Genomic DNA, 115,343 nt, shown 5'->3' with positions numbered 1-115,343 from the left:
CGCACGTGGCCGGTGTGGGAGCGCTGCACGTCGCGGCGACGGGCATCACCGACTACGGCCTGATCAACCGCCGGCTCGCGACGCTGGTCGAGGAGGCCGGTGGGACGCTCCTGCGCGACACCCGGGTGCTGGGGATCCGCGAGAGCGCGCAGGAGGTGGTGCTGACGACGAGCCGCGGTGACGTGCGCGGCTCGCACGTCGTGTTCTGCGCCGGCGTGCAGGCCGACCGCGTGGCCCGGATGGCCGGGCTCGAGGTCGACTTCGCCATGGTGCCGTTCCGCGGCGAGTACTACGACGTGCGCCCCGAGCGGGCCGACCTCGTCGGCACGCTGATCTATCCCGTCCCCGACCCCGAGCTGCCGTTCCTCGGCGTCCACCTCACCCCGACCGTCGACGGGGGCCTCAACGTGGGGCCCAACGCCGTCCTCGGGCTCTCGCGCGAGGGCTATCCCAAGTTCTCCTTCGACCGACGCGACGCTCACGACATCGTGACCTTCCCCGGGATGTGGCACGTCGCGCGCGCCAACGTCCGCACCGGTGCGCGCGAGATGCGCAACTCGCTGTCCAAGAAGGCCTACCTCCGGCTGTGCCAGAAGTACTGCCCCGAGCTGCGCCTGGACGACCTCACGCCACGGGAGGCCGGCATCCGGGCGCAGGCGGTCATGCGCGACGGCTCGTTCGTGCACGACTTCTTGATGCGCGACACCGCGCGCACGCTGCACGTCGTCAACGCACCGTCGCCGGCAGCGACCTCGGCCCTGCCGATCGCCGACCTCATCGTCGACCGGGTGGACGAGGCGCGCGCCTGAGCTCAGGCCTCGTCGTCGTCGACGCCCGGGTCGTGCGGGGTCGGGCCGAAGTGGCGCCGCTCCCACCACCCGAGGCCGGCGGCCGAGGCCGCGGTGAGCAGGTCGGCGACCACGATGAGCACCCGGGACACCGCCGCGAGGGCGATGGCCTCGCCCGAGCCGATGGTGGGCGCCAGGGCGGTGACGATGATCAGCTCGCGCACGCCGGCGCCGGAGGGCAGCAGGAAGAAGAAGAGGCCCGAGATCATCGCGATGGCCATCGTGCCGATGCACACGAGCAGGAACGCGGCGTTGCCGTCGACGTTCGACACGCCCCGGACGAGCAACCACAGGTGCAGGCCGAAGAACCCGTAGGACGCCACGGCCGCGAGGAGGGAGAGGGCGACCGCGCGCATCCGCACCGGGTGGTCGGGCTGGGGGCGGCGCAGCACCTTGAAGCCGATGGAGACGACCCGCTGGAGGATCGCGGGGTGCAGGCACACCAGCCCGACAGGAAGCAGGAGGTAGAGCCACACCAGGCCGCGCAGCGCCTCGTAGTCGCGGACGAAGCCGGGCAGCACGAGGGAGCCCGCCAGCAGCGCGGCGACGACGGCCACGGCGAGGGAGAAGAGGGTGGCGGTGAAGATGCGGGCGCGGGCCAGACCGGCGCGGCGACCGAGCTCGATCTGCAGGACGTAGGCCCACACCGAGCCCGGGAGGTACTTGCCGAGCTGGCCCACGAGGAAGATCTGGGCGCCGCGCGCCACGCCGATGGGCTCGCCGAGCTCGTCGACGAGCAGCTGCCAGCTGAGCGTCGAGAGCAGGATCGCGACGGGCAGGGCCACGAACGAGGGGAGCCAGTCGCGCCACGAGAGCTCGGCGAGGGTCTCCTGCACCACCTCGTGGTTGGACCAGAGTGCGTAGCCGGCGGCCAGCACGACGGCGACGACGAGGAGGATGCGCGCCCAGTGGATGAGCCGGCCGCGCGTGGTGTGCGCGGGCTGCACTTCGGAGGACGTGACGGATCCCTTCGTCGGGTGGCCGCCGGGAGCGGCACCTGGTGAGACGACGCCGCAAGCGGCGTCCGGACAGCCATCTTGCCGCACCGGGGCGCGATGCGACCAAAACGCGCCGCGTCGATATGGTGCCGCCATGGCTGAACCATTGCGTATCGCACTCATCGGATCCGGGTCCATGGGCCGCAACCATGCACGTGTCATCGCCACGGGTCCGAGGACCGCGCTGGCTGCTGTGATCGACCCGCACGAGGAGAGCGGCCGTGCCGTCGCCGACCAGTACGACTCCGCGTGGCAGGCCGACCTCGACGGGATCGGAACCTACGACGCGGTCGTCATCGCGGCCGCGACCGAGGCCCACCGCGAGCTCGCGGCACAGGTCATCGACGCCGGCCTCCCCCTGCTGGTGGAGAAGCCGCTGTGCCCCTCGCTGGAGGAGTCGCAGGAGCTCGTCGACGCCTCCGCGGCCGCCGGCACACCGCTGATGTGCGGCTTCCTCGAGCGTTTCAACCCGGCGGTCATGACGGCCATGAAGATGGTCGAGGCCCCGCTCTACGTCCGGGCCCAGCGCCACTCGCCGTACGCCCCTCGCATCAAGACGGGCGTCGCGTGGGACCTGCTGGTGCACGACGTGGACCTCGTCGTCCGTGCCTTCGGCGGTGAGCACCCGGAGTCGTTCGACGTCAAGGTCGGGCAGTTCCACCCGCAGAGCGTCGCCGGCGCGGAGGACATCGTCGAGGCGGGCGTCCGGTTCTCCGGCGGCGGCATCGCCTCGGTGTCCGCGAGCAGGCTCGGTCAGGTCAAGGTGCGCTCGATGGTCATCCAGGAGCTCGACCGGATGATCGAGATCGACCTGCTCCGCCGCGGACTGACCAGCTACCGGCACTCGAGCATCGAGGGCGACGACGCGTTCGTCGGCTTCCGCCAGTTCACCGAGATCGAGGTCCCCGAGATCGGCGGCGCGGAGCCGCTCGTCTCGCAGCTCGACCACTTCGTCGACCTCGTCGAGGGGTCGGTCGACGCCGACGCCGAGCGCGCCAGCATCCTGCCGGCGCACCGCGTGGTGGACGAGGTCCTCAGGACCCGCTGACGACGAAACCGGGGTCGGTCGGGTCGGTCAGGTCGACCCGGCCGATCTGGCGCGCCGGTACGCCGCCCACGATGGCGCGCGCCGGGACGTCGGCAGTGACCACGGCGCCTGCGCCGACGACGGCCTCGTCGCCGATCGTGACACCCATGTTGATGACGGCGTTGGCCCCGATGAACACGTGGTCGCCGATGGCGACCGGGCGACGCTCCACCTCGGCGAAGCGGCGGCCGGAGACGCACCGCTTCGCCGAGGAGTGGGTGTAGATGTGCACGCCGGAGGAGATGTCGCACCCCCGGCCGATGGTGAGCCCGCCCGAGCCGTCGATCATCGTGAAGGCACCGATCCAGGTGCCCTCACCGACCGTCGGCTCGCCGACCACCCACGCGTGCTCGTTCCACGGGTTGGGCGGGAAGGACGCGCTCACCGCTCGCTCACTGACCGCGGATGAGCTCGGTCATGCCGGTGCGCACGTCGATCGTCGGCTCGAAGCCGAGGATCTCCTTGGCCCGGGTGGTGTCGGCCGCACGGCGGCTGACGAGCACGTCGCGGGGGTTGAACTGCGGCTCCACGTCGGCGCCGACGGCGTCGATGAGGATGCCGGCCAGGTCGGCGATCGAGGTGTCGATGCCGGTGCCGATGTTGACCGGCACGTTGGACTGCTCCGACTCGAGCGCGAGGACGACGGAGCGCGCGATGTCGTGGACGTGGATGAAGTCCATCGACTGCTCGCCCTTGCCGTCGATGACCGGCGGCTCCCCGTTCTTGATCCGGTTGACGAAGTGGTTGATGACCGAGGTGTAGTAGGCGGTCGTCTTCTGGCCCGGTCCGTAGACGTTGAAGAACCGCAGCGCGACCCAGGACAGCCCGGCGCGCCGGTTGTAGTAGCCGAGCAGGTCCTCGCCGGCGCGCTTGGCGATGCAGTAGGGCGTGATGGGGAGGAGCTTGTCGTCCTCGTGCATCGGCAGGCGCTCGGGGTCGCCGTAGACCGACGCGGACGAGCAGTAGACCAGGCGGTCGACACCGTGGTCGGCCGCGGCGGCGAACACGTTGTGGTTGCCGATCATGTTGATGTCCATGGACTCGTACGGGTCGGCCTGGCTCTTGTTGATCGACACCGCGGCCGCGTGGATGACCTTCGAGCAGCCCTTCATCGCCGCGTGCACGGCGCCGCCGTAGCGCACGTCCTGGTCGATGAGCTCGACGTCGTCGCCGAGCGCTGCCACGGCCTCGCGGTCGCCGCGGAACATGTTGTCGAAGATGCGGACCTTGTAGTCCTTCTCGAGCAGCATGGGTACGACGTGCAGGCCGATGAAGCCGGCACCGCCGGTGAAGAAGACGGTCTCCTTCGAGCTCATCTGATGGTTCTCCTCGTGGGTCGTGTGATCGGGGTGGTCAGCGGGGGGTCGGCGGCGGGCTGCGGCTCCGGGGGCGCCGCCAGCTCGGTCAGCACCTCGAGGTGCCGGTCGAGCACCCGGTTGAGGGCGAAGTGCTGGTCGACGATCGTCTTGGCGCTGGCGCCCACCTGGCGGGTCGCGGCCGGGTCGTCCAGTGCCAGCACGATGCGCTCGGCCAGACCCTCGACGTCGCCGGGGTCGCACATGAAGATGTCGTCCCCGTCGACCATGGGCACGCCCGGGAAGTTGTCGATGCGGCCCCACGCCACGACGGGCGTGCCAGCGGCCATCGACTCGAGCGTGGCGGTGCCGAGGCCCAGGCCCTGCTCGTGGCTCTCGACCGTGGCCGCGGCCAGCAGGTGGGGCACGTCGGACTTGGGGACGGCGCCGAGGCTGTGCACGGCATGGGCCACGCCGAGCTCCTCCGCGCGCTTCTGGAACAGGTCGTAGTAGACCCGGCCGACCACGACGAGCCGGGCGTCCGGGTGCTTGGCGAGCACTGCCGGCATCGCCTCGACGAGGCCGAGCCGGTCGCGTACCGGGATGACGTGCCCGACCGAGAGGATGATGGGCGCGTCCGGGCCCACGCCGGCGAGCTCGCGCCCGCGGACCGCGTCGCCCGAGCGGACCCAGTCCGGGTCGACGCCGACGGGAATGGCGACCAGGTCGCGGTAGCGGCCGCGGTAGCGCTCCTTGATGTACTCGTCCATGTAGGAGTCCATCACCACGAGCGAGGGCTTGAAACGGCGCAGGCGGGTGGCCACGAGGGTGGCGTCGAGGAAGCGGAAGGCGTGCCGGTAGGCGGCCGCGGGGTTCTCGAGCCGCGTGTGGATGCTCAGCAGCACCGGGATGTCGCGTCGGCGCGCGTAAGCGCCGGTGGCCCAGGTGAGGTCCATGAACTGGCCGTGCTGGTGGATCACGTCGGGCTGGAAGTCGTCGAGCAGCGCGGCCAGCCTGCGGCGCAGCGAGGGCCGGGTCGCGAACGAGATGTCGAACGAGACCGCCAGACGGCTCTCGGGCAGCACGAAGGCCGGGAACCGCACCACCCGCACACCGTCGCGCCACTCCTCCGCGGGCGCGTCCTGGTAGGCCGCCGTCACGACGAGGACCTCGTGGCCCCGGGCGGCGTAGCCGCGCGCCAGGGCGTCACTCAGGTGGGCGCTGCCTCCGACCCGCGGCGGGTAGAAGTTGTTGACCACGACGATGCGCACGTATGACCCCGTTCAGTTCTGCGCTGACAAACCGGTTCACCATAGCGATGGCCAGCGGCCTCCTCCCAATCCGGCCGCGGCTCGCCCCGCGTGCATGGAGTAGCCTGACCGCCGCTCGGATCCAGTCATGGGGAGGCCTGTCATCGACACCACGTCGCCGGAGCGGACGGTCCCCGAAGGGGAGCCGGCCGCCGGGGAGTCGACCTCGGAGGAGCCGGCATCCGAGCATGCTCCCGTATGGCGGTCCTGGCGGATCTTCGGCGGCTGGGCCGATCGCCTCGAGGTGCTGCTGCCGCTGCTGGCGTACGCCGTCGTGGTGCTCGGCAGCCTCAGCACCTCCTCGCTCGGGCTGCTGTCGGTCGACGGCTCGGGGGACGGCGCGGAGCAGTGGGGGACCTCGCTTCCGATCCGTAGCGACGAGTGGCTCACCCAGGCCCCGATCGATCTCTCGGTCCTGGCCCACGGCAGCTCCCAGGCGCCGTCGCTCTCCCAGGACCCCGATCTCATCTACCAGATCTCGTCCGGCCAGTGGGTGGAGTCGGTGCTGTTCCACGAGGGCAACCTGCTGCGCCTGGGCCCCGTCCTGCCCGACGAGATGCTGTTCGCGGCCTTCCGTGCGTGGCCGTGGCTGCTCCTGGTGCTCGCCCTCCCGCCCCTGCTGCGCAGGATGGGAGCCTCGCGCCCGATGTCGTGGCTCGGCCTGGTGCTGGTGTTCCTCGCCCCGGCCTCGCTGTGGTGGTCGTTCATGCCGGTGCGCATCATGGCCTTCGCGGCCGCCGGCAGCTACGTGCTGTGGCTGGCGCGAGACCGGATGGTCGCCGGCAAGCGCGTGACGGCGCTGCTGCAGGCCGGTCTCGCCGGCATCCTCCTGGCGCGACTGGTGACCTACTACGTGCCGTGGTCACTCACCCTCGGGGTGCCCCTCGTCATCGCCACCGGCGTCTACCTCGTGATGGACCGCGTCACGCGACGCCAGGCCCTCCTCACCATCGGTGCCGGCGCGGCGGTGTCGCTGCTCGTGCTCGCAGGCACGCTCATCGAGAACGCCGCTGCCCTGTCCGCCGAGCTCAACACCGTCTACCCCGGGCTGCGCCGCGTCACGGGCGCCGCACAGTCGCCGGTCCAGCTGGTCGGCGGCCCGGCGCTCTTCGAGATGGAGGACGGAGCCGCGCCCACCCTCCTCAACCAGAGCGAGATCTCCTCGGGCTTCCTCGTCTGCGGCCTCTGGGCGATCGTCATCTGGCGCCGGGCGTGGGCCGAGGCCACCCGTGCCCAGCGGGGCGCGATCGTCACGCTGGCCGCGGCGACCGGTCTCTGGAGCGCATGGGCGTTGTTCGACTGGGGTTCCCTCGGCGAGCACATCCCACTCCTCAGCTCCGTGCTGCCGGTCCGCGCAGCGCAGACCGTCGGATTCCCGGCCACCCTGCTGCTGGTGCTCCTCGCGTCCCGCCTCAAGGGCGACACCACACGACTCGCGGTCGCGGCCGCGGCGACCGTGGGCGTCGTCACGGCCTACGGCGCCTCCGACGCCCGCCGTGCCCTGCCCGACCTGGCCACCTGGCAGGTGTGGCTGGCGGTGCTGGCCGTCTCCGCGGTCGCGTACGCCGTCACCCGATGGCCCGCACGGACGTGGCCCGTCGTCGGCACCCTCGTGCTCTGCCTCGCTGCGGGTGCCGACACCAACCCTCTCGTCCACGGGGTCGGGGAGCTGCGCACCAGCCCCGCCGCCGCGGCAGCCCGCGCCCTCGCCGACCGGGCGGAGGCCGACGGCAGCCTCATCGCCACCAACTCGATGGCCACCAACGCGCTCCTGATCGCCAACGGCGCCCCGACCCTCACGGGCAACCAGGTCACCGGTCCGCGCGTGTCGGAGTGGGAGAAGATCGACCCCGACCACGAGTACGAGGACGTCTGGAACCGTGGCGCGAGCTACCTCTACGTCGCCTTCGACGGCGAGCGTGGCGCGCCGTGGGTCGAGGAGGCGGCTCCGGACGTGATCGTCGTACACGTCCACCCGTGCTGGCTCGCGGAGAGCGACCTCGACGTGGGCTACGTCGTCTCCACCCTGGAGATCACCGCACGCTGCGCGAAGCCGCTGCGCACCTTCACCTGGTACGGCGGCACCCAGTACGTCTACCAGCTCCGCGACCGGGGCTGAGCCGCAACGCACGAGGCCCGGCCGACGTCTCGTAGGACGTCGGCCGGGCCTCGACCCGTCGGCGGGCGCTCAGGCGCCGGCGCGCACCGTGGTGTTGACCGCGGTCACGATGCGCTCGAGGTCGGCCTCCGTCAGGGACGGGTGGACCGGCAGCGAGATGACCTCGCGCGCGAGCTGCTGCGTGACCGGCAGCTCGACACCCTCGGCGTACGTCGTCAGGGACGCGAGCTGGTGGTTGGGGATCGGGTAGTAGACGCCCGAGCCGACCTGGTGCTCCTCGCGCATCGCCGCGACGATCCTGTCGCGCTCGTCGCCGTCGACCTTGATCGTGTACTGGTGGTAGACGTGGGTCGCCCCCTCGGCCACCGGCGGCACGACGACGCCCTCGAGGTGGCTGTCGAGGTAGGCGGCGTTGTCCTGGCGGACCTTGGTCCAGCCCTGGACCTTCGTCAGCTGCACGCGGCCGATGGCGGCGTGGATGTCGGTCATGCGCGCGTTGAACCCCACGACCTCGTTGGCGTACTGCTTCTCCATGCCCTGGTTGCGCAGCAGCCGCACCATCCGGGCGATCTCGTCGGTGGCGCACGAGACCATGCCGCCCTCGCCCGAGGTCATGTTCTTCGTGGGGTAGAGGCTGAACATCGCGAAGTCACCGAAGGTGCCGACCTGCGCCCCCTGCCAGGTGGCGAGGTGGGCCTGGGCGGCGTCCTCGAACATGCGCAGGCCGTGCTCGTCGGCGACGGCGCGCAGGCCGTCGACGTCGGCCGGGTGGCCGTAGAGGTGGACCGGCATGATCGCGGCGGTGCGCTCGGTCACGGCGGCGCGCACGCTGTCGGCGTCGAGGCAGAAGTAGTCGGGCTCGACGTCGGCGAAGACCGGGGTCGCGCCGGTGAGGGCGACCGAGTTGGCGGTCGCGGCGAAGGTGAAGGACGGGACGATGACCTCGTCGCCGGGCCCGATGCCGGCGGCGAGCAGACCCAGGTGCAGGGCGGAGGTGCCGGAGTTGACCGCCACGCACGTGCGCCCGCCGGTGACCGTGTCGCCGAACTCCTGCTCGAACGCGGCGACCTCGGGGCCCTGGGCGATCATGCCGGAGCGCATGACGCGGTCCACGGCCGCGCGCTCGTCGTCGCCGACGATCGGCTTGGCGGGCGGGATGAACGGGAGGGACTCGGCGGACATGGGGTGCCTTTCGGGGCTGGTGGGCTGCTGGTGCGGGCTGGTGGTGAGGGTGTCAGTGGGACGCGGAGCGCTCGAGCCATGCGTCCACGGACGGGCGCAGCGACTCCTGGATCGCGGAGGTGTCGCGCGAGCCGTGGAGGAGCACGGCTGCGAGCGGCACGTGCTGGTCGGCCGGCACGCCCAGTCGATCGAGGCGGTGGGTGTTGAGGCGTGCGGCGCGGGCGGGCACGCCCATGCTCACCACGAAGGGCGGCAGCTGGCGGGTGACGGCCGACTGCATGCCGATCATCGATCCCTCCGGCACGGTGAGCCTCTGGTGCACGACGGTGCCGAGGCCCAGGTTGGCGCCGTCGCCGATGGTGACGTGACCGGCCGCCACCACCATGGCGGACACGGTCACCTCGTCGCCGACGCGGCCGTCGTGGTTGATGTGCGCCTTGGTCATGAAGAACCCGTCGTCTCCGACCGAGGTCTCGTGGGCCCACCCGCCGCTGATCGTGACGAGCTCCTTGAGCACGTTGCGCGATCCGATGCGCACCGGACCGCCGTCGAACGGCTCCTCCCACGAGGCCGTCATGTCGTGCCCGCGGACCTCAGCGGCCCCACCCACCACGACGTGGGAGGCGAGGTAGTTGTCGTCGCCGAGTGTGACCCGGCCCTGCAGCACGCAGTAGGGGCCGATGGTGTTGCCCTCGCCGAGGGTGACCTCGGGCCCGACCACTGCTGTGGGGTGGATCCGGTTGCTCACGGGTGCAGCGCTCCTCTGGTGCGGGTCAGCGGCGTACGCCGGGGTCGGCCAGGACGGCGCGCAGCTGCTCGGCGACGTAGTCGAGGTCGTCGGCCACCAGGTTGGCGTGCATCGGCAGCGCGAACTGCGAGGTAAACAACCTGGCGGACACCGGGCACACGTCGCTGGTGCCGTAGACCGGCTGGACGTGCGAGGCGTAGGTGCCGAAGTTGCTGCCCACGCCCCGCTCGCGCAGTGCCATGACGACGGCGTCGCGGTCGACGGAGTCGTGGGCGGTCACGAGGTAGGACTGCCACGGGTGGGTGCGGTCCTCGAGCACGACCGGCAGGTCGATGCCGTCCACGTCGGCGAGCCGCTCGGCGTAGCCGTCCGCGGCGGCGGAGCGCGAGGCGACCAGGTCGGGGAGGCGCTTGAGCTGGACGCGCATCATGGCCGCCTGGACGTCGGACATCCGGTAGTTGTAGCCCGCGGTGTCGAACGACGGCACGGCCAGCGAGGACGTGCCCTCGCGGCTGACGGCCGGCGCGATGCCGTAGGTGTGCAGCTTGCGGGCCAGGGCCATGCGCTCGGCGTCGGAGCCGACGAGGGCGCCTCCCTCACCTGCGGTGATGCCCTTGCGGCCGTGGAAGCTGAACGCCGCCAGGTCGGCGAGGCTGCCCGCGGGGCGACCCTTGTACGTGGCGCCGGCCGAGCATGCGGCGTCCTCCAGCAACCAGAGCCCGTGGCGCTTCGCGAGCGAGGCCAGCTCGTCGTAGTCGGCCGGCTGGCCGACCATGTCGACGGCGATGATGCCGACGGTGCGCTCGTTGACCAGTGCGGCGGCGGAGTCGACGTCGATGGTGCCGATGTCGGGGCGCACGTCGGCGAAGCGGGGCGTCGCGCCGGTCCACACCACCGAGTGGCCGGTGGCGGGGAAGGTGTAGTCCGCCACGATGACCTCGTCGCCGGGGCCGGCGCCGAGGACCTGCAGCGCGAGGTGGAGCGACGAGCCGCAGTTGGAGGTCGCGAGCGCGTGGCTCGTGCCGACGACCTCGGCGAGCTCACCCTCGAAGGCGACACACGTCGGACCGGCACCCGAGAGCCACCCGCTGGCGAAGACCTCGCGCAGTGCCTCGATCTCCTCCTCGCCGACCGTGGGCTGGCCGAGGGCCACCTGTCGAACAGACTGCATGTGTCGTCACCTTCCTGAGTGCGTGCGGCGCACCAACCTAGTCGTCGGCACCGTCACGCCCCAAGACGGCGGGCACGAGCCGACGGGCGCGTCACCACGCGCCGGCGCAGACGGCGAGCACGGTGCCCGCCGCGACGATCCCCAGCACGCGACCGTACGCCGGTGTCGCGCGCACCTGGAGCAGCGCCACCCAGACGAGCAGCGGCAGGAGGGAGATGGAGTAGCGGGACACGACGGGGTGGTCGATGCCCACGTTGACGGCGTTGGACAGCCGCAGGAGCGGCGGGTAGAGCACCATCCCGAGGATGCACGCGCCCGCGAGCAGGGGGAGGGGGGAGACCCGGCGCGGCGCGGCACCCGTGTCGCAGACGCCGTCGGCGTCGGCGTCCGCGCCGGCATCGACGGCGGGCGTGGGCCGCAGCGCCCCCATGGCGCCCAGGGCGAGCGCGCCACCGACGAGCACCGAGAGCAGGAAGGGAGCACCGTTGAGCACCGACATGAGCACCCGCTGGAGCAGGTCCGGTTCGATGCTGGTGAGGTTGCCGTCGGCGCCCCACGGCACGTGGGGCGTGGCCAGCTCGAAGACCACCCCGACGAGGATGTCGGACCAGGACTCGAATCCGTAGCCGGAGTAGAGGTCGTCGTTGCCGACCGTCGCGCGGGCGCTGGTCCACGCGCCGAAGACGACGACGGGCACGACGAGGATCGTGCCGAGCACGACGACGTGCCGCCACCGCGGCTCCCAGCCGGTGTCCGGGACGCGCCCGCGGCGGCGCTGCAGCATCGCGCCCAGGCAGGCGAGCACGAAGACCCCGGTCGGCAGGGACGCCGTCACCGCCGTGGCGGCCGCCACGGCGGACGCCGCCGCCAGCCACCAGAACCCGCGCCCGGTCAGCACCCAGCGAAGGCCGGTGCCGGCGACGAGGGCGCCGCACAGGGGCGCGGCGGCCGTCGGGTTCTCGATGGTGCCGAAGACGAGGATGGGGGTGCCCGCGACCGGCGCGAAGGTGGCGGCGGCCAGGGCGGCCCCCCGCAGCCCGATCCGCATCGCGAGGACCAGCGAGACGAGGATGCCGAGCGCCATCACCGCAGCGGCGTACAGCCGGTAGGTGTCCACCGGCTCGCGGTCCGGGGACACCACGTCGGCGCCGGCCCGGAAGACCTCACCACCCAGGAAGTAGGTCGGGTAGTGGATGTATCCGGCGGTGTACTTGCCGGTCGGGATGTTCGCCGGGACCGCGTCGGGCGAGCCGCACTCGACCTCCCACGTGATGGTCTGGTGCCCGAGGCGGCACACCCAGTCGTCCACGACCTCCTGGCCGATCAGGTCGCCGCGACGAGGGAACCCGCCGTCATGGACCCGCGCCTGGGTGTCGGCGTGCACGTGCTCGTCGATGGCCGAGAAGGGGTGGCCGTCGCCGGCCACGCGCCAGAGCGTGACGAGCACGACGCCGAGCAGCGCGACCAAGACCGCGAGCGTGGCGAGGTCGACGACCCGTCGGCGGTTGTCGGTCACCAGATCGCCAGACCGACGGCGAGGGGCGTGACCGCCGCGAGCGCAGCGAGTCCCTTGGTGAGCAGCGGTCGGTCGTGGCACAGCAGGACCACGAGCCACACCAGGAGCGGCGCGAAGCCGATCGAGTAGCGCGCGACGATCGGGTAGTCGAAACCGACGTTGAGGGCGTTGCTGACCCGCAGGAGGACCGGGTAGACCATGATGCCGACGAGGGTGGACGCGGCGAGCAGCATGGTGGGGGAGAGAGTGCGCTCGGCACCGGCCTGCGCGTCGGTGGCGGCAGCGCGCCGGCCGGCCAGCACCGGCCGGGTGAAGCGAACGGTCGCGGTGGCGAGGACGGCGTAGACGACGATCGTCTGCCACGCGGGCAGACCGTGCACGCTCGCACGGAGCACGTTCTGCGCCAGGTTGCCGTCCGCGCCGGCCCCCAGCGAGCCCGCCGCGTACCACGGGCTGTGGATGGTCGCGAGCTCCTCGGCGGCCCCGGCGACGACGGTGCGCCAGGAATCGAGGGTGGCGAAGGAGTACAGCTCGTCGTTGGGGATGGTGGCGTGGGACGAGATCCACCAGCTGAAGACGATCACGGGCGTGACGACGATGACGCCGAGCACGCCGACCTGCCACCATCGTGGATCCCAGCGGCCGGTCACGTGCCAGCCGAACCGGCGCAGGACGAGAGCGGCCGTGGTCGCCAGCATGAAGGCCCCGGCCGGCAGCGTGTGCGTCACCGCGATCCCGGACGCCAGCGCCGTGGCTGCGGCCAGCCACCAGAAGCCACGGCCGGTGAGCATCCACCGGATGCCCGTCCCGGCGATCAGCGCCCCCGCCAGCACCGCCGCGGACTGGGGGTTGGCGATGGTGCCGTACAGGAGCACGCCGGCCGCCGCTGATGGCCCGAGGGTGCCGGCGACGAGGGCGGCGCCACGCATGCCCAGGGCCCAGGCGCCGGCGAAGCAGGCCAGGAGTCCGGCGATGGCCACCAGCGCCGCGTAGCGGCGGTAGGTGTCGACCCACGAGTCCGGGTCGGCGACGGCCTCCTCGACGGCGCGGTAGCCCTCGCCGACGACGAAGTAGGTGGGGTAGTGGATGTACCCGGTGGTGTGGATCCCGGACGGCAGGGAGTTCGGCCCGAGGTCCGGGTGGTCGCACGGCGCCATGGCTGCGCCGGCCTCGTGACCCACTCCGCACGCCCACTCGCGCACGACCGCCATCGTCATGAGTGATCCGCGGTGCGGATAGCCGCCGTCGTGCACGCGCTGGTGGGTGTCGAGGTGCATGTGCTCGTCGACGGCGCTCATCGGCATCGCCTCGCCCGCTCGCACCCAGAGGCCGATCGCCAGCACCGCCAGCACGAGGCCGCAGAGGATGTAGGCACCCCGCCTGCTCTCGTGCGGCCGTCCGGCGTGGTGGATCGTGTTGTCCCGCACTCCTGCTCCGCCCCCGTTCGTCCCGTGCGCCTCCTGCCGTGCCCGCGCGGAAGACTAGCCCGTGCCACGGCTACGCTCGTCGTCCGTGCCCCAGCAGCAGCCCGAGCAGCAGGCCCCGCCCGTCCAGCGTCTCCGCGTGCGCTACGCCAAGCGGGGTCGGCTCCGCTTCACCAGCCACCGTGACTTCAGCCGGGCGTTCGAGCGCGCCGTGTTCCGCGCCCGGATCCCGATGGCGTACTCCTCGGGCTTCAACCCGCACCCGCGGATCTCCTACGCCGGCGCGGCTCCGACCGGCTCGGCGAGCGAGGCGGAGTACCTCGAGCTGGCGCTCGCCGAGGTGCTCGTCCCCGCGGAGGTGCACGCGGTGCTCGACGAGGCGCTGCCGCCCGGCCTCGACGTCCTGGATGTCGTCGAGTCGACGGGCGGGTCGCTGGCCGACCTGCTGGAGGCGAGCCGCTGGCGCATCGCGGTCGTGGCCGACCGGGCCACCGTCGTCGACGCCGTCGCGCGCTTCCTCGCCGCCGACGAGGTCCTGGTGGAGCGGATGACCAAGAAGGGGATGCGCGAGTTCGACGCGCGCGACGCCGTGGCGTCGCTGGTCGTGCTGCCCGACGACGGGGAGGGCCGGACCACGCTCGACGTGGTGCTGCGGCACGGCACGCCGTCGGTGCGCCCCGACGACGTGCTCCGCGCCCTGGAGGCCGTCGCTGGTCTCTCGGTCGGCGAGGCGCCGTTGATGACCCGGCTGGCCCAGGGCCCGTTGCTCCCGTCCGGAGAGATCGGCGACCCGCTGGCGGCTCGCGCGTAGGTCTCCCCGGGCCCGGTGTGCGATACTCGCCACGTTCGACGCCCCGATCACCGTCGGGATCCGTCGAGCCGACGACGTTCTCGCCGGCCGCACCCGTGGTCGGCACCCCGAGCGGGATGGACGTCACCGGACCGCGACGCGGTCACAAGAGTCGGTGACAGCGACTCGGGTGGCCCGGCGACCGCGGCGGGTGGCGCCCCGCCTCGCTCGGAGACGCACCCGCGGAGGGGGTCGCCGCCACAGAAGCTTTGCGTCCCCGTGATCGTCCCGCGTGAGCGGCGGACGCCGTATCGGCACCGCGACGGTGCCCGAGGAGCGCCACATGCTCAGTGATGACCAGAACGCCCAGCCCGGCCGCACCGAGTCGGGGACCCCGGCTCCGGAGGCCGCGACCGAGCCGGCCGCGCCCGTCGTGACGCGCCGCACGCGCAAGGCACCCGCCAAGAAGGCGGCGCCCGCCTCCGCGCCCGCCGCGGACCACCCCGTCCAGAGCACCGCCGAGAGCACCGCCGCGCAGCCCGCAGCCGGTGAGCCGAGCGGTGAGCAGGCCGGTGACGCACCCGCGGTGCGCAAGACGGCCACGCGCCGCGCGCCCGCCAAGAAGGCGCCGGCGCGCAAGAGCGCCGCCAAGAAGACCGCCCAGGCTCCGGAGTCCGACGCTCCCGAGCCGGTGACCGCCGACCTTCCGAGCACTACCGACGCGCCCGACGCGCCCGCGGTGGCCGAGGGCACCTCCGAGGCGCCTGCGGCTCCCGCCAGGCGGGGGGCACGCAAGACCGCGGCCAAGACCCCGGCCAAGAAGGCACCCACCAGGCGGACCGGCGCCAAGAAGGCCGCAGCCGCCCCCGCCGCCGAGGACGCCGGCGCGCCGGCCGGGACCACCGCCGCCCCTGAGACCACCGACGAGGGCACCGACGCCGCCACCGGCCACGCCGTGCTGTTCCAGCCGCCGGTCGTGACCACCACCACCCGCCGCACGCGCAAGAAGCCGGCTCCGGCCGAGGTCGCCGACGAGCCCACCGACGCCGCGACGCCGACGGCGGACACTGGGTCCGCCGAGGCTCCTGCCCCGGCCAAGAGGTCCACCACCCGCAGGTCGACCGCGAAGAAGGCTGCCGGCAGTCCCGCCGACGCTGCCGCCGGCGAGGCGACCTCCGAGGACGTCGCCGAGGTCTCGGCCGAGGGCGCCGAGAGGGCCCCGCGGAAGTCTGCTCGCCGGTCCGGCAGGAAGGCGGCCGCCGCAGCCCCGGTCGAGCCGGACATCGACGCGTCGCTGACCGCCGACGAGGACGAGGACGCCGACGAGGCGACGGACGAGGCGACCACCGAGGCCAGCGCCGAGGCCAGCGCAGAGGCCCCCACCGAGGGCAGTGACGACACCGACGACAGCGACGAGTCCGACGGCGAGGGTGGCGGTCGCCGTCGCCGCCGCCGCGGCGGTCGTCGCCGCCGCAAGTCCGGTGAGGGCAGCGGCGAGACGACTGCCGACTCCGGCGACGAGCCCGGTGACACCGGCTCGGCCGAGGCGCCCGAGGACGCCGGCAGCAGCGGCGGGTCGACCGGCCAGGGCGACTCCGACTCGGACTCGGACTCGGGCGAGAGTGGCGAGGGCAGCTCGCGGCGGCGTCGCCGCCGCCGCCGCTCCGGCGACGAGGGCTCATCCGACGACGGCGATGCCAACACCGTGACGCGGGTCCGCAAGGCCCGCTCCGCGGAGGACCAGATCACCGCCGTCTCGGGCTCCACCCGCCTCGAGGCCAAGAAGCAGCGCCGCCGCGAGGGCCGCGAGGCCGGCCGTCGCCGCGCCCCGATCGTCAGCGAGGCGGAGTTCCTCGCCCGGCGCGAGTCGGTCGAGCGCGTGATGGTGGTGCGCCAGCGCGAGGACCTCACGCAGATCGCCGTGCTGGAGGACAAGGTCCTCGTCGAGCACTACGTCGCGCGCAAGTCGCAGACCTCGCTCATCGGCAACGTCTACCTCGGCCGGGTGCAGAACGTGCTCCCGTCGATGGAGGCCGCCTTCATCGACATCGGCAAGGGCCGCAACGCGGTCCTCTACGCCGGTGAGGTCAACTGGCAGTCCCTCGGGCACAAGGAGGGCCAGCCGCGCAAGATCGAGTCGGTGCTCTCCAGCGGCCAGATGGTGCTGGTGCAGGTCACCAAGGACCCGGTCGGCCACAAGGGCGCGCGCCTGACCAGCCAGGTCAGCCTCGCGGGGCGCTTCCTGGTCTACGTCCCCGACGGCACCACCTCCGGCATCTCGCGCAAGCTGCCCGACACCGAGCGCAGCCGGCTGAAGTCGCTGCTCAAGGAGATCGTCCCCGACACCGCGGGCGTGATCGTGCGCACCGCGGCGGAGGGCGCCAGCGAGGAGGAGCTGACGCGCGACGTCGAGCGGCTCAAGGCCCGCTGGGAGTCCATCGAGAAGAAGGCGACCAACAAGGGCTCCGGTCCTCAGATGCTCTACGGCGAGCCCGACCTGACCCTCAAGGTGGTGCGCGACCTCTTCACCGAGGACTTCTCCAAGCTCGTCATCGAGGGTAACGACGCGTGGGACACCGTCCACGACTACGTGGAGTCGGTCGCTCCCGACCTCGCGTCGCGGCTCGAGCGGTTCGAGCGGGGGGCGACCGGCGGAGACGTGTTCGCGACCTACCGCATCGACGAGCAGATCCAGAAGGGCCTCGACCGCAAGGTCTGGCTGCCCTCGGGCGGCTCGCTGGTCATCGACCGCACCGAGGCCATGACCGTGGTCGACGTCAACACGGGCAAGTTCACCGGCTCCGGGGGCAACCTCGAGGAGACGGTCACCAAGAACAACCTCGAGGCGGCCGAGGAGATCGTGCGCCAGCTCCGGCTGCGCGACATCGGCGGCATCATCGTCGTCGACTTCATCGACATGGTGCTGGAGTCCAACCGCGACCTCGTGGTGCGCCGCCTCGTCGAGTGCCTGGGCCGCGACCGCACCCGCCACCAGGTCGCCGAGGTGACCTCGCTCGGCCTGGTGCAGATGACCCGCAAGCGGATCGGCACCGGCCTGCTCGAGGCGTTCAGCGAGCCCTGTGAGCAGTGCCACGGACGCGGGGTGGTCATCAAGGACCAGCCCGTCGACCCCGACGCCCACTCCGACGACGGCGGCGAGGGCCGCCGCGGCGGGCGGCGCCGCGGCGGGCGCCGCGGTGCAGCCGGCGACGACTCCGGCAACGGCGACGCCGGCGCGAAGCCCACCGAGACCTCCCACGCGCCCTCGCCCAAGGACGTGGCCGCCATGGCGCGTCAGGAGCGTCCCGCGGACGAGGCCGGGTCCGAGTCGTCGGACGCCGAGGAGCCCACCGAGTCCACGGAGGCTCCCGCGGCCGAGCCCGAGACGGCGGCCGAGCCCGAGACGGCGGCTGAGCCCGAGACGGCGGCCGAGCCCGAGACGGCGGCCGAGCCCGAGACGGCGGCCGAGCCCGAGACGGCGGCCGAGCCCGAGACGGCGGCCGAGATCACCGAGATCACGGCTCCCCCCGCCGAGACCGCCGCCCCAGTGGAGGCGGCGCCGGTCGAGGTCGAGAAGCCGCGCGTGGTGACGCGTACGCGCCGCCGCTCCGCGAGTCGTCCTGCCGGTCCGCCGGCAGGTGCCGGCTCGGCGGCCGCGACTGGTGCCGAGGCTGCGCCCGGAGTGGCCCCCGCCGCCGGCGCTCAGGCGGCGGCGGACGGTGCCGCGGATGCTGCCGTGGACGGTGCCCCCGACGCCGCGGGCGGCGGTCCCGGGGAGCTCCCGGTCGTCGGGCACGTCCCGATCAAGAAGAAGGGCTCGCGCAAGCGCTGAGCCCGGGTGGGCGCCGACCGGGCCTCGTTTTGCCCGGTCGGCACCCGATCCCGTAGTCTTGACCCTCGGTGCTCGACACACCGATTCTGCGCGCCCGCCCCGCGGCGTACCCGCCCACCAGGCGGTGTCGTGCGCAGTCCGACAGTTTTTCATCCTGAAGTTCGTATCGAGGAGAGTGACTCGCCGTGTACGCAGTCGTGCGCAGTGGCAGCAAGCAGCAGAAGGTTGCCGTGGGCGACGTCATCGAGATCGACGCGATGGCCGCCGCCGGCGACACCCTCACCCTGCCCGTGGTGATGGTCGTCGACGGTGACAAGGTCACCGCCACCGGCCTCGACAAGGCGAGCGTGACCGTCGAGGTCACCGGCCGCACCAAGGGCCCGAAGATCATCATCCAGAAGTACAAGAACAAGACCGGCTACAAGAAGCGCCAGGGTCACCGCCAGAAGTACACCCAGGTCAAGGTCACCGACATCTCCCTCTGAGCTCGCGCTCGAGGTCGACCACCCACTCGCCAGAAGGACTGAACAATGGCTCACAAGAAGGGTGCTGCGAGCACCAAGAACGGCCGTGACTCCAACTCCCAGCGCCTCGGCGTGAAGCGCTTCGGCGGTCAGGTCGTCGGCGCCGGCGAGATCATCGTGCGCCAGCGCGGCACCCACTTCCACCCGGGCACCGGCGTGGGCCGCGGTGGCGACGACACCCTCTTCGCCCTGCAGGCCGGCGCCGTCGAGTTCGGCACCCGCCGCGGTCGCAAGGTCGTCAACATCGTCCCCGGCGAGTGACGTCACCGCGACACTGAGCATTCCTGCGAAGGGCGTCCCTGTCTGGGGGCGCCCTTCGTGCTTCACCACCCCCCGTTAGGACACCCATGGCCCTCCCCACGTTCGTCGACCACGTGACGCTGCACGTCGCAGCGGGACGAGGTGGCAACGGTGTGGCCTCGGTCCACCGCGAGAAGTTCAAGCCCCTCGGCGGCCCCGACGGCGGCAACGGCGGCCCCGGCGGGTCGGTGATCCTCGAGGTCGACCCCAGCGTCACCACGCTCGTCGACTACCACCACAGCCCCCGGCGCCGCGCCGAGCACGGCGGCCACGGGGCGGGCGGGCACCGCAACGGCGCCCACGGCAAGGACCTGGTCCTCGCGGTCCCCGACGGCACCCTGGTCAAGGACGCCGACGGCAACGTGCTCGCCGACCTGGTCGGTGCCGGCACGACGCTGGTCGTGGCCCAAGGCGGTCGCGGCGGGCTCGGCAACGCCGCCCTCGCCTCGTCCAAGCGCAAGGCCCCCGGCTTCGCGCTGCTGGGCGAGCCCGGCGACGAGCTCGACGTACGCCTCGAGCTGAAGGTCGTCGCCGACATCGGTCTCGTCGGGTTCCCGAGCGCCGGCAAGTCGTCGCTGATCGCCGCGATCTCGCGGGCGCGGCCCAAGATCGCCGACTACCCGTTCACCACCCTCGTGCCCAACCTCGGCGTCGTGACGGCGGGGGAGACCACCTTCACCGTCGCCGACGTGCCCGGCCTGATCGAGGGCGCCGCGGAGGGCCGCGGCCTCGGCCACGACTTCCTGCGCCACATCGAGCGGTGCGCCGCGCTGGTGCACGTGGTCGACACCGCCTCCATCGAGCCGGGGCGCAACCCGCTCGACGACCTCGAGGTGATCGAGAACGAGCTGGCCCGCTACGGCGGGCTCGAGGACCGGCCGCGGCTGGTCGCCCTCAACAAGGTCGACGTGCCCGACGGCCAGGACATCGCCGACATGGTCGCCGACGACCTGCGCGAGCGTGGGCACCGGGTCTTCCAGGTCAGCGCGGCGTCCGGTGCCGGCCTGCGCGAGCTGACGTTCGCGATGGCCGAGATCGTCCAGGCCGCCCGCGCCGAGAAGCCGTCCGTCGAGCCGCAGCGCATCGTGCTGCGTCCTCCCGCGGTCGACGGCGGCGGCGACTTCACGGTCGTGCAGACCGAGGAGGGCTGGCGGGTGCGCGGTCCCAAGCCCGAGCGCTGGGTGCGCCAGACCGACTTCAGCAACGAGGAGGCCGTGGGATTCCTCGCCGACCGCCTCAACCGGCTCGGGGTCGAGCTCAAGCTCGCCAAGATGGGCGCGCAGGAGGGCGACACGGTCCTCATCGGCCCCGAGGACAACTCGGTCGTCTTCGACTTCAAGCCCAGCATCGAGGCCGCGGGCGCGGAGATGCTCGGCCGCCGTGGCGAGGACGAGCGGCTCCGCGAGAACCGCCCGGCCCGCGAGCGGCGCCGCGACATCGCCGAGGCGATGGAGACCAAGTCCGAGGAGGAGGCCCGCGCCGACGTGGCCCGCCGACTCGACGAGGAGCGCAAGGCGAAGGGCCGCTCCCGCAGCACGGGCAGCTCCGGCGTCGGCCCGATGGCCTACGAGATCGGCAGCAAGGACGACCCCGACTGGGACGGCAGTGACGACTGACCGCTCGACCCTGGTCGACGGCGCCCGCCGCATCGTCGTCAAGGTCGGCTCGTCGTCGCTGACCACCGCCGCCGGTGGCATCGACCCCGCTCGGGTGCGCCAGCTGGTCGAGGTGCTCGCCGCCGTACGTGACCGCGGCGCCGAGGTCGTGCTGGTGTCGTCCGGCGCGATCGCCGCGGGCCTGGCGCCGCTCGGCTTGAAGCGGCGTCCGCGTGGCCTCGCCGCGCAGCAGGCGGCCGCGTCGGTGGGGCAGGGGCTCCTGGCCCACCGCTACCAGGAGGAGTTCGCCCGCCACGGCATCGTCACCGGCCAGGTGCTGCTGACCGTCGACGACGTCACCCGCCGCGCCCACTATCGCAACGCCCACCAGACCTTCGCCAAGCTGCTCGAGCTCGGTGTCGTGCCGATCGTCAACGAGAACGACACCGTCGCCACCTCGGAGATCCGCTTCGGTGACAACGACCGCCTCGCCGCCCTGGTCGCGCACCTCGTGCACGCCGACCTGCTCGTGCTGCTCTCCGACGTCGACGGCCTCTACGACGGCCCGCCGTCGCGCGCCGGGTCCCGCCTGGTGCCCGTCGTGCGCTCCGAGGACGACCTCGCCACGGTCACCATCGGGTCGACCGGCGCGGCGGGTGTCGGCACGGGCGGCATGACCACCAAGGTCGACGCGGCACGCATCGCGACGGGCGCCGGCATCGACGTGCTCCTCACCTCCGCCGAGCAGGCCGCTGCCGCGCTCACCGGCGCTGAGGTGGGCACGCACTTCGAGGCCACCGGCAAGCGCCGGCCCACCCGTCTGCTCTGGCTGGCCCACGCCACGTCGGGGCAGGGCACCCTCAGCCTCGACGCCGGCGCGGTGCGCGCGGTGGTCGAGCGTTGCGCCTCCCTGCTGGCCGCCGGCATCACGGCCGTCGACGGCAGCTTCGTCGCCGGCGACGCCGTCGACCTCCTCGACCCGTCCGGCGCGCTCGTGGGCCGCGGCCTGGTCAACTTCGACGCCGACGAGTTGCCCGCCCTCCTCGGCCGCTCCACCAGCGAGCTCAAGGCGGCGCTCGGCGCGGCCTACGAGCGCGAGGTCGTCCACCGCGACGACCTCGTCCTGCTCTGACCCGCCACGACGCAGGCGCGCGGACATTGGTCCGCCGGGCGTGATCGGGCACCGCGGACCACGCGGTCCGGGCGCGAGCAACGTCCGCGCGGCTACGGGGACGGTGGCAGGGCGGCGCGGGTCGCCGCGTACGCTTGGCTGGACATGAACCAGCCGCTCGTCTACCTCGACCACGCTGCGACCACGCCGATGCTGCCGGTCGCGGTCGAGGCACTGACCCGCCACCTCGGCGACGTGGGCAACGCCAGCTCGCTGCACGCCTCGGGACGCGGCGCGAGGCGGGTGGTCGAGGAGTCTCGCGAGACCATCGCGGGCGTGATCGGCGCCCGGCCGGGCGACGTCGTCTTCACCTCCGGTGGCACCGAGTCCGACAACCTCGGCGTCAAGGGGGTCTTCTGGGCGCGCCGCGCCGACGACCCGCGGCGCACCCGCATCCTGGCCACCGCCATCGAGCACCACGCCGTGCTCGACCCGCTCCACTGGCTCGCCGAGACCGACGGGGCCGACGTCGAGCTGCTGCCGGTGACGTCCGAGGGTGTCCTCGACGTCGACGCCCTCCGCGAGTCCATCGCCCGGGACCCGGCGTCCGTGGCCCTGGTCTCGGTGATGTGGGCCAACAACGAGGTCGGCTCCATGCAGCCGATCGACGAGGTCGTCGCCGTCGCCGCCGAGCACGGCATCCCCGTGCACACGGACGCCGTCCAGGCGGTGGGCCACGTGCCCCTCGACTTCGGCGCGAGCGGGGTGGACGCGCTCACCTTCACCGGGCACAAGCTCGGCGGGCCCATCGGCGTGGGCGCCCTCGTCGTACGACGTGACCTGGCCGTGAGCCCCCTCGTGCACGGCGGCGGGCAGGAGCGCGACATCCGCAGCGGCACCCTCGACGTGCCGGCCATCGCCAGCCTGGCCGCTGCCGTCGAGGCGTCGGTCAAACAGCAGCCCGAGCACGCCCTGCGCGTCGCCGCCCTGCGCGACGACCTGGTGCGCCGCGTGATCGAGGTGGTGCCCGACGCGCACCTGCACGGCACCCCTCCCGGGTCGCGCCGGCTGCCCGGCAACGCCCACATCGGCTTCCCCGGCTGCGAGGGCGACTCGCTCCTGATGCTGCTCGACGCCCGGGGCATCGAGTGCTCCACCGGGTCGGCCTGCTCCGCGGGCGTCCCGCAGCCCTCGCACGTCCTGCTCGCCATGGGATGTGACGACGACCAGGCTCGGCACTCGCTGCGCTTCACCCTCGGCCACACGTCCACCTCTGCCGACGTCGACGCCCTCGTCGAGGCGATCGGCCCGGTCGTGGAGCGGGCGCGGGCCGCCCGGGCCCGATGACAGCACCGGCGACCGGTCCGCTGCGGGTCGTCGCCGCGATGTCCGGCGGCGTCGACTCCGCCGTCGCGGCCGCCCGCGCGGTCGAGGCCGGCCACGACGTGACCGGCGTGCACCTGGCCCTGAGCCGCAACCCGGCGTCCTACCGCACGGGCGCACGGGGGTGCTGCACCATCGAGGACAGCAACGACGCGCGCCGCGCCGCGGACGTGATCGGCATCCCGTTCTACGTCTGGGACCTCTCCGACCGCTTCCACGAGGACGTCGTGGAGGACTTCATGGACGAGTACGCCGCCGGCCGCACGCCCAACCCCTGCCTGCGCTGCAACGAGAAGATCAAGTTCGCCGCCGTGCTCGACCGGGCGCTGGCGCTGGGATTCGACGCCGTCGCCACCGGTCACTACGCCCAGCTGCGCACCGGTGCCGACGGCCTGATCGAGATGCACCGCGGCGCCGACCACGCCAAGGACCAGTCCTACGTCCTCGGCGTGCTCGACCAGCAGCAGCTGCGGCACTCCCTCTTCCCGCTCGGCGACACCGACAAGCCGGCCGTGCGCCGCGAGGCCGAGGCGCGCGGGTTGCTGGTGGCCGACAAGCCAGACTCCCACGACATCTGCTTCGTCGCCGACGGTGACAACGCCGGCTGGCTTCGCGAGAAGCTCGGCGACCGCGCGCCCAACCACGGCGGCGCCATCGTCGATGCGACGACGGGGGAGACGGTCGGCACCCACACCGGCACCTACGGGTTCACGATCGGCCAGCGCCGGGGCCTGCGGCTCGGCGTGCCCGCGGTCGACGGCAAGCCGCGGTTCGTCCTCGACATCGAGCCGGTCAGCGGCACCGTCACCGTCGGGCCGCGCGAGCGGCTCGCCGTCGACCACGTGTCCGGCATCCGGCCCCGCTGGTGCGGCACGGTGCCCGAGCGCGTCGACGGCACCGTGCAGCTGCGCGCCCACGGCGCCGAGCACCGTGCGGTCGTCACGGTGGCGGGCGACCGGGTGGACATCGACCTGATCGACCCGGCCGAGGGCATCGCCCCCGGCCAGGCCGCGGTGATCTACGACGGCACCCGCGTCGTCGGCTCGGCGACGATCGCCGCGACGCGGCCCGCGGGAGTGGCCCGATGAGCGACCTCGCCGCGCGCGCCGGGCGGGTGCTCGGTCCGCGCCACACGACGTACGTCGTCGCGCTGGTGCGCCCGGGCAGCGTGGAGGTGGGCGCCGTCCGCGCCGACGACCACGCCGACGTCGAGCTCGGCTCGGTGAGCAAGGGCGTCACCGGCTTCCTCTGGCGCGACGCGATCGCACGGGGCGAGCTCGCGCAGGACGCGCTGCTCGGCGACCACCTCGACGTCCCGCCCCGGCTGGCGCGGATCCCGCTCACGGCCCTCGCCACGCACAGCTCGGGGCTGCCGCGGGTCGTCGGGCCCGACATGGCGCGCCGCACGTGGGACCTCTGGCGTCACGGTCGCAACCCCTACCGCGAGGACCTCGACGACCTGCTGGCCCTGCTCGGCTCCGTCCGGGTGCGCCGCTCGTCGCGGCCCTCCTACTCCAACCTCGGCTTCGAGCTGCTCGGCCACGCGGTCGCGGCTGCGGCGGGACGGCCCTACGCCGACCTGGTCGCGGAGCGGCTCGCCGGGCCGCTCGGGCTCACCGACACCTACGTGCCCACCGCGACCGAGCACCTGCGAGCCGGGGCCGTCGCACCGCGCGGCCGGAGCGGCCGCGAGACCGAGCCGTGGGCCAACGAGTCCCTCGCGCCCGCCGGGGGTGTGCGGTCGTCCGCCACGGACCTCGCGCTGCTCCTGCGGGCGATGCTCGACCGGACCGTGGTCGGCGCGGACGCGATGGACCCGGTCGCCCCCCTCGCCGGCAGGATGCGCATCGGCGCCGGCTGGCTGACCGGACCGCTGCTGGGCAGCACGGTGACGTGGCACAACGGCGGGACGGGCGGCTTCCGGTCGTTCGTCGGCGTCGACCGCGAGAGCGGCACCGGGGTGGCCCTGGTGAGCGCCTCGACCCGCTCCGTCGACGGCGCCGCCGCACGGCTGCTGGCCGAGGCAGGCGACTCGTGACGCGCGCGACCGGGGTGGGCTCGATGCCGGGCACCACCGACGCCGACCACGCCGAGGCGACCCGTCTCGTGCTGGGCGAGCTGTCCGACCTCGCGCACGTGCCCGAGGTGCCGGGTCGGGGCGTCACGGCCGGGATGATCGGGCGCGGGCTCGCGGTCGTCGACGGGCTGGGCGCCGACCTCCAGCCGGCCGGCTGGCGGCTCACCGACGCGGACGGCGTCGACCACCGGCGGGCGCGGTCGCTCCTCGCCCAGGACCTCGACACCGTCGAGGAGCAGGCACAGGACTACGCAGGCGCCTTCAAGACCCAGGTCGTCGGCCCGTGGACGCTCGCCGCCACGGTCGAGAAGCCCCGCGGCGACAAGGTGCTCAGCGACCACGGCGCCCGGCGCGACCTCGCCCAGGCGCTCGCCGAGGGCGTGCGCGCCCACCTGGCCGACCTCCAGCGACGCATCCGTGGGGTCGAGCGCTGGATCGTGCAGGTCGACGAGCCCTCCCTCGCCGCCGTCGTGGGCGGCCGGGTGCCGACCGCCAGCGGCTTCGGCCGACACCGCACGGTCGACCTGCCTGAGGCCTCGGCCCACCTCGAGTGGCTGGTCGCGGCGGTGGAGGAGGCCGGGGGAGAGGCGTGGGTGCACTCGTGCGCCGCGCAGACGCCGTGGTCGCTCGTGGCGGGCACCGGGGCGCGGGGGCTGTCGGCCGACCTCGACACGCTCGGCCCGGCCGACCTCGACACGTTCGCGGAGGCGCTGGAGTCGGGCCGCACCGCCGCGCTGGGCGTGGTGCCGTCCACCGACCCCACGGGTGAGGCCTCGGAGGTGCGCACCACCGAGCGGGTGCAGCGCTGGCTCGAGATGCTGGGCCTCGACCCGGACGCCGTCGGCGAGCACCTGGTGGTCACGCCGGCGTGCGGCCTCGCCGGCGCCACCCCGGGGTGGGCCGGCAGGGCCGTACGCCTCTCGGCCGCGGTGGCCCGCAACCTCTGACGCCGCCGATCAGTGCGCGCCGACGCCCTCGGGAGCCGCCTCGGTGGCGAGCTCCTCGTGCGTGACGTCGAGGAACAGCCACACGATCGCCGAGGCGGCGAGCATCATCAGCGAGCCCACGAAGAACGCCATCGTGGCGCCCTCGGTGAACGAGCCGAGCGAGGCCAGCTGGCCGAGCGCCGACTCGTCGAGCCGGGGCGACGCGGCGGCGATGGCCGGCGCGATGTCGTCGGCGCGCGACTGGGCGAAGTGGAGCGAGACGGTGCTGAGCGTCGCCAGGCCGAGCGCGCCGCCCACCTGCTGCATCGTGTTGAGCACCCCGGAGCCGATGCCGGTGTCCTGCGCGCGCAGGTGGTGCACGGCGACCAGGGTGAGCGGCACGAAGTTGAGCCCCATGCCGAACGCCATCAAGACGATGAAGGGCAGCAGCTCGGTCCAGTAGTTGACGCCGTCGCCCAGCGCGACGCCCTGGCCACCCATGGACTGCGGCAGGGTCGCCAGGATCGAGCCCGGGTCCTCGGGGACCGTGATCCGGCTGAAGCCGTAGAGCGCCGCGGCCGACAACAGGGTGCCGACCCCGGAGAGCAGCCGGGGGTCGACGTGGCTGATCAGTCTCGAGGCGGCGGTGGCCGAGATGATCATCGCGACCGAGAACGGCAGGAACGCCACGCCGGTGTGGAGCGGGGAGTAGCCCACCACGAGCTGGATGAAGAGCGAGAGGAAGAAGAACATCGCGAACATCGCGGCCGGCACGATCATCATCACGGCGAACGCGGCGGCGCGGTTCTTGCTGCGGAAGATGCGGAACGGCATCAGCGGGTGCTGGACGCGGGACTCCACGAGCAGGAAGGCGCCCAGCAGCGCGACGCCCACGGCGAGGCTCGCGACGGTCGTCGTGTCGCTCCACCCGTAGCGCTCGTCGCCGGCCCGGGACAGGCCGTAGACGATGGCGAGGAGCGCTCCGGTGCCGGTGATCGCGCCGGGCACGTCGAGCCACCCGGTGTGGCGCTCGGACTCGTCGAAGAACCGGGGCGCGAGCAGGGCCGCGGTCAGCCCGATGGGCACGACGATGAGGAACGTGTAGCGCCACCCCTCGAGGCCCAGGATCGGGTCGAGGCCGGTCAGCCAGCCGCCGAGGATCAGGCCCACGGCGGCGCCGATGCCCGCCATGGCGGCGTAGACCGCGAAGGCGCGGTTGCGCTCACGACCCGCCGGGAACGTCGTCGTGATCAGCGCCAGCGCGGCGGGGGAGGCCATCGCGGCGCCGAGGCCCTGCAGGCCACGTGCGCTGAGCAGCATGACCTCGTTCTGCGCAAAGCCGCCCACCAGCGAGGCGACGGCGAACACGAGGACGCCGGCGATGAAGACCAGCCGTCGGCCGTAGAGGTCGGCGAGCCGGCCGCCGAGCAGCAGGAAGCCGCCGAAGGTCAGGGCGTAGCCCGTGACGATCCACTGGAGGTTGGCCTGGTCGATCGACAGGTCGGTGCCGATGTAGGGCAGGGCGATGTTGGCGATGGTGCTGTCGAGCACCACCATCAGCTGCGCGAGGGAGATGAGCACGAGGGCCCACCGCAGTCGGTGCTGCTGCTCGGGGGTCACCTCGTCGGCGACCAGGGTGCTGTCGGTCATGGGACGTCCTTCGAACGGTCGTGCAGTCGAGTGGAGCAGGAGGGTCCGACAGCGGCGCCGGACGTGGTGTGGGCGTGGCCCGAGGACGGGCTAGGCCGTGGGCGCGGGTCCGCGGAGGGCCGCGGGGAGGATGACCTCGTCGAGCACCCGCCCGACGAGCTCGGGAGTGACGGCCTCGCCGAGGAGGAACGCCCGGTGCAGGACGATGCCGGCGAGCGAGGGCGCGAGGATGGTGAGGTCGGTGTCGGGGTGGACCTCGCCGCGCTCGCGCGCCCGCTCGTAGATCACCCGCGAGATGGCGATCTTGGGTCCGATGAGGTCGCGACGGTAGATCTCGGCGAACTCGGGGTCGCGACCCATCGCGGTGACCACCGCCGTCAGCACGGTCTGCGCCAGCGGGTCGTTGAGCCCGCCGGCACCGCAGTAGGCGGCCATCAGGTCGCCGCGCAGGGTGCCGGTGTCGGGGACGACGTTCTGGCCCTTGTGCGCCATGATCGCCGCCACGACGAGCTCGGGCTTGCCCTTCCAGCGGCGGTAGAGCGTGGCCTTGGACGCCTTGGCGCGGCTCGCGACGGCATCCATGGTCAGCAGGTCGTAGCCGACCTCGTCGAGCACCTCCAGCGTCGCCTCGAGGATCTCGAGCTCGCGCTGGCCCTTCACGCGCGGGCGGATGCAGGCCGCGGTCGGGATCACTGCACACCTCCCTGCGTCGAAGTGAAACGGTACGGTTTCGTTTTACCGAGCCTAGACACGCCCTGACCGATGGAACAAGTCCGTTTCATCTGGTCCAGACCACCACCGCCGCCGGACCCGGGCCCGCCACCCGCGCGCCCTGTCGGTCCCGACCGGCAGACTGTGCCCATGAGCACGTCGCAGCAGACCGGCCCCGAGGCCGGCGACGCCCCGGCCACCTCCTCCGACGTCACGGTCGCGTCCGCCCCGCCCGAGGCGCGTGAGCGCCACCGCGAGCTCAGCGAGCAGGTCGAGGACGCCCGCTGGCGCTACTTCGTGCTCGACGACCCCACGCTCTCCGACGCCGACTTCGACGTGCGGCTGCGCGAGCTCGAGGAGCTGGAGGAGCGGTTCCCCGAGCTGCGCACCCCCGACTCGCCCACCCAGAAGGTCGGCGGGGCGGTGTCGACCGAGTTCACCGCCGTCGACCACCTCCAGCGGATGGAGAGCCTCGACAACGCCTTCACCTACGAGGAGCTCGAGGGGTGGTACGCCCGCCTCGGGCGCGAGGGGCTCACGCAGCCCGACCTGCTGTGTGAGCTCAAGGTCGACGGCCTGGCCATCAACCTGCTCTACGAGGACGGGCGGCTGGTGCGGGCCCTCACCCGCGGCGACGGGCGCACCGGTGAGGACGTCACGCCCAACGTCAAGACCATCGACTCGGTGCCCCACCGGCTCACCGCCGCCGACGGCTTCCCCGTCCCCGAGCTGCTCGAGGTGCGCGGCGAGGTCTTCCTGCCCGTCGAGGCGTTCGAGCGGCTCAACCTGACGATGACCGAGGCCGGCCGCCCCGCCTTCGCCAACCCGCGCAACGCCGCCGCGGGGTCGCTGCGGCAGAAGGACCCCCGCGTCACGGCCGGCCGGGCCCTCGGGATGGTCTGCCACGGCGTCGGCGAGCGGCGTGGCTTCGAGCCGAAGGCCCAGTCCCACGCCTACGAGGCGCTCGCGGCGTGGGGGCTCCCGACGTCCGACCAGGTGCGCGTGGTGCCGACGCTGACCGACGTGCAGGCCTACATCGAGCACGCCGGCGAGCACCGTCACTCGATCGTCCCCTACGAGATCGACGGGGTCGTGGTCAAGGTCGACGACGTGGCGCAGCAGCGCCGGATGGGCTCCACCTCCCGAGCCCCGCGCTGGGCGATCGCGTTCAAGTACCCGCCCGAGGAGGTCAACGCCCGGCTGCTCGACATCCAGGTGCAGGTCGGGCGCACCGGACGGGTCTCGCCGTTCGGGGTGATGGAGCCGACCAGGGTCGCCGGGTCGACCGTGGAGCGCGCCACGCTGCACAACGCGCACGAGGTGCGGCGCAAGGACGTCCGGCCCGGCGACACCGTCGTGCTGCGCAAGGCCGGCGACGTGATCCCCGAGATCGTCGGCCCCGTGCTCGCGCTGCGGCCCGAGGGCCTGGCCGAGTGGGTCATGCCCACCGAGTGCCCGGCCTGCGGCTCGACCCTCGCGCAGCAGAAGGAGGGCGACCGCGACCTGCGCTGCCTCAACCACGAGGCCTGCCCGGCCCAGGTGCGCGAGCGGGTCTTCCATGTCGCCGGTCGCGGCGCGTTCGACATCGAGGGCCTCGGCTACGAGGCGGCCAGCGCCCTGCTCTCGTCGGGGGCGATCACCAACGAGGGCGACGTGTTCGACCTCGACGCCGACAAGCTCCGCACCACCTCGCTGTTCACCAGGGCGCCCAAGAAGGGCGAGGAGGGCCCGCAGCTCTCCGCCAACGGCCAGCGCCTCCTCGACAACCTCGACAAGGCCCACGCCGCGCCGTTGTGGCGCGTGCTGGTGGCGCTCTCCATCCGCCACGTCGGGCCGACCGCCGCCCGCGCGCTGGCCCAGGAGTTCGGCTCGTGGGAGGCGATCGACGCCGCCAGCGAGGAGGAGCTCTCGGCCACCGAGGGGGTGGGCCCGACGATCGCCGCCGCCGTCGTGGAGTGGCGCGAGGTCCCGTGGCACCGCGACATCGTCGAGAAGTGGTCGCGCCACCTCGCCCTGGCCGACGAGCGCGACGAGTCGGTGCCGCGCACGCTGGAGGGCCTCACCATCGTGGCGACCGGCTCGCTGGAGCACTACACCCGCGACTCGGTCAAGGAGGCGATCATCAGCCGCGGCGGCAAGGCGTCGGGGTCGGTGTCGAAGAAGACCGACTACGTCGTGGTGGGCGACAACGCCGGCTCCAAGGCCGACAAGGCCGAGCAGCTGGGCGTTCCGGTGCTCGACGAGGACCAGTTCACCGTGCTGCTGGAGAAGGGGCCAGAGGGCCTCTCCTGAGCACTTCGTGACGCCCGCGAGGTTTGGCGAGCCCGCCTGAGGGTCAGGAACCCTGCACCCACCTACGTCCTGGAGTCAGCATGCGCCTCGCCCGTCACCTCGTCCCCGCCGTCGTCGCGGCGGCCGGTCTCACCGCGCCGCTCGCCGTGGCCCCCGTCGCGTACGCCGCGCCCAGCTGTGGCGGCCTGCGGGCCACCATCGTGGGCGACGACAAGGCCAACTCCCTCACCGGCACCCCGCAGCGCGACGTCATCGTGGGCCGCGGCGGCAACGACACGATCCGCGGGCTCGGCGGCAACGACGTGATCTGCGGGGGAGAGGGCGCCGACACGATCATGGGCGGCGACGGCAACGACCGCCTCTACGGCGAGGCCGACCTGGTCCGGACCGACCAGTTCGGGCGGGTGGTGAAGACGGGCGACACCCTCTCCGGCGGAGCCGGCGACGACGCCATCGACCTCGGTCACGATCCGCGCCCGGCCAGCGACGGCACCACCGTCACGCCCGACGGGGTGACCTACGTCCACGCGCCGGCGCCGGTGGTGGTCGACTTCGGCGCGGCCGCGACCGTCCCCATCACCGCGGACGGCAACGACACCGTGACCGGCTTCGACGGCGGCGTCCGGCTCATCGCCTCCCCGCACGCCGACACCGTCAAGGGCACCAACTCCGCCGACACCATCCACGGCCGCGGGGGCGACGACACGGTCTTCGGCCGGGGCGGCGACGACACGATCCTCGCCGACGCGTCCGACGCCGTGGGCAACGACCGCCTCTACGGCGACGCCGGCGACGACACCCTGAGCGGCACGTCCGGCTCCGACTCCTTCGTCGGCGGCAGCGGGTCCGACACCCTGACGTCCACCTCCGAGCTGCCCCAGCAGCTCCGTGGCGGCAGCGGCGTCGACACCGTCACCTTCCCGCTCCCCACCGAGTCGGGCTTCTCCGCGCGGGGCAACGGCGGGCAGGACAAGCTGCGACTGCTGCCCAGCTCCAACCTGGCCGTCAAGCCCACGGTGCGCATCGACCAGCTGAAGAGGACCACCATCCGCGGCCTGATCCCCGCCACCGTCGAGGGCAGGATCAACGGGTTCAGCGACATCGTGCTGCCGGCCCGGACTCTGTCGATCTTCAAGGGCAGCAACGACTCCGAGGTCATCACCGCCGACCCCGACCACCGCGTGAAGATCTACGGCCGCGGCGGCGCCGACGTGATGACCGGCTCCTCGCAGCCCGACCGGCTCGACGGCGGCAAGGGCTTCGACATCGCGCGCGGCCGGGGCGGCAACGACACCTGCAAGGCCGCGGAGAAGCGGTCGAGCTGCTGAGTGACTCGCACGCCCGTCCTCGGCTCGCGGAGGCGATCGTCGACACGGTCGCGACGATCCGCCCACGGGCCCCGACCGGGGGCGGGCGCGCACCGGGGGTGGACCTAGGATCACCCCATGCCCGAGATTTCCCGGGACGAGGTGGCCCACCTGGCCATGCTCGCCCGCATCGACCTCTCCGACGCCGAGCTCGACCACCTGGCCCCCCAGCTGAGCGTCATCCTCGACTCGGTCGCCTCCATCAACGGGGTCGCGGGTGACGACGTGCCACCCACCTCGCACCCGCTCCCGCTGACCAACGTCTTCCGCGACGACGTGGTGGTGCCCGGCCTGACCGCGGAGGAGGCGCTGTCCGGCGCCCCCGCGGTCGAGGGCCACCGCTTCTCCGTCCCGCGGATCCTGGGCGAGGAGGCCTGATGAACGACGTCACCCGCGGCACCGCTGCCGCCCTCGCCGAGGGCCTCGCCGCCGGCGAGGTCACCTCGGTCGAGCTCACCGAGGCCCACCTCGACCGCATCGAGGCCGTCGACGGGGCCGTGCACGCCTTCCTGCACGTGGACCGCGACGGGGCCCTCGCCGAGGCCGCCGAGTCCGACGCCCGTCGCGCCCGCGGCGAGGCGCGTGGCCCGCTCGACGGCGTACCGATCGCCGTCAAGGACGTGCTGACCACCCGCGGCCTGCCCACCACCTGTGGCTCGAAGATCCTCGAGGGCTGGGTGCCGCCCTACGACGCCACGGTCGTGGCCCGCCTGCGCGAGGCCGGCCTGCCGATCCTGGGCAAGACCAACATGGACGAGTTCGCGATGGGCTCCTCGACCGAGCACTCGGCCTACGGACCCACCCGCAACCCGTGGGACCTCGACCGGATCCCGGGCGGGTCCGGCGGCGGCTCGGCCGCCGCGGTCGCGGCGTTCGAGGCGCCCCTCGCCATCGGCACCGACACCGGCGGCTCGATCCGCCAGCCCGGCGCCGTCACCGGCACCGTCGGCGTGAAGCCGACCTACGGCGGGGTGTCGCGCTACGGCCTCGTCGCGCTGGCCAACAGCCTCGACCAGGCCGGGCCGGTCACCCGCACGGTGCTCGACGCGGCGATGCTCCACGACGTGATCGGTGGTCACGACCCGCGCGACTCCACCTCGATCCAGCAGGACTGGCCCTCGTTCACCGAGGCCGCGCGGGCCGGTGCCGCTGGCGACATGAGCGGCGTCAAGGTCGGCGTGATCACCGAGCTGGCCGGCGACGGCTGGCAGCCGGGCGTGATGGCGCGCTTCCAGGAGTCGGTCGACCTGCTGGTCGAGGCCGGCGCCGAGGTCGTGGAGGTGTTGTGCCCGTCCTTCGTGCACGCCCTCGCCGCCTACTACCTCATCCTCCCCGCCGAGGCCTCGAGCAACCTCGCGAAGTTCGACGCGATGCGCTACGGCCTCCGGGTGACCCCCGAGGCTGCCCCCAACGGAACACCGCCGAGCGCCGAGGAGGTGATGCGCGCGACCCGCGACGCCGGCTTCGGCGACGAGGTCAAGCGCCGCATCATCCTCGGCACCTACGCCCTGTCCAGCGGCTACTACGACGCCTACTACGGGCAGGCGCAGAAGATCCGCACGCTCATCAGCCGCGACTTCGACGCGGCGTTCGGCGAGGTCGACGTGCTGGTGTCGCCGACCGCCCCGACGACCGCGTTCCGGCTGGGCGAGAAGCTCGACGACCCGATGGCGATGTACCTCAACGACCTCGCCACCATCCCCGCCAACCTCGCCGGCGTCCCGGGCATCTCGGTGCCCAACGGCCTCGCCGACGAGGACGGCCTGCCGACCGGGTTCCAGGTGCTCGCCCCCGCCCTGGCCGACGACCGCGTCTACCGCGTCGGTGCCGCCCTGGAGGCCCTGCACGCCGACCAGTGGGGCGGCCCGCTGCTCGACAAGGCTCCGGCGCTGGCCGGCGCCCCGACCGCCGAGGTGAACTGACGTGACCGAGACCCTGATGCCCTTCGACGACGTGCTGGCGGCCTACGACCCCGCCCTCGGCCTCGAGGTCCACGTGGAGCTCAACACGGCCTCCAAGATGTTCTGCGGCTGCCCGGCCGTCTTCGGCGGCGAGCCCAACGCGGGTGTCTGCCCGACCTGCCTCGGCCTGCCCGGGGCGATGCCCGTGGTCAACCGCAAGGCCGTCGAGTCCGCGATCCGCATCGGCCTCGCGCTCAACTGCGACATCGCCGAGTGGTGTCGCTTCGCCCGGAAGAACTACTTCTACCCGGACATGCCGAAGAACTTCCAGACCTCGCAGTACGACGAGCCGATCTGCTTCGACGGCTGGATGGACGTCACGGTGCCGGTCGAGGGGGGCGACGACGAGACCTACCGGGTCGAGATCGAGCGCGCCCACATGGAGGAGGACACCGGGAAGTCGCTGCACGTCGGCGGCTCGACCGGGCGCATCCACGGCGCCGACTACTCGCTGGTCGACTACAACCGCGCGGGGATCCCGCTCATCGAGATCGTCACCCGCCCGATCATGGGCGCCGGGGCCAGGGCGCCCGAGGTCGCCCGGGCCTACGTCGCCCAGCTGCGCGAGCTGATCGTCGCGCTCGGCGTGTCCGAGGCCCGGATGGACCAGGGCAACCTGCGCGCCGACGTCAACCTGTCGCTCGCGCCCAAGGGCACCGGCACGCTCGGCACCCGCACCGAGACCAAGAACGTCAACTCGTTCCGCTCCGTCGAGCGAGCCGTGCGCTTCGAGATGCAGCGGCACGCCGCGATCCTCAGCAGCGGAGGGACGATCCTGCAGGAGACCCGCCACTGGCACGAGGACACCGGCATCACCACGAGCGGCCGCGAGAAGTCCGACGCGGAGGACTACCGCTACTTCCCCGAGCCCGACCTGGTGCCCGTGGCCCCGAGCCGCGAGTGGGTCGACGAGCTGCGCGGGACGCTGCCGGAGAACCCCACGGTGCGCCGGGCGCGACTGCAGGCCGAGTGGGGCTTCAGCGACCTCGAGATGCGCGACACCGTCGGTGCCGGCGCGCTGGGGCTCGTGGAGCAGACCATCGCCGAGGGCGCCGCCCCCCAGGCCGCCCGCAAGTGGTGGCTCGGTGAGCTGGCCCGCCGCAGCAACGAGGACGGCGTCGACCTCGTCGACCTGCCCATCACCCCCGCCGACGTGGCGCGCATCCAGGCGCTCGTCGACGAGAAGGTCGTCAACGACAAGCTCGCGCGCCAGGTCTTCGAGGGCGTCCTCGCGGGCGAGGGCACGCCCGACGAGGTCGTGGAGAAGCGCGGCCTGGCCGTGGTCTCCGACGACGGCGCGCTCGGCGCGGCGGTGGACAACGCGATCGCCGCCAACCCCGACGTGGCCGACAAGATCCGCGACGGCAAGGTCGCCGCGGCAGGTGCCCTCATCGGCGCGGTGATGAAGGAGATGCGCGGGCAGGCGGACGCCGGACGGGTCCGCGAGCTGATCCTGGAGAAGCTCACCTGAGGGCGACTTTCGGCGGATTCGGTGTTGACCGCCAGGTCTAGACAACTTGTTAGGGTGATGGCGAGTCACATTGGTCACATCACCAACCAACGCTCGCAGCACCGGGGGAGTGGTCGGCCGCGGCCTGCGGCCGTGACGACCTCTGCGAGCGGGAAGGAAGTCATGCACCATCGCATTCGACCCGTCCGCACGGCTCTGGTCGCCCTGTCGACCGCAGCCCTGGGGGTCGGCGTACTCGCCGCTCCGCCCGCGTCGGCGGAGCCCACGCCTGCCCTGCGCGCCGCCAAGGCCGCAGTCAACACCGACAGCACCCCGTCCACGATCGCCGCCCAATGGCTCGCCGGAGAGCTCAGCAACGGGCTGATCGTCGGCCAGTCCGGCCCGGACCTCGGCCTCACGGTCGACACGGGCCTCGGCCTCTCGACCGTCGCCAACCAGGGCGGCACCATCACGGCGATCAACAACTCCCTCGAGCCGCGCATCGCCGACTACGTCGGCGACGGCACCACGGAGTCCTACGCCGGTCCGCTCGCCAAGGCCGCCGTGTTCGCCTGGACCGCCAAGCAGAACCCGACCAGCTACGGCGGGGTCAACCTGATCGCCCGCCTCCAGGAGCGCACCGCCGACGTGCCGGCGGACCCCGCCGCCCAGCCGCAGGCCGCCGCCATCGCCGGCCGGATCTTCGACAAGTCGGCGTCCGGCAACTACGCCAACGTGATCGGCCAGTCCTACGCCGTGCGTGTCCTCACGCTGGCCCAGTCGACCGAGGCCGCCGCGGCGCGTGACTTCCTGCTCAAGCAGCAGTGCTCGTCGGGCTACTTCCGTGTCGCCTTCGCCAACGCCGACGTGCCCAACCAGTCGTGCACCGAGGGCGCGGCCGGCAGCGCGGCCGACCCGGACGCCACCGCCCTCGCGGTGATCAACCTGGTCGAGTCGGGCGACACCAGCCCCGCCGTCGTGGGCGCGCTGGCCAAGGCCGGCACGTGGCTCGCCAAGCGCCAGAGGGGGAGCGGAGCGTTCCGCGCCGCCGCGCCGGTCAGCAAGATCAACACCAACACCACGGCCCTCGGCGGCTACGCCCTCGGCCTGCTGAAGAACCGCGACGCGGCGCTCAAGGCCGCGCTGTGGGTGCGCAAGAACCAGCCGGTCGACAAGTTCAAGTGCCGCACCGCGCTGACCAAGGACACGGGGGCGGTGGCCTACCGCCCGCAGGAGATCGCGCCCGCCGAGACCACCGGCATCCCCGCCACGGCCCGCGACGAGTGGCGTCGGGCCACCGCACAGGCGATCCTCGGTCTCCAGTTCGCCCCGGCGAGCACGGAGAAGCTGCGGATCGTCTCGGTGCGCAAGCAGGCCCGCGCCGGTGACCGCGTCCAGTTCCGGGTCTTCGGCCTCGCTCCCAGCGAGAGCGCCTGCCTGCAGGTCAAGGGCGACTTCCTGCACCTGACGGGCAAGAAGAACGGCGGCAAGATCGTGCGCAAGCTCGTGCTGCCGACCGGCAACCAGCGCCGCGTGGCTCTCGTGAAGACCGCGGACGACGAGGCGCGTACGTCGCTGCGAGTGCGCAACTGACGCACTCCTGAAGGCACCACCAGCTGCACGGCACCACCACCTCGGCCCGGCGTCCCACGACGCCGGGCCGAGGTGCGTCCGGGCAGCGGCGGGGGATACGCTGCACGGGCCGTCCCGTCCGGGTCGGCACCACACACGCCCGAGCTGGGGAAAGCCGGTCCGAAACCGGCGCTGACCCGCAACCGTGGGCACGGGAGCGATCCCGTGCGAGCCGGAACACCTGCCTCGACGCGTCTTGATCACCATCGCTGTCGAGGAATGCAGCGAGGGCGGACCGGCCGTTGCCCCCTCCCTCGTTGTTGCAGCGAGGGAAGGAACCATGAAGTTCTCCGCGTCGGGATCCGCCCTGTCGGGTCTCGCTCTCACCCTGGCCGCTGCCACGTTCGCGCAGCCGCTCCTCGCCCCGCCCGCCCACGCGGCAGGCGCCGCCGGTGCCCCGGCATCCGGGGCCGCGCGCGCGGCCACCGGCTGGCTGGCGACACAGCTCACCGGCGGTGTCATCCACAACGACACCTACGACTTCGACGACCTCGGCCTGACCATGGACATCGGGCTCAGCATGGACGAGGTCGGCGGCGACCAGGCCATGGTGCGCCAGATCCGGTCCTCGCTCGCCGGCCGGGTCGAGGAGTACGCCGCGCCGTCCGCGACCGAGCGCTACGCCGGCTCGCTGGCCAAGTCGATGGTCTTCGCGCAGGTCTCCGGCGCCGACCCGCGCACCTACGGCGGGGTCGACCTCGTCGCCCAGACGGAGGCGCGAGTCGTCGCGAGCGGTCCGAGCGCAGGCCGCCTGCGTGACGAGTCGGCCTACGGCGACTACGCCAACCTCTTCGGCCAGGCGCTGGCCGCACGGGGCCTGTCGGTCGCGGGGTCCGCCAAGGCCGCCGCCACCACCGACTTCCTGCTGCAGCAGCAGTGCGCGTCCGGCTACTTCCGCGTGCTCTTCACGCCCGACGCCACCGCGGCGGACCAGTCATGCGTGGACGGCACCGACCCGGCCGACACCGACGCCACCGCCTTCGCGGTCGTCCAGCTCGCGAAGGTCTCGCCGCGGCCCGCGGCCGTCGACCGGGCGATCACCCGGGCCGTCGAGTGGCTCGCGACCACCCAGCGCGCCGACGGCTCGTTCGGCGGCAGCCCCTTCACCCCAGACCCCAACACCAACAGCACCGGGCTCGCCGCGAGCGCGTTCGCCGTCACGGGCGCCTGCGAGCGGTCCGGACGCGCGGCCGACTGGGTCGCCACGCTCCAGGTCGGCGCCCAGCCGGACGGCTCGCCGCTCGCCGACGAGGAGGGGGCCCTCGCCTACGACCGGGCGGCGCTGGACGGCGCCGCGACGGCCGGCATCGGAGCCGGCCGCGACCAGTGGTGGCGCGCGACCGTGCAGGCCGTCGCCGGTCTCACCCACGCCCGCGGCTCGGCGAAGGCGCTCACCGCGACCTCCACCGGGAGCGAGCCGGGATCGACCGCCACCCTCACCGCGACCGGCGGGGCGCCGGGGGACCGCTTCTGCCTCACCGGGCCCGGCATCGACGGCACCCGCACCGCCGTCGTGGGCTCCGACGGCATCCTGACCGCCCTGGTCGTCCTTCCCGCTGCCGCCGGCGCGGCGACCTACACGCTCACCGGCCGCGACGGCGCCACCACCCACACCGTCCTCGTCGGGGCGGCCGAGTCCGCGCGCGGGTCGGTCGCCGGCGTCCGCCTCGCCGGGCCGGCCGGCTTCCACAAGGGCGGCAGCAAGGTGGCATTGGAGGTGATCGGCGCGACTCCGGGCGCCCGCTTCGCCCTCCGTGGTCCCGGGATCTCGGGCGCCACCGTCGTCGTCGGCTCCGACGGCGTGCTGGCCCGCGTGGTGCGGCTGCCGCGCACGACCGGTGCGGCGACGTACGTCCTGACCGGCTCGGACGGCCGGGCCACCGGCCGGGTCCGCGTGCTCGGCAAGCGGACCCTCGCCGTGTCCACGCTCGCCAGCGACGGCCCCCGCACGCGGGTGCTGGTCCGTCGTCTCGCCGCAGGGGAGAAGGTGCGCCTGCGGATCGCCGGCACGACGGTCGCCACGGGTCGCGCCGACGCCAAGGGCAGGTTCCTCGCCCGCGTCGCGCTGCCCGGGGGGCGGGGTAAGGTCCGGATCCGGGCCGTCGGGCAGTTCGCCGCCCTGCGCTCCGGCTCGACGACGGTGGCGTCGCGATGACGGCCCGCGCCGTGCACCGCGTGCTCGTCGCGCTGCTGCTGGTCCTCGCTCCCGCGGTCGCCCTCGGGGCGGCGTCCCCGGCCGGCGCCGCGACCTGCGCCTCCGCGGGCGGGGTGAGCGTGGTCGTCGACTATCGCGAGCTCGGCGGCAGCATGGTCACCGCCTGTGCAGCGGACGGGGGCGGCAAGAGCGCCGCGGCGATCTTCGCCTCGGTCGGGGTCGGCATCACCTACGCCACCCGTCAGCCCGGCTTCGTGTGCCGGATCAACGGCGTCCCCGCGAGCGACCCGTGCGTCAACACCTCCCCGCCCAACGCCTACTGGGGCATGTGGTGGGCCGACGGGTCGAAGGCGGCGTGGACCTACTCCTCCTCCGGCGTCGGCTCGCAGACGGTGCCGGCGGGCGGCTCGGTGGCGTGGTCGTGGCAGCAGGACCGCTCGGCCGGCTCCAACGTCCCGCCGGGCATCGCGCCCCCGGTGACGAAGACCGCGACCCCGTCGCCCTCCCCGTCCCCGTCGTCCCCGACGCCGTCGCCCTCGCAGGGCACCTCCCCGAGCGCCTCGCCCAGCACCGGCGGCTCCGCCGGGTCCGGAGGCGGATCGGGTGGATCCGGCGCCTCGGGCGGCGGCTCGCAGCCCAGCGGCCCCGCCACCAACTCCGGTGGCTCCGGGGGTGGCTCGAGCCCGTCGGCGTCATCGTCCCCGAGCGCGTCCGGCGACCCCTCCGCGCCCGCACTGGACAGTGAGTCTCCAGGAGACTCACGGCGCAGCGAGGGTCCCGACGGTGCCGGCGACGGATCGGGCGAGGGGTCGGACAAGGGGTCGGACAAGGACTCCGACACGTTGTCCGACAAGGAGTCGGCCAAGGGGGCGAAGGGGTCCGGGCGCGGTGAGTCTCCCGGAGACTCAACGTCCAGCGCCGACGGCGAGGCCTCCGACGGCCAGGCGCCGGGTGCGTCCTCCGAGGCGGCCACGCCCAGCGCCGACGCGCCCACGCGGGTGCCGGCCGCCCTCACCTGGGGCGTGCTCGGCTTGCTCGGGGTCGCGATCGCGGTCGGTGCGGTCGTGACGCGCCGCCGACGGGGGGTCTGACACCCGTGACCGGATCGGCGGCGCTGCCGCGTGACCTGCACCCGCTCGCCTGGTGGACCTGGGCGATCGGGCTGGCCACTGCTGCCTCGCTCACCACCAACCCGCTGCTGCTGCTCCTCGTCATGGGGTCGGCGACGGTGGTCGTGATGGCGCGCCGATCCGGTCATCCCTTCGGTCGATCGTTCCGGCTCTACGTCCTCCTGGCGCTGCTGACCGTGGTGCTGCGCGTCGTCTTCCGCATCGTCTTCGGCGGGCAGGAGGTCGGCCACGTCCTGCTCGACCTGCCGGAGGTGCCGCTGCCCGACTGGGCGGCGGGCGTCCGGCTGCTCGGGCCGGTGACCAGCGAGGCCCTCCTCGCCGGCCTCTACGACGGGCTCCGGCTGGCCACGATCATCCTGTGCGTCGGCGCCGCGAACTCGCTGGCCAACCCCAAGCGCCTGCTCGCGTCGGTGCCGCCCGCGCTCTACGAGATCGGCACCGCCCTCGTCGTCGCGGTGACGATCTTCCCCCAGCTCGCCGACAGCGCCCGCCGCGTCCGCGCCGCGCAGGCGCTCCGCGGCGGCGCGACCTCGGGCGTCGGGCGGCTCCGCCGCTTCCTGGTGCCGGTGCTCGAGGACGCTCTCGAACGCTCCCTTGCCCTGGCCGCCGGGATGGACGCCCGCGGCTACGGCCGCTCGGGCGGCGCGACGGCCCGAGAGCGATGGACGACCGGCTCCCTGCTCCTGCTCGCCCTCACCGGCATCTGCGTCGGCACGTACGCCTGGCTCGACCCCACCGCGCCCCGCGTCCTCGCGCTCCCGATGCTGGCGGCGGGCGCGAGCGTCGCGGTGCTCGGCATGGTCAGCTCCGGGCGCCGCGTGCACCGCACCCGCTACCGCCCCGACCCGTGGCGCGGGCCCGAGCTCGTCACCGCGGGCGTGGGCGTCGCCGTCGCCGTGCTGGCCTGGTACGTGAGCCACACGGAGGTCGCGGTCGCCTACCCCGGTGTGGACGTCGCGCCCTACCTCTCGCCGCTCGCCCTGGTGCTCGGCGTCCTCGGCACGCTCCCGGCCGTGACCACCCCGGTGCCTGCCACGGCCCCCGTACGACGCGAGGCGGCCGCATGAGCGCGCCACGGACCCCTGGTGCCGGGGTCATCGAGCTGCGCGACGTCGGCTTCCGCTACGACCGGCGCCAGGTGCTGGCCGGCGTCGACCTGAGCCTCGAGGAGGGCGAGCTGGTGCTCGTCTCGGGGCGCACGGGGGTGGGCAAGTCGACGCTCCTGGGCGTCGTCACGGGGCTGGTCCCGCGCTTCACCGGCGGGGTGCTCACCGGGGACGTCCTGCTCGACGGACGCAGCATCGTCGAGCAGCCGCCGCGCGAGCGGGCGCACCTCGTCGGCTACGTCGGGCAGGACCCGCTCGCCGGGTTCGTCGCCGACACCGTCGAGGAGGAGCTCGCCTACGGCATGGAGCAGCTCGGCACCGCTCCCGAGACGATGCGACGCCGCGTGGAGGAGACCCTCGACCTGCTGGGGATCGCCGACCTCCGGGCCCGCGACCTCCGTACGCTCTCCGGTGGCCAGCAGCAGCGGGTCGCGATCGGCGCGGTCCTCACCACCAGCCCGCGGGTGCTGGTCCTCGACGAGCCGACCTCCGCGCTCGACCCGACCGCCGCCGAGGACGTCCTCGCGACGATCACCCGGCTCGTGCACGACCTGGGCCTGACGGTCCTACTGGCCGAGCACCGGCTCGAGCGGGTCGTGCCCTTCGCCGACCGGATCTGCCTGGTGACGGGGGACGGAGGCATCCGCGTCGACGACCCCCAGGTGGTGCTCGCCGACTCGCCGGTCGCACCACCGCTGGTGGAGCTCGGCCGCCTGGCCGGCTGGGAACCCCTCCCGCTCACCGTGCGCGACGCGCGGCGGCGTGCCCGCTCGCTCCCCGAGCTCACCCCCGCCGTGCCAGTGCCGCAGCCCGCCGCCGACCCCCTCCTCGTCGCGCGCGGGGTCACCGTCGTCCACGGCTCCCACGTCGCCGTGCGCGAGGTGGACCTGACGCTGTCCTCGGGCCGGGTCACCGTCCTCATGGGGCGCAACGGGTCGGGCAAGTCCAGCCTGATCTGGGCGCTCCAGGGCTCCGGCAAGCGACGGGCGGGCTCGGTGGACGTCGCGGGCGAGGACCCCGCCACGCTCGCGCCCGCGGCGCGGCGTACCCACGTCGGGCTGGTGCCGCAGACCGCCGCCGACCTGCTCTACCTGGAGACCGTCGCCGAGGAGTGCGCGGCGGCAGACACCGGTGCCGACGCCGGTCCCGGCACCTGCCGCGCGCTCCTCGACCGCCTCGCCCCGGGGATCGACGAGACGATCCACCCCCGTGACCTGTCGGAGGGGCAGCGTCTCGCGCTCGCGCTCGCCGTCGTGCTCGCCGCGCGGCCGCCCGTCGTGCTGCTCGACGAGCCGACCCGCGGCCTCGACTACGCCGGCAAGTCCGAGCTGGCCCGCATCGTCGCGGGCCTCGCCGCCGACGGCCACGCCGTCCTGCTGGCGACGCACGACGTGGAGTTCGCCGCGCACGTCGCCGACGAGGTGGTCGTGATGGCCGAGGGGGAGGTCGTGTCGAGCGGTCCGCCGCGCCGGGTGCTGGCCGAGTCACCGTCGTTCGCCCCGCAGGTCACCAAGGTGCTCGGCCCGCCGTGGCTGGTCGTCGAGGAGGTCGCGGCCGCCCTGGCCGACCGCGCGGCCACGCGCGACGGCACGGGGGAGGGCCCGTGAGCACCGTCGACCGGCCCCGGTCCGACGTCGCGTCCGGGGTCGCCCTGCCCATCGGGCCGCGCACGGCGGCCGTGCTGATCCTGGCCTCCGTCGCGGGGCTGATGATGCTGTGCTGGCCACTGCTGCTGGAGGTGCAGCCCGGGGAGCGGGTCGAGCCGCCGTTCCTCTTCCTCGCGCTGCTCCCGCTCGTGATGGTCGTCGTCCTCGCGGAGATGGGGGAGGGCGGCATGGACGCGCGCGTCCTCGCCGTTCTGGGCGTGCTGTCCGCCATCAACGCCGTGATGCGGGCGCTCGGCGCGGGGACGGGCGGCATCGAGCTGGTGTTCTTCCTGCTGGTGCTGGGTGGACGGGTGTTCGGGCCGGGGTTCGGGTTCGTGCTCGGGTGCACCTCGATCTTCGCTTCGGCGCTGCTGACCGCCGGGGTCGGCCCGTGGCTGCCGTTCCAGATGATCTGCTCGGCCTGGGTCGGCATGGGCGCGGGCCTGCTGCCCCGCCGGGTCGGCGGTCGTGCCGAGATCGCGATGCTGGTGGTCTACGCGGTCGTCGCGTCCTACCTCTTCGGCATGCTGATGAACCTCAGCTTCTGGCCGTTCGCGCTCGGCATCGTCGTCCCCGGCCACGAGGGCTCGCTCGCCTACGTCGCCGGCGCGCCACTGCTCGAGAACGCCCACCGGTTCCTCGTCTACACGCTCCTCACCTCCACCGGCAGCTGGGACACCGGTCGCGCCATCACGACCGGCATCGCGATCGTGGTGCTGGGCCCGGCGATCCTCACCACGCTGCGCCGGGCGGCTCGCCGCGCCGTCGTACGTCCGGGCTGAGCAGCGCGGCCGGGTCAGCGCCGGGTCAGTGCTGGGTCAGGGTCGGACGCGGACGATGCGGTCGTCGGCCGGGGTCGGCTGGCCCCGCCCGTCGCGGTTGGAGGTGGTGACCCAGAGCAGGCCGTCGGGCGCCGCGGCGACGGTGCGCAGCCGGCCGAACTCCTCGGTGAGGAACGCGCGGGGCTTGGCCGCCTCGCCGTCCTCGGAGACCGCGATGCGCCACAGGCGCTGGCCGCGGAGACCGGCCATCCAGAGGTGCCCATCGGCGAACGCCAAGCCGCTCGGCGAGGCCTGGTCGACGGGCCAGACCACCTGCGGGTCGACGTAGTCCGGGTCGTCGCCGGCCCCCTCGATGCGGGGCCAGCCGTAGTTGCCGCCCTTCTCGACGAGGTTGAGCTCGTCCCACTCCGAGTCGCCGAACTCCGAGGCCCACAGCCGGCCCTCGTCGTCCCAGGCCAGGCCCTGGACGTTGCGGTGGCCCAGCGACCAGACGGGGGAGTCGGGGTCGGGATTGCCCGGCGCCGGGTCGCCGTCGGGAGTGATCCGGAGGATCTTGCCGGCCAGGCTCTCGGGGTCCTGGGCGAGGTCGGGGTCACCCGTCTCGCCGGTCGTCACGTAGAGGTGGCCGTCGGGGCCGAACGCGATCCGGCCGCCGTCGTGGATGAACCCGGCCGGGATGCCGTCGAGGACGACCGTCGGGCTGCTGAGCCGGGTGCCGTCGAGCCGGGCCTTGACGACGCGGTTGTCGGTGGCGGTGGTCAGGTAGAGGAAGAGCGTGCGGTCGGAGTCGAAGTCCGGCGACACGGCGACGCCGAGCAGCCCGGCCTCGCCCTGGGGGGCGGCGTCCGCGATCGTTCCGAGCGTGGTGACCTCGCCGCCCTCGTCGATGCCGAGGACCCGGCCGGAGATGCGCTCGGTGACCACGGCGGTGCCGTCGGGCAGGAAGTCAGCCCCCCACGGCACCTCCAGGTCCTCCACCAGGGTGTCGACGACCTCGGGCCGGCCGGACGACGCCCCGGACGTGGACTCCGAGCCAGGCGCCTCGGTGGGCGTCGGCTGCTCGGGCAGGTCCGTCGGCTGGGTGGTGCGCGGCATCGGGTCGGGCTCGGTGCTCGCGCAGCCCGCGGTGACGCCGAGCGCCAGGACCAGCGAGCTGAGGAGCAGTCGCGATCTCAGGGGGCTGCTCGTCATGTCGCCAGTGTGCCGGGTGCTGTCCAATGCTCACCGCCGCCACCGTCGCGGCGGCCGGGCGTCCCGCCGGGGGCGGACCCGGACCGGGTGGCTCCGACAGATGCCGCCACCACGCAGGCGATGGCCAGCCACTGGAGCGGCGAGAGGTGCTCCTGCAGCACCACGATCGCTGCGAGGGCCGCGGCTGCGGGCTCGAGGCTCATCAGGATCCCGAAGACCGCGGGACGCAGGCTGCGCAGCGCGATCAGCTCGCAGCTGTAGGGGATGACCGAGCTGAGCAGTCCCACCAGCGCTCCGAGGAGCAGCAGACGGCCGTCCCACAGTGACGTACCGGCGCTCATCAGGGCGGGCAGGGCCATCCCCGTGGCGGCGACGACGCTGGCCACGGCGAGCCCGTCGAGCCCGTCCCACCGGCGGCCGGTGCTCGCGCTGAGCAGGATGTACGCCGCCCAGGCCGCGCCGGCGAGCAGGGCGCAGGCCACGCCGAGCAGGTCGAGGCCCGTGCGCTCGATGCCGAGGAGCGCGACCCCGGCACCGGCCAGGCCGACCCAGACGAGGTCGCGGGCGCGCCGCGACCCGAGGATGGCGAGCGACAACGGCCCGATGAACTCGATCGTCACCGCGATCCCCAGCGGGATCCGGGACATGGACTGGTAGATCGCCCAGTTCATCGTGGCGAGGCTGGCGCCGAACCCGAGCACGACCAGCCAGTCCCGGCGCGTGCGGCCGGTGAGCCGGGGGCGGGTGATGGCGCCGAGCACCAGCGCGCTGGTGACCAGGCGCAGCCACACCATCGAGGTCGGCGAGATCTCGTCGAACAGCCCCTTGGCGATCGCCGCGCCGAGCTGCACGGACAGGATGCCCACGAGCACCAGGCCGACCGGCCCGAGCAGGGCGCTGCTGGGTCGCCGGGTCACCCGGCCACCCTATTCAGCCGTCGTCATTCAGTGGGCTCGTCGGCCGCGAGGCTGGCGAGGGCCCGGCGCGCGTGCCGCTGCTCGGCGGCGAAGTAGTCCAGGCCCCAGTCGGCCACGAGCGAGGGGAACCGGAACGGCTCGCCGGGCCCGTCGGAGCCCTTCAGCGCCGCGCGTACGTGGGCGAGGTCCCACGCGGCCTGCTGCAGCTCGTCGATGTAGTCGCGCAGCATCTGCCTGGTCTGGTGCGGCTCGCTCACGTGGCCGATGAGCAGGCGCAGCAGGACCGTGTGCTTGAGGACCGGGAAGCCGGCGGGCGTCTGGTCCATCCAGGTGCGCAGCGCCGTCCGCCCGGCGTCGGTGATCGCGTACGACGTCACCTCCCGTCCGCCTTCGGGGCGGACGTCGGCGCGGACGAGGCCCCGGTCGGTGAGGCGGTGCAGCTCGGTGTAGATCTGGCTCATCGCCGGCGAGACCCAGTAGAAGCGCAGCGTGATGTCTGCGCGCTGCTTGATCTCGTAGCCCGTCAGCTCGTCGCCGAACGTGAGGAGGCCGAGGATCGCGTAGCCGGTCACCGGAAGGTCTTGACTCATGATGCTCCGAGAGTAGTGTTCCTAATCGGAATAGTCATCGTCCCGCACCCGGAGGTTCACCGTGTCGCGCACCCTGCTCATGGTCGGAACCCGCAAGGGCATGTGGCTCGGGACCTCGGACGAGTCCCGACAGTCGTGGGACTGGACAGGCCCGCACTTCCCGATGGAGGAGGTCTATTCCGTCATGGCCGACACCCGGGGGAGTGCGCCGCGGTTGCTGGCCGGGGCCTCGTCGAGCTGGCTCGGACCGCAGGTCTGGCGCTCCGACGACCTCGGCGAGACGTGGGACGAGACGCCCAACGGGGCCGTCCGCTTCCCGGAGGACACGGGCGCCACCGTGGCCCGGGTGTGGCAGCTGCAGCCTGGACCCTCCCGCGACGGCGGCGACGACGTGGTGTGGGCGGGCACCGAGCCCGGTGCGATCTTCCGTTCCGAGGACCGCGGCGAGACGTTCTCGCTGGTGCGCGGTCTGTGGGACCACCCGCACCGCGCGGAGTGGAACGCGGGCTTCGGCGGTCAGGCCTTCCACACGATCCTGCCGCACCCGGACGACCCCTCGCGCGTGCTGGCCGCACTGTCCACCGGCGGTGTCTACGCGAGCGCCGACGGCGGCGAGACCTGGCAGCCCTCCAACACCGGGGTGAAGGCAGAGTTCTTCCCCGGCGAGCGCAACTACCCCGAGTTCGGCCAGTGCGTGCACAAGGTCGCCCGGGACGCCGCCGACCACGAGCGGCTCTACCTGCAGAACCACGGTGGCGTCTACCGCTCCGACGACGGCGGCGCCTCGTGGCAGGACATCGCCCCGGGGCTGCCCACGGAGTTCGGCTTCGCCATGGTCGCCCACCCGCACCGCGGCGACACCGCCTACAACTTCCCCATCACCGCCGCCGAGGCCCGGTGGCCCGTCGACGGGCGCGCCCGGGTCTACCGCACCACCGATGCCGGCTCGTCGTGGGAGCCGCTGGGCGACGGCGTCCTGCCCGACGGCTACTACACCGCCGTCATGCGCGACGCCATGTGCGTCGACGACCACGACGTCCCGGGTCTCTACTTCGGCGGCCGCAACGGCGGCGTCTGGGCCTCGCCCGACGAGGGAGCATCCTGGCAGGAGATCCACAAGGACCTGCCGGACGTGCTCGTGGTCCGCGCCGCGAAGCTCCCCTGACGCAGCCGCGCCCCCTGCCGGGCACGCGCAGGCCGTCCCACCCACGCCCGCCCCGGCCCTCTCCCACCCCGCACTGGGAATTGAGTCTCTGAGCGACTCAAGGCTCAAGGCGCGTTCCGCGGCGCGCGCCGAACGCGCCGCTGCGCCGTGAGTCCGTCAGAGACTCAGGGTCCAGTCCGGCCGAGGCGGACTGTGGGCGGTCGCCCGGGGTGGGCCGGGGAACGTCCACAGGGGCGGGCGTTCGGGCCAGTTCGGGGGCCGCTGTGGAGAGCGCGCCGGTCCTGTCGGTCGCCGGCCGTGTGATGGAGCGACGAGGCGATCACGACCAGGAGGCCGGGGATGGGAATGGGGAGCGGGAGCACGACGTGGCGCGACGACGCGTCCAGCGCGGAGATGGCGGAGTGGACCGAGCAGGAGTGGGAGTGGTTCGAGATGGGGCCGTTCGACGGCGGGATACCCGGCCTGGTCCGCCGGGTCAGGCGGATCCTGGAGGTCTCCCAGCGCGGGCTGGCCGCGCTGATCGACGTCTCGCAGTCGGTGGTGGCGCGGTGGGAGACCGGGCGCACCAGTCCGCGGGCGTGCGTGCTGCACGAGCTGCTCAGGATGGCCGGCCTCACCGTGACCTACCGCGACGAGGAGACGGGGGAGGAGGTGACGCCGATGCGGGACGACGGAGCCCGCACGCACGGCGGGAGCCGGTTCCCCGCCCACGCCGACCTGAGGGCGACCGGGTGGTGGACCCCGCGACCGCTGATGACGACGATGGTCGAGTACCACCGTGCGCGCGACCGCTCGCGGGCGCGGCGGGACCCGTCGATCCGAGCCACGACGTGCCCGTTCTGGCGACGCCTCCTGCGCTTGGTCCACGGCACCCCGGACGACCACCCGTCGGTGTGGCAGCTGGCCGCCGAGGCCGAGCATCTCGACGAACGTCGTGAGGAGCGCCTCGGCGTCCCGGTGAGACACCGTGCACGGCCCCGAGAGAGGGCTACTAGCCTGACGGCATGACGCACGCAGCCGACGGACCCGACATCAAGCCCCGCAGTCGCGACGTCACAGACGGGCTCGAGAAGGCCGCGGCCCGGGGCATGCTGCGGGCGGTCGGCATGGGCGACGACGACTGGGAGAAGCCCCAGATCGGCGTCGCGTCCAGCTGGAACGAGATCACCCCCTGCAACCTCTCCCTCGACCGGCTGGCCAAGGCGGTCAAGAACGGGGTGCACGCGGCGGGCGGCTTCCCGCTGGAGTTCGGCACGATCTCGGTGTCCGACGGCATCTCGATGGGCCACGAGGGCATGCACTTCTCGCTGGTGAGCCGCGAGGTCATCGCCGACTCCGTGGAGACCGTGATGATGGCCGAGCGCCTCGACGGCTCCGTCCTGCTCGCCGGGTGCGACAAGTCGCTGCCGGGCATGCTGATGGCTGCCGCGCGCCTCGACCTGGCCAGCGTCTTCCTCTACGCCGGGACGATCATGCCCGGGCAGGTCGACGGCAAGGACGTCACCATCATCGACGCCTTCGAGGCGGTCGGCGCGTGCCTGGCCGGCAAGATCAGCCGCGAGAAGGTCGACGAGATCGAGCGGGCCATCTGTCCCGGCGAGGGCGCGTGCGGAGGCGCCTACACCGCCAACACGATGGCCAGCGTCGCCGAGGCGCTCGGCATGTCGCTGCCGGGCAGCTCGAGCCCGCCGGCCGTCGACCGCCGCCGCGACGGCTTCGCCCACAAGTCCGGCGAGGCCGTGGTCAACATGCTGCGACAGGGCATCACCGCCCGCCAGATCATGACCCGCCCGGCCTTCGAGAACGCCATCGCGATGGCCATGGCGCTCGGCGGCTCCACCAACGCCGTGCTCCACCTCCTCGCGATCGCCCGCGAGGCCGAGGTCGACCTGACCCTCGACGACTTCACCCGCATCGGCCGCAACGTCCCGCACCTGGCCGACATGAAGCCGTTCGGCCGCTTCGTGTGGACCGACTTCGACCGCGTCGGCGGCATCCCGGTGCTGCTGCGCGCGCTGCTCGACGCCGGGCACCTGCACGGCGACGTCCTCACCTGCACCGGCAAGACGATGGCGGAGAACCTCGCCGACCTCGACCCCAAGCCGCTCGACGGCGAGATCCTGCGCCAGCTCGACCGCCCGATCCACGCCACCGGCGGCCTGACCATCCTCAAGGGCTCGCTCGCGCCCGAGGGGGCGGTCGTCAAGAGCGCAGGCTTCGACGACTCCACCTTCACCGGCACGGCCCGGGTCTTCGACGGCGAGCGCAAGGCACTCGACGCGCTCGCCGAGGGCACGATCACCGCCGGCGACGTCGTGGTGATCCGCTACGAAGGTCCCAAGGGCGGCCCGGGCATGCGCGAGATGCTCGCCATCACCGGCGCGATCAAGGGCGCCGGCCTCGGCAAGGACGTCCTGCTGATCACCGACGGCCGGTTCTCCGGCGGCACCACCGGGCTCTGCGTGGGCCACATCGCGCCGGAGGCCAGCGACGGCGGACCGATCGCGTTCCTGCGCGACGGCGACCAGATCACGCTCGACGTGGCCAACATGACCCTCGACGTGCACGTCGACGAGACCGAGCTGGCGGCGCGCGCCGAGGGCTGGGAGCCGCTGCCGCCGAAGTACACCCGCGGGGTGCTCGGCAAGTACCGCAAGGTGGTCCAGAGCGCCGCGCACGGGGCGGTCTGCTACTGACGTCGAGACGGGCGGGGGCGGCGGATAGGTTGCGGGCGTGATGACCGCAGCAGAGCTCGACGCCGCCGACCCGCTCGCCCGCTTCCGGGACCGGTTCGTCGGTGCCGCGAGCGACCTCGTCTACTTCGACGGCAACTCCCTGGGGCGTCCCGTCGCCGCCACGGCCGACCGGCTGGTCTCCTTCGTGGAGCAGGACTGGGGCGGGCGCCTGATCCGCGGCTGGGACGAGCAGTGGATGCAGCTGCCGACGACCCTCGGCGACGACCTGGCCCGCACCTGCCTGGGCGCGGGCGCCGGCCAGACCGCCATCGGTGACTCCACCACGGTGTGGCTCTACAAGCTGATGCGGGCCGCGGTCGACCACGCCGTGCGCACCGACCCGGCTCGCACCGAGATCGTCGTCGACACCGACAACTTCCCGACCGACCGCTACGTCGCCGAGGGCATCGCCGCCGAGCGCGGGCTGACCCTGCGCTGGATCGAGGTCGACACCGCCGAGGGCGTCACCGCCGACCAGCTCCGCGAGGCGGTCGGTGAGCGCACCGCGCTGGTCGTGCTCAACCACGTCGCCTACCGCTCGGCCTGGCTGGCCGACGCCGCCGAGCTCACCCGCATCAGCCACGACGCCGGCGCGCTGGTGCTGTGGGACCTGTGCCACTCGGCCGGCGCCGTGCCCGTGGCCCTCGACGCGTGGGACGTCGACCTGGCCGTCGGCTGCACCTACAAGTACCTCAACGGCGGGCCCGGCTCGCCCGCGTTCGGCTACGTCAACGCCCGTCTCCACGACGAGCTCACCCAGCCGATCCAGGGCTGGATGGGCCACGCCGACCCGTTCCTGATGGGCCCCGGCTACACCCCGGCACCCGGGATCCGCAGGTTCATCTCCGGCACCCCGCCGATCCTGGGCATGGTCGCGATGCAGAGCATGCTCGAGCTGGTCGAGGACGCCGGCATCGAGGCGGTCCGCGCCAAGTCCGTCGCGCTGACGTCGTACGCCGTCGAGCTGGCCGACGCGTCCCTGCCCGAGGTCACCCTCGCCTCGCCCCGCGACCCGGCCCGCCGCGGCGGCCACGTGACCCTGCACCACGACCGGATGCGCGAGGTCACCGCGCTGCTGTGGCAGCGCGACGTCATCCCCGACTACCGCGACCCGGGCGGGCTGCGCATCGGGCTCTCGCCCCTGTCGACGTCCTTCGAGGAGGTCGAGCGCGGCGTCGCCGCGGTCGCCGAGGCCCTGCGGGAGACCGCGCGATGAGCGGCACCCCGAGGACCAACGCCCACGGCCAGCGCATCGGTCGACCGGTCGAGTGGACCCCCGCCGCCCCGCCCGACCCCGCCGTGGTGCTCGCGGGACAGGGCGTGCGCCTCGAGCCCGCCGGCCCCCAGCACGTCGACGACCTCTACGCGTCCTTGTGCGGCGAGGACGACGAGCCGATCTGGACCTACCTGGCGTGGGAGCGCCCGCGCGACCGCGACGGGCTCGCCGCCATCGTCGCGGAGGGCGGCGCCGACCCGGGCCGGGTGATGTACGCGATCGTCCCCGTCGAGACCGGCCGGGCAGCGGGATTCTGCTCCCTGATGCGCATCGACCCCGCGATGGGCACGATCGAGGTGGGCGCCATCGCGTTCGGCCGCCAGCTCCAGCGCAGCCGCGCCGCCACCGAGGCGATGGCGCTCCTCATGCGCCACGCGTTCGACGACCTCGGCTACCGCCGCTACGAGTGGAAGTGCGACAGCCTGAACGCCCCCTCGCGCCGGGCCGCCATCCGGCTGGGGTTCATCTGGGAGGGCCGGTTCCGCAACGCCGTGGTCGTCAAGGGACGCAACCGCGACACCGACTGGTTCTCGATCACCGACCGCGAGTGGCCGCGTGTGCGCCAGGCCCTCGCCGACTGGCTCGACGACCGCAACTTCGACGCCATGGGGCGCCAGCGCGTCCGCCTGGCCGCCCGTCCGCCCGAGCCCGCCGCCCCCCAGGAGCAGTGACATGGACCAGCGCCTCAGCTTCATCACCCTCGTCGTGGGCGACCTCGAGGTGACCCGAAAGTTCTACGTCGACGGCCTCGGCTGGGAGCCCGAGCTCCACGAGGTCGGTGAGGTGCTGATGTTCCGGGTCGCCGACAAGGTCGTGCTGAGCCTCTGGGCCGAGTCGTTCTTCGTCGAGGAGGTGGGCAAGACGCCGACGCGCGGTGGCGTGCCGCCGATCACCCTGGCCCACAACCTCGCCACCAGGGCGGGCGTGGACACCGTGCTCGAGCAGGCACGCACGGCCGGAGCGGCGCACGTACGGGAGGCCACCGAGCGCGAGTGGGGCGGCTACTCCGGCTACTTCGCCGACCCCGACGGATTCCGCTGGGAGGTCGCCTACAACCCCGGCGCGATCGGGCAGTCGGTGCTCCCGTGAGCGCACCCACCACCGCGACCCCGGACCACGCCGTCCCCGGCTGGGACGACTACTTCCTCGGCATCGCCGACGCCGTGGCCGCTCGGGCCAAGTGCACGCGCCGCCGCGTCGGCGCCGTCCTGACCATCGAGCACCGCATCATCGCCACCGGCTACAACGGCGCGGCGCCGGGGGAGGACGACTGCCTGGGCGGGGCCTGCCCGCGCGGCCAGCTGGGCTACGACGACGTGCCCGGCCTCGGGGACTACGACCGCCCCGGCACGCCCGGCTTCTGCATCGCCATCCACGCCGAGGTCAACGCCCTGCTCTTCGCGACCAGGGACACCAAGGGGGCGACCGCCTACATCACCGATCCGCCGTGCCCGGGCTGCCGCAAGGCGCTCGCCGCGGCGGGCGTGGTGCGCGCGGTGTGGCCAGGCGGCGAGCACGACCGCGAGGGCCTCACGGCCTGGGGTCGGTGACGGCGCTGGGCCTTGAGTCTCCAGGAGACTCAAGGTCGAGGGACTCCTCCCTGGCCTCCTCCGCGGACTCCTCCGCGGCCTTCTCCCTGGCCTCCGCCCTGGCCTTCTCCTCGGCCCGGCGCCGGCGCTTCACCTCGCCGCGGGCGAGGAAGAACGCGATGAGCACCGGCACCAGCACCTGGCGGACCGGCTCGGTCCACGCCGGCAGCGACGGCAGCGACGGGAGGTCGATGTCGGGCCACGGGATCGACGGCAGGGTGATGTCGGGCCAGGGGATCGACGGCAGGTCGGGCCAGGGGATCGACGGCAGCGAGATGTCGGGCCAGGGGATGTCCAGGCTCGGCCAGGGCACCAGGCTCAGCAGCCAGACCAGCAGGACCGGCACCCCGACGCCGGCGGCCGCGATCGCCGTCTGCCGTGCGGTGTGGAGGTGGGGGTGGGCACCGATCCATTCGGCGCGCCTGGCCGCTCGTGACCCCGCCGCGGGCTCGAGGTCGGTGCCGCCGAGGCCCGTGTGCGCCTCGGCCTCTCCGTCGTGGAGGGTGACCCGGCGGGTGGGGCCGACGATCGCGCACCGCAGGCGCACGGCACCGTCCGCGCCCGTCGGCGCCAGGACGATCGTGTCGTCGGAGGTCTTCGTGCGCCCCACCTCGGTGCCGTCGCGGGTCCACGCCACCTCGCGGGTGAAGGCATGCTGCTCCACAGTGACGACGTGCTCGTGGCCGCCCTCGACGAGGTGCCAGCGTTCGATGTCCCCCATGGGATGGAATACTAGAGCATGCACTCCATGAAAGGGAGAGGTGACCGGTGGCCCGCACCGTAGACCCGGAGAAGCACCTGGCTCGCCGGCTGCTGATCATCGACGCTGCGCTGACCTGCTTCGCGGCCACGGGGTACGCCGGCACCTCGACCGCCGCCATCTGCCGGGAGGCCGGCATCGGCTCGGGCACCTTCTTCCACTACTTCCCGACCAAGCAGTCGCTGCTCCTGGCGATCCTGGAGCTCGGCACCGAGGAGACGCGGGAGTGGTTCGCCGCCCGGCCGGCCGACGAGGACCCGATGGCCGTCATCGAGGCGCACCTCGCGCACACCGCCGACGAGATGGCCGACCCCCGGCTCGCGGGCTTCGTCCGGGCGGTCGGGGCGGTGATGGGGGAGCGCGAGGTCGAGGCGGCGCTCGCCCGCGACACCCGCGTGCTGGAGGAGGGTCTCGGCCCCTGGGTCGCCCGCGCCCAGGCCGCGGGCCAGGCCCGCACCGACCTGTCGGCAGCCGACCTCACCGCCTGGCTGCTCGTCGTGGTCGACGGCTTCCTGGGGCGCCTCGCGGTGGATGAGTCGTTCACGGCGGCGGGGCAGCGCGAGGTGCTCATCGACACCGTCCGCCGCCTCCTCGCGCCGGGTCACGACCACGTCAGCGCCGGGTGACCCAGACCAGCTCGCCGGAGTCCCACTTCGCCAGGGCGACCGGCACGAGGCGCCGCATCGCGTCCGTGCCCCCGAGCTCGGCGGCGTTGGTGGCGCCGTACTCCTGCCCCACGGCGTTGTTGTGCTCGTCGACCCGCGAGTCGTGGCGGGCGGACGAGCCGGACTCCTGCGCCGTGGCGATCGCCCGGGCGGTCTCCACCCCGAACCGTGCCGTCAGCACCGCCTGCCACATGAAGTGGCGCATCGCGTTGGCGCGGCCCGGCACGCCACGGCCCTGAGCCGCCGCGATCTGCAGGGCGGCCCGGGAGAGCCGCAGCACCTCGAGCGCGCCGGCGGGTCCGAGGCCGGCCTGCACCGCCGCCACGTAGAGCCGCGGCACCACGGTGCCGGCATGGATCGCCTGCCGCGCGATGTCGCCCAAAGCCATGGACACACAGTGCCAGACTGGTGCCATGGCCCGAGCACCCCTCTTCCCACGCCCGCTGCGCCCCGGCGACCGGATCGGGGTGACCGCCCCGTCGGCGGGCGTCGAGGGCGACGGCGTGGCGCGGATGGACTTCTGCGTCGACTGGCTGCGCGGGCGCGGCTACGAGGTGGAGGTCGGCGAGTTCCTGGTCGGGGGCGGGCTGACTGCCGGCCCGGCCCAGCAGCGCGCCGACGAGCTCACCCGGATGCTGGCCGATCCCGACATCGCGTGCGTCATCCCGCCGTGGGGCGGCGAGACCGCGATCGACCTCGTCGACCTGCTCGACTGGGACGCGCTCGCCGCGGCCGAGCCGACCTGGCTCGTCGGCTACTCCGACCTCTCGACCGTCCTCGTCCCGCTGACCACCCGCCTGGGCTGGGCCACGATCCACGGCGACAACCTCGCCGACACGCCGTACGCCGTCCCCGACGGGCTGCTGCACTGGCTCGACCTGGCCGGCGGGCCCGGTCCGTTCGTGCAGCGCGACTCCGGGCTGGTCACCGACTGGGTGCGCTTCGAGCAGGACCCCCGGGCGACGGAGTGGACCCACGTGGGCACCGGGTCGTGGCAGGTCGAGGGCGGCGGATCGCTCGACGTGTCCGGGCGGCTGATCGGCGGCTGCATCGAGACGGTCGCCAACCTCGCCGGCACGCCGTACGGCGACGTGCGGGCCTGGGCCGAGGGCCTCGACGAGCCGACGATCGTCTACGTCGAGGCGTGCGAGGACCACGCTGTCGACATCTGCCGCTTCCTCCACGGCCTCCGGCTGGCGGGCTGGTTCGACCGGGCGGCCGCGGTGCTCGTCGGCCGCACGGGCGCGCCCGACCACCCCGACCTCACCCAGCGCGAGGCCGTGCTCGATGCCGTGGGTCGTCTCGACCTGCCGATCGTGTGGGACCTCGAGATCGGGCACGTGCCGCCCCACCTGCCCCTGGTCAACGGCGCCCTGGCGCGCGTCGTCGTCGACGACGCCACCCACGAGATCACCCAGACCCTGGCCTGAGCCGACGGGGGTGGTCGCCGTCGGTGCCGAGTGGCAGGGTCGGGCCCATGAGCGATCCGAAGGCACGACTGCGCCACGACGACATCCTCGCCGCCGGCCTCGACGACTGGCGCAAGGTGCTCAACCGACTCAAGGCCCGCTTCCGCACCGGTGACTTCGCCACCGGCCTGACGCTGGTCGACCGGATCGGTGCGGCCGCCGAGGAGGCCGGCCACCACCCCGACGTCACGCTGACCTATCCGGAGGTCGTCGTGACGCTGAGCAGCCACGACGTCGGAGGCATCACCAGCCGTGACCTCGACCTGGCCCGGCGGATCAGCGAGCTGGCCGCCGAGCTCGGAGCGGTGGCCGACGTCTCCGGGCTCACCGAGATCGAGCCGGCGCTCGACACGGCCTCCGCCGAGCGGCTCGGCGACTTCTACGCCGCCCTGCTCGGCGCGCAGGCCGGCCCCGGTGGGGTCGTCGACCCGAGCGGGCAGGTGCCCGGGGTGTGGTTCCAGACGCCCGACGGGGATGGCGGGGCGCCACTGCCCGAGCGCGACCACGAGCAGCGCTGGCACCTCGACGTGTGGGTGCCGCACGACGAGGCCGAGCGGCGGCTTCAGGCCGTGCTCGACGCCGGCGGGCGCCTCGTGAGCGACGCCGACGCCCCGGCGTTCTGGGTCGTGGAGGACGCCGACGGCAACCGGTCGTGCATCTGCACGCCGCTGGAGCGCGGCTGAACGACGCCTGTTCTCCACATCGCGAGACTCGCGTTCCGAATGGTGGGACGCCTGTCACACTTGCTTGACGCCGGACCACCCCGGCGACGACGGTATGTCGCATGCGCACCGAGATTCTTGTACGCACGCGACGCGTGAGCTGACGGCCACCGGCCCAACGCACGCGCGTCACCCCTCGTCGCCCACCGGGCCGAGGGGTTTTTTCATGGCCCAGAGCCGACGTAGACGCAGCAGGAGAGAGAAGGACATGACGCAGCAGGGCGGACAGGGAAGCGGACCGGTCACGGGCGCACAGAGCCTGGTGACGTCCCTCGAGGCGGCCGGCGTGACCGACATCTTCGGCATCCCGGGCGGTGCGATCCTCCCGGCCTACGACCCGCTCATGGACTCCACCCGCATCCGGCACATCCTGGTCCGGCACGAGCAGGGCGCCGGCCACGCCGCGCAGGGCTACGCCGCGGCCACCGGCCGGGTGGGCGTGTGCATGGCGACCTCGGGTCCGGGCGCGACCAACCTGGTCACGCCCCTCGCCGACGCCTACATGGACTCGGTGCCGATGGTCGCGGTGACCGGGCAGGTGGGTGCCTCGATGATCGGCACCGATGCCTTCCAGGAGGCCGACATCCGGGGCATCACGATGCCGATCACCAAGCACAACTTCCTGGTGACCGACCCCGCCGACATCCCGCGCACCGTCGCCGAGGCGTTCCACATCGCCTCGACCGGTCGGCCCGGCCCGGTGCTGGTCGACGTGGCCAAGTCGGCGCTGCAGGCCCCGACGACGTTCGCCTGGCCCGACGAGCTCCACCTGCCGGGCTACCGCCCGGTGACCATCCCGCACCCCAAGCAGATCAAGGAGGCGGTGCGCCTCATCCGCGAGGCCAAGCGTCCCGTCCTCTACGTCGGCGGTGGCGTGATCCGGGCCCGCGCGTCGCGCGAGCTCGCCCAGCTCGCCGCCCTGACCGGCATCCCCGTCGTGACCACGCTGATGGCGCGCGGCGCGTTCCCCGACAGCCACCCCCAGCACCTCGGCATGCCCGGCATGCACGGCACCGTGGCCGCGGTCGCGGGGCTGCAGAAGAGCGACCTGATCATCAGCCTGGGTGCGCGCTTCGACGACCGGGTCACCGGCAACCTCGACTCCTTCGCCCCGGGCGCGCTGGTGATCCACGCCGACATCGACCCGGCCGAGATCGGGAAGAACCGCCACGCCGACGTCCCGATCGTCGGCGACTGCCGCGAGGTCATCTCCCAGCTCGTCGAGCTCCTGCAGGCCGAGGGCGCCGACGGCGACTACGAGGCGTGGGTGGCGTTCCTCGCCGGGGTCAAGCAGAAGTACCCGCTCGGCTACGACGCCCCCACCGACGGCTCGCTCGCGCCGCAGTACGTCCTCGAGCGGCTCGGCGCCATCGCCGGCCCCGAGGCGATCTACTGCTCCGGCGTCGGCCAGCACCAGATGTGGGCGACCCACTTCGTGGGCTACGAGAACCCCAACACGTGGCTCAACTCCGGCGGCCTCGGCACGATGGGCTACGCCGTCCCCGCCGCGATGGGCGCCAAGGTCGGCATGCCCGACAGCACCGTCTGGGCGATCGACGGCGACGGCTGCTTCCAGATGACCAACCAGGAGCTCGCCACCTGCGCGATCAACGACATCCCGATCAAGGTCGCGATCATCAACAACGAGTCGCTCGGCATGGTGCGCCAGTGGCAGACGCTGTTCTACAACGAGCGCTACTCCAACACCGACCTGCACTCCAAGCGGATCCCCGACTTCGTCAAGCTGGCCGACGCCTACGGCTGCGTGGGCCTGGCGTGCGAGTCGCCCGACGAGGTCGACGCCACGATCGAGAAGGCCATGGCGATCGACGACCAGCCGGTCGTCGTCGACTTCCGCGTCCACCGCGACGCGATGGTGTGGCCGATGGTGGCCGCCGGCACCAGCAACGACGAGATCAAGTACGCACGCGACCTCGCGCCGCAGTTCGAGGACGTGCAGGACGACTGGGAGGTCCGGGCATGAGCGCCGCCAACAAGCACACGCTGAGCGTCCTGGTCGAGAACCAGCCGGGCGTCCTGGCCCGCATCGCGAGCCTGTTCTCCCGCCGCGGCTTCAACATCGACAGCCTGGCGGTCGGCCCGACCGAGCACCCGGAGGTCTCGCGGATGACCATCGTGGTCAACGTCGACGAGTCGCCGCTCGAGCAGGTGACCAAGCAGCTCAACAAGCTCGTCGAGGTCATCAAGATCGTCGAGCTCGACGGCCCCGGGTCGGTCAACCGCGAGCTGCTCCTGGTCAAGGTCCGTGCCGACGCCGCCACCCGCGGTGCGGTGCTCGACGCCGTCCAGCTCTTCCGCGCCAAGGTCGTCGACGTGGCGCCCGACGCCGTCACGGTCCAGGCCGTCGGCAACTCCGACAAGCTCGCCGACCTGCTGCGGGTGCTCGAGCCCTTCGGCATCCGCGAGCTCGTGCAGTCCGGCATGGTGGCCATCGGGCGCGGCTCGCGCTCGATCAGCGAGCGCACCCAGCGCCCCGTCGCCGTGCCCGCACCCGTGTCCGCCATCGCCACCTGATCCACCCCCACCTGATCCCACCCAACTGATCCACCCCGAGCAACACACCGACGAAGGAGAGCCCCCAGTGGCTGAGATGTTCTACGACGACGACGCCGACCTGAGCCTGATCCAGGGCAAGAACGTCGCGGTGATCGGCTACGGCAGCCAGGGCCACGCCCACGCCCTGTCGCTCCGCGACTCCGGCGTCGACGTCCGGATCGGGCTGCAGCCCGGCTCCAAGAGCCGCGACAAGGCCGAGGCCGAGGGCCTGCGCGTGCTCACCCCCCGCGAGGCGGCGGAGGAGTCCGACGTGATCGTGATCCTGGCTCCCGACCAGCACCAGCGCACGCTCTACGCCCAGGAGATCGAGCCGGCGCTCACCCCGGGCGACACCCTCGTCTTCGGGCACGGCTTCAACATCCGCTTCGGCTACATCACCCCGCCCGACGGCGTCGACGTCATCATGGTCGCCCCCAAGGGCCCGGGCCACCTCGTGCGCCGCGAGTACGTCGACGGGCGCGGCGTGCCGGTGCTCGTCGCGGTCGAGAAGGACGAGTCGGGCAAGGCGTGGGACCTCGCGCTGTCCTACGCCAAGGCCATCGGCGGCCTGCGCGCCGGCGGCATCAGGACCACCTTCACCGAGGAGACCGAGACCGACCTCTTCGGCGAGCAGGCGGTGCTCTGCGGTGGCGCCTCCCAGCTCGTGCAGTACGGCTTCGAGGTGCTCACCGAGGCCGGCTACCAGCCGGAGGTGGCCTACTTCGAGTGCCTCCACGAGCTCAAGCTCATCGTCGACCTGATGTACGAGGGCGGCATCGCCAAGCAGCGCTGGTCGGTCTCCGACACCGCCGAGTTCGGCGACTACGTCTCCGGCCCGCGGGTGATCACCCCCGAGGTGAAGAAGAACATGGAGGACGTGCTCGCCGACATCAAGAACGGCGCGTTCGCCGAGCGCTTCATCACCGACATGGACAACGGGTCGCCCGAGTTCACCGCGTTCCGCGAGACGGCCGAGAGCCACCCGATCGAGCAGACCGGTCGCGAGCTGCGCAAGCTGATGTCCTGGGTCAAGTCGCACGACGCCGACTACACCGAGGGCAGCTCGGCGCGCTGATCCGCCAGTCAGCACGTCAGTGAGCACCTACACCCACGGGCACGCCGAGGCCGTCCTGCGCTCCCACCGGTGGCGCACGGCGGCCAACTCGGCGGCCCACCTCCTGCCGCACCTGCACGACGGGCAGCGCCTGCTCGACGTCGGGTCGGGTCCCGGCACCATCACCGCTGACCTGGCCCGGCTCGTGCGGGAGGTCGTGGCCGTCGAGATCGACGAGGAGGCGGCGGCGCTGACGCGCACCGAGCTCGAGCGCCAGGGCGTCACCAACGCGACGGTGGTGGTGGGCGACGTCCATGCCCTCGACGTCGACGGTGTCCTCGGCGGGGCGTTCGACGTCGTCCACGCCCACCAGGTGCTCCAGCACGTCACCGACCCGGTCGGGGCGCTCCGCGAGATGCTGCGGGCGACCCGACCGGGTGGCGTGGTCGCCGTCCGCGACAGCGACTACGGCCACTTCTCCTGGCATCCCGCGTCGGGCGGCCTCGACCGGTGGCTCGAGCTCTACGAGGCCGCCGCGCGCGCCAACGGGGGCGAGCCCCACGCGGGCCGGATGCTCCTCGCCTGGGCGCACGCCGCCGGCGCCACCGACGTGGTCGCCGGGTCGTCCACCTGGTGCTACGCCTCCCCGGCCGACCGCGAGTGGTGGGGCGGCCTCTGGGCCGACCGCATCACCTCGACCGCGCTGGCCCGCCAGCTCGTCGCCGAGCGCCGCGCCTCGCCCGAGGAGCTCGAGCAGGTCGCCGCCGCCTGGCGCGCCTGGGCGACCGACCCCGACGGCTGGTTCTCCGTCCTGCACGGTGAGGTGCTCGTCCGTGCCTGACGCACGTCGGTGCTGGATACCGGGCCACCGGTGCGCGACGATGCGGTCATGAGCCACACCACAACCCCGGCGTCGGGCCTGGAGCAGGCCCGCCGCCTCGGCGTCGAGACCACCGGCATCGAGATCATCGAGGAGTCCGCGCGCACGGCGCGCCCGCGCGACCTGTTCTGGCCGTGGTTCGCGGCCAACGTCTCGGTCTTCGGCATCAGCTACGGCTCGTTCGTGCTGGGCTTCGGGATCTCGTTCCTCCAGGCCCTGGTGGTCTCGGTGGTCGGCATCGTGGTGTCGTTCGCGCTGTGCGGGATCATCGCCATCGCCGGCAAGCGGGGCTCCGCGCCCACGATGGTGCTCAGCCGCGCGGCGTTCGGCGTCGACGGGCAGAAGGTGCCCGGCGTCGTGTCGTGGCTGGTCTCCATCGGGTGGGAGACCTTCCTCGCGATCCTCGCCGTGCTCGCGACGGCGACGATCTTCGAGCAGCTCGGCTGGTCGGGCGGCACCACGACGCAGGTCGTGGCGACCGTCGTCGTCGCGGCCCTGATCGTCGCGGCGAGTGTCGCCGGCTACCACGTGATCATGCGGATGCAGTCGGTGCTCACCTGGCTGACCGGCATCGCGACGCTGGTCTACGTCGGCCTCACCCTCGACGAGATCGACTGGACGGCCGTGAGCGACATCCCCAGCGGCAGCGCCCAGCAGATGGTCGGGGCGCTGGTCATGGTGATGACCGGCTTCGGGCTGGGCTGGATCAACATCGCCGCCGACTGGTCGCGCTACCAGCGGCGCGAGGCCAAGGGGTCGGCCATCGTCGCCTGGAACACCTTCGGCGGCGCCGTCGCCCCGGTGCTGCTCGTCGTCTTCGGGCTGCTGCTGGCGGGCTCGTCCGCCGAGCTGAGCGCCGGCATCGTCGACGACCCGATCGGCACCCTCGGCACGCTGCTGCCGACCTGGTTCCTCGTGCCGTTCCTCCTGGCCGCGATCCTCGCGCTGGTCAGCGGCGCCGTCCTCGGCATCTACTCCTCGGGCCTGACGCTCCTCTCGCTGGGCGTGCGGATCCCGCGGCCCGCGGCGGCGTTCGTCGACGGCCTCATCCTGACCGCCGGCACGATCTGGGTGGTCTTCTTCGCCGAGGACTTCCTCGGGCCGTTCCAGAGCTTCCTGATCACCCTCGGTGTGCCCCTGGCCGCGTGGGCGGGGATCATGATCGCCGACATCGCGCTCCGCAAGCGCGACTACGACGACGAGGCGCTGTTCGACAGCAGCGGCCGCTACGGCAGCGTCGACTGGACCTCCATCGCCACGATGGCGGGCGCCTCGGTCGTCGGGTGGGGCCTGGTGGTCAACAACTTCGCCGCCGACGCCACCTGGAACAACTGGCAGGGATTCCTGCTCCACCCCCTCGGCCTGGGCACCTACGTCGACGACCCCGCCGGTCCCTACTGGGACGGCAACTGGCCCTACGCCAACCTCGGCGTGCTGCTCGCCCTCGTCCTCGGGTTCGCGGTGAGCTACGTGGCCCGCCGCGCGAAGGTGCGGGCCCAGGAGGCCGACGCCCCGCGCGTCGCCGGCTGACCGGAACAAACCGCCGCCCGGACGGCGTTGGGCCCGCGTGAAGATCGAGATCTGGTCCGACGTCGTCTGCCCGTGGTGCTACATCGGCAAGCGCCGCATCGAGAGCGCCCTGGCGCAGTTCGCCCACGCCGACGAGGTGGAGGTGCGCTGGCGCTCCTACCAGCTCGACCCCGGGGCGCCGACCGAGCCGACCGAGACGACGACGACGATGCTGCAGCGCACGTACGGGCAGTCGCCGAGCGGCGCGCAGCAGATGCAGGAGCGCGTCGAGACCGTCGCGGCCGAGGAGGGGCTGGTCTACCGGCTCTCCGAGACGATGCACCTCAACACCGTCGACGCCCACCGCGTGATCCACCTCGCCGACCGGCAGGGCGGACCCGCGCTGCAGGGCCGCGTCAAGGAGGCGCTGCTCGAGGCCTACCTCACCCAGGCCCGCAACGTCGCCGACCACGACGTGCTGCGCGAGATCGCGGTCGCGGCCGGGCTCGACGCGACCCGGGTCGAGGAGGTGCTGTCCTCGCGCGAGCTCGAGCAGGACGTGCACGCCGACATGGCGCAGGCCCAGGCCTACGGAGCCAGCGGCGTCCCGTTCTTCGTCGTGGACGAGAAGTACGGCGTCTCCGGCGCCCAGCCGACCGAGGTGCTCACCCAGGTGCTCGAGCGCGCGTGGTCGGAGTCGCACCCGGCCATCGAGGTGCTGGCGGGCGCCGACGGCGGGGACGCGTGCGGCCCCGACGGCTGCGCCATCTGACCGCCTGCGACCGGCCTACCGGGACCTCTCGCCGCGCCCGGCCTTCTCCGCGGTCGTCTCCACGCGCGCCGCCCGCGTCTCGGGTCGCTTGGCCAGCACGATCCACGTCAGGATCAGCTTCTGCGCCGACGCCGACCACGACTCCCAGTGCTCGCGCGCGCCCGGGTGCCGCTCGAAGGCGGCAGCGAGGTCGTCGGGCACGACGAGGTCCTCGACCGCGTCCATGAGCGTCCACATGCCCGTCTCCTTCGCGACGGCCACCGCCGCGGCCCCCGCCGGCTCCAGCAGGCCGGCCTCCTGCAGGCGCGCGATCCGGCCCTTGTTGATCCGGGTCCACATGCTGCCCCGGCGCCGCGGGGCGAACCACTGCATCGAGCGCTGCTCGTCGAGCGGCTTCACCGTCGAGTCGACCCAGCCGTAGCGCAGCGCCTCGAGGACCGCCACCTCGTAGGTGAAGGGCCGCTCCGTGGCCCGGCGCGGGCTCACCAGCCACACGCCGTCGGGCTGCCGGTGGTGCTCGACCAGCCACGCGCTCCACTCCTCGACCGTCCGCGGCTCCAGCCGCTCGGCGTCGTCCATCGCACCCATGGACCGATCGTAGGGGCCGGGTACGACGTCCGGATGCTGACGCATTGGGACTCCCGATCCACTCGCGGGTAGGGTGGTCACCGCACAGCGTCGTGCAGTCCCGGACACCCTCGACCCACCCAGAGGACCCACGCTGTGAGCGCACCCGTCAAGCCCGTCGTACTCATCGCCGAAGAGCTCAGCCCCGCCACCATCGACGCGCTGGGCCCCGACTTCGAGATCCGGCACTGCAACGGTGCCGATCGCGCCGAGCTCCTGCCCGCGATCGTCGGCGTCGACGCGATCCTCGTCCGCTCCGCCACCAAGGTGGACGCCGAGGCGCTCGCGGCCGCCGACCGGCTCAAGATCGTGGCCCGCGCCGGCGTCGGCCTCGACAACGTCGACGTCAAGGCCGCGACGCAGGCCGGTGTGATGGTCGTCAACGCGCCCACGTCCAACATCGTCAGCGCCGCCGAGCTCGCCGTCGCACTGATGCTCGCCGCCGCCCGCCACATCAGCCCCGCCCACGCCGCCCTGCGCGGTGGCGAGTGGAAGCGCTCGAAGTACACCGGCATCGAGCTCTACGAGAAGACCGTCGGCATCGTCGGCCTGGGCCGCATCGGGGTGCTCGTCGCCCAGCGGCTGAGCGCCTTCGGCATGAAGGTCATCGCCTACGACCCCTACGTGCAGGCCGGCCGCGCCGCGCAGATGGGCGTACGCCTGGTCGACCTCGACACGCTGCTCGACGAGTCGGACTTCATGAGCGTCCACCTGCCCAAGACGCCCGAGACGCTCGGCCTCATCGGCGCCGACCAGCTCGCCCGCGCGAAGGACAGCCTGGTCCTGGTCAACGCGGCCCGCGGCGGGATCGTCGACGAGGCGGCGCTCTACGACGCCCTCAAGACCGGCCAGATCGCGGCCGCCGGCCTCGACGTCTTCGCCAGCGAGCCCTGCACCGACAGCCCGCTGTTCGAGCTCGAGAACGTCGTCGCCACGCCCCACCTGGGCGCGTCGACCGACGAGGCGCAGGAGAAGGCCGGCATCGCGGTCGCCCGCTCCGTGCGGCTCGCGCTGGGCGGCGAGCTCGTGCCCGACGCGGTCAACGTGCAGGGCGGCGTCATCGCCGAGGACGTACGCCCCGGCATCCCGCTCACCGAGAAGCTCGGCCGGGTCTTCACCGCGCTCGCCGGCGAGGTCGCCCAGCAGCTCGACGTCGAGGTGCGCGGCGAGATCACCGAGTACGACGTCAAGGTGCTCGAGCTCGCGGCGCTCAAGGGCGTCTTCGCCGACATCGTCGAGGAGCAGGTGTCCTACGTCAACGCGCCGCTGCTGGCCGCCGAGCGCGGCACCGAGGTCCGCCTGGTGACCGAGGCGGAGAGCCCTGACCACCGCAACCTGATCACGCTGCGGGGCACCCTGGCCGACGGGACCCAGGTCTCCGTCAGCGGCACGCTCGTCGGGATCGCCCAGAAGGAGCGGCTCGTCGAGGTCAACGGCTTCGACGTCGACATCGAGCCCACCACCCACCTCGCGTTCCTCACCTACGAGGACCGTCCGGGCATGGTCGGCACCGTAGGCGGCATCCTCGGCGACGCGGCCGTCAACATCGCCGGGATGCAGGTCTCGCGGCAGGACAAGGGCGGCGCCGCCCTCGTCGCGCTCAGTGTCGACTCGGCGATCCCCGCCGCGACGCTGGATGAGATCGAGGCCGCCATGCAGGCGGCGTCGGTGCGGGCCGTCGACCTGTCCTGACGGCCCAGAGACGGCGAACGCCCCGGCGAACACTGCTCGCCGGGGCGTTCTCGTCGTGCGCGCGACGCGGGTCTTGTCGCGTCTGCCTCACGCGACCATGACGCGCCCGGCCTGACGGCGCGTGGGCGCCCGGGCGGCGTCGGACGTCACGTGCTCCCATGCCGCGGCCAGGCGTCGTACCGCCTCCTCGAGACGGTCGGGCTCCGCCGTCCACGGGATCCGCACGAACCGGTCGAGACCGCCCTCCACCGCGAAGACCGGCCCCGGCGCCAGCACCACGCCGCGACGCTCCGCCTCGGCCGTCGTCGCCGTGGCGAGCGCCTCGGGGAGCTCGCACCACAGGGCGAGCCCGCCGTCGGGCACCCGGAAGCGCCACGCCGGCAGGTGCTGGCCGATCGCGGCCACCAGCGTGTCGCGGCCGGCCAGCAGCCGTGCGCGGTGGGCAGGCAGCACCTCGTCGGCGTGGTCCAGCAGGTCGGCCAGCACCAGCTGCTCGAACACCGGCGCCCCGAGGTCGAGGCCGATGCGTGCCTGCAGGAGCCGGTCCATGTCGGCCAGCGGGGCGCGCACCCACCCCAGCCGCAGCCCGCCCCAGAACGACTTGCTGGCGCTGCCGATCGTGATCGCGCCCGGCGCGTGGGCCGCGAGCGGGCTGGGCATGTCGTCGGCCAGTCCGGGGCGCAGGGCGAGTGCCTGGTGGGCCTCGTCGGCGACGACGGTGGTGCGGGTGCGGGCCAGGGCGCCGGCGAGCTGCTCGCGCTGGTCGTCGCCCATCAGCTGCCCGGTGGGGTTCTGGAAGTCGGGGATCAGGTAGGCCAGCCGGGGCGAGGTCTGGCGCAGCGTGGCGGTCAGCGCGTCGAGGTCCCAGCCGTCGGGGTCGACGGTCGCAGCGACCAGCCGGGCGCCGGCGTGCCGCACCGCCCGGGTCGCGTTGGGGTAGGTCGGTGACTCCACGACGACCCGTGCCCCCGGGGTGGTGAAGGCCTGGGCCACTACCGAGGCGGCCGCCAGGGCGCCCGCGGTCACCATCACCTGCTCGGGGACGGTGGGCAGTCCGCGCGCCTCGTACGACGCGGCGATGCGCGCCTGCAGGGCCGGCATCCCGAGCGGGAAGTAGCCCGGCCCGCTGAGGTAGGCCGGCAGCTGCTCGCCGGCACGCTGGTAGGCCTCGACGAGGCCGGGCGGGGCGGAGCTGGCCGCGCAGTTGAGGTCGATGGCGTCCTCGCCGCCCGTGCCCGGCATCAGCGACCGGTCGTGGGCCCGCCTGCGCCCGCCGGGCACGGTCGTGAAGGTGCCCGACCCGCGGCGCGACTCGGCGTAGCCGGACTCGCGCAGCACCTCGTAGGCGCGGGTGATCGTGGTGCGCGAGACGTCGAGTGCCGCGGAGAGGTCGCGCTCGCTCGGCAGCCGCACGTCGACGCCAACCCGACCGTCGCCGATGAGCACCCGCAGGCTGTCGGCAAGGCCGAGGTAGGCGGGGGAGCGGGGGAAGTCGGCTACGAGGGTGGCCACCCGATGGGCGTTGACGACGCGGCTCATGCAGGCCACTGTCACAGGATTGGCTATTTCGAGCAAGGCCAATCCGGGTCAGGCTGGTGCCATGTTCGACAGCACGTCCGCCAGCACGTCCGTCGGCACCGTCGTCTCGCGCCCCGCCCTCGTCGACCTCGGCCCGGTCGCCCAGCTGCGCGCGGGACGCCTCGCCCGTCGCCTCCCGCAGCTCTACGTGGGCCTGTTCCTCTACGGCGTCTCGCTGGCGATGATGGTCCGCGGGGCGCTCGGCCTCGCGCCGTGGGACGTGCTGCACTCCGGCTTCGTGCGGCACGTGCCGATGACGCTCGGCCAGGCGGTCGTCCTCTTCAGCTTCGTCGTGCTGGTGCTGTGGATCCCACTGCGCGAGATGCCGGGTCTCGGCACGATCAGCAACGCGGTCGTGGTCGGCCTCGCGGCCGACGCGACGCTCGGCGTCCTCACGCCTCCCGACGCGATGGCCGGGCGAGTGGCGCTGATGCTCGGCGGCGTCGTGCTCTGCGGCGCGGCCGGCGCGCTCTACATCGGCGCCCAGCTCGGCCGCGGTCCGCGCGACGGACTGATGACGGGTCTGGCCCGTCGCGCCGGGCTGTCCCTCCGCCTGGTCCGTACGGGTCTCGAGGTCACCGTCGTGGTCCTGGGGCTGCTCCTCGGCGGGGTGCTCGGCGTGGGCACGGTCGTCTACGCCCTCGCCATCGGCCCGCTCACCCAGCTGATGCTGCCCTGGGTGACCGTCGAGCTCACGCCGTCGCCGACGGACCGGCCCGCCGGCTGAGCGCGGCCGTCAGCCCGGGCCGGCGTCGCCGGAGACGAGGTAGGCGATCACGCCGACGCTGACCACGCTCGAGACGAGCATGCCGCCCGTCCCGAACATCAGCGGCAGGGCGGTGATCGCCCACACGTCGAAGCCCCGGGCGGCGCTGAGGAACACGCCGGACGGCACGCCCCCGGCGGGGGTGCTGACCAGGGGCGCGGCGTAGTTCGGCGGCTTGCCGCTCACCCACCGCACGGTCGCTGCGATCGACGACAGCCCGCACGCGACGGCGAGGTTGACCGCTCCGCCGTCCTCGCCGACGACCGGCAGCAGCGTCCAGGTCGTCGCCAGGGCGAACGCCATCAGCGCCGTCGCGGGCACGACCAGGTGCGCGAGCACCAGCGTCCGCCGGCGCAGAGGCAGCATCCGGGCGATGCTGCGGGTGCGCACGACCACGCGGAGGCCGGAGCAGAGCGCCGGACCGCCGAGCAGCCCCGCCAGGGTCGTCGCGAGCACGACCGCCCGGCCGGCGCCGGCCTCCGCCGCGGCGTACGGGACGAGCACGAGACCGGCGAGCAGGACGTACGGCTGGGGTGCCCGGGCCGCCCGCAGCAGGTCGCGGTGGACCAGCGCGCGCCAGCCGAGCGGACCGCCGGTGCGCGATCTGACGCGCGCGCCGCGACCCCAGCGGCGGGCGAGCAGCACGTCGTACATCAGGCCGAGGTCGACCGACGACAGCGCTCCCGACAGGCTGGGGGAGAGGTGCTCGGTGTAGCCGAGCACGCGGCGCGACACGCGGCCGACGGCGATCGCCGCGCGCCAGGCGAGCGTGCCGGCGACCACGACGAGCAGGGCGGCCGCGGCGATCCCGGTCGCCGCCGGGACCTCCGGCACGACCTCGAGCCGGTGGGTCGCGGCCAGCGCGAGCGCCAGCCAGAGCGCACCGGTGACGCACCACGTGAGCCACCGCGCGACCGGGTCCTCCCGCACCTGGGACAACGCCGCCACCCCCACGCAGGCGCACGCGGTGGCACCGCCCGCTGCCAGGTAGAGCACCGACTCGTGCCACGAGAAGCCGCCCAGCACGGCCGGTGCCAGCAGCAGGAGCACGGTGCCGAGGCCGGTGGTCGCGACGGTCCGCAGCCAGCCGGGACGCAGCAGCGCGCCGCGGTCGACGGGCGAGCCGAGCAGCCACGCGTTGGCCGCGGGCGGGCTGAAGACCGGACCGAGCAGCCGGGCCATGCCGAGCGCCAGCAACGCGACCGCGAGGGTCGCCAGCCAGGGGACCGCCGACCGGACCTCGGCGCACGCGGCGAGGCACGCGTCGTCGGCGAGCCGGCGCAGGCTGAGCACGACGTTGCCGGCCATCGCGGCGATCATCACCACGCAGAAGAGGGCGACGTAGGCGTCCGAGAGGACCTCGCCCCACGACAGCTCGGCGCGGCCCCGGCGCCAGTGGCGGATCTCCGCGCGCAGCTCCCGGGCGGACGGGACCTCCGCGAGGGCCGCCGGGTCAGTCGCCATCGTCGGGCTCGTCCCCGAGGCGGACCACCCGGTCGCAGACCCGCGCGACGAGGTCGGGGTCGTGGCTCACCAGCAGCACGGCCCGCCCGGCGGTCTTCTCGGCGAGGAGCTTCGCGCCGAGCCACTGCACGCCCGCGACGTCGAGCCGCGCCTCCGGCTCGTCGAGCACCAACAGCCGGCGCGGGCGTACGAACGCGCTCGCGAGGGCCAGCCGCCGTCGCTGTCCGGACGACAGCGTCGAGGGGAGCTGGCCCGAGACCTCCATCAGCCCGGTCTCGGCGAGCACCGCGTCGACGACCTCCTGGGCGTCCGGCTGCGCGTGCGCCCGCGCGACCAGGTCGAGGTGCTCGACCACGGACAGGTCGGGGAAGAAGTCGATGTCGTCCATCACCACGGCCATGTCGGCCCGGATCCCGGGCTCCCGTTCGTCGAGGACGCGCCCGTCCAGCGTCGTCTCGCCGGCATCGGCGCGGTCGGCGCCGATGAGGCAGCGCAGCAGCGTCGACTTGCCGCTGCCGTTGGGACCCACCACCCCGACCGCCTCGCCCGAGGCGACGTCCAGGTCGACCTCCGACAGGATCGTCCGGTCGGCGAAGCGGCGGGAGATCCCCCGTGCCCGGAGCAGCGGGGGAGACTCGTCGGCGGCCACGTGCGTCATCCAAGCAGGCGCAGCATCGACCTTTCGACTGGTGACCCGACCGGCATCGCCGTGGTAGGGATAGCCACCTTGGTCCAAACGTGGGGGGAAGCCATGCGTCGTCGACGTCTGCTCGTGTCGGTCCCGGTCCTGCTCGGTGTCGCCGTCGCGGGCACACCCGCCGTCGCCACCACCGGCGGTCCCGGCGGTCCCGCCGACCCCGGCCACGGGATCGAGCTCCGGCTCGACCGTCGCGGCCAGGACGCGGCGCCGGGCACGCGTGTCCAGCGGCACGCGAAGGCGGCCGACGGTGCGGTCCGGCGCACCGCCCGGCTCACCGAGATCGAGCACGTCCCCGGCACCACCCCGCAGCAGCAGCTCGCGGCTGTCGACGTCGTGGTCGACGTGCAGGCCGGCACCCTCACCGGCACCGCGGCCCTCAACGCCGCGCCCACCGACGCCAGCGCCGCGGTCGCCGTCGTGGTCGGGACGTGGCAGGGCAGCACCTGCACGCCGGCGCTCGCCGCCGTCGCGACGGGCGACGCCTCCTCGGCGCAGGGGCAGGTGCCCGACGGGTCCGTGATCGGCGCGAGTGCCAGCCTGCAGGGCGCCACGGTGACCATCGCCACGGCTCCGCACCCGGTGCTGCGCGACACCGAGCTCGCGTGCGCCTACGCAGCGGTGGCGCAGAACGTCCCGAACGGTCAGCTGCTCAGCATCGCCTATCCCGCCGACCTCGCCGCGGTCTACGTGCCGGTGCTCGAGGTCGAGCCCGACGAGCAGATGGTCGGCGCCAAGGCCGGCCGGTGGGTCGACGTCGGCGTCGAGGTCCGCAACACCGCGCGCGGGCCGGCATCGAGCGTGCGCCTCACGGCCTCGGGCAAGGGAATCGAGATCGCACAGAAGGTCGTCGACGTCGGCGTGGTCGACCAGCGGAGCACCGAGTACGTCGACCTCAAGGTCAGGCTCAAGCGCCCCACCGGCAAGAAGAAGAGGTCGAAGGCGCTCAAGCCGCGCACCCTCACGCTCACCGTCACCGACCCCGCTGCCGCCACGGCGACCGCGAGGACGACCGTCGTGGTCACCCCGAAGCCGACCCGGCTCCGCAACCTCGCCGGCACCTACTGGTGGGGCTGGGAGGACACCAACCTCCAGTCGTCGGCCGGCTGGATCAACCACGCGGTGTGGTTCGTCGACCGGAAGTGGGCCTACACGGGGTGGGCCGACGGCCGGAAGCCGCGGTGCTCGGCCAAGGTCAAGGAGTGCCGCCGCTACTCCTACGACGCGCGCACCGGTCGGCTGAAGATCGGCAGGGAGAAGGTCAAGGTGACCTCCGCCGGCTTCGCGTTCACGCACCCCGGCTACGGCGAGAAGCTGCGCGTCGAGCCGCTGACGCTGCCCACGAAGGGCACCAAGCTGGCCGTGGACCTCTACCACCAGAACTGGTCCGGCTTCTGCACGATCTCGTGCACCGCCTACACCGACTACCTCACGATGGACCGCGCCGGGCGCTTCGTGGAGGGCGGCTACTCGGTCGGCAGCTGGCCGGGCCTGGGCAGCAGCTGGGCCACCGCTCCGGCCGACCAGCGCGGCACCTACCGGGTGGTGTCCACCGGCGTGATCGAGATGACGTACGCCGACGGCACGCGCACGCGGCAGGTGATCGGCATCCAGCACGACCCGCGGGGCAAGCCCAACCCGGCCGTGGCGGGGGTCCTGCTGGGCGAGACCAACTTCTACGACTGATCGGCGCCGGCCGGGCAGGCGCGCGGGGCCTCAGCGGCGGGTCGCGATGACGGCCGAGGCGTCCGCGGCGACCATGACCTCGACGGCGGTGAACCGCTCGTCGGTGAGCCACTGCTCGCGCAGCGTGTCGACCCGGCCGTAGGTGATCGGGGGCCAGGACTCGCACGGCGCGAAGTCGTCGAGGACCACGATGCCGCCGGGCTCGACGAGGTCGACGATCGCGTCGACGCCGACCTCCGACGGGGTGCCCGAGTCGAGGAAGAGCAGGGAGAAGGGGCCGTGCTCGCGCAGCACGCTCCAGTCGGCGGCGAGCACCTCGACCTTCTCGTCGTCGTCGAAGATCTTCGCCGCGGCGCCGGCCAGCGACTCGTCGAGCTCCGCGGTCAGGATCCGGGCGCCGTTGCGCACGCCGCTGCGGAGCCAGGCGGTGCCGACCCCGCAGCCGGTGCCGAACTCGGCCATGGTGCCGCCGCGCGTCGCCGCGAGGGTCGCGAGCAGGCGACCGGTCTCGTTGCGGCAGAACGCGACGTAGCCGGCCTGGCGGCACACGTCGAAGGCACGCTGGACGATGTGGGGGAGGTCGGGGGGAGCAGACATGAGGTCGCCGAGTCTGTCACCCCGCACCCGCGATCCCGGTGCGCGGGCTGACGTCTCACGATCTGACACATGGAGGGATCGTTGCTGCGCCGACCGCCCGGCCGGTCGTATGGTCTCCCCATCATGCGGAGCGTCTTCGTACTCATCGATCGCCGCGGCGGGGCCTGACAGAGAGGCCACCTCGTCGCGGTGTTCGGCGTTGACGAGGTTCCGCCACCGGCCTTTCGCCCCTCCGCTGGGCAGCAGCCCAGCCGAGCTCGAAGCCTCCGCCTTCGCGGCGGGTCCTGCGCAGCAACCGCGCGATCCGCACGCTCGTCGGCCGGCAGCCGGGCCCGGGCGATCCCCGAACCCCCTGCTTCCCCACCCGCCGCGGTGTCGGCGGCTTCGGGCTCACCCCCATAGCGACGCACCACGCAGGAGTGAGCGAGATGTACCAGATGTACCCCGAGACCTGGGGCCCCGCGGCCCACGACCCCGACAACCCGCGCAGCGCCGAGAACACCGCCGTCGCCGTCCAGCGGGCGCTTGATCTGCGAGACGGTGGCGGCCAGCGTCCGGACGACAACTAGCCTTCGCGGCATGTCCGAGACCCCGCAGCCCGCCACCGCCCGCGCCACCGGCAACCCGACCCTCGCCGTCATCCCCGGCGACGGCATCGGGCCCGAGGTCACGGCGGAGGCGTTGAAGGTCCTCGAGGCCGCGGCCCCCGTGACCTTCGAGTCGACGCGCTACGACCTCGGCGCCGAGCGCTACCTCGCCACCGGAGAGGTGCTGCCCGACTCGGTGCTCGCGGAGATCCGTGAGCACGACGCGATCCTGCTCGGGGCGGTCGGCGGCAGGCCCAACGACCCCCACCTGCCCCAGGGCATCCTCGAGCGCGGGCTGCTGCTGCGGCTGCGCTTCGAGCTCGACCACTACGTCAACCTGCGCCCGTCGCGGCTCTTCCCCGGCTCCACCTCACCCCTGGCGGAGTCGGTGCTGGAGAAGGGCGACATCGACTTCGTGGTGGTCCGCGAGGGCACCGAGGGTCCCTACACCGGCAACGGCGGCGCGCTGCGGGTCGGCACCCCGGCCGAGGTGGCGACCGAGGTCTCGGTCAACACCGCCTACGGCGTGGAGCGGGTGGTCCGCGACGCCTTCGCCCGGGCACAGGGTCGGGCACGCAAGAAGCTCACGCTGGTCCACAAGACCAACGTGCTCGTCAACGCCGGCTCGCTCTGGTGGCGGCTCTTCGAGCAGGTCGGGGCCGAGTACCCCGACGTCACCACCGACTACATCCACATCGACGCGGCGATGATCTTCATGGCCACCGACCCGGCCCGCTTCGACGTGATCGTGACCGACAACCTCTTCGGCGACATCATCACCGACCTCGCCGCCGCCGTCACCGGTGGCATCGGGCTCGCCGCCTCCGGCAACGTCAACCCCGACCGCACCGCCCCGTCCATGTTCGAGCCGGTCCACGGCTCCGCCCCCGACATCGCCGGCCAGCAGAAGGCCGACCCGACCGCCGCGATCCTGTCCGGCGCCCTCCTGCTCGACCACCTCGGCCACGCCGAGGCGGCCGCGCGGATCGAGGCGGCCGTCCTGGCCGACCTCACCGAGCGCGCGCCGGGCACGAGCCGTCGTACGAGCGAGGTCGGGGACGCCATCGCCGCTCGCCTCTGAGCCACACCTGAGTAGGTTTGACCCCATGCAGATCAGCACCACCGCCAACCCCGCACCCGTCGACGACGCCCGCCTCGCGGAGATCCTCGCCAACCCGGGCTTCGGCACGCACTTCACCGACCACATGCTCACGCTCGAGTGGACGCCCGCCGACGGCTGGCACGCCGGTCGGATCGAGCCCTACGGCCCGCTGACCCTCGACCCGGCGACCGCGGTGCTGCACTACGCGCAGGAGACCTTCGAGGGGATGAAGGCCTACCGGCACGACGACGGCTCGATCTGGACCTTCCGGCCCGACCAGAACGCGGAGCGGATGGTGCGCTCCTCGCGGCGCCTGGCGTTCCCCGAGCTCCCCGTCGACGACTTCGTCGCGGCCGTGGACGCCCTGGTGCGGGTCGACCAGCGCTGGGTGCCCGAGAGCGAGGGGGAGAAGTCGCTCTACCTGCGGCCCTTCATGTTCGCCTCGGAGTCCTTCCTCGGCGTGCGCCCGGCCGAGCACGTCACGTTCATGGTGATCGCCTCGCCCGCCGGCGCCTACTTCAAGGGCGGCATCAAGCCGGTCAACCTGTGGCTGTCGGAGTCCTTCACCCGCGCCGGGCGCGGCGGGATGGGCGCGGCCAAGACCGGCGGCAACTACGCCGCCTCGCTGGCCGCCCAGCGCGAGGCGATCGAGCAGGGCTGCGACCAGGTGGTGTTCCTCGACGACCAGGAGTTCCGCTACATCGAGGAGCTCGGCGGGATGAACCTGTTCTTCGTCCATGCCGACGGCCGGGTCGTCACCCCCGAGACCGGCACGATCCTCGAGGGCATCACCCGCGCCTCGATCATCGAGCTGGCGGGCAAGCTCGGCCACGCGGTCGAGGAGCGCAAGGTCTCCATCGACGAGTGGCGCGAGGGGATCGCGTCCGGTGACATCACCGAGGTCTTCGCGTGCGGCACGGCCGCGGTCGTCACCCCGGTCGGCGAGCTGCGCTCGCCCAGCGGCGTGACCCCGGCGCCGGCGAGCACCGGGCTCACCATGCAGATCCGCGAGGCCCTCGTCGGCATGCAGTTCGGTCGCGCCGAGGACACCTTCGGCTGGATGCACCGGGTCTGCTGAGCCGCGCAGCGGCGACCCGCCCGCTAGCCTCGTCCGGGTGAGCACGGCGCCGTCGGACCGCGACCCCGACCAGTCGTCCTGCCGGGGGGCGAGCGCGTTCGAGGCGCAGAGCCCACGCTCGCTGCGCGACTTCATCCGTACCGAGTCGGGCTCGGCGGGCCTGCTCGTCGTCGCCGCGCTGGTCGCCCTGGTCTGGGCCAACTCGCCCTGGTCGCAGTCCTACGTCGACCTGTGGCACACCGAGGTGTCCGTGCGCTTCGGCGACGGCGGGCTCACGATGGACCTGCACCACTGGATCAACGACGGCCTGATGGTCGTCTTCTTCTTCGTCATCGGCCTCGAGGTCCGCAAGGAGTTCGCGATCGGCGAGCTCGTCGACCGCAGCCGGGTGGTCGTGCCGCTGGTCGCCGGCACGACCGGCATGCTCGTCCCGGCCGCGATCTTCCTGGCCCTCAACCCCTCCGGGGAGGCCGCGGCCGGCTGGGGCGCGGTGATCGGCACCGACACCGCCTTCCTGCTCGGGGTGATGGCGCTCGTCGGGCCGGCGGTCTCGACGCAGCTGCGGATCTTCCTGCTGACCCTCACCGTCATCGACGACATCGTCGCCGTCAGCGTCATCGGGGTCGTCTACTCCGACCACCTCTCGCTCGGGGCGCTCGCGGTCGCCGCGGCGTGCCTGCTCGTGCTGGTCGGGCTCGGCCGCGCGGGCGTGTGGCAGGCGGCGCCCTACGTGCTGGTGGTGGTCGTCCTCTGGGTGGCCACGCTGGAGTCGGGCGTGCACGCCTCGATCGCCGGCATGCTGAGCGGCCTGCTGGTCCCCGCGCTCGACCCGCGGCGCTCCGACGTGGAGGACGCGGCGCGCAGCTTCCGCGCGTTCCGGCAGTCGCCGATGCCCGGCGTGCAGCGGGTGGCGCGGCGGTCGCTGACGCGGGCCATCTCGGTCAACGAGCGGCTCCAGGAGGCGTTGCACGCCCCGACCAGCAACGTCGTCGTACCGGTCTTCGCGCTGGCCAACGCCGGCGTCGACCTGCGCGACGGAGTCCTCGGCGACGCGCTGGGCTCACGGTTGATGTGGGGCATCGTGCTCGGACTGGTGGTGGGCAAGTCGGTCGGCATCTTCGCCGGCGCCTGGGCCAGCGTGCGGCTCGGCTGGGGACGCCTGCCGCAGGGCGTGGGACTCGGGCACACGCTGGCCGGCGGCGCGCTCTCCGGGATCGGGTTCACGGTGTCATTGCTGATCATCAGCCTGGCCTTCGAGTCGTCCCGGCTCCAGGACGAGGCCCGCGTGGGCGTCCTGCTCGCCGCTGTGCTCGCGAGCCTGGCGGGATGGCTCGCGTTCCGCTTCGCCGCCCGCTTCCTCGGCCAGGGCGACGCCGCCCTGCCGACGACCCTGAGCCGGCCGGTCGACCCCGCGCGCGACCACGTCCTCGGACCGGTCGACGCGCCGCTGACGCTCGTGGAGTACCTCGACTACGAGTGCCCGTTCTGTGCCCGCGTCAGCGGGGTCGGCAACGAGCTGCGCGCGCACTTCGGCGACCGGCTGCGCTACGTCACCCGTCACCTGCCGCTCCCGGTCCACCCGCACGCCGAGCTGGCCGCGCTCGCGGCGGAGGCGGCGGCGCGGCAGGGCCGCTACTGGGAGATGCACGAGCTGCTCTTCGCCCACCAGGACGAGCTCGAGCTGGAGGACCTGGCCGGCTACGCCGCCGACCTCGACCTCGACGTCGAGCAGTTCCTCCGTGACCTCGACGACGAGGAGCTGGCCCGCCACGTCGCCCAGGACGTCGCGTCGGCCGAGGCGAGCGGCGTGCGCGGCACCCCCACCTTCTTCATCGGCCCGACCCGCCACATCGGCCCCCACGACGCCCGGACGCTGATCGCGGCGCTGGAGCGGTCGGAGGGCTCGCCCCGGCCGATCGGCTGACCCGCGCCGGCCTGCGGGCCGATGCGTCGTACGCCGCCGCGCGACGAGGCTCGTCGCCATGACGACCACCGCCTCCGACCCCATCCGCACGACCGCGGCGCGGCGCCGTCCCCGCCGCGAGTGGTGGATTCCCGCGAGCCTGCTGGGCCTGACCTTCGTGCCCGTGGCCGCCGTGGGGGCTGGTCCACTCGTACGTGCCGGGCGCGGTGGTCTCGTAGCGCCGCGGCGTGCAGGCTGGGTGTTGAGGTCGATGACCGGGCTGGCGGTGACCTTGGTGCGCGAGTCGGCACACCAGCCGCGGATGTGGTCGAGCAGCACCAGCCGCTGCCTTTCCACCACCCGAGCAGCCCCACTAGGACAGTCTCGTCCCCGCTGGGACACCCGGATCCGACTGGTTGAGCGGGGACGTGACCGCTCAAGGACGCCCGCCGTCGCCGAATCTGTGGAGGGATGACGCCCGGGCGCGGCTCGCGGCGGGGACCGGACACCCGGCACCTCCACGACGTACCGCATCGGCAGGGCGGGAGACCACCCAGAGCACACCCGTGAGGTCAGCGCGAGCCCGGGTCGCGTCCCGCGCACCGGATGCAGGTGCGCGCTGCCGGGAGCGCCTCGAGTCGGGCGTCGCCGATGGGCCGCCCGCACGACTCGCACACACCGTAGGTCCCGGCGTCGACCCGCTCGAGCGCGGCGTCCACCTCGGCCACGCGGCCGCGCACCTGCCGGACGAGGGCTCCGATCTGCGAGCGCTCGAACGCGATGGTGGCGCCCTCGGGGTCGTGCTCGTCGTCGGCGTTGGTGTCGAGGGACGCCGCGACGACTGCGTCGTAGTCGCCGGTCAGGCCGGCCAGGCGCGTGAGGGCCTGGTCACGCTCGTCGGCCAGCCGTCGCCGTGTCTCGTCCACCGCCCCATGGTCGCCGACGGCACCGACAACGCGCCTGTGCGCCGCCACCGGCTGCGCCGAGCAGCCGTGGTCAGGGGGATCCGATGCCTACGGCACTATCCTCGTGCCGTGACGACGTCCCCGAAGGCGCCGCCGCCCGGCCTGACCGTGGGCGGCTACGCCCTGCGTGCCCGCCTCGGCGAGGGCGGCATGGGAGTCGTGCACCTCGGCCAGCGGCCGGGGGAGCGCCCCGTGGCGATCAAGGTGCTGCGCCCGCACGTGGTCGGCGACGACGAGGCGCGTCGCAGGCTCGCCCGCGAGGTCAGCTCGCTCAGCCGCGTCCGCAGTCGCCGCATCGCCGAGATCGTCGACGCCGACCCCTTCGGCGAGATCCCCTACGTCGCCACACGCTACGTCCCTGGCCTCTCGCTCCACGACCACGTGCACGAGGAGGGGGCGCTGGAGGGCGACGACCTGGTCTGGTTCGCCGACTGCCTCGCCGAGGCGCTCGAGGCGGTCCACTCCGTCGGCGTGCTGCACCGCGACATCAAGCCGTCCAACGTGATCATGGAGGGCCGCACGCCGATCCTCATCGACTTCGGCCTGGCCCGGGTGGCGGAGGACTCGCGCATCACCATGAACGGATGGCTGCTCGGCACGCCGGGCTACCTCGCCCCCGAGATCCTCTACGGCGACGACGCCACCGCCGCCTCCGACGTGCACGCCTGGGCCGCGACCGTGGCGTACGCCGGCACCGGGCGTGCGCCGTTCGGGCGCGGGCCGTCGGTGGCGGTGATGGACCGCGTGCGCCGCGGCGAGCACGACCTCGACGGCCTCGACCCCGACATGCGCGAGCTGGTGGAGCAGGCGCTCGCCCCCGAGCCCGCCGACCGGCCCTCCCTGACCGAGGTGCGCGACTGGCTCGAGGACCTCGCCTCCCCGGTGGGCACGGAGCACGCCCACCGCACGCCCGGACCGATCACGCTGCCCTACGTCGCGGGCGTCCGCCAGGACCTCGATGCCCCCACCCGCCTCGGCACGTTCGCGCAGGGCGCCGCTGCGGAGCCGGTGCACTGGTCCGGCGACTGGGACCACCCCGGGAATGACCGCACCGACGACCGCACCGACGAGCGCGCCGACTGGCACGACGACGACCGCATTGACGCGTGGCACGACGCCGACGTGACGGTCGGGTGGGGCGACGCCGCCACCGCGCCGCACCGCCACACCCGCGTCCTGCCCGACGGCTCGGTCGAGTACGTCTCCGACTACGGGCCGCCCCAGCGCGAGCAGGTGCCCACTGGTGAGCGCGTGCGTCGCTCGCTCACGCTGCTTGCCCTCGGCGGCGTCGTGGCCGGCGCCATCACCCTCGCCCCCTACGTCGCGCTCGGGGTCCTCTTCGTCGTGGTGTGGCTGCTGCGCAGCGGCTCGCTCGCCGCGGCGTCCGCCGGCAGCCGCCGCGACCGACGCGGTGCGCGCTGGTACGACGGCATCCAGGTGCTGCTGGCCGCGCCGTGGCACGTGGTGGCCGGCATGGGCGGCTCGCTCGTGCTGTTCCTCTGGAGCGCGGGCATCGCGTGCGCCGTGGCCCTGATCTGCTTCGCGGCGTCGCTGTCGATGACCACCTCGCTCGCCGCGATCGGCGTCGTCTTCGCCGTCTCGACCTGGTGGGGGCCGGGGTCCGAGCGGCTCCGCTCGCCGGTCCACCGCCTGGTCGACCCCCTCGCCCGCCGCGGTGTGCCGTGGCTGCTCGCGACCCTGCTCGTCGCGGCGGCCGGGTCCGGCCTGGCCGCGGCCGCGACCGCGCAGGGCACCGACTGGGCGCCCGACGACGCCGCGCCGTTCTCCGGCGTACGCCTGCCCGCCTGGTTGTGACGGACCTCGCCGTGTAGCAGCGGGCGTCGGGGGTACCTAGCGGGTTCACCCACCGACAGCAGGAGGACTGATGAGCTCCGACCAGCCCGACATCGGCACCGAGATCGGCACCGACCCCGCGGTCGACGTCACCGGGGACACCACCGACAACGAGAGCTACCACGGCTACAGCGTCGACGACGAGAACCAGCCGCAGGGTGAGGGCGACAGCCTGGTCGACGACCGGGGCCTGGCCGAGCCGCTGGACGAGGGCTACTCGCCGCCGGAGAAGTGGTCCGCGGCGCAGGGCTACGGCAACACCCCGCTCGAGGAGAGCATGGGCGAGTCGCTGGACCAGCGGGTGGAGCAGGAGGTCGTCGAGCCCGACCCGTACGAGCAGGCGGCCGAGGAGGCCGAGCGGGGCGAGCTGGCGCCGCTCGTGGCGGAGGACTCGACCGACGGCGAGGCCGTCCAGGCCGACGTGGAGACGGCGACGGGGGAGCGGGCGGGACGTCTCGTGGCCGAGGACGAGGGCGTGCGTACGGACACGGAGAAGGACCTCGTCGCCGAGGACGTGGGCATCGACGGTGCCGCGGCCGGTGCCGAGGAGGCCGCGGTCCACGTCATCGACCCGGTCCTCGACGACGCGGTCCTCGACGACCCGGTCGCCGCCGACGCTGTCTTGCTCGACGGCGAGGTCGTGGACGGGGAGCCCACCCGCCCCGAGTGAACGACCGCAGGTGAACGACCCCGCGAGCCCCGGACCCGACGGGTCCGGGGCTTTCGCGCGCCCGCCGGGAGCCGCCTCGGCCGGCCGCGGGCTCCACCGGCACCGAGCGCTCGACCGTGGCCGGGGCAGTCGTCCCCCCGTGGGCCCCGCATGCCCCGGGGATGACGCCCCCGCGGCGCGTTGTCGGTAGACAGGGCCCCATGACATCCCACCCCGACCCGACCGAGCGTCCCTCGTCCCCCGGCGAGCGCGACGACCTGAGCCGACGCGTGAACGCCGTGCTGGAGGAGCGCGGCGTCCGCTTCGGTGGGGCCGGAGGCCATGCCTTCCGTGCCGACCCCGTCCCGCGCCTGCTCGACGCCGAGGAGTGGGAGCTCCTCTCCGCCGGGCTGGCGCAGCGCATCCGCGCCCTCGACGCCTTCGTGGCCGACGTCTACGCCGAGCGCCGCTGCGTGACCGACGGCGTCGTGCCCGCCCACGTCCTGGACGCCACTCCCTACCTCGAGCCCGGCCTCCGCGGCAGCGCGCCGGCGGCGGGTGCCTGGATCTCGGTCGCCGGCTTCGACGTGGTCCGCGACGAGAGCGGCACCCTGCTGGTGCTGGAGGACAACGTCCGCACGCCGTCCGGGATGGCGTACGCGATGGCGGTCTCGGAGGCCGTGTCGCAGGTGCTGGACGTCGAGCAGCCGGCCGGCCTCGAGGAGTGCGCCTCGGCGCTGCGCCGCTGCCTCGAGGCCACCAACCCCGACGGCGAGGGCGCGCTGGTGCTGCTGACCGACGGCCCGGACAACTCCGCCTACTACGAGCACCGCCGCCTCGCCGACGAGGCGGGGCTCACGCTGGTCGAGCTCGACGGGCTGCTGCCCGACGGCGAGGGGCTGCGGCTGGCCGACGGCACGCCGGTGCGCGCGGTCTACCGGCGCACCGAGCAGGACGGGCTGCGCGCCACCGATCCCGCCGCCGACCCTGCCGCCGACGTCGCGGGCCGGCTGCTCGCGCCGTGGCAGGCAGGTCGCGTCGGCATGGTGAACTGCTACGGCACCGGCGTCGCCGACGACAAGTCCGTCTACGCCCACGTCGACGACATGGTCCGCTACTACCTCCACGAGGAGCCGCAGGTGCGGTCGGTGCGCACCTACGACCTCACCGACGCCGACCGGCTGCGGGAGGCGCTGGACCGCCTCCCCGAGCTGGTCGCCAAGCCGCGTGACGGTGCCGGCGGCCAGGGCGTGGTGATCGGTCCGTCGGCGTCGCGGGAGCAGCTGGAGACGACCCGCGAGGCCATGCGCAGCGAGCCGCAGCGCTGGATCGTGCAGGACGTGGTGTCGCTCTCGACGCAGCCGACGATCGTCGACGGCGTGCCGCAGCCGCGCCACGTCGACCTGCGGCCCTTCGTGTTCTTCGACGGCCGCGACGTGACGGTGCCGCGCGGTGGACTGACCCGCGTGGCGCTCGAGGAGGGCCAGATGGTGGTCAACTCCTCGCAGGACGGCGGCGCGAAGGCGACCTGGGTGCACTAGGCCGCCGCTCGGATGGCGAGACACGCGTCTCGCCATCCCGGGCATCGGTGGCACCATGGCGGCATGAGCACCCGCACCATCATCATTGCCTAGCGCGACGGGAACACCCGCCGCGCCCACCTCCTGCACCCCAGGAGGTTTTTTTCTGCCCCGACCGCACCGACCGAGAGACCTCCGATGGACCTGCACGGCTCGTTCCACGTCTACGACACCACCCTGCGCGACGGCGCCCAGCAGGAGGGCCTCAACCTCTCCGTCGCCGACAAGCTGAGCATCGCCAAGCAGCTCGACGGCCTGGGCGTGGGGTACATCGAGGGCGGCTGGCCGGGCGCCAACCCCAAGGACACCGAGTTCTTCCGCCGGGCCCGCGAGGAGCTCGACCTGCGCCACGCGCGGCTCGCGGCGTTCGGCGCCACCCGCCGGGCGGGCGTACGCGCCGCCGACGACCCGCTCGTCGCGGCCCTGCGCGACTCGGGCGCGGGCGTGGTCACCCTGGTCGCGAAGTCGCACGACCGGCACGTGGAGCTCGCCCTGCGCACCACGCTCGAGGAGAACCTCGCGATGGTGCGCGACACGGTCAGCCACCTGCGCGCCGAGGGCCAGACGGTGTTCCTCGACGCCGAGCACTTCTTCGACGGCTACCGCGCCAACCGCGACTACGCCCTCGAGGTGCTGCGCACGGCCGCCGAGGCGGGCGCCGAGGTGGTCGCGCTGTGCGACACCAACGGCGGCATGCTGCCCGACTGGGTCTCCGACGTGGTGCTCGACGTCATCGAGACCACCGGTGCGCGCGTCGGCATCCACGCCCACAACGACAGCGGCTGCGCCGTGGCCAACTCGCTCGCGGCGGTCGCGGCCGGCGCGACGCACGTGCAGGGCTGCATCAACGGCTACGGCGAGCGCACCGGCAACGCCGACCTCGTCACCGTCGTGGCCAACCTCGAGCTCAAGCTGGACCGCGCCGTGCTGCCCCAGGGCCTGCTGCGCGAGGCCACCCGCATCGCGCACGCGGTCGCCGAGGTCACCAACGTGCCGCCGGCCTCGCGCCAGCCCTACGTCGGCACGTCGGCGTTCGCGCACAAGGCAGGGCTGCACGCCAGCGCGATCAAGGTCGACCCCGACCTCTACCAGCACCTCGACCCGATGGTCGTCGGCAACGACATGCGCCTGCTCGTCTCCGACATGGCCGGGCGCGCGTCCATCGAGCTCAAGGGGCGCGAGCTCGGCTACGACCTGTCCGACGGCTCGCCGGAGATGAGGGAGCTGGTCACCCGCGTCACCGACCGGGTCAAGCAGCTCGAGCAGCGCGGCTACACCTTCGAGGCCGCCGACGCGTCCTTCGAGCTGCTGCTCGCCGAGGAGGTCGAGGGCGCACGCCCGTCCTACTTCGACGTCGAGTCCTGGCGCGTCATCACCGAGACCCGCACCGACGGCGAGGCGATCTCGGAGGCGACGGTCAAGCTGCGCTCGGAGGGCGTGCGGTACGTCGTCACGGGCGAGGGCAACGGTCCGGTCAACGCCCTCGACGCCGCCCTGCGCGAGGCGATCGGGCAAGCCTTCCCGGAGGTCGCGAAGTTCGAGCTGATCGACTACAAGGTGCGCATCCTCGACCAAGGCCACGGCACCGACGCGATCACGCGGGTGCTCATCGAGACCACCGACGGCGAGTCGTCGTGGGTCACCGTCGGCGTCGGCGCCAACGTCATCGAGGCGTCGTGGGGCGCGCTGGTCGACGGGCTCACCTTCGGTCTGCGCCGGCACCACCGCTGATCAGGCCGCGGGCACCTGCCCGCACGCACGAGGCCCCGGCGGATCTCTCCGCCGGGGCCTCGTGCTGGTGCGTCAGCTGCGCGTCCGGGTCAGCGCACGACCCGGAACCTCACGGTGTTGCGGCTCTTCCTCACGGCGTCGGACCCGCCGAAGCTCGCCGACACCGTGTGCGCGCCGACCGCGAGGTTCTTCCTCACCTTGACGACGACCCGACCGTCGGAGAGCCGGGCGGTCTTCACCAACGTGCCGTCGACCCGGACCACCACCTTCCCGGTCGCGTCGGCACCGCGGGACTTCACCGTCACCACGACGCTGAAGTCCTGCTTGACGCGCGGCTTCTTCGGCTTGACCGTGACCTTCGTCCGGGAGGCGACCTTCCCGGTCGGCGTCGCGGCGGTGACGGTGGCGGTGAACGTCGCCGACGAGGCGGCGTTGGTGTCGTCGCCCGCGTAGGCCGCGGTCAGGGTGTGGGTGCCCACCGGGAGGTCGGCGGGCAGGCCCACGGCCGCGGTGCCCCGAGCCAGGGTGGCCTTGCCGAGCTGCTTGCCGGCCTTGTCGGTCACCACGACGCTGCCCGTGGGCAGGGCGCCCTCGGTGCCGACGCGGTCGACCGTGACCGTCGTCGTCGACGCCTGTCCGAAGCTGGACGGCTCGGGGGAGTGGGCGGCGCCGACCTTGGTGGGCAGCTTGCAACCGGCGTCGCACGGCAGGCTGTCGCGCAGCTCGGTGATGGCACGCCGGGCCCGGACCTGCTCGACGTTGTCGCCGAGGAGCCGGCGCGCCGCGTCGAGGTGGTGGCGGACCAGGGGCGCCGAGGAGGCCCCCTGCGCGGACAGCTCACGGGCGGTGCCGAAGCTCTCGATGACGGCCGTCAGGGTCTCCCCGGCCAGCGCGCCCGACCGGGCGGCCTGGTCGAGGTAGGAGCCGGCCACGTTGAAGCTCGGGGCCCAGCGCAGCGGCGTCTGGTGCTGGGCGTTGAACTCCTCGACGACCGATTCGCCGGCGGCGGCGATCTCGTTGGCCGAGAGCAGGTCGCTCGGGGTGAACGCCAGGGCGTCGAAGCCGCGCCCGATCTCCGAGCCGAAGACGTGGCCGTTGTACCAGTAGGTCGACCAGTAGCCGGCGAGGTTGAGGCCGGTGGGGTTGGGGGTGTTGACCGGCCCGCGGTCGTAGAAGGCGAGCTCGACCGGGTTGGCGGAGTCGGTGAAGTCGATGACCGACAGGCCGCCCTGGTACCAGGCCTGGACCATGATGTCGCGGCCCGGGACCGGGACGAGCGAGCCGTTGTGGGCCACGCAGTTCTCCTGCGCGGTCTGCGGCGCCGGCAGCTTGTAGTAGCTGCGGAACGCCATCTTCCCGTCGACGATGTCGAAGATCGCGTCGGCACCCCACTCGGGCCTGTCGCTCTCGCGGCAGCGTGCGCCCGAGCCGCCGCCCCACTCGTCGGTGAAGATCACCTTGGTGCCGTCGTTGTTGATCGTGGCCGAGTGCCAGTAGGCGAAGTTGGGGTCGGACACCGCGTCGATGCGCTCGGGGTTCACCGGGTCGGTGATGTCGAGCAGGATGCCGTTGCCCTGGCACGCGCCGGCCGCGAGGCCGAGCTCGGGGTAGGCGGTGATGTCGTGGCAGGTGTTGGTGTTGGGCAGCGGCGAGTAGTTGGTGCCCGACGGGTGCGGGGTGCCGGGGAGCGTGTTCTGCAGGCCGTTGAAGGCGCCGGTCGCGGGGTCGGTGAAGATCCGCGGCTGGCTGACGATGGCGGCGTCCTCGGGCGCGGCCAGCGGCACCTTGATGACGTCGATGCGCCACTGCGCCGGGTTGCCGGTCGTGACGGGGCCGGTGGTGGTGTTGGGGTTGACGCTCTCGCAGCCGGCGAGCTCATCGCCCGACCGCACGCCGGCGGTGCCCGAGTTGTAGAGGTAGACGTTGTCGGGATCGTCCGGGTCGGTGACCACCGTGTGCGTGTGCGAGCCGCGGCAGGTCTGCACGCCGCCCACCTGGACGGGGGCGGCGAGGTCGGAGATGTCGAAGATCCGGACGCCGCGGAACCGCTCGGGGCTCACCGAGCCCGTCACTCCCTGGGAGCCGCAGTCGACGCGGGCCGAGGTCTGCTCGACCGAGAAGAACAGCAGGTCGCCGAAGACGCTCACGTCACCCTGCCCACCGGGGCACACGAACGAGCCGCTCAGGGTGGGGTCGGCGGGGTCGGACACGTCGTAGACCTGGAAGCCCAGGTAGTTGCCGACGATGGCGTGGTCGCCGGTGAAGGCGAGGTCGGAGTTGATGCTCGAACCGCCCGGAGCTCCGTCGAACGGCGCGACCCGGGGGTTGTTGTCGAGCAGCTCGATGTTGCTGCTGGCCTCGCTCCAGGGGAGGTAGCCCGGAGCCAGCCCGATGCGGGGGTCGTCGGCTGCCTGGGCCGCGGCGGGCAGCAGCGCCGCGACCAGCGCGGCGAGGCTCGCCGCGAGGGCCGGGCGGCGGAATCGACGAGGGCGACGTGGCGGCGTCATGGGTGGCGTCATGGGTGGCGACCTTCTTCCGACGACGGTCGCCCCGGATGGCCGCGGCGTGCGCCGTGGCCGGTCGACCTAGTATGTCGAGAAACGTAGCGACGACCGGCGCCGGCCGCACCATCCCTTGGTCGGACATTTTCGAGGGGAACTGGAGTCCACATGAGCGCGCTGGTCAGGGTGGGAGCCGTCGTCGTGTCGGTCGCGGTCGCGCTGGGTGTCTCGGGATGCACCGGCGAGGAGCCGTCGCGCGACACCGAGCAGGGCGCGCCCGTCGTCCAGCTCGGCGCGCCGGGCGAGGCCGGGAAGACCATGTCGCCGGAGGAGGTCGAGAGCCTCGCCGTGCCGACGTACACCGCGTCCGACGTGGCGTTCGTGGAGGAGATGGTCCCGCACCACACGCAGGCCCTCGAGATGACCGCGCTGGTGGCGGACCGGACCGGCACGCGCGCCATCCTTACCCTCGCCGAGCGCATCGAGGTCTCACAGGTCGAGGAGCTCGCCCAGCTCGAGGGGTGGCTGACCCGCCGGGGCGAGGGAGCGGGCGAGACCCCCGACGACCACGGGTCGGGGGACGACGAGCAGCACGACGACCACGGCGACGAGGCCGGTGGGGCGGTCGCGACCCACGCCGGCATGCCGGGGATGGCCACGCCCGAGCAGATGGAGCGGCTCGCCGATGCGCGGGGGCGCGACTTCGACCGGCTCTTCCTGCAGCTGATGATCCGCCACCACGAGGGCGCCATCGTGATGGTGGAGACGCTCCTCGCCGATGGCAGCGGCGGTCAGGAGTCCGAGGTGTTCCAGCTGGCCACCCATATCGCCTCCGACCAGGCCGTCGAGGTCGCGTCGATGAAGCGCCAGCTGACGTCCCTCGACGGCTGAGCGCGGCCGGCGTGCGGCGTCAGCCCACGACCCGGCGCACCAGGTCGTCCCAGCCCGCCTCGACGCGTTCGACCGAGATGTTGTCGCGCACGACCTGCTGGTCGAGCACCACCATCTCCAGCGGGGCGAGGAGCGCCGTGGCGAGCATCAGGAGGTCGCCGGAGACGCCGAGCTCGCGCAGCAGGTGGCGCACGTGCAGGTTGGCGAAGGACATCGCCGCAGCCGAGCGGGCGCCCGGCTGGCCGGCCGCCGCGATGAGGTCGGCGTGGGCGAGGTTGGCGCGCAGCCGTGAGTGGCCGAACGCGATGAGCCGGTCCATCGGGGGAGCGCCCGGACCCAACGGGGGAGGCCCGGAGATCACGCTCGCCTGCCAGGCCGTCTCCGACTCGTTGAGCACCGCTCCCATCAGGCCCTCGCGGCTCTCGAAGCGCCGGAACAGCGTGCCCTTGCCGACTCCCGCCTCCGCCGCGACCGTGTCCATCGTCACGGCTTCGACCCCCCGGGTCCGCACCAGTCGCAGGGCCGCTGCGAGGATGGCCTGCCTGTTGCGCGCCGCGTCGGCCCGCTCGGGGACCGGGGCGTCGGCCATCGGCAGGGGGCGGGTCACCCCGACAGCCTAGGACCGGAGAAAGTCCGGCCAGGCGGGAATGTAAGCGGACCGTGGTCCGTTTACGACGGTATGACTACCGCTGACACCCAGACCCGCGTCGCTGTCCTCCTCGGCTCCTACCGCGCCGGGAGCCTCAACCGCCGTATCGCCGAGCACCTCCGCGACCATGCCCCGGCCGGCGTCACCGTCGACGTCGTCGAGGGCCTCGCCGACGTCCCGTTCTACAACGAGGAGCTCGACGGCGACTCGGTCCCGGCCGCGGCCGCCGCGCTCCGCGAGTCGGTGGCCAGCGCCGACCGCGTGCTCGCCGTGACGCCGGAGTACAACGGCACGATGCCGGCCGTGCTCAACAACGCCATCGACTGGCTCTCGCGCCCCTACGGCCAGGGCGCCATCGTCGGCAAGCCCTTCGCCGCCATCGGCGCGACCCCGACGCCCTACGGCGGCAAGTGGTCGCACGAGCACGCCCGCCACTCCGCCACCATCGCCGGCGCTGTCGTCGTGGAGGGCATCGTCGTCGACGAGCCCGCCCTCGACGGTGACCCGCTGGAGGACGAGGCCGCCGTGCAGCGCTTCCTCGGTGCCCTCGACGCGCTCGTCGCCCACGAGGTCGAGGTCGCGGCCTGACCCGGACCGCGCATCGCAGGTACGGTCGACGGTGTGCTGCACGACCTGACCGCGCTCGAGCAGGGCGATGCCGTACGCACGGGTGACGTGTCGCCGCTGGAGCTGGTCGAGCACTACGCCGGCCGCGCCGATCGGGTCGGCGCCTTCATCACGCCCACCCACGAGCAGGCGCGCGACCACGCCCGCCGGCTGACCGAGCAGGGCCGGCCCGCCGACGCCGGCCCGCTCTGGGGCGTGCCCACCGGCATCAAGGACCTGCACCCCACCGCGGGTGTGCGCACCACCTTCGGGTCGGCGGCGTACGACGACCACGTGCCCGACGCCTCCGACGACCTGGTGCTCACCGTCGAGGCGGCCGGCATGCCGAGCCTGGGCAAGACGAGCACGCCGGAGTTCGGCTCGCCCTGCTACACCGAGCCCGACGTCGCCCCGCCCGCCGTGACGCCGTGGGACCCCACGCGCACGGCCGGCGGCTCGTCCGGGGGTGCGGCCGCCGCGGTGGCTGCCGGACTGCTGCCCGTCGCGCCGGGGTCCGACGGGGGCGGCTCGATCCGCACCCCCGCCTCGTGCTGCGGGCTCGTGGGCCTCAAGCCGACGCGGGGACGCATCAGCGGCGCCCCGAACTACGGCGATCCCACCGGGCTCGCCACGCCCGGCACCCTCGGGCGCACCGTCCGCGACACCGCCGCCCTGCTGGACGTGCTCGCGGGTCGCCGGGTCGGCGACCCGTACTGGGCACCCGCGCCGTCCGGGAGCTTCCTCGACGCCTGCGACCGTGAGCCCGGCCGGCTGCGGGTCGCGCGCTTCATCACCCCTGTCATCGCGGAGACCGACGTCCACGCTGCGAGCGTCGCGGCCTGGGAGGGCGCCTCGCGGTTGCTGGCGTCGCTGGGCCACGACGTCGAGGACGTGCCGGTGCCGATCCCGCTCGAGGCGACGGCCGCCTTCGAGACCTGCTGGTCGGTGCTCACCGCCCTGTCGCCCGTCCCACCCGGCCGCGAGGACCGGCTGCGCCCGCTGACACGGTGGCTTGCCGGTCTCGGCCGCGCGGTCAGCGGGCCCGAGTTCGCCCTCGCGATCGGGCGGATGCGTCGCCACGCCGCCGCCGCGCTGGCGGCCCTCGCGCCGTACGACGTCGTCCTCACGCCCACCCTCGCCCGGCCGCCGGCGCTGGTCGGCGAGCTGCGCGACGACGCCGACCCGGCGCGCGACTTCGCCCGGCAGAAGGAGTTCACGCCGTGGACGAGCGCGTGGAACGTGACCGGCATGCCGGCCGTCTCGCTGCCGCTGCACTGGACCGACGACGGGCTGCCGATCGGCGTGATGCTGGCAGCGCGCCCCGCCGAGGAGGAGCTGCTCCTCGCGGTCGCGGCCCAGGTGGAGGCGGCCGCGCCATGGGTGGACAGGCGTCCGCCCGGATGGTGAAGTGACGCGTATGGGTGAGCTGACGCCGTACCTCTGCGTCGCCGACGCACGCCGCGCGATCCAGTGGTACGTCGACGTGCTGGGCTCGGAGGTCGTCGTCGAGCCGATCGTCATGGAGGACGGGCGGGTCGGCCACGTCGAGCTCGCCGTCGGTGGCGGTCGCTGGATGATGTCGGACGAGTTCGACTCGGCCGGCGTCGCGGCGCCCGACACGTCCCGCGGCGCTGCCGTCTCGCTGCACCTCGAGGTCGACGACGTCGACGCGCTGTGCCGACGGGTGACCGGGTCGGGCGTGACCCTCGACCGCGGACCCGAGGACAGTCCGCCGGCCGGCCGCGTGGCCGTCTTCCGCGATCCCTTCGGCCACCGCTGGTTCGTCAACCAGCGGTCCTGATCAGGACTGCTCGTCGCCGATGCCGCGCGCGTGCAGCGCGTCGCCCGACTCGTGGGCGCGGGCGACGACGCGGATCACGAACGGGGACAGGTAGGCCCGGGGGCTGCGGTCCAGGCCGCGCGCCCGCGCCGCGTCCCGGGTCTCGCGGGCGACGGCGATCGTGCCGGGAAGGGCGCCGATCGTCAGCGCGACGGTGAGCGCGACGCGGTCGGGGTCGACGCCGACGACGCGCAGCGGCCGTGCCCACCGCGAGAGCGCGTCGACCATCGCGTCGACGGTCGTCGTCGCGGTCAGCGAGAGGGCGGCGAGACCGAGCGTCAGCAGGTCGAGGAAGGTCTCGACGGCCTTGCCCGGGCCGTACCACCACCACTGGAACGCGCTGGCCACCGCCGCGATCAGCAGCACGCCCCGGGCCGCGCGCCACACCGAGCGCAGCGGCACCCGCGCCACGACGGCGAGCAGGAGCGTCACGGCGAGGAACACCGGCGCGGCACGGACGTCGCGCACCGCGACGACGGCGAGACTGAGCACGGCGAGGCCCAGCACCTTGGCCCCGACGGGCAGCCGGTGCAGGAACGTGTCGCCGGGCTGGTGCAGCCCGGCCATCAGGTCGCTCACGCGTCGACCAGGCCCGTGTAGTGGGCGATGGCCTCGCGCGGCGCCCCGTCGGCGACCACGCGAGCGGCGTCGACGACCAGCACCCGGTCGCACCTGGCGGCCAGGTCGAGGTCGTGGGTGACGAGCAGCAGCTGCTGGTCGAGTGCGAGGAGGGCGTCGCCGACGCGCCGGGTGTTGGCGCGGTCGAGCAGCGTGGTCGGCTCGTCCGCGACCACCACCGCCGGCTCGAGGGCGAGCACCCCGGCGAGGGCGAGCAGCTGGCGCTGCCCGCCGGAGAGCGAGTGGACCGAGTCGTGCGCATGCGCCTCGAGGCCGTTGGCCGCGAGCACCGCCATCGCACGCTCGCGCCGGGCGCCGGCGTCCTTGATGGTGCGCCGCAGCGACAGCTCGACGTCCTCCACGCACGTCGGCATCACCAGCTGGGCCGCCGGGTCGGTGAAGCAGAACCCCACCCGCCGCCGCACGGCGGCGCCCTCGCGTGCCACGTCGCGGCCGTCGACCGTGACCCGGCCGGTGGTGGGCCGGACCAGCCCGTTGACCATGCGTGCCAGCGTGGACTTGCCCGAGCCGTTGGCCCCGATGACGGCGACCCGCCGCTCGGTGAGCACGAGGGTCGTCGGCGCCAGGATCTCGCGCTCGCCGCGCCCCGGCAGGGGCACGCGCGCCCCCGCGCGGTCGAAGTGGATCGTTGCCATGCCGTGTCCCGGTGTCCTGTCCCGATGTCCGCGGTCAGTCGCGCTGCAGAAGCTGCGGGAACGCCCGGTGCACCTCGGCGGCGATCATCGCGACCAGTGAGGTCTTCACCACGTCACCGATCCAGAACGGCGCGTCGTAGGCGGCCGCCTCGGCGAAGGAGATGTCAAAGAAGCGCATCATCCCGAGGATCCCGAGGAGGTGGACGACCAGCGCGCCGGCGGTGAACGAGCACGCGAAGACGACGATCGCCCGGGTGCGGCGCTCGCGCGCGACGTACTCCACCAGGAAGCCGGCGAGCGCCGCGGCGAGCGGGAACGCGATCAGGTAGCCGCCGCTCGGGCCGCTGAACACGCCGATGCCCGACGAGTGCTCGGCGAAGACCGGCAGGCCGACGGCTCCCAGTGCGAGGTAGAGCATCACGGCGGAGAAGCCGCGCAGCGGGCCGAGGACGCAGCCGGCCAGCATCACCGTGAGCGTCTGGAGGGTGATCGGCACGCCGGCGCTCCCGACGGGGACTGCGCCGATGTAGGCACTCGCGCAGATCAGTGCCCCGAACGCGGCGACGAGCGCGATGTCGCGGGTGGGGGAGGAGCGGGCGTGCCGCTCGTGGACCGCGATGTCGGGCGCGGCGTCGGGGGTGGAGGCGGGGGTGGAGGCGGGGGTGGAGGCGGGCACGGTGGTCCTCGGCGGCTGGACGGGGGACCTGAACGGTGTTCAGGCTGAACGGTGTTCAGGCTAGGGTGGCGCCGACGGCCCGTCAACGACGTCCAGGACCGGGAGGGTGCGTGGCCCACAGGCGCAGCGACGTGCTCGACCACGCCGTCGCCCTGCTCGACGCCCACGGGCTCGCGGCGCTCACGATGCGGCGCCTCGGCGCCGAGCTCGACGTCCAGCCCAGCGCGATCTACCACCACTTCCCGAGCAAGCAGGCGCTGCTGGCGGCGGTGGCCGACGAGATCCTCGCCCGCGGTGCGCGAGCGCGTACCGCCTCGGAGTGGCCCGACCGGGTGCGCGAGATCTGCTCCGAGCTGCGCGAGGCGATGCTCGCCTGCACCGACGGCGCCGACGTGGTCGCGACCGTGTGGGCCTTCGGCCTCGGCGCCGCGGCGCCGGTCGCCGAGCTCGAGAAGGTCCTCACCGACGCCGACGTCCCGTCCGAGCTGGTGCCCGTCGCCTCCCACGCGCTCGTGCACTACGTGTTCGGCCACGCCTTCGAGGAGCAGACCGCCCGCCAGGCCGTCAGCCTCGGTGCGGTCGAACGCCCCCTCGACTCGCTGCCCGACTTCGACCTCGGGCTCGACCTGCTCCTCGACGGCCTGCGGGCGCGGCTGCGCGGGGGTGCTTGAGCGGGGACGTCCCCGCTCAACGGCCCGGATCCGGGTGTCCTAGCGGGGACGGGACGTGTCTAGTGCTCATGCTGGGAGCTGGGAGCTGGGGGCTGCGCTGCGGTGCTCGAGCGGGGAGATCCCCGCTCAACGGCCCGGATCCGGGTGTCCTAGCGGGGAGGGGGCGGGTTGAGCGGTCAGGGGGAGCCGTCGACGTCCGCGCCGTGGAGCTCGGCGAGGAGGACGGCGCCCGCGAGGTCGAGGCGCGTACGCCGGAGGTCGGCGGCGGCCAAGTCGACGCCGTCGAGGGCGGCGCCGCGGAGGTCGGTGCGGTCGAGCTTGGCCTGTCGGAGCACGGCGCGGTCGAGGCGCGTGCGGGCGAGCACGGTGAGGGTGAGGTCCGACTGGGACAGGTCGGCCTCGCGCAGGTCGACGCCGGTCAGGTCGAGGCGGGAGAGGTTGGTGCCGCGGATCGTCACCCCGAGCCACGACCCGCCGAGGACCGTGAGGGGGCGCATCGTGCACTCGGAGAAGACCGAGCCGACGAGCTTGCACCCGTCGAGCGTCGCGCCGAAGAACGACGCGCGGCGGAAGTCGCAGCCGACGAACGCCGTCGCGGTGTGCACCGAGTCGTTGAACCGGGTGCCGTGGAAGGTGCACCGCTCGAACGTGGCACCCGACGACGTCGCCTCGGAGAGGTCCACGTCGGTGAAGGTGCACTCGACGAAGCGCGCCGCGCCGAGGTCCTCGCCGTACCAGTCCTCACCGCGCAGATGGGTCCCGGTGGCTGTCCTCGGCTCGGTCACGGCGCCACCGTAGCCGTGGGGTCGGTCCGACTCGACGGATGGCCCGACGGATGGGCCCGACGGATGGGCCCGGCGGATAAGGTCGTGCCCGTGATCGCGTCCCACCAGCACCGCTTCATCTTCCTCAAGACCCGCAAGACGGCGGGGACGAGCGTGGAGATCGCGTTGTCGAAGGTGTGCGGTCCCGACGACATCATCACCGAGATCAGCCCCGAGGACGAGAAGCTGCGCCAGGCGGCCGGCGGTCGTGCACCGCAGAACTTCCAGTCCCCGCCCCTGCCGCGCAAGGCCTACAACCACATGGGCGCCAAGGCCACCCGCGACCTCGTCGGCGCCGAGGTGTTCGACGACTACTTCACCTTCGCGATCGAGCGCAACCCGTGGGACGCCGTGGTCTCGCTCTACTTCTGGAAGTACAAGGACCGTCCCGAGCTGCCCGACTTCGAGACCTACGTGCGGGAGGTCTGGATCGAGCAGCTGGCCAACAACCGCCGGCTCTACCGCATCCGCGGCAAGATGGCGCTCGACCGGGTCCTGCGCTACGAGCGCCTCGACGCCGAGCTGCGCGAGGTCTGGGAGCACCTCGGGCTGCCCGGCGAGCCCGACCTGCCGCGGGCCAAGGGCAACGCCCGGCCGGCCGGGCACTACCGCGAGCTCTACACCCCTGCCTCGAGGGAGCGCGTGGCGACGGTGTTCGCCGACACCATCGAGGCCTTCGGCTACGAGTTCTGAGGGCGAGGATGACCACCCAGACGTCGCCGACCGCTCGCACCCGTCGGTTCGGCCCTGCGGCCGCCGGCCTGCTCGCGATCGCCGCGCTCTTCGCCGCCCTCGTCCCGGTCGTGCTCGAGGTGGACTCCCGCCTCGACCGCACCCGGCCGATGTACGACGACCGGAGCCGGATGGAGTGGCTGCAGTACCAGACCGTGCTCACCGCGGGTCGGGCCGAGCCCCTCGAGCTGGCTCCGGGTGAGTCGGTCGAGCTCGCCGGCGAGCGGTTCACGTCGTCGTCCGGCGTGGTGGTCGAGGTGCGCGCCGAGGCGCCCGAACGCCCGTGCGTGCGGACGTCCAACCACCACGGCGACGTCACCGCGTGGGCCTGCGTCGACCTCGACGAGCCGCCGGCCGATCCCGACCTCGAGGTCGTCGACCTCACCGTCGCCCCGACGACGTGAGGGGCGCGGGTCAGACCGGCTCGGGCACGAGCGCCAGGAGCCGCTCGCACTCCGCGAGGAGCCGCGCGCGCAGCGGCGCGCCGCGCTCGGCGAACGCGCGCTGCGCCTCGACGTACTCGCGCTTGCCCTCGGCGGTCTCGATCCTGACGGGGGAGTAGCCCAGGTCGGTCAGGTCGTAGGGCGCCGCGCGCATGTCGAGCACCCGGATGTCGCGCGCGAGCTCGAAGCAGTCGGCGACCAGCTCGCTGGGGATCATCGGCGTGAGCCGGAAGGCGTGCTTGTAGAGGTCCATCCCGGCGTGCAGGCAGCCCGGCTGCTCGAAGGCGGGGCGGTCGTCGCGGCCCGGCCGCAGCTGGTTGAGCGGGCGCGCGCTGGGGGTGAAGAAGCGATAGGCGTCGAAGTGGGAGCAGGCGATGCGGTGCGACTCGACGACCGCGTCGGTGCCCTCCTGCCCGAGCCGCAGCGGCCGGTCGTGGCGGGTGCCGCCGGGGACCCGGTCGGCGCGGTGCACCATCGCCCACTCGTGCAGCCCGAAGCAGCCCAGCTGCGGGGCCCGGGCGGCGGTCGCGGCCAGCAGGGTGTGCAGCTGGTCGAGCAGCGGGCGCTGGGAGGCGACGTACGCCTCGGTGACGGCGACCGGGTCGCCCCCGTAGCCCTTCAGGCCGGCGTGCTCCGTCGCGTCCTCCAGCGCGACGCCGTGGCCGGGGTGCCAGCGCCGCAGCTGGGCGGGCCGCTGGGAGTAGTAGGTGAACAGGAAGTCGTGCACCGGGTGCCGGACCTGGCCGGCCCGACGCGCGAGGTGCGGCCCGACGAGGTCGTCGACCCGGGCGGCGTGCGCCTCGGCGAGGGGGCGCCACTCGGCGGCTGACAGCACGTGCACCGAACCGAGGCTAGTGCCGCCACCCCGTGCCGGCCGCTTCGAGGGCTCTCGACGTGGGGTGGCGCCGGGGGGACACTGCCGGGATGGACCGCACCGCCGGTCTCGACCGTGCCCACGAGCACGCGGTCGAGTGGCTCACCTCGCTCGCCGACCGCCCGGTGCCGCCGCGGCTGGGCGCCGAAGAGGTGCTCGGCCGGCTCGACCCGCAGCTCCCCGACGGTCCCACCGACCCGGTCGCGGTGGTCGACGAGCTGGCCCGCGCCTGCGACCCCGGGCTGACGGCGATGCCGGGCGGGCGCTTCTTCGGGTTCGTCATCGGCGGCACCCATCCGGCCGCCCTGGCCGTGGACTGGCTGGTCAGCGCGTGGGACCAGAACGCCGGCCTGCGGCTGCTCACTCCCGCGCACTCGGCCGTCGAGGACGTGGCCGAGGCGTGGGTGCTCGACCTGCTCGGCCTCCCCGCCGGCAGCGCGGTCGGCTTCGTCACCGGCGGCACGATGGCCAACTTCACCTGCCTCGCCGCAGCGCGCGACGAGGTGCTGCGGCGCGCCGACTGGGACGTCGCCGAGCGCGGGCTCGCCGCGTCGCCCGGCGTCCGCGTCCTCGTCGGCGCCGAGCGGCACGACACGATCGACCTGGCCCTGCGCTACCTCGGCCTCGGTGCGCCCGAGGCGGTCGCGGTCGACGACCAGGGGCGCGTCGAGCCCGCGGCGCTCGCCAGCGCGCTGGACGCGGGCGACGGGCGCCCGACCGTGGTGTGCCTGCAGGCCGGCAACGTCCACTCCGGGGCGTTCGACCCCTTCGACGCCACGGTCACCGCTGCCCACGACGCCGGGGCGTGGGTCCACGTCGACGGCGCGTTCGGGCTCTTCGCGGGCGCGTCGCCGCGCCGGCGCCACCTCCTGGCGGGCGCCGATCGTGCCGACTCCTGGGCCACCGACGCCCACAAGACCCTCAACGTCCCCTACGACTGCGGGCTGGCGATCGTCCGCGACCGGGCCGCGCTGCGGGCGGCGATGGGCATGCACGGCGACTACCTGGTCCACGACGCGACGGGGGAGCCGTTCGACAAGGTGCCGGAGATCAGCCGCCGGGGCCGGGCGTTCCCGGTGTGGGCGGTGCTCCGGGCGCTGGGACGCGACGGCGTGGCCGACCTGGTCGACGGCTTCTGCGACCACGCGGAGGCGTTCGCCGAGGGGATCGCCGCCATCGAGGGCGCCGCGGTGCTCAACGACGTGGACTTCACCCAGGTCTGCGCCACGTTCGGCGACGACGACCGCACCCGCGCCGTGGTCGAGGCGATGCTCGCGGAGGGGACGGCGTGGACCACCGGGTCGACCTGGCACGGCCGCGCGGTGCTGCGGGTCAGCGTGAGCAACTGGTCGACGACCGTCGAGGACGTCGCGGCGACCCTGGCCGCACTGCACCGCGCGGCCGGGCAGTAGCCGGGCAGCAGCCGGGGTAGCAGCCGGGGCAGCAGCCGGACCGACCGCGGGAGCCGCCCGACGTGGGCCGGGCAGACCGCGGTTGGATAGCCTCGACCCATGCGCATCTGTCGGTTCAGCACGGGCGAGGAGCCGCGGTTCGGGGTCGTCACCGGGGAGGTCGACGAGTTCGGCCAGCCCGACGAGGACTCCGTGGTGGTGGCCCTCGCGGGCGACCCGCTCTACGCCGGGGTCAAGCCCCTCGACGAACAGCACCGTCTCGCCGACGTACGGCTCCTCGCGCCGATCATCCCGCGCAGCAAGGTCGTCGGCATCGGCCGCAACTACGCCGCCCACGCCGCCGAGCTGGGCAACGACCTCCCGGCCGAGCCGCTGATGTTCCTCAAGCCCAACACCACGGTGGTCGGCCCGGGCGACCCGATCTTCTACCCGACGCAGACCAGCAACCTGCAGTACGAGGGCGAGCTGGCCGTGGTGATCGGCCGCATCTGCCGCGACGTGCCCGCCGAGCAGGCGACCGACGTGATCTTCGGCTACACGATCGCCAACGACGTCACCGCACGCGACCTCCAGCGCTCCGACGTGCAGTTCACCCGGGCCAAGGGCTTCGACTCCTTCTGCCCGATCGGCCCGTGGATCGAGACCGACCTCGACCCGCAGGCGTTCATCGACGGCCGCGCGGTGCAGACGCACCTCAACGGCGACGTCGTCCAGGACGGCTCGACGGCCGACATGATCTTCGACGTGCCGACCCTCGTCGCGCACGTCTCGTCCGTCATGACGCTGCTGCCCGGCGACGTGATCCTGACCGGGACCCCCGAGGGTGTCGGCCCCATGCAGGTCGGCGACGAGGTGGAGATCTCGATCGCCGGCATCGGCGCCCTGACCAACCCCGTCGCCCGGCGCAGCTGACCGGCCACACGAGAGAGCCATCCCCATGAGCAGCAGCCCCGTCCGCGTCCGCTTCTGTCCCTCGCCCACGGGCTCGCCGCACGTCGGCCTGGTCCGCACGGCCCTGTTCAACTGGGCCTTCGCGCGCCACCACGGAGGGCAGATCGTCTTCCGGATGGAGGACACCGACCGCGAGCGGAGCACGCAGGAGTCCTACGACGCCATCCTCGAGCTGTGGCGCTGGCTCGGCCTCGACTGGGACGAGGGCATCGAGGTCGGCGGACCCCACGGGCCCTACCTGCAGAGCGAGCGCGGCGACGTCTACCGCGACGTCCTCGCCCGGCTGCGCGAGTCGTCCTACACCTACGACTGCTTCTGCACGACCGAGGAGGTCGACGCCCGCCGCAAGGCGTCGGGCTCGAAGATGCAGGGCTACGACGGGTTCTGCCGCGACCTCACCGACGAGCAGCGCGCCGCGTTCGAGGCCGAGGGGCGCCGCCCCGTCGTCCGGTTCCGGATGCCCGACGGCTCCATCGGCTGGGACGACCTGGTGCGCGGCGAGATCACCTTCGCGACCGAGAACGTGCCCGACTTCGCGCTCTCGCGTGCCAACGGCGACCCGCTCTACACGCTGGTCAACCCCGTCGACGACGCCCTGATGCAGATCACCCACGTCCTGCGCGGCGAGGACCTGCTCTCCAGCACGCCGCGCCAGCTCGCGCTGTTCGAGGCGCTGGTGGAGCTCGGCATCGCCGAGCAGGTCCCGGCCTACGGCCACCTGCCGTACGTGATGGGCCAGGGCAACAAGAAGCTCTCCAAGCGCGACCCCGAGGCACACGCCCTGGCCTACCGCGAGCAGGGCTTCCTGCCCGAGGGCCTGCTCAACTACCTGGCCCTGCTGGGCTGGTCGATCGCGGCCGACCGCGACGTGTTCTCGATGGCCGAGATGGTCGAGGCGTTCGACATCAAGGACGTCAACCCCAACCCGGCCCGCTTCGACCTCAAGAAGGCCGAGGCGATCAACACCTCGCAGATGCGGCTGCTGCCGATCGACGAGATCACCCACCGGGCGCTGCCCTTCCTCAAGTCGGCGGGCGTCGTCGGCGACCCCGTCGCCGATGCCGACGCCCAGCTGCTCGAGCTGGCGATGCCGCTGGTCGCCGAGCGGATCAACAAGCTCACCGAGGCCGCGCCGATGCTCGGCTTCCTCTTCGTCGACGAGGCAGCGTTCGAGCGCGACGCCGACGACGTCGCGAAGGTGCTCGACGAGACCGGCCGCGGCGTCGTCCAGGCAGCGTACGACGCCCTGGTCGGCGTCGAGACGTGGTCGACCGCGGCCATCGAGGAGGCGCTGCGGGTGGCGCTGATCGAGGGCATGGAGCTCAAGCCGCGCGTGGCCTTCGGTCCTGTCCGGGTGGCCGTGACCGGCCGGCGGGTGAGCCCGCCGCTGTTCGAGTCGATGGAGCTGCTCGGCCGCGACCGCAGCCTGGCGCGGCTGCAGTCGGCCCTGGCCTGACGTCGTGACCCGATCGCTGTCGCCCGACTTCCGGCCGCGCTACCACGAGCTGCACCGGGTCGGGCGCCCCGGCGCGTGGCGCTCGGTCGTGGGCGGCCTGCTCCTGCTGGTGCTCGTCTTCGGCGTGGTGCCGCTGGCCGCCGGGGCCCTCGCCCTCGTGCTGCTCCTCGCGACCGGCGACACCGCGGAGGAGGCCGCCGCGCTGCTCGACGTGACGCAGGAGGCGACGCCCGCCGGGCTGGCGCTGCTCAACGCGATCATCGCTGCGGCGATCCCGCTGACGTTCCTGGTCACCTGGTGGCTCCACCGGCTCAAGCCGCGGTGGGTCTCCTCGGTCGCGCCCCGACTGCGATGGGGCTACCTGCTGGTGTGCCTGGGCCTGTCGCTGGTGGCCCTGATGGCGTCGCTCGGCGTCGCGATGCTGCTGCCGATCTCGGTCGGGGACGTGCCGGCCGGGACCGTCAACGACTTCACCACGCAGACCCGCGACTTCATCATCGTGATCCTGCTCCTGACCCCGCTGCAGGCGGCCGGGGAGGAGTACCTGTTCCGCGGCTACCTCACCCAGGCGTTCGGCTCGCTCGTGTGGGGCAGGCGCGTCTCGCAGGCGCTGGGGGTGCTCGGGCCTGCCCTGATCTTCGCGCTCTTCCACGGCCTGTCCCAGGACTGGCCGGTGTTCTTCGACCGCTTCGCCTTCGGTGTCGTCGCCGGCATCCTCGTCATCCGCACCGGCGGCCTCGAGGCGCCCATCGCCATGCACGTGCTCAACAACTTCCTGGCCTTCGGGCTGGCGCTCGCGTTCGGCGACCTGACCACGGCGCTCAATGCCGAGGGCGGCAGCAGCTGGTGGACCATCCTCTCCACCATGACCCAGTCGCTGGTCTACCTCTTCCTCGCCTCGTGGGTGGCGAAGGCGATGGGGCTGGCCGACGTCGGACCGCCCGTCGGGGGAGCGGCGTTGCCGCCCGGGCAGCGCGACCCCGTTTTGGCCCCGCCGCCACCCCGCATGTAATGTTCGGGGTCGGTTCGGGAGGCGTTCCACGAGGGATTCCACGCCCGGACCACGTGGGTGGTCGGACAGCGATCCGATACCCCCATGGGGTATGGTGTAATTGGCAACACGGCTGATTCTGGTTCAGTTGTTCTAGGTTCGAGTCCTAGTACCCCAGCAAGATCCAGGCCCTCGGGCCCGGATTTGGAGCGTCACTCCGGCCCCGCTAGAGTTCAGCTCCGTCGCTCCTCGGAGCAACATCTGCAAGCCCCCGTTGTGTAGCGGCCTAGCACGCCGCCCTCTCAAGGCGGTAGCGCCGGTTCGAATCCGGTCGGGGGTACGGCACCCGAAGGGCCCGGTCACCAGACCGGGCCCTTCGTCGTCGGGGCGAGTCGTCGCGCCGGGGTCGCCCGGAGGCCGTGGGCTAGCATCCGCGGCCATGACTGACGGGCCCCGGCTGGTCGCCGGCATCGACTCCTCCACCCAGTCCTGCAAGGTCGTCGTCCGCGACGCCGAGACGGGCGCCCTCATGCGCCAGGGACGTGCGAGCCATCCCGACGGCACCGAGGTCCACCCCGACCACTGGTGGGCCGCCCTGCAGGCAGCCGTCGCCGAGGCCGGCGGGCTGGACGACGTGGCCGCCGTCAGCGTCGGCGGCCAGCAGCACGGCATGGTCTGCCTCGACGAGGACGGCGCGGTCGTACGCCCCGCGCTGCTGTGGAACGACACCCGCTCGGCCGGGGCCGCCCGCGACCTCGTCGACGAGCTGGGCGGGCTCGAGGAGGGCGGACGGGCCTGGGCCGAGGCGGTCGGCGTGGTCCCGGTGGCCTCGTTCACCGTGACCAAGCTGCGCTGGCTCGCCGAGCACGAGCCCGACAACGCGCGGCGCACGGCAGCGGTGTGCCTGCCCCACGACTGGCTGACCTGGAAGCTCTCGGGCAGCGGCGAGCTGGGCGACCTCACGACCGACCGGAGCGACGCCAGCGGCACCGGCTACTGGTCGGCGGCGACCGGGCACTACCGCACCGACCTGCTCGAGCGCGCCTTCGGCGCCGTGCCGCACCTGCCGCGGGTGGTCGCGCCCGGCGAGGTCGCGGCGCGGTCGGCCGGCACCGTCGTCCGCGCCGGCACCGTCCTCGGCGCCGGTGCCGGCGACAACGCGGCCGCGGCCCTGGGCCTGGGTGCGGACGAGGGCGACGTGGTCGTCTCGATCGGCACGTCCGGAGTCGTCACGGCCGTCACCAGCGCCCCGGCCGTCGACCCCACCGGGTCGGTCGCGGGCTTCGCCGACGCCACGGGGCTGTTCCTCCCGCTGGTCGCGACCCTCAACGGCGCCCGCGTGCTCGACGCCGCCGCGCGCCTGCTCGACGTCGACCACGAGACCTTCTCGAGCCTGGCGATGGAGGCCCCGGCGGGCGCCGGGGGACTGGTGCTGGTGCCCTACCTGGAGGGCGAGCGCACCCCCAACCTTCCCGACGCGACGGGGTCGCTGCACGGCCTCACCCTCGCCACGGCCACCCGGCCGGCCTTCGCCCGAGCGACGGTGGAGGGCCTAGTCTGCAGCCTCGCCGACGGCCTCGACGCGGTGGCCGCCACCGGGGTCGCTCCGTCGCGGGTGCTGCTCGTCGGCGGTGCGGCCGCGTCCGAGGCCGTGCGCACGGTCGCCGCCGAGGTGCTGGGCGTGCCGGTCGACGTTCCCCCGCCGGGGGAGTACGTCGCCGACGGCGCCGCCCGGCAGGCGGCCTGGGCGCTCACCGGCGCCGACACCGCCCCGGAATGGGTGCGTGAGGGCACCCGGCGCTACGCCGCCGACCCGGCTCCGCAGGTGCGCGCGCGGTACGCCGAGGGCCGCTCGCGACACCTGGACCGGACCACCTGAAGATCTTGGGACGAGCCCCTTGACGTGACCATCGTCACGACTTAGTTTGGCGGTCCACCAAACTAACTGGTGACGCGAGTCACACAGCAGATCGAGGGCACGAATGTCGCAGGTGCGAGACGGCTGGTCGTCGACCGGCTCGGGAGGTGCCGACCAGGGCACCGTCCGCCGCGCGAACCTGTCGCTCGTCCTGCGCAGCCTCCGCGAGGACGGCGGCCGCAGCCGCGCCCGCCTCGCCGCCGACCTCGGCCTCAACAAGGCGACGGTCTCCAGCCTGGTGACCGAGCTCCTCGAGCGTGGCCTGGTCCGCGAGGGCAGCGCCGAGCGCGGCGCCGTCGGCCGGCCCGGCACGATCGTCGAGATCGACGGTGCGGGCGCCTACGGTGTCGGCGCGGAGATCAACGTCCACCACGTCTCGACCCGCGCGGTCGACCTCGCCGGCACCGTCGTGAGCGAGCACCGCACCTCGATGGACACCCGCGGGCTCGAGCCCGCCGAGGTCGTCGACCGGCTCGGCGAGCTGCTGCACGCCACGCTGGACGACCTGGCCGCCCTCGGCGCCGTGCCCGTCTCGGCGGTCGTCGGCGTCGCGGGCCTCGTCGACCACGACGGCGGCACCGTCTCGGTCGCGGCCAACCTCGGCTGGCAGGACGTCGGCCTCGCCCGCCTGCTGCGCGCCGCGCTCGGCGACCCCGACTACCTGATCAAGGTCGACAACGAGGCCAACCTCGCTGCGGTCGCCGAGGCCACCCCCGGCGATCCCGACCGGCGCGACATCCTCGTCGTCCACGGCGAGGTCGGCATCGGCGGCGGCATCGTCGCCGACGGGCGGCCCTACGCCGGCCGGCGCGGCTACGCCGGCGAGTTCGGGCACATGGTGGTCGACCGCGACGGCAACCGCTGCGGGTGCGGTCGCACCGGCTGCTGGGAGACCGTCATCGGCCTCAGCCACCTCATCGACCTCGCCGCCAGCGGCGACGACGACCTGCTGCGCTCGCCGGTCCTCGACCTGGAGGGCAAGGTCGAGGAGATCGGCCGCCGCGCGGCCGCCGGTGACGAGCAGACCCTGACCGCGCTGCGCGAGATCGGCCACTGGGTCGGCATCGGCGCCGCGCTGCTCACCAATTTGCTCAACCCCGGCATGATCGTGCTCTCGGGCTACCTCGGCGAGATCGGCGAGTGGTTCCGCGCCGAGGCCGAGGCCGAGCTCGCCGCGGGTGTGCTCGCCCCCGACGCCGGCGGCACCCGCATCGCCCTGTCGGCCCTCGGCTTCTCCGCAGCGGTGCACGGGGCCGCCGCCGTCGCCATCGACCACGTCTACGACGACCCGACCCTGGTGCCTCGGGTGGTCCCCACCCTGGAGGTGATGTCATGAACGACACCCCGCTGCTGACCATGCGCGGCATCGTCAAGCGGTTCCCCGGCGTGCTCGCGCTCGGGGGCGTCGAGCTCGAGGTGCGCGCCGGCGAGGTGCACTGCCTGCTCGGCCAGAACGGCGCCGGCAAGTCCACGCTGATCAAGATCCTGTCCGCGAGCTACCAGCCCGACGAGGGCGAGATCCTGTGGGAGGGCGCGCCGGTCACGCTGTCGACGCCGCAGGCGGCGATGGGCCTCGGCATCTCCACCATCTACCAGGAGCTCGACCTGGTGCCCGACCTCACCGTCGCGGAGAACATCTTCCTTGGCCACGAGCTCAGCACGGCGGGCTTCAGCCAGCGCGCCGAGACGCTCCGGCGCACTCGCGAGCTGCTCGCCCGGCTCGGCCACAGCGAGATCCCGGCCACGCGCTCGGTCGGCCGGCTCTCTCCGGCGGCCCAGCAGATCGTCAGCATGGCCCGCGCGCTGTCCCAGGACACCCGGCTGCTGGTGCTCGACGAGCCGTCCGCCGTCCTCGACCAGGGCGAGGTCAACAACCTGTTCCGCGTGATCCGCGACCTCACCGCCGAGGGCGTCGCCGTCGTCTACATCTCCCACCGCCTCGAGGAGATCCGCCAGATCGGCGACCGGATCACCGTCCTCAAGGACGGAAGCAGCGTCGCCACCGGCCTCGCGGTCGACCAGACGCCGACGAGCGAGCTGATCAAGCTGATGACCGGCCGTTCGATCGAGTACGTGTTCCCGCCGCGCGGCGAGGCCGTCGCCCCCACCGGCGAGCCGGTCCTCGAGGTCACCGGCCTGGCGCTGCCGGGTGTCTTCACCGGGGTGGACCTCACGGTGCACGCGGGCGAGATCGTCGGCCTCGCGGGGCTCGTGGGCGCGGGGCGCTCGGAGATCCTCGAGACCCTCTACGGCGCGCGCCGGCCCTCGGCCGGCACGGTGCGGGTGGCGGGACGCGAGCTGCGCCGCGGGTCGGTGCCCGCCGCGGTGAAGGCCGGGGTCGGCCTGGCCCCGGAGGAGCGCAAGAGCCAGGGGCTGCTCCTCGACCAGGCCGTCTACAGCAACATCACCGTCTCCACGCTCCGACGATTCAGCCGGTTCGGGCTGCTCGACCGGCGTGCCGAGCGCACGAGCTCCGCCGAGGTGGCGGAGTCCCTGGACGTCCGTCCGGCAGGGGTCGATCGCCTCGTGCGCCTCCTGTCGGGCGGCAACCAGCAGAAGGTCGTCCTGGCCAGGTGGCTGCTGCGCGAGTGCCGCGTGCTGCTCCTGGACGAGCCGACCCGAGGGGTGGACGTCGGCGCTCGCGCCGAGATCTACGCCCTCGTCCGCTCGCTGGCCGACTCCGGCGTCGCCGTCGTGGTCGTGTCCAGCGAGGTCGAGGAGGTGCTCGGGCTCGCGGACCGGGTCCTCGTGGTCCGCGAGGGCCGTGTCGTTCACGAAGGTCCGGCGGGCGAGATCGACGAGTCCCGCGTCCTGGACCTGGTCATGGAAGGAAAGGTCGCATGAGCGAGCAGAGCACGAACCGGGACGGGGGCACGGTGGAGAACACCGTCACGCCCTCGACCGACACGGTCACGGTGGAGCGCGCCGCCGCCGAGAGCGAGCGCGACAGCGGCGGAGGGCTGATGAGCGGCCCGTTCGGGCGCAACCTCGGCCTCGTGGTCGCCCTGCTCCTGATCTGTGCGGCCGGGATCATCACCACGGGCGACCGGTTCGCGAGCGTCGACAACACCCTCACGATCCTGCGCTTCGCCTCCACGATCGGCGTGGTCAGCATCGGGATGACCTTCGTCATCACCGGTGGCGGCATCGACCTCTCCGTCGGCGCCATCGCGGCGCTGTGCTCGGTCTGGGCGACGACGTTCGCCACCCAGACGATGGCCGAGGACACCCACTGGCTGGTCATGGTGTTCGCCGCGCTGGCCGTGGGAGCGGGAGCCGGTCTGGTCAACGGGATCATCATCGCCTACGGCAAGGTGGTGCCGTTCATCACGACGCTGGCGATGCTCGCCGCCGCCCGTGGCCTGGCCGAGATCATCTCCGAGCGGCGCACGCAGATCGTCACGGTCGACGGGTTCAAGGACTTCTTCTCCGCCGACGTCCTCGGCGTGCCGCTCCTCGTCATCATCTTCGCGCTGGTCGCGATCGCCGGCTGGGTGCTGTTCAACCGCACGACGTTCGGCCGGCGCACGCTCGCCGTCGGCGGCAACCCCGAGGCCGCCCGCCTGGCCGGCATCAACGTCAACCGCCACACCGTGATGCTCTACGTCCTCGTCGGCCTGTGCTGCGGGCTCGCCGCCCTGATGCTGGTCAGCCGCACCACCACGGGCAGCTCCACCCACGGCACCCTGTGGGAGCTCGACGCGATCGCCGCGGTCGTCATCGGCGGCACGCTGCTCACGGGCGGCCGCGGCACGATCGTCGGCACCGTCGTCGGGGTGCTGATCTTCGCCACCCTCAGCAACGTGTTCACCCTCAACAACCAGGACACCTCGACCCAGGCGGTCGCCAAGGGCCTGATCATCGTGGTCGCCGTGCTGCTCCAGCAGCGCCTGGCCCGCAACGCGACCTCGACCTAGCGATCGGGCCCTCCCGACTCGAACACCCCCGCACCACCCGCACCACCACCCCTCACCACCACCCCGCACCACCACGCCGGCACGTCACGCAGCGTCGGCCGCACCACCGCACCCATCGAGACAACACAAGGAGCACCACCCATGCGACTGCGCACCCCCCTCCGACGGCAGCAGAGCCGCCGCTACTCCGGCCTCGTGGTCGGCGCGGTCGCCGTCCTGTCCCTCGTCGCCTGCACCGGCAGTGCCGAGGATGCGGCCAACGACGACGACAACGGCAGCTCGGACAGCGCCCCCGCCGCGGCCGCCGGCAGCAACGACGAGGAGGGCGACCAGGTCACCATCGGCTTCTCGGCGCCCGCCGCGGACCACGGCTGGATGGCCGCCATCACCAACAACGTCCGCGACCTGCAGGAGCAGTACCCCGACGTCGACCTCCAGATCGCGGAGGGCACCAACGACGTCAACCTGCAGATCAGCCAGGTCGAGACCTTCATCAACGACAAGGTCGACGCCATCGTGCTGCTGCCGTTCGACGGCGCGGCGATGACGCCGATCGCTCTCAAGGCGATGGAGGCCGGCATCCCGGTCGTCAACGTCGACCGTGAGTTCGACGACCCCAACGCCGCGCGCGTCACCGTGCTCGGTGACAACTACGGCATGGGCGTCTCGGCCGGTCAGTACGTCTGCGAGCAGGCAGGCGGCGACAAGGACGTCGTCGTCGCCGAGATCGCCGGCATCGACTCGCTGCCCCTGACCCAGGACCGCAGCCAGGGCTTCGAGGACGCGCTGTCCGAGTGCGGTCTCGACGTCGACGCCCGCCAGGCCGCCGAGTTCACCGTCGAGAGCGGCGAGGAGGTCGCGGCCAACCTGCTGCAGGCCGAGCCGAAGATCGACTACCTGTGGAACCACGACGACGACCAGGGCGTCGGCGTGCTGGCGGCGATCGAGAACGCCGGCCGCGACGAGTTCGCGATGATCGGCGGCGCCGGCTCGGCCAACGCGATGCGCGCCATCCAGGAGGGCGACGGCGTGCTCAAGGCGACCGTCATCTACCCGTCCACCCAGGGAGCCGACGGCGTCAAGCTCGCCCGCCTGCTGCTGCAGGACAAGGCGATGAGCGACCTCGTCGAGGTCCAGGTGCCCCGCACGGTGCAGCTCTACGCGCCGGTCGTCACCGCCGACAACGTCGACCAGTACCTCGACTCGGCCTTCGAGTCCTGATCGGTCCCGCGGCGGCTCCCGACCCGGAGCCGCCGCGGCTCCACCCCCGCTCACGACCCGCGCCGGCACCCGTCCGGCGACAGGGGCGCTACCAGGCATGCCTTCGCACGCCCCCTCCGCATGCCACGACGCCCCGCTCCAGCCCCACACACGAGGAGGTCCGATGACCACCACTTCCGACGTCCCCGACGACCGGAGCGACCTGTCGGTCGGCATGGTCGGGTACGCCTTCATGGGCGCTGCGCACTCGCACGCCTGGCGCACCGCGCCCCGCTTCTTCGACCTCCCGCTCCGGCCCCGCATGCGGGCCGTGGCCGGCCGTGACCCCCAGGGCGTCGCGGCCGCCGCCGAGCGGCTCGGGTGGGAGTCCACCGAGACGTCGTGGCAGGCGCTGGTCGCGCGTGACGACATCGACCTCGTCGACGTCTGCACGCCGGGCCACACCCACGCCGAGATCGTCATCGCGGCCCTCGAGGCCGGCAAGCACGTGCTGTGCGAGAAGCCGCTCGCCAACAGCGTCGAGGAGGCCGAGGCGATGACCCGGGCCGCCGAGCGCGCCGCCGCCGACGGCGTACGCGCGATGGTCGGCTTCACCTACCGCCGCGTGCCCGCCATCGCGCTGGCCCGCCAGCTCGTCGCCGACGGCCGCCTCGGCACCCTGCACCACGTGCGTGCCCAGTACCTCCAGGACTGGATCGTCGACCCGCAGGCGCCGCTGTCGTGGCGCCTGGAGAAGGACAAGGCAGGCTCGGGCGCCCTGGGTGACATCGGCGCGCACATCGTCGACATGACGCAGTACATCACCGGCGACACCATCGCCCGGGTCGCCGGCCGGCTGCGCACCTTCGTCGACGAGCGCCCCCTGCCCAGCGAGCACGCCGGCCTGTCCGGCACGGCCGGCTCCGGCACCGGCAAGGTGACCGTCGACGACGCCGCCACCTTCCTCGCCGACTTCCGCGGGGGAGCGATGGGCGTGTTCGAGGCGACCCGCTTCGCGTCGGGTCGCAAGAACGCGATCCGCATCGAGATCAACGGCTCCGACGGCAGCCTCGCCTTCGACTTCGAGGACATGAACGTCCTGCACTTCTTCGACGGCACCGAGGACTCCCGCACCGCGGGCTTCCGCCGCATCCTCGTGACCGAGGCCGAGCACCCCTACGTCGGTGCGTGGTGGCCACCCGGCCACGTCATCGGCTACGAGCACGGCTTCGTGCACCAGGCGGTCGACCTGGTCCGCGACATCGCGGCCGGCACCGACCCCTCCCCATCCTTTGCCGACGGACTCCAGGTGCAACGCGTCCTGGCCGCGGTCGAGACCAGCTCTGACAACGACTCGTGGCAGGAGATCCCCGCATGACCGACTACACCCCGACCCCTGAGGACAAGTTCTCGTTCGGCCTCTGGACGGTGGGCTGGCAGGGCACCGACGTGTTCGGTCCCAGCTCCCGCGCCCTCCTCGACCCGGTGGACGCGACCTACAAGCTCGCCGAGCTCGGCGCGGCCGCCGTGACGTTCCACGACGACGACCTCGTCCCCGACGACGACGCCCGCGACTCCGTGCTGGAGCGCTTCGAGAAGGCGCTGGGCGACACCGGCCTCGCCGTCGAGATGGTGACCACCAACCTCTTCGGGCACCCGGTGTTCAAGGAGGGCGCGCTCACCGCCAACAACCGCGAGGTGCGTCGCTACGCCCTCGCCAAGGTGCTGCGCAACGTCGACCTGGCCGCGTCGCTTGGCGCGAAGACCTTCGTGCTCTGGGGCGGCCGCGAGGGCGCCGAGCACGGTGCGGCCAAGGACGTGCAGGCGGCGCTCGACCGCTACGCCGAGTCGCTCAACCTGCTGTGCGCCTACGTCAAGGAGCAGGGCTACGACATCCGCTTCGCCCTCGAGCCCAAGCCCAACGAGCCGCGCGGCGACATCCTGCTGCCGACGATCGGTCACGCGCTGGCGCTCATCGCCGAGCTCGACCAGTCGGAGATGGTCGGTCTCAACCCCGAGGTGGGCCACGAGGAGATGGCCGGGCTCAACTTCGCCCAGGGCATCAGCCAGGCGCTGTGGCACGACAAGCTGTTCCACGTCGACCTCAACGGCCAGCACGGCCCCCGCTTCGACCAGGACCTGCGCTTCGGCGCGGGCAACCTGCGGGGCGCGTTCTGGGCCGTCGACGCGCTGCTGGGCGCCGGGACGGGCAAGGCCTACGACGGCTACGTCCACTTCGACTTCAAGCCCCCGCGGGCCGAGGCCGAGGACGGGGTGTGGGAGTCCGCGCGCGGGTGCATGCGCAACTACCTCATCCTCCGCGACCGGGTGCAGGCGTTCCGGGCCGACCCGGACGTCCAGGCCGCCCTCGCGGCCTCCGAGGTCGAGACGCTGCGCACCCCGACCCTCGGCGAGGGGGAGTCGCTCGCCGACCTCCGCGCGGCGTCGTATGACGTGGAGGGTCTCGCCACGCGCAGCGTCGGGATGGAGGCCCTCGACCAGCTCGCCCTCGAGCACCTGATGGGGGTGCGCTGACCCGACACCGTGGCCCGGCGGGCGCCGAACCCGCCGGGCACACCATCTCGGACGCACGACCTGCACGACCCGACTGACCCGCACGACACCGCATGACAGGGGCCGAACGCCCGGGGACCCGCCCCGGAACCGATGGAGCGCACATCCGTCACCACAGAAGGGATCGTGATGAACAGACTCATCACGCGACTGCAGAAGCACTCCCGTGCCGCAGTCGGCTCCACCATGGCCCTGATCGTCTCGCTACCACTCGGTGCGACGATCGGCCTGGCTTCCACGGCGAGTGCGGCGGTGCCCGACGCGGCACCTGATCGTGCGTCCGCCCCCGCCGAGAAGGCGAACAAGGCCACGAAGAAGGCAACGAAGAAGGCCGACCTGACCCCTGCGCAGGAGAGCACCCTCGGTGAGGCGGTCCCGTGGACCGCCGACGCGGACGCCTCCGCGGCCGCTGCGGCCGACGAGTCGTTCGACGCGCTGCTGTTCTCCAGGACCGCGGCGTTCCGCCACGACAACATCGGAGCGGCGACGACCGCGATCCAGGCGCTCGCCGCCTCCAACAACTTCACCGTGACGGCCACCGAGGACGCCAGCGCGTTCAACGACGCCAACCTCGCGAACTACGAGGTCGTCATCTTCCTGTCCACCACCGGTGACGTGCTCAACCCGGCCGAGCAGGCCGCGTTCGAGCGCTACATCCAGGCCGGCGGCGGCTACGCGGGCATCCACGCGGCCTCCGACACCGAGTACGACTGGCCCTGGTACGGCCAGCTGGTCGGGGCCTACTTCAACAACCACCCGCCGGGCACGCCGCAGGCGACCGTCAAGGTCGAGGACCCCGCCCACCCGTCCACCAGGACGCTCGAGCGCCGCTGGACGCGCAACGACGAGTGGTACAACTTCCGCACCAACCCCGCCGCCAACCCCCGCACCAAGCTGCACGTGCTGGCGTCGGTCGACGAGACCACCTACACGCCCGGCAACGGCTCGATGGGTGCCGAGCACCCGATCGCGTGGTGCCAGGACTACGACGGCGGCCGCAGCTGGTACACCGGCATGGGCCACACCGCGGCGGCCTTCACCGACGCGAAGTTCCTCGAGCACGTCCTCGGCGGCATCCAGACCGCTGCCGGCGCCCTCGACGCCGACTGCAAGGCGACGCTGGCGCCGAGCTTCGAGAAGGTCGCGCTCGACGAGAACACCTCCAACCCGATGGAGCTCGCCATCGCCGACGACGGGCGCGTGTTCTACATCGACCGCAACGGCGCCGTGCGCATCATCAAGGAGGACGGCAGCGTGGTGACCGCGGGCACCGTCCCGGTCTACACGGGCCAGGAGTTCGGCCTGCTGGGCATCGCCCTGGACCCCGACTTCGCGACCAACAACTGGGTCTACCTCTACTACTCGCCGAACGGCTCGGAGTCGATCGACCGGATCTCGCGCTTCACGATGGCGGGCGACACGCTCCAGCTCGGCACGGCGACGACGATCCTCGACGTCCCGACGCAGCGCAACGAGTGCTGCCACGCGGGCGGGTCGATGGAGTTCGACAACGACGGCAACCTCTACCTCGCCACCGGTGACAACACCAACCCGTTCGACTCCGGCGGCTACACCCCGATCGACGAGCGGCCCAACCGCGCCGCCTGGGACGCCCAGCGCACCTCGGGCAACACCAACAGCCTCAACGGCAAGGTGCTGCGCATCAGGCCGAAGGCCGACGGTGGCTACACCGTCCCCGCCGGCAACCTCTTCGACGAGGCCGCCGACACCCAGCAGAAGACCCGACCCGAGATCTACGCGATGGGCTTCCGCAACCCGTTCCGCATCGGCCTGGACGAGCAGAACAACAACATCCTGGTCGCCGACTACGGTCCCGACGCCGGCTCGACCAGCGCGACCCGCGGACCCAACGGTCGCGTGGAGTGGAACATCCTCGACGAGCCCGGCAACTACGGCTGGCCCTACTGCGTGGGCAACAACACCCCCTACAACGACTACAACTTCGCCAACAGCACCGCCGGCGCGACGTTCGACTGCGCCGCCCCGGTCAACGACTCGCCCAACAACACGGGCCTGACCAACCTGCCGCCCGCGAAGCCGGCGGTGATCTGGCAGAGCAACAACGGCACGATCACCGGGACCCCGGAGATCGGCGCCAGCGGTGCGCCGATGACGTCGGGCACCTACGACTACGACCCCGACCTGGTCTCCGACCGCAAGTGGCCGGAGTACTTCGACAGCAAGGCGATCTGGGCCGACTGGAACAACAACCGCCTGTTCACCGTGCAGATGAACCAGGCCGGGACCAACTACACCGACATCAACCGGTTCCTGTCCAACCTGCCCATGCAGCGCCCGCACGCCCTGCAGTTCGGCCCCGACGGCGCCCTCTACATGATCGAGTGGGGCAGCGGGTTCAACGGCAACAACACCGACTCGGGCGTCTACCGCATCGACTACGTCGAGGGCAACCGCGCCCCCGTGGCCCGGGCGACGACCGACCGGACCTCCGGTCCGGCGCCGCTCACCGTCGAGTTCGACGGCACCGGGTCCTTCGACCCGGACACCGGTGACGACACAGGCCTCACCTACGCGTGGGACTTCACCGGCGACGGCTCCACCGACGCGACCACCCCGACGGCGAGCTTCACCTACAGCACGGCGGGCAACTACACCGCCCGGCTGACGGTGACCGACGTCGACGGTCGCAGCGGCACGACCAACATCGACATCACGGCCGGCAACACGGCCCCGACCGTCGAGCTGGTGCTGCCCAAGGACGGCGGCTTCTTCGAGTTCGGCGACTACGTGGCCTACGAGGTCGTCGTCACCGATCCCGAGGACGGCACCATCGACTGCGACGACGTCGTCGTGCAGCCGGGCCTGGGCCACGACCAGCACTCCCACGACTACGAGCAGTACAGGGGGTGCTCCGGCACCCTGGCACTGCCCGGGGACGCCGGCCATACCGGTGCCAACATCTTCGGCACCATCAAGGCCACCTACACCGACAAGGGCAGCGGCGCCGCCGGGGCGCTGACCAGCGTCGACGGCATCGTGCTGCACACCAAGAAGAAGGAGGCGGAGTTCTACGACTTCACCGGCCGCACCGGTGACAACACCGCCGGCTCGCCCGGAGTGACCACGCAGGCCACCACCGACAGCGGCGGCGGCCAGAACGTGACCGGCGTCGAGACCGGCGACTGGTTCCGCTGGGACGTGATGAACCTGACCGGGATCACCGGCGTCTCGATGCGGGCCGCGTCGACCACGGCGGGCGCGACGTTCGAGGTGCGCCAGGGCTCGGCGACGGGCACCGCGATCGGCACGCTGACGGTGCCGAACACCGGTGGCGCGCAGACCTACCAGACCGTGACGACGACCTTCACCAACGCGACGACGACCAGCCAGCCGCTGTACTTCGTCGCGACGACCGGTGGGGCCAACGTCAACTGGCTGCAGTTCAACGGCCGCGGCATCACCGACAACCAGCCGCCGACCGTGGCATTCACCGCCAGCACCACCAGCGGTGAGGCGCCCCTGCCGGTGTCGTTCGACAGCACGGTGATCGACCCCGACGGGAACACCCCCGTCACCTACGCGTGGGACTTCGGCGACGGCGCGACCTCCACCCAGGCCGACCCGAGCCACACCTACACCACGCCGGGCAGGTACGTCGTCTCGCTGACCGCCACCGACGCGCGGGGGGCCGAGGCCACCAGCACGACGGAGATCACGGTGAGGAGGCCGTCGGACACCTGCTTCAGCGGGCGTTCGGACGACTTCCTGGGCAACGAGCTCGACACCGACCGGTGGAACCGCAGCGTGCGGGTCGACCAGTCGCTGACGGTCGCCGACGGGACGCTCAACATCCCGTTGACCAACTCCGATCTCTACCAGACCACCAACACCACGCCCAACATCGTCCTCCAGGACCTGCCGGGCGGGGCGTTCGAGGCCACGACTCAGGTCACGCTCAACGCGACCAAGGGCTACCAGCAGGCCGGTCTGATCGTCTACGGCAACGACGACAACTACCTGAAGCTCGTCTACTCGGGCCGCTCGACGGCCGCGGCGGGCAGCAAGGCGGCCAACGTCATCCAGTTCGCGAAGGAGGCCAACGGCACGGCGACGGAGTCCAACTCCGCCAACCTGGGCGCGGACTTCCCCGACACCGTGTGGCTGCGGATGTCGAGCACCGACGGCAGCTCCGTCACCGCGTCCTACAGCAGTGACGGCGACACCTGGGTGCCGCTCGCCACGGGCAACGGGAACCCGGCGCCGGCGCGCGACCTGAGCGGCATCACCGCGCCCAAGGTGGGCCTGCTGGCCCTCGGTGCGACGGCGGCGGGTGCGGCGGACAACCTCGTCGCGAAGTTCGACTACTTCACCCTCACCCCGGACGACACGGCCGAGCCGTGCAACAACGGGTGCTTCGTGGAGGAGTTCAACGGCTCG

The 115,343-nt window shown here is 73.0% G+C and carries 99 protein-coding genes, 2 tRNA genes and 1 riboswitch (2 of these 102 running past the window's edge); of the genes, 72 read left to right on the top strand and 29 right to left on the bottom strand.

Annotated features, from left to right (window positions below; all coding sequences use genetic code 11):
- Positions 1-809, top strand: partial view of an L-2-hydroxyglutarate oxidase gene (gene lhgO, locus JX575_RS13350; RefSeq protein ID WP_241005153.1) — the 3' portion only. Its footprint begins 394 nt before the window's first position; 809 of the gene's 1,203 nt are visible here — the last part of the coding sequence; its start codon lies beyond the left edge, outside the window; the stop codon is at positions 807-809.
- 2 nt (positions 810-811) lie between these two features.
- Here lhgO and JX575_RS13345 read toward each other — a convergent pair whose 3' ends face one another.
- Positions 812-1,795: a lysylphosphatidylglycerol synthase domain-containing protein gene (locus JX575_RS13345; protein WP_206054397.1), complete on the bottom strand. Its 984-nt coding sequence runs from the start codon at positions 1,793-1,795 to the stop codon at positions 812-814.
- Between the two features lie 145 nt (positions 1,796-1,940).
- On the opposite strand from JX575_RS13345, the gene JX575_RS13340 reads away from it, so the two are divergent.
- Positions 1,941-2,894 (top strand): Gfo/Idh/MocA family oxidoreductase, encoded by a 954-nt coding sequence (locus JX575_RS13340; protein WP_186340804.1) that lies wholly within the window; start codon positions 1,941-1,943, stop codon positions 2,892-2,894.
- Here JX575_RS13340 and JX575_RS19825 read toward each other — a convergent pair.
- The 3 genes from JX575_RS19825 to JX575_RS13325 are packed head-to-tail and all read right to left on the bottom strand — an operon-like array spanning position 2,881 to position 5,499.
- Entirely contained in the window at positions 2,881-3,318 is a 438-nt protein-coding gene (locus JX575_RS19825; protein WP_186340805.1) for an acyltransferase, read from the bottom strand. The genes JX575_RS13340 and JX575_RS19825 overlap by 14 nt on opposite strands.
- Before the next feature lie 7 nt (positions 3,319-3,325).
- On the bottom strand, positions 3,326-4,249 hold the full coding sequence (locus JX575_RS13330) for an NAD-dependent epimerase/dehydratase family protein (RefSeq protein ID WP_186340806.1): 924 nt from the start codon (positions 4,247-4,249) through the stop codon (positions 3,326-3,328).
- Entirely contained in the window at positions 4,246-5,499 is a 1,254-nt protein-coding gene (locus tag JX575_RS13325; RefSeq protein ID WP_186340807.1) for a glycosyltransferase family 4 protein, read from the bottom strand. Before JX575_RS13325 ends, JX575_RS13330 begins: the two co-directional genes overlap by 4 nt.
- A 127-nt stretch (positions 5,500-5,626) precedes the next feature.
- Here JX575_RS13325 and JX575_RS13320 point away from each other — a divergent pair, with 127 nt between their 5' ends.
- Positions 5,627-7,657, top strand: a complete 2,031-nt coding sequence (locus tag JX575_RS13320; RefSeq protein ID WP_186340808.1) for a hypothetical protein — start codon at positions 5,627-5,629, stop codon at positions 7,655-7,657.
- Between the two features lie 69 nt (positions 7,658-7,726).
- Here the strand turns inward: JX575_RS13320 and JX575_RS13315 are convergent, their stop codons facing one another.
- From JX575_RS13315 to JX575_RS13295, 5 genes are all read right to left on the bottom strand, one after another.
- Positions 7,727-8,839 (bottom strand): DegT/DnrJ/EryC1/StrS family aminotransferase, encoded by a 1,113-nt coding sequence (locus JX575_RS13315; RefSeq protein WP_186340809.1) that lies wholly within the window; start codon positions 8,837-8,839, stop codon positions 7,727-7,729.
- A 52-nt stretch (positions 8,840-8,891) separates the two neighbouring features.
- A complete protein-coding gene (locus tag JX575_RS13310) occupies positions 8,892-9,587 on the bottom strand; it encodes a UDP-N-acetylglucosamine acyltransferase (protein WP_186340810.1) in 696 nt (231 codons plus the stop codon).
- A 25-nt stretch (positions 9,588-9,612) separates the two neighbouring features.
- Positions 9,613-10,758 (bottom strand): DegT/DnrJ/EryC1/StrS family aminotransferase, encoded by a 1,146-nt coding sequence (locus tag JX575_RS13305; RefSeq protein WP_186340811.1) that lies wholly within the window; start codon positions 10,756-10,758, stop codon positions 9,613-9,615.
- Positions 10,759-10,849: 91 nt separating this feature from the next.
- Positions 10,850-12,274 (bottom strand): hypothetical protein, encoded by a 1,425-nt coding sequence (locus JX575_RS13300; RefSeq protein WP_186340812.1) that lies wholly within the window; start codon positions 12,272-12,274, stop codon positions 10,850-10,852.
- Positions 12,271-13,701: a hypothetical protein gene (locus JX575_RS13295; protein ID WP_186340813.1), complete on the bottom strand. Its 1,431-nt coding sequence runs from the start codon at positions 13,699-13,701 to the stop codon at positions 12,271-12,273. Before JX575_RS13295 ends, JX575_RS13300 begins: the two co-directional genes overlap by 4 nt.
- A gap of 85 nt (positions 13,702-13,786) precedes the next feature.
- On the opposite strand from JX575_RS13295, the gene JX575_RS13290 reads away from it, so the two are divergent.
- The 10 genes from JX575_RS13290 (at position 13,787) to JX575_RS13245 (ending at position 26,257) form a co-directional block, all read left to right on the top strand.
- On the top strand, positions 13,787-14,509 hold the full coding sequence (locus tag JX575_RS13290; protein ID WP_186340814.1) for a TIGR03936 family radical SAM-associated protein: 723 nt from the start codon (positions 13,787-13,789) through the stop codon (positions 14,507-14,509).
- A gap of 322 nt (positions 14,510-14,831) precedes the next feature.
- Positions 14,832-18,320, top strand: coding sequence for an Rne/Rng family ribonuclease (locus JX575_RS13285; RefSeq protein WP_186340815.1), 3,489 nt, complete (start codon positions 14,832-14,834; stop codon positions 18,318-18,320).
- A 185-nt stretch (positions 18,321-18,505) separates the two neighbouring features.
- The gene (rplU, locus tag JX575_RS13280; RefSeq protein WP_056908626.1) at positions 18,506-18,805 is read left to right on the top strand and encodes a 50S ribosomal protein L21; all 300 of its coding nucleotides are present in this window, start codon (positions 18,506-18,508) and stop codon (positions 18,803-18,805) included.
- A gap of 45 nt (positions 18,806-18,850) precedes the next feature.
- Positions 18,851-19,105 carry a 50S ribosomal protein L27 gene (gene rpmA, locus JX575_RS13275; RefSeq protein ID WP_135840891.1) on the top strand — a complete coding sequence of 85 codons (255 nt, stop codon included), beginning with the start codon at positions 18,851-18,853 and terminating at the stop codon, positions 19,103-19,105.
- Positions 19,106-19,191: 86 nt separating this feature from the next.
- Positions 19,192-20,760 carry a GTPase ObgE gene (gene obgE, locus JX575_RS13270; protein ID WP_186340816.1) on the top strand — a complete coding sequence of 523 codons (1,569 nt, stop codon included), beginning with the start codon at positions 19,192-19,194 and terminating at the stop codon, positions 20,758-20,760.
- On the top strand, positions 20,750-21,871 hold the full coding sequence (gene proB / locus JX575_RS13265) for a glutamate 5-kinase (RefSeq protein WP_186340817.1): 1,122 nt from the start codon (positions 20,750-20,752) through the stop codon (positions 21,869-21,871). Before obgE ends, proB begins: the two co-directional genes overlap by 11 nt.
- A 144-nt stretch (positions 21,872-22,015) precedes the next feature.
- Complete coding sequence (locus tag JX575_RS13260; protein WP_186340818.1) at positions 22,016-23,197, top strand: cysteine desulfurase family protein; 1,182 nt, start codon at positions 22,016-22,018, stop codon at positions 23,195-23,197.
- Positions 23,194-24,321 (top strand): tRNA 2-thiouridine(34) synthase MnmA, encoded by a 1,128-nt coding sequence (gene mnmA, locus JX575_RS13255; RefSeq protein ID WP_186340819.1) that lies wholly within the window; start codon positions 23,194-23,196, stop codon positions 24,319-24,321. Before JX575_RS13260 ends, mnmA begins: the two co-directional genes overlap by 4 nt.
- On the top strand, positions 24,318-25,271 hold the full coding sequence (locus JX575_RS13250; protein ID WP_186340820.1) for a serine hydrolase domain-containing protein: 954 nt from the start codon (positions 24,318-24,320) through the stop codon (positions 25,269-25,271). Before mnmA ends, JX575_RS13250 begins: the two co-directional genes overlap by 4 nt.
- Positions 25,268-26,257: a methionine synthase gene (locus tag JX575_RS13245; protein ID WP_241005151.1), complete on the top strand. Its 990-nt coding sequence runs from the start codon at positions 25,268-25,270 to the stop codon at positions 26,255-26,257. The genes JX575_RS13250 and JX575_RS13245 overlap by 4 nt, the downstream gene beginning before the upstream one ends.
- Positions 26,258-26,266: 9 nt before the next feature.
- Here the strand turns inward: JX575_RS13245 and JX575_RS13240 are convergent, their stop codons facing one another.
- Positions 26,267-27,886, bottom strand: a complete 1,620-nt coding sequence (locus JX575_RS13240) for an MFS transporter (RefSeq protein ID WP_186340821.1) — start codon at positions 27,884-27,886, stop codon at positions 26,267-26,269.
- Positions 27,887-27,976: 90 nt separating this feature from the next.
- Entirely contained in the window at positions 27,977-28,579 is a 603-nt protein-coding gene (locus tag JX575_RS13235) for a TetR/AcrR family transcriptional regulator (protein ID WP_206054396.1), read from the bottom strand.
- A gap of 168 nt (positions 28,580-28,747) precedes the next feature.
- On the opposite strand from JX575_RS13235, the gene ligA reads away from it, so the two are divergent.
- From ligA to JX575_RS13180, 11 genes are all read left to right on the top strand, one after another.
- Positions 28,748-30,889: an NAD-dependent DNA ligase LigA gene (ligA, locus tag JX575_RS13230; protein ID WP_186340822.1), complete on the top strand. Its 2,142-nt coding sequence runs from the start codon at positions 28,748-28,750 to the stop codon at positions 30,887-30,889.
- Between the two features lie 80 nt (positions 30,890-30,969).
- Positions 30,970-32,217, top strand: coding sequence for a calcium-binding protein (locus tag JX575_RS13225; RefSeq protein ID WP_186340823.1), 1,248 nt, complete (start codon positions 30,970-30,972; stop codon positions 32,215-32,217).
- Positions 32,218-32,334: 117 nt separating this feature from the next.
- Positions 32,335-32,634 (top strand): Asp-tRNA(Asn)/Glu-tRNA(Gln) amidotransferase subunit GatC, encoded by a 300-nt coding sequence (gene gatC / locus JX575_RS13220; RefSeq protein WP_186340824.1) that lies wholly within the window; start codon positions 32,335-32,337, stop codon positions 32,632-32,634.
- Complete coding sequence (gene gatA, locus JX575_RS13215) at positions 32,634-34,178, top strand: Asp-tRNA(Asn)/Glu-tRNA(Gln) amidotransferase subunit GatA (protein ID WP_186340825.1); 1,545 nt, start codon at positions 32,634-32,636, stop codon at positions 34,176-34,178. The genes gatC and gatA overlap by 1 nt, the downstream gene beginning before the upstream one ends.
- Before the next feature lies 1 nt (position 34,179).
- Positions 34,180-35,688 carry an Asp-tRNA(Asn)/Glu-tRNA(Gln) amidotransferase subunit GatB gene (gene gatB / locus JX575_RS13210; protein ID WP_206054395.1) on the top strand — a complete coding sequence of 503 codons (1,509 nt, stop codon included), beginning with the start codon at positions 34,180-34,182 and terminating at the stop codon, positions 35,686-35,688.
- Positions 35,689-35,850: 162 nt separating this feature from the next.
- A complete protein-coding gene (locus JX575_RS13205) occupies positions 35,851-37,260 on the top strand; it encodes a hypothetical protein (protein WP_186340826.1) in 1,410 nt (469 codons plus the stop codon).
- A gap of 103 nt (positions 37,261-37,363) precedes the next feature.
- Positions 37,364-37,503: riboswitch (cobalamin riboswitch) on the top strand.
- A 76-nt stretch (positions 37,504-37,579) separates the two neighbouring features.
- Entirely contained in the window at positions 37,580-39,454 is a 1,875-nt protein-coding gene (locus JX575_RS13200; RefSeq protein WP_186340827.1) for a prenyltransferase/squalene oxidase repeat-containing protein, read from the top strand.
- A complete protein-coding gene (locus JX575_RS13195) occupies positions 39,451-40,545 on the top strand; it encodes a hypothetical protein (protein WP_186340828.1) in 1,095 nt (364 codons plus the stop codon). Before JX575_RS13200 ends, JX575_RS13195 begins: the two co-directional genes overlap by 4 nt.
- Before the next feature lie 5 nt (positions 40,546-40,550).
- Entirely contained in the window at positions 40,551-41,651 is a 1,101-nt protein-coding gene (locus JX575_RS13190; protein ID WP_186340829.1) for an energy-coupling factor transporter transmembrane component T, read from the top strand.
- Positions 41,648-43,297, top strand: a complete 1,650-nt coding sequence (locus JX575_RS13185; RefSeq protein ID WP_186340830.1) for an ABC transporter ATP-binding protein — start codon at positions 41,648-41,650, stop codon at positions 43,295-43,297. The genes JX575_RS13190 and JX575_RS13185 overlap by 4 nt, the downstream gene beginning before the upstream one ends.
- A complete protein-coding gene (locus tag JX575_RS13180) occupies positions 43,294-44,118 on the top strand; it encodes an ECF transporter S component (RefSeq protein WP_241005150.1) in 825 nt (274 codons plus the stop codon). The genes JX575_RS13185 and JX575_RS13180 overlap by 4 nt, the downstream gene beginning before the upstream one ends.
- 36 nt (positions 44,119-44,154) lie before the next feature.
- Here JX575_RS13180 and JX575_RS13175 read toward each other — a convergent pair whose 3' ends face one another.
- Genes JX575_RS13175 through JX575_RS13165 form a run of 3 tightly spaced genes read right to left on the bottom strand, consistent with a single transcriptional unit; the run spans position 44,155 to position 46,816 of the window.
- Complete coding sequence (locus JX575_RS13175; protein ID WP_186340831.1) at positions 44,155-45,309, bottom strand: PQQ-dependent sugar dehydrogenase; 1,155 nt, start codon at positions 45,307-45,309, stop codon at positions 44,155-44,157.
- Complete coding sequence (locus JX575_RS13170; protein ID WP_186340832.1) at positions 45,306-46,226, bottom strand: EamA family transporter; 921 nt, start codon at positions 46,224-46,226, stop codon at positions 45,306-45,308. Before JX575_RS13170 ends, JX575_RS13175 begins: the two co-directional genes overlap by 4 nt.
- A gap of 23 nt (positions 46,227-46,249) precedes the next feature.
- Positions 46,250-46,816, bottom strand: a complete 567-nt coding sequence (locus JX575_RS13165; protein WP_186340833.1) for a PadR family transcriptional regulator — start codon at positions 46,814-46,816, stop codon at positions 46,250-46,252.
- Between the two features lie 61 nt (positions 46,817-46,877).
- Between JX575_RS13165 and JX575_RS13160 the strand changes: the two genes are divergently transcribed.
- From JX575_RS13160 to JX575_RS13130, 7 genes are all read left to right on the top strand, one after another.
- Entirely contained in the window at positions 46,878-47,981 is a 1,104-nt protein-coding gene (locus JX575_RS13160; protein WP_241005149.1) for an exo-alpha-sialidase, read from the top strand.
- A 339-nt stretch (positions 47,982-48,320) separates the two neighbouring features.
- Positions 48,321-48,989 (top strand): helix-turn-helix transcriptional regulator, encoded by a 669-nt coding sequence (locus tag JX575_RS13155; RefSeq protein ID WP_186340834.1) that lies wholly within the window; start codon positions 48,321-48,323, stop codon positions 48,987-48,989.
- Positions 48,986-50,677 (top strand): dihydroxy-acid dehydratase, encoded by a 1,692-nt coding sequence (ilvD, locus tag JX575_RS13150; RefSeq protein WP_186340835.1) that lies wholly within the window; start codon positions 48,986-48,988, stop codon positions 50,675-50,677. Before JX575_RS13155 ends, ilvD begins: the two co-directional genes overlap by 4 nt.
- A gap of 40 nt (positions 50,678-50,717) precedes the next feature.
- A complete protein-coding gene (gene kynU / locus JX575_RS13145) occupies positions 50,718-51,932 on the top strand; it encodes a kynureninase (protein ID WP_186341238.1) in 1,215 nt (404 codons plus the stop codon).
- Complete coding sequence (locus JX575_RS13140; RefSeq protein ID WP_186340836.1) at positions 51,929-52,663, top strand: GNAT family protein; 735 nt, start codon at positions 51,929-51,931, stop codon at positions 52,661-52,663. Before kynU ends, JX575_RS13140 begins: the two co-directional genes overlap by 4 nt.
- Before the next feature lies 1 nt (position 52,664).
- A complete protein-coding gene (locus JX575_RS13135) occupies positions 52,665-53,081 on the top strand; it encodes a VOC family protein (RefSeq protein ID WP_186340837.1) in 417 nt (138 codons plus the stop codon).
- Positions 53,078-53,542, top strand: a complete 465-nt coding sequence (locus JX575_RS13130) for a deaminase (protein ID WP_186340838.1) — start codon at positions 53,078-53,080, stop codon at positions 53,540-53,542. Before JX575_RS13135 ends, JX575_RS13130 begins: the two co-directional genes overlap by 4 nt.
- On the opposite strand, the gene JX575_RS13125 is transcribed toward JX575_RS13130, so the two are convergent.
- A complete protein-coding gene (locus JX575_RS13125) occupies positions 53,523-54,302 on the bottom strand; it encodes a hypothetical protein (protein ID WP_186340839.1) in 780 nt (259 codons plus the stop codon). The genes JX575_RS13130 and JX575_RS13125 overlap by 20 nt on opposite strands.
- Before the next feature lie 47 nt (positions 54,303-54,349).
- Between JX575_RS13125 and JX575_RS13120 the strand changes: the two genes are divergently transcribed.
- Positions 54,350-54,967: a TetR/AcrR family transcriptional regulator gene (locus tag JX575_RS13120; RefSeq protein ID WP_206054394.1), complete on the top strand. Its 618-nt coding sequence runs from the start codon at positions 54,350-54,352 to the stop codon at positions 54,965-54,967.
- Here the strand turns inward: JX575_RS13120 and JX575_RS13115 are convergent.
- The gene (locus tag JX575_RS13115; protein WP_186340840.1) at positions 54,954-55,394 is read right to left on the bottom strand and encodes a hypothetical protein; all 441 of its coding nucleotides are present in this window, start codon (positions 55,392-55,394) and stop codon (positions 54,954-54,956) included. The genes JX575_RS13120 and JX575_RS13115 overlap by 14 nt on opposite strands.
- Positions 55,395-55,419: 25 nt before the next feature.
- Here JX575_RS13115 and JX575_RS13110 point away from each other — a divergent pair, with 25 nt between their 5' ends.
- The 8 genes from JX575_RS13110 (at position 55,420) to JX575_RS13075 (ending at position 63,968) form a co-directional block, all read left to right on the top strand.
- The gene (locus tag JX575_RS13110; RefSeq protein WP_186340841.1) at positions 55,420-56,436 is read left to right on the top strand and encodes a S66 peptidase family protein; all 1,017 of its coding nucleotides are present in this window, start codon (positions 55,420-55,422) and stop codon (positions 56,434-56,436) included.
- A 47-nt stretch (positions 56,437-56,483) separates the two neighbouring features.
- Positions 56,484-57,158 carry a 4a-hydroxytetrahydrobiopterin dehydratase gene (locus JX575_RS13105; RefSeq protein WP_186340842.1) on the top strand — a complete coding sequence of 225 codons (675 nt, stop codon included), beginning with the start codon at positions 56,484-56,486 and terminating at the stop codon, positions 57,156-57,158.
- Between the two features lie 94 nt (positions 57,159-57,252).
- Complete coding sequence (locus JX575_RS13100) at positions 57,253-59,181, top strand: acetolactate synthase large subunit (RefSeq protein WP_346776147.1); 1,929 nt, start codon at positions 57,253-57,255, stop codon at positions 59,179-59,181.
- Entirely contained in the window at positions 59,178-59,732 is a 555-nt protein-coding gene (ilvN, locus tag JX575_RS13095) for an acetolactate synthase small subunit (protein ID WP_186340844.1), read from the top strand. Before JX575_RS13100 ends, ilvN begins: the two co-directional genes overlap by 4 nt.
- 67 nt (positions 59,733-59,799) lie before the next feature.
- A complete protein-coding gene (gene ilvC / locus JX575_RS13090) occupies positions 59,800-60,828 on the top strand; it encodes a ketol-acid reductoisomerase (RefSeq protein ID WP_277395297.1) in 1,029 nt (342 codons plus the stop codon).
- A 19-nt stretch (positions 60,829-60,847) separates the two neighbouring features.
- Positions 60,848-61,648, top strand: coding sequence for a class I SAM-dependent methyltransferase (locus JX575_RS13085; protein ID WP_186340845.1), 801 nt, complete (start codon positions 60,848-60,850; stop codon positions 61,646-61,648).
- Between the two features lie 48 nt (positions 61,649-61,696).
- Complete coding sequence (locus JX575_RS13080; protein ID WP_186340846.1) at positions 61,697-63,217, top strand: cytosine permease; 1,521 nt, start codon at positions 61,697-61,699, stop codon at positions 63,215-63,217.
- A gap of 37 nt (positions 63,218-63,254) precedes the next feature.
- Entirely contained in the window at positions 63,255-63,968 is a 714-nt protein-coding gene (locus JX575_RS13075) for a DsbA family oxidoreductase (RefSeq protein ID WP_186340847.1), read from the top strand.
- Between the two features lie 15 nt (positions 63,969-63,983).
- Here JX575_RS13075 and JX575_RS13070 read toward each other — a convergent pair whose 3' ends face one another.
- Positions 63,984-64,556 carry a YdeI/OmpD-associated family protein gene (locus tag JX575_RS13070; RefSeq protein ID WP_186340848.1) on the bottom strand — a complete coding sequence of 191 codons (573 nt, stop codon included), beginning with the start codon at positions 64,554-64,556 and terminating at the stop codon, positions 63,984-63,986.
- A gap of 135 nt (positions 64,557-64,691) precedes the next feature.
- Between JX575_RS13070 and serA the strand changes: the two genes are divergently transcribed.
- On the top strand, positions 64,692-66,287 hold the full coding sequence (serA, locus tag JX575_RS13065; RefSeq protein WP_186340849.1) for a phosphoglycerate dehydrogenase: 1,596 nt from the start codon (positions 64,692-64,694) through the stop codon (positions 66,285-66,287).
- An 87-nt stretch (positions 66,288-66,374) separates the two neighbouring features.
- Here the strand turns inward: serA and JX575_RS13060 are convergent, their stop codons facing one another.
- Entirely contained in the window at positions 66,375-67,826 is a 1,452-nt protein-coding gene (locus JX575_RS13060) for a PLP-dependent aminotransferase family protein (RefSeq protein ID WP_186340850.1), read from the bottom strand.
- A gap of 61 nt (positions 67,827-67,887) precedes the next feature.
- Here JX575_RS13060 and JX575_RS13055 point away from each other — a divergent pair, with 61 nt between their 5' ends.
- Complete coding sequence (locus tag JX575_RS13055) at positions 67,888-68,592, top strand: hypothetical protein (protein ID WP_241005147.1); 705 nt, start codon at positions 67,888-67,890, stop codon at positions 68,590-68,592.
- Positions 68,593-68,601: 9 nt separating this feature from the next.
- Here the strand turns inward: JX575_RS13055 and JX575_RS13050 are convergent, their stop codons facing one another.
- Both JX575_RS13050 and JX575_RS13045 read right to left on the bottom strand, forming a co-directional pair.
- Positions 68,602-70,095, bottom strand: a complete 1,494-nt coding sequence (locus JX575_RS13050) for a DUF6297 family protein (RefSeq protein WP_186340851.1) — start codon at positions 70,093-70,095, stop codon at positions 68,602-68,604.
- Positions 70,085-70,753 (bottom strand): ABC transporter ATP-binding protein, encoded by a 669-nt coding sequence (locus JX575_RS13045; protein WP_186340852.1) that lies wholly within the window; start codon positions 70,751-70,753, stop codon positions 70,085-70,087. Before JX575_RS13045 ends, JX575_RS13050 begins: the two co-directional genes overlap by 11 nt.
- 93 nt (positions 70,754-70,846) lie before the next feature.
- Between JX575_RS13045 and JX575_RS13040 the strand changes: the two genes are divergently transcribed.
- On the top strand, positions 70,847-72,478 hold the full coding sequence (locus tag JX575_RS13040) for a hypothetical protein (RefSeq protein ID WP_186340853.1): 1,632 nt from the start codon (positions 70,847-70,849) through the stop codon (positions 72,476-72,478).
- A gap of 30 nt (positions 72,479-72,508) precedes the next feature.
- On the opposite strand, the gene JX575_RS13035 is transcribed toward JX575_RS13040, so the two are convergent.
- Positions 72,509-73,075, bottom strand: coding sequence for a class I SAM-dependent methyltransferase (locus tag JX575_RS13035; RefSeq protein ID WP_186340854.1), 567 nt, complete (start codon positions 73,073-73,075; stop codon positions 72,509-72,511).
- 419 nt (positions 73,076-73,494) lie between these two features.
- On the opposite strand from JX575_RS13035, the gene JX575_RS13030 reads away from it, so the two are divergent.
- From JX575_RS13030 to nhaA, 4 genes are read left to right on the top strand one after another with little or no spacing between them, the layout of a single operon-like run.
- A complete protein-coding gene (locus JX575_RS13030) occupies positions 73,495-73,644 on the top strand; it encodes a hypothetical protein (protein ID WP_186340855.1) in 150 nt (49 codons plus the stop codon).
- 10 nt (positions 73,645-73,654) lie between these two features.
- Positions 73,655-74,743 carry a 3-isopropylmalate dehydrogenase gene (locus JX575_RS13025; protein WP_186340856.1) on the top strand — a complete coding sequence of 363 codons (1,089 nt, stop codon included), beginning with the start codon at positions 73,655-73,657 and terminating at the stop codon, positions 74,741-74,743.
- A gap of 25 nt (positions 74,744-74,768) precedes the next feature.
- Positions 74,769-75,842 (top strand): branched-chain amino acid aminotransferase, encoded by a 1,074-nt coding sequence (locus JX575_RS13020; RefSeq protein ID WP_186340857.1) that lies wholly within the window; start codon positions 74,769-74,771, stop codon positions 75,840-75,842.
- 37 nt (positions 75,843-75,879) lie between these two features.
- The gene (gene nhaA / locus JX575_RS13015; RefSeq protein ID WP_241005146.1) at positions 75,880-77,766 is read left to right on the top strand and encodes a Na+/H+ antiporter NhaA; all 1,887 of its coding nucleotides are present in this window, start codon (positions 75,880-75,882) and stop codon (positions 77,764-77,766) included.
- Positions 77,767-78,317: 551 nt separating this feature from the next.
- Here nhaA and JX575_RS13010 read toward each other — a convergent pair.
- Positions 78,318-78,671 carry a TraR/DksA C4-type zinc finger protein gene (locus tag JX575_RS13010; protein ID WP_186340858.1) on the bottom strand — a complete coding sequence of 118 codons (354 nt, stop codon included), beginning with the start codon at positions 78,669-78,671 and terminating at the stop codon, positions 78,318-78,320.
- Between the two features lie 108 nt (positions 78,672-78,779).
- Between JX575_RS13010 and JX575_RS13005 the strand changes: the two genes are divergently transcribed.
- From JX575_RS13005 to cimA, 4 genes are all read left to right on the top strand, one after another.
- Entirely contained in the window at positions 78,780-80,525 is a 1,746-nt protein-coding gene (locus JX575_RS13005) for a serine/threonine-protein kinase (protein WP_186340859.1), read from the top strand.
- Between the two features lie 70 nt (positions 80,526-80,595).
- Complete coding sequence (locus JX575_RS13000; protein ID WP_206054393.1) at positions 80,596-81,234, top strand: DUF5709 domain-containing protein; 639 nt, start codon at positions 80,596-80,598, stop codon at positions 81,232-81,234.
- Between the two features lie 200 nt (positions 81,235-81,434).
- A complete protein-coding gene (locus tag JX575_RS12995) occupies positions 81,435-82,754 on the top strand; it encodes a circularly permuted type 2 ATP-grasp protein (RefSeq protein ID WP_186340860.1) in 1,320 nt (439 codons plus the stop codon).
- A gap of 177 nt (positions 82,755-82,931) precedes the next feature.
- Entirely contained in the window at positions 82,932-84,524 is a 1,593-nt protein-coding gene (gene cimA, locus JX575_RS12990) for a citramalate synthase (protein ID WP_186340861.1), read from the top strand.
- 89 nt (positions 84,525-84,613) lie between these two features.
- On the opposite strand, the gene JX575_RS12985 is transcribed toward cimA, so the two are convergent.
- A complete protein-coding gene (locus JX575_RS12985) occupies positions 84,614-87,043 on the bottom strand; it encodes an Ig-like domain-containing protein (RefSeq protein ID WP_186340862.1) in 2,430 nt (809 codons plus the stop codon).
- Between the two features lie 150 nt (positions 87,044-87,193).
- On the opposite strand from JX575_RS12985, the gene JX575_RS12980 reads away from it, so the two are divergent.
- Positions 87,194-87,916 (top strand): DUF305 domain-containing protein, encoded by a 723-nt coding sequence (locus JX575_RS12980; protein ID WP_186340863.1) that lies wholly within the window; start codon positions 87,194-87,196, stop codon positions 87,914-87,916.
- Between the two features lie 19 nt (positions 87,917-87,935).
- On the opposite strand, the gene JX575_RS12975 is transcribed toward JX575_RS12980, so the two are convergent.
- Positions 87,936-88,523 (bottom strand): TetR/AcrR family transcriptional regulator, encoded by a 588-nt coding sequence (locus JX575_RS12975; protein WP_241005145.1) that lies wholly within the window; start codon positions 88,521-88,523, stop codon positions 87,936-87,938.
- A gap of 72 nt (positions 88,524-88,595) precedes the next feature.
- Here JX575_RS12975 and JX575_RS12970 point away from each other — a divergent pair, with 72 nt between their 5' ends.
- From JX575_RS12970 to JX575_RS12960, 3 genes are read left to right on the top strand one after another with little or no spacing between them, the layout of a single operon-like run.
- Positions 88,596-89,153 (top strand): NAD(P)H-dependent oxidoreductase, encoded by a 558-nt coding sequence (locus tag JX575_RS12970; RefSeq protein WP_186340864.1) that lies wholly within the window; start codon positions 88,596-88,598, stop codon positions 89,151-89,153.
- 33 nt (positions 89,154-89,186) lie between these two features.
- Positions 89,187-90,578 (top strand): amidase, encoded by a 1,392-nt coding sequence (locus JX575_RS12965; protein WP_186340865.1) that lies wholly within the window; start codon positions 89,187-89,189, stop codon positions 90,576-90,578.
- A gap of 10 nt (positions 90,579-90,588) precedes the next feature.
- Positions 90,589-90,972: a VOC family protein gene (locus JX575_RS12960; protein WP_186340866.1), complete on the top strand. Its 384-nt coding sequence runs from the start codon at positions 90,589-90,591 to the stop codon at positions 90,970-90,972.
- On the opposite strand, the gene JX575_RS12955 is transcribed toward JX575_RS12960, so the two are convergent.
- The 3 genes from JX575_RS12955 to JX575_RS12945 are packed head-to-tail and all read right to left on the bottom strand — an operon-like array spanning position 90,973 to position 92,961.
- Entirely contained in the window at positions 90,973-91,590 is a 618-nt protein-coding gene (locus JX575_RS12955; protein ID WP_241005144.1) for an energy-coupling factor transporter transmembrane protein EcfT, read from the bottom strand.
- A complete protein-coding gene (locus JX575_RS12950) occupies positions 91,587-92,285 on the bottom strand; it encodes an ABC transporter ATP-binding protein (RefSeq protein ID WP_186340867.1) in 699 nt (232 codons plus the stop codon). The genes JX575_RS12955 and JX575_RS12950 overlap by 4 nt, the downstream gene beginning before the upstream one ends.
- 34 nt (positions 92,286-92,319) lie before the next feature.
- Positions 92,320-92,961: a biotin transporter BioY gene (locus JX575_RS12945; RefSeq protein WP_241005143.1), complete on the bottom strand. Its 642-nt coding sequence runs from the start codon at positions 92,959-92,961 to the stop codon at positions 92,320-92,322.
- A 110-nt stretch (positions 92,962-93,071) separates the two neighbouring features.
- Between JX575_RS12945 and JX575_RS12940 the strand changes: the two genes are divergently transcribed.
- The gene (locus tag JX575_RS12940; protein WP_186340868.1) at positions 93,072-93,632 is read left to right on the top strand and encodes a TetR family transcriptional regulator; all 561 of its coding nucleotides are present in this window, start codon (positions 93,072-93,074) and stop codon (positions 93,630-93,632) included.
- A 176-nt stretch (positions 93,633-93,808) separates the two neighbouring features.
- On the opposite strand, the gene JX575_RS12935 is transcribed toward JX575_RS12940, so the two are convergent.
- Positions 93,809-94,417 carry a pentapeptide repeat-containing protein gene (locus JX575_RS12935; RefSeq protein ID WP_186340869.1) on the bottom strand — a complete coding sequence of 203 codons (609 nt, stop codon included), beginning with the start codon at positions 94,415-94,417 and terminating at the stop codon, positions 93,809-93,811.
- Between the two features lie 90 nt (positions 94,418-94,507).
- Between JX575_RS12935 and JX575_RS12930 the strand changes: the two genes are divergently transcribed.
- Positions 94,508-95,149: a sulfotransferase family 2 domain-containing protein gene (locus tag JX575_RS12930; protein WP_186340870.1), complete on the top strand. Its 642-nt coding sequence runs from the start codon at positions 94,508-94,510 to the stop codon at positions 95,147-95,149.
- 8 nt (positions 95,150-95,157) lie between these two features.
- A complete protein-coding gene (locus JX575_RS12925) occupies positions 95,158-95,592 on the top strand; it encodes a hypothetical protein (protein WP_186340871.1) in 435 nt (144 codons plus the stop codon).
- Between the two features lie 10 nt (positions 95,593-95,602).
- Here JX575_RS12925 and JX575_RS12920 read toward each other — a convergent pair whose 3' ends face one another.
- Positions 95,603-96,472, bottom strand: a complete 870-nt coding sequence (locus JX575_RS12920; protein WP_186340872.1) for a 3-methyladenine DNA glycosylase — start codon at positions 96,470-96,472, stop codon at positions 95,603-95,605.
- An 83-nt stretch (positions 96,473-96,555) separates the two neighbouring features.
- Here JX575_RS12920 and JX575_RS12915 point away from each other — a divergent pair, with 83 nt between their 5' ends.
- The 14 genes from JX575_RS12915 to JX575_RS12850 all read left to right on the top strand — a co-directional run.
- The gene (locus tag JX575_RS12915; protein ID WP_186340873.1) at positions 96,556-97,917 is read left to right on the top strand and encodes a pyridoxal-dependent decarboxylase; all 1,362 of its coding nucleotides are present in this window, start codon (positions 96,556-96,558) and stop codon (positions 97,915-97,917) included.
- Between the two features lie 99 nt (positions 97,918-98,016).
- On the top strand, positions 98,017-98,829 hold the full coding sequence (locus JX575_RS12910) for a fumarylacetoacetate hydrolase family protein (protein WP_186340874.1): 813 nt from the start codon (positions 98,017-98,019) through the stop codon (positions 98,827-98,829).
- Positions 98,830-98,854: 25 nt separating this feature from the next.
- Positions 98,855-100,324: a glutamate--tRNA ligase gene (gltX, locus tag JX575_RS12905; RefSeq protein ID WP_186340875.1), complete on the top strand. Its 1,470-nt coding sequence runs from the start codon at positions 98,855-98,857 to the stop codon at positions 100,322-100,324.
- Between the two features lie 4 nt (positions 100,325-100,328).
- Positions 100,329-101,336, top strand: a complete 1,008-nt coding sequence (locus tag JX575_RS12900; RefSeq protein WP_186340876.1) for a CPBP family intramembrane glutamic endopeptidase — start codon at positions 100,329-100,331, stop codon at positions 101,334-101,336.
- A gap of 85 nt (positions 101,337-101,421) precedes the next feature.
- Positions 101,422-101,493, top strand: a tRNA-Gln gene (locus JX575_RS12895).
- 89 nt (positions 101,494-101,582) lie between these two features.
- A tRNA-Glu gene (locus JX575_RS12890) sits at positions 101,583-101,655 on the top strand.
- 99 nt (positions 101,656-101,754) lie between these two features.
- Positions 101,755-103,194, top strand: coding sequence for a xylulokinase (gene xylB / locus JX575_RS12885; RefSeq protein WP_186340877.1), 1,440 nt, complete (start codon positions 101,755-101,757; stop codon positions 103,192-103,194).
- A gap of 103 nt (positions 103,195-103,297) precedes the next feature.
- The gene (locus JX575_RS12880) at positions 103,298-104,569 is read left to right on the top strand and encodes an ROK family transcriptional regulator (protein ID WP_186340878.1); all 1,272 of its coding nucleotides are present in this window, start codon (positions 103,298-103,300) and stop codon (positions 104,567-104,569) included.
- Positions 104,566-106,077 carry a sugar ABC transporter ATP-binding protein gene (locus tag JX575_RS12875; protein WP_206054392.1) on the top strand — a complete coding sequence of 504 codons (1,512 nt, stop codon included), beginning with the start codon at positions 104,566-104,568 and terminating at the stop codon, positions 106,075-106,077. Before JX575_RS12880 ends, JX575_RS12875 begins: the two co-directional genes overlap by 4 nt.
- Positions 106,074-107,150, top strand: coding sequence for an ABC transporter permease (locus JX575_RS12870; RefSeq protein ID WP_186340879.1), 1,077 nt, complete (start codon positions 106,074-106,076; stop codon positions 107,148-107,150). Before JX575_RS12875 ends, JX575_RS12870 begins: the two co-directional genes overlap by 4 nt.
- Before the next feature lie 141 nt (positions 107,151-107,291).
- Positions 107,292-108,371, top strand: a complete 1,080-nt coding sequence (locus JX575_RS12865; RefSeq protein WP_186340880.1) for a substrate-binding domain-containing protein — start codon at positions 107,292-107,294, stop codon at positions 108,369-108,371.
- A gap of 163 nt (positions 108,372-108,534) precedes the next feature.
- Complete coding sequence (locus JX575_RS12860; RefSeq protein WP_206054391.1) at positions 108,535-109,728, top strand: Gfo/Idh/MocA family oxidoreductase; 1,194 nt, start codon at positions 108,535-108,537, stop codon at positions 109,726-109,728.
- A complete protein-coding gene (gene xylA / locus JX575_RS12855; protein ID WP_186340881.1) occupies positions 109,725-110,885 on the top strand; it encodes a xylose isomerase in 1,161 nt (386 codons plus the stop codon). Before JX575_RS12860 ends, xylA begins: the two co-directional genes overlap by 4 nt.
- A 168-nt stretch (positions 110,886-111,053) precedes the next feature.
- Positions 111,054-115,343 carry the 5' portion of a ThuA domain-containing protein gene (locus JX575_RS12850; RefSeq protein ID WP_206054390.1) on the top strand. Its footprint extends 2,046 nt past the window's final position, so only the first 4,290 of its 6,336 coding nucleotides appear in the window; the start codon lies at positions 111,054-111,056; the stop codon falls past the right edge of the window.

Source organism: Nocardioides sp. zg-1228, assembly GCF_017086465.1.
Taxonomy (GTDB): Bacteria; Actinomycetota; Actinomycetes; order Propionibacteriales; family Nocardioidaceae; genus Nocardioides.
The sequence above is the reverse complement of the archived record's forward strand: the minus strand, read 5'-3'. Positions and strand labels throughout refer to the sequence as shown.

Coding starts and splice junctions, on each gene's coding strand:
- JX575_RS12860 (WP_206054391.1), top strand. CDS start 108,535: ATGACCACCACTTCCGACGTCCCCGACGACCGGAGCGACCTGTCGGTC.
- JX575_RS13025 (WP_186340856.1), top strand. CDS start 73,655: ATGTCCGAGACCCCGCAGCCCGCCACCGCCCGCGCCACCGGCAACCCG.
- JX575_RS13200 (WP_186340827.1), top strand. CDS start 37,580: ATGAAGTTCTCCGCGTCGGGATCCGCCCTGTCGGGTCTCGCTCTCACC.
- JX575_RS13125 (WP_186340839.1), bottom strand. CDS start 54,302: ATGGGGGACATCGAACGCTGGCACCTCGTCGAGGGCGGCCACGAGCAC.
- JX575_RS13040 (WP_186340853.1), top strand. CDS start 70,847: ATGCGTCGTCGACGTCTGCTCGTGTCGGTCCCGGTCCTGCTCGGTGTC.
- JX575_RS12985 (WP_186340862.1), bottom strand. CDS start 87,043: ATGACGCCACCCATGACGCCGCCACGTCGCCCTCGTCGATTCCGCCGC.
- ilvN (WP_186340844.1), top strand. CDS start 59,178: ATGAGCGCCGCCAACAAGCACACGCTGAGCGTCCTGGTCGAGAACCAG.
- JX575_RS12950 (WP_186340867.1), bottom strand. CDS start 92,285: ATGGCAACGATCCACTTCGACCGCGCGGGGGCGCGCGTGCCCCTGCCG.
- JX575_RS13250 (WP_186340820.1), top strand. CDS start 24,318: ATGAGCGACCTCGCCGCGCGCGCCGGGCGGGTGCTCGGTCCGCGCCAC.
- ligA (WP_186340822.1), top strand. CDS start 28,748: ATGAGCACGTCGCAGCAGACCGGCCCCGAGGCCGGCGACGCCCCGGCC.
- JX575_RS12970 (WP_186340864.1), top strand. CDS start 88,596: ATGACTACCGCTGACACCCAGACCCGCGTCGCTGTCCTCCTCGGCTCC.
- JX575_RS13305 (WP_186340811.1), bottom strand. CDS start 10,758: ATGCAGTCTGTTCGACAGGTGGCCCTCGGCCAGCCCACGGTCGGCGAG.
- JX575_RS13330 (WP_186340806.1), bottom strand. CDS start 4,249: ATGAGCTCGAAGGAGACCGTCTTCTTCACCGGCGGTGCCGGCTTCATC.
- JX575_RS13105 (WP_186340842.1), top strand. CDS start 56,484: ATGAGCGATCCGAAGGCACGACTGCGCCACGACGACATCCTCGCCGCC.
- JX575_RS12915 (WP_186340873.1), top strand. CDS start 96,556: ATGGACCGCACCGCCGGTCTCGACCGTGCCCACGAGCACGCGGTCGAG.
- JX575_RS13285 (WP_186340815.1), top strand. CDS start 14,832: ATGCTCAGTGATGACCAGAACGCCCAGCCCGGCCGCACCGAGTCGGGG.
- JX575_RS13035 (WP_186340854.1), bottom strand. CDS start 73,075: ATGTCTGCTCCCCCCGACCTCCCCCACATCGTCCAGCGTGCCTTCGAC.
- JX575_RS12880 (WP_186340878.1), top strand. CDS start 103,298: ATGTCGCAGGTGCGAGACGGCTGGTCGTCGACCGGCTCGGGAGGTGCC.
- JX575_RS13135 (WP_186340837.1), top strand. CDS start 52,665: ATGGACCAGCGCCTCAGCTTCATCACCCTCGTCGTGGGCGACCTCGAG.
- JX575_RS13000 (WP_206054393.1), top strand. CDS start 80,596: ATGAGCTCCGACCAGCCCGACATCGGCACCGAGATCGGCACCGACCCC.
- JX575_RS13055 (WP_241005147.1), top strand. CDS start 67,888: ATGTTCGACAGCACGTCCGCCAGCACGTCCGTCGGCACCGTCGTCTCG.
- gltX (WP_186340875.1), top strand. CDS start 98,855: ATGAGCAGCAGCCCCGTCCGCGTCCGCTTCTGTCCCTCGCCCACGGGC.
- JX575_RS13045 (WP_186340852.1), bottom strand. CDS start 70,753: ATGACGCACGTGGCCGCCGACGAGTCTCCCCCGCTGCTCCGGGCACGG.
- JX575_RS12995 (WP_186340860.1), top strand. CDS start 81,435: ATGACATCCCACCCCGACCCGACCGAGCGTCCCTCGTCCCCCGGCGAG.
- JX575_RS12875 (WP_206054392.1), top strand. CDS start 104,566: ATGAACGACACCCCGCTGCTGACCATGCGCGGCATCGTCAAGCGGTTC.
- obgE (WP_186340816.1), top strand. CDS start 19,192: ATGGCCCTCCCCACGTTCGTCGACCACGTGACGCTGCACGTCGCAGCG.
- JX575_RS12980 (WP_186340863.1), top strand. CDS start 87,194: ATGAGCGCGCTGGTCAGGGTGGGAGCCGTCGTCGTGTCGGTCGCGGTC.
- kynU (WP_186341238.1), top strand. CDS start 50,718: ATGACCGCAGCAGAGCTCGACGCCGCCGACCCGCTCGCCCGCTTCCGG.
- JX575_RS13080 (WP_186340846.1), top strand. CDS start 61,697: ATGAGCCACACCACAACCCCGGCGTCGGGCCTGGAGCAGGCCCGCCGC.
- JX575_RS13225 (WP_186340823.1), top strand. CDS start 30,970: ATGCGCCTCGCCCGTCACCTCGTCCCCGCCGTCGTCGCGGCGGCCGGT.
- JX575_RS13240 (WP_186340821.1), bottom strand. CDS start 27,886: ATGACCGACAGCACCCTGGTCGCCGACGAGGTGACCCCCGAGCAGCAG.
- JX575_RS12865 (WP_186340880.1), top strand. CDS start 107,292: ATGCGACTGCGCACCCCCCTCCGACGGCAGCAGAGCCGCCGCTACTCC.
- mnmA (WP_186340819.1), top strand. CDS start 23,194: ATGACAGCACCGGCGACCGGTCCGCTGCGGGTCGTCGCCGCGATGTCC.
- JX575_RS13060 (WP_186340850.1), bottom strand. CDS start 67,826: ATGAGCCGCGTCGTCAACGCCCATCGGGTGGCCACCCTCGTAGCCGAC.
- xylB (WP_186340877.1), top strand. CDS start 101,755: ATGACTGACGGGCCCCGGCTGGTCGCCGGCATCGACTCCTCCACCCAG.
- JX575_RS13020 (WP_186340857.1), top strand. CDS start 74,769: ATGCAGATCAGCACCACCGCCAACCCCGCACCCGTCGACGACGCCCGC.
- rpmA (WP_135840891.1), top strand. CDS start 18,851: ATGGCTCACAAGAAGGGTGCTGCGAGCACCAAGAACGGCCGTGACTCC.
- JX575_RS13050 (WP_186340851.1), bottom strand. CDS start 70,095: ATGGCGACTGACCCGGCGGCCCTCGCGGAGGTCCCGTCCGCCCGGGAG.
- JX575_RS13140 (WP_186340836.1), top strand. CDS start 51,929: ATGAGCGGCACCCCGAGGACCAACGCCCACGGCCAGCGCATCGGTCGA.
- JX575_RS13195 (WP_186340828.1), top strand. CDS start 39,451: ATGACGGCCCGCGCCGTGCACCGCGTGCTCGTCGCGCTGCTGCTGGTC.
- cimA (WP_186340861.1), top strand. CDS start 82,932: ATGGACCTGCACGGCTCGTTCCACGTCTACGACACCACCCTGCGCGAC.
- JX575_RS13100 (WP_346776147.1), top strand. CDS start 57,253: ATGTCGCATGCGCACCGAGATTCTTGTACGCACGCGACGCGTGAGCTG.
- JX575_RS13115 (WP_186340840.1), bottom strand. CDS start 55,394: ATGGCTTTGGGCGACATCGCGCGGCAGGCGATCCATGCCGGCACCGTG.
- JX575_RS13320 (WP_186340808.1), top strand. CDS start 5,627: ATGGGGAGGCCTGTCATCGACACCACGTCGCCGGAGCGGACGGTCCCC.
- ilvD (WP_186340835.1), top strand. CDS start 48,986: ATGACGCACGCAGCCGACGGACCCGACATCAAGCCCCGCAGTCGCGAC.
- gatA (WP_186340825.1), top strand. CDS start 32,634: ATGAACGACGTCACCCGCGGCACCGCTGCCGCCCTCGCCGAGGGCCTC.
- JX575_RS13260 (WP_186340818.1), top strand. CDS start 22,016: ATGAACCAGCCGCTCGTCTACCTCGACCACGCTGCGACCACGCCGATG.
- JX575_RS13185 (WP_186340830.1), top strand. CDS start 41,648: ATGAGCGCGCCACGGACCCCTGGTGCCGGGGTCATCGAGCTGCGCGAC.
- JX575_RS13165 (WP_186340833.1), bottom strand. CDS start 46,816: ATGAGTCAAGACCTTCCGGTGACCGGCTACGCGATCCTCGGCCTCCTC.
- JX575_RS13155 (WP_186340834.1), top strand. CDS start 48,321: ATGGGAATGGGGAGCGGGAGCACGACGTGGCGCGACGACGCGTCCAGC.
- JX575_RS13110 (WP_186340841.1), top strand. CDS start 55,420: ATGGCCCGAGCACCCCTCTTCCCACGCCCGCTGCGCCCCGGCGACCGG.
- xylA (WP_186340881.1), top strand. CDS start 109,725: ATGACCGACTACACCCCGACCCCTGAGGACAAGTTCTCGTTCGGCCTC.
- JX575_RS12870 (WP_186340879.1), top strand. CDS start 106,074: ATGAGCGAGCAGAGCACGAACCGGGACGGGGGCACGGTGGAGAACACC.
- JX575_RS13070 (WP_186340848.1), bottom strand. CDS start 64,556: ATGGGTGCGATGGACGACGCCGAGCGGCTGGAGCCGCGGACGGTCGAG.
- JX575_RS13175 (WP_186340831.1), bottom strand. CDS start 45,309: ATGACGAGCAGCCCCCTGAGATCGCGACTGCTCCTCAGCTCGCTGGTC.
- JX575_RS13340 (WP_186340804.1), top strand. CDS start 1,941: ATGGCTGAACCATTGCGTATCGCACTCATCGGATCCGGGTCCATGGGC.
- JX575_RS12925 (WP_186340871.1), top strand. CDS start 95,158: ATGACCACCCAGACGTCGCCGACCGCTCGCACCCGTCGGTTCGGCCCT.
- JX575_RS12910 (WP_186340874.1), top strand. CDS start 98,017: ATGCGCATCTGTCGGTTCAGCACGGGCGAGGAGCCGCGGTTCGGGGTC.
- JX575_RS13315 (WP_186340809.1), bottom strand. CDS start 8,839: ATGTCCGCCGAGTCCCTCCCGTTCATCCCGCCCGCCAAGCCGATCGTC.
- JX575_RS12960 (WP_186340866.1), top strand. CDS start 90,589: ATGGGTGAGCTGACGCCGTACCTCTGCGTCGCCGACGCACGCCGCGCG.
- JX575_RS13205 (WP_186340826.1), top strand. CDS start 35,851: ATGCACCATCGCATTCGACCCGTCCGCACGGCTCTGGTCGCCCTGTCG.
- gatC (WP_186340824.1), top strand. CDS start 32,335: ATGCCCGAGATTTCCCGGGACGAGGTGGCCCACCTGGCCATGCTCGCC.